General features: G+C 71.0%; 105 protein-coding genes and 3 pseudogenes (1 of these 108 running past the window's edge). 66 read left to right on the plus strand and 42 right to left on the minus strand.

Going from position 1 to position 113,284, the window contains the following annotated elements:
• The first annotated feature begins 85 nt into the window (after positions 1-85).
• Positions 86-361: a hypothetical protein gene (locus tag K1T34_RS42680; protein WP_220240322.1), complete on the plus strand. Its 276-nt coding sequence runs from the start codon at positions 86-88 to the stop codon at positions 359-361.
• 66 nt (positions 362-427) lie between these two features.
• On the plus strand, positions 428-1,228 hold the full coding sequence (locus K1T34_RS42685) for a hypothetical protein (RefSeq protein WP_220240323.1): 801 nt from the start codon (positions 428-430) through the stop codon (positions 1,226-1,228).
• On the opposite strand, the pseudogene K1T34_RS42690 reads toward K1T34_RS42685, so the two are convergent.
• Positions 1,225-1,395 (minus strand): annotated as a pseudogene (locus tag K1T34_RS42690) (TetR/AcrR family transcriptional regulator); the annotation flags it as partial. The gene K1T34_RS42685 and the pseudogene K1T34_RS42690 sit on opposite strands and share 4 nt — an antisense overlap.
• A gap of 107 nt (positions 1,396-1,502) precedes the next feature.
• Between K1T34_RS42690 and K1T34_RS42695 the strand changes: the two are divergent.
• Positions 1,503-2,009 (plus strand): TniB family NTP-binding protein, encoded by a 507-nt coding sequence (locus tag K1T34_RS42695; RefSeq protein WP_255638842.1) that lies wholly within the window; start codon positions 1,503-1,505, stop codon positions 2,007-2,009.
• Here K1T34_RS42695 and K1T34_RS42700 read toward each other — a convergent pair.
• The gene (locus K1T34_RS42700) at positions 2,002-2,466 is read right to left on the minus strand and encodes a ricin-type beta-trefoil lectin domain protein (RefSeq protein ID WP_220240325.1); all 465 of its coding nucleotides are present in this window, start codon (positions 2,464-2,466) and stop codon (positions 2,002-2,004) included. The genes K1T34_RS42695 and K1T34_RS42700 overlap by 8 nt on opposite strands.
• Positions 2,467-2,721: 255 nt before the next feature.
• Here K1T34_RS42700 and K1T34_RS42705 point away from each other — a divergent pair.
• Positions 2,722-2,895 (plus strand): annotated as a pseudogene (locus tag K1T34_RS42705) (lipopolysaccharide assembly protein LapA domain-containing protein); the annotation flags it as partial.
• Positions 2,896-2,947: 52 nt separating this feature from the next.
• Positions 2,948-3,283, plus strand: a complete 336-nt coding sequence (locus tag K1T34_RS42710) for a hypothetical protein (protein ID WP_220240326.1) — start codon at positions 2,948-2,950, stop codon at positions 3,281-3,283.
• 921 nt (positions 3,284-4,204) lie between these two features.
• Here K1T34_RS42710 and K1T34_RS54945 read toward each other — a convergent pair.
• The 3 genes from K1T34_RS54945 to K1T34_RS42720 all read right to left on the minus strand — a co-directional run bounded on the left by K1T34_RS54945 (position 4,205) and on the right by K1T34_RS42720 (position 7,201).
• On the minus strand, positions 4,205-4,567 hold the full coding sequence (locus tag K1T34_RS54945; RefSeq protein WP_370643523.1) for a hypothetical protein: 363 nt from the start codon (positions 4,565-4,567) through the stop codon (positions 4,205-4,207).
• Positions 4,568-4,887: 320 nt separating this feature from the next.
• The gene (locus tag K1T34_RS42715) at positions 4,888-6,054 is read right to left on the minus strand and encodes a Dyp-type peroxidase (protein WP_220240327.1); all 1,167 of its coding nucleotides are present in this window, start codon (positions 6,052-6,054) and stop codon (positions 4,888-4,890) included.
• Complete coding sequence (locus tag K1T34_RS42720; RefSeq protein ID WP_220240328.1) at positions 6,047-7,201, minus strand: EfeM/EfeO family lipoprotein; 1,155 nt, start codon at positions 7,199-7,201, stop codon at positions 6,047-6,049. Before K1T34_RS42720 ends, K1T34_RS42715 begins: the two co-directional genes overlap by 8 nt.
• 203 nt (positions 7,202-7,404) lie before the next feature.
• On the opposite strand from K1T34_RS42720, the gene K1T34_RS42725 reads away from it, so the two are divergent.
• Positions 7,405-9,597 (plus strand): alkaline phosphatase family protein, encoded by a 2,193-nt coding sequence (locus tag K1T34_RS42725; RefSeq protein ID WP_220240329.1) that lies wholly within the window; start codon positions 7,405-7,407, stop codon positions 9,595-9,597.
• A gap of 1,007 nt (positions 9,598-10,604) precedes the next feature.
• Entirely contained in the window at positions 10,605-11,681 is a 1,077-nt protein-coding gene (locus K1T34_RS42730) for an ABC transporter substrate-binding protein (protein WP_220240330.1), read from the plus strand.
• Positions 11,682-11,715: 34 nt separating this feature from the next.
• On the opposite strand, the gene K1T34_RS42735 is transcribed toward K1T34_RS42730, so the two are convergent.
• Both K1T34_RS42735 and K1T34_RS42740 read right to left on the minus strand, forming a co-directional pair.
• Positions 11,716-12,963 (minus strand): hypothetical protein, encoded by a 1,248-nt coding sequence (locus K1T34_RS42735; protein WP_255637988.1) that lies wholly within the window; start codon positions 12,961-12,963, stop codon positions 11,716-11,718.
• Between the two features lie 293 nt (positions 12,964-13,256).
• The gene (locus tag K1T34_RS42740; RefSeq protein WP_220247888.1) at positions 13,257-13,454 is read right to left on the minus strand and encodes a hypothetical protein; all 198 of its coding nucleotides are present in this window, start codon (positions 13,452-13,454) and stop codon (positions 13,257-13,259) included.
• A gap of 51 nt (positions 13,455-13,505) precedes the next feature.
• On the opposite strand from K1T34_RS42740, the gene K1T34_RS42745 reads away from it, so the two are divergent.
• Positions 13,506-13,958: a MarR family winged helix-turn-helix transcriptional regulator gene (locus K1T34_RS42745; protein WP_220240331.1), complete on the plus strand. Its 453-nt coding sequence runs from the start codon at positions 13,506-13,508 to the stop codon at positions 13,956-13,958.
• A gap of 256 nt (positions 13,959-14,214) precedes the next feature.
• Here K1T34_RS42745 and K1T34_RS42750 read toward each other — a convergent pair whose 3' ends face one another.
• The 3 genes from K1T34_RS42750 to K1T34_RS42760 form a co-directional block, all read right to left on the minus strand.
• The gene (locus K1T34_RS42750) at positions 14,215-14,868 is read right to left on the minus strand and encodes an LLM class F420-dependent oxidoreductase (RefSeq protein WP_255638843.1); all 654 of its coding nucleotides are present in this window, start codon (positions 14,866-14,868) and stop codon (positions 14,215-14,217) included.
• Positions 14,869-14,903: 35 nt separating this feature from the next.
• Positions 14,904-15,314: a RidA family protein gene (locus K1T34_RS42755; protein ID WP_220240333.1), complete on the minus strand. Its 411-nt coding sequence runs from the start codon at positions 15,312-15,314 to the stop codon at positions 14,904-14,906.
• A gap of 414 nt (positions 15,315-15,728) precedes the next feature.
• Positions 15,729-15,893, minus strand: coding sequence for a hypothetical protein (locus K1T34_RS42760; protein WP_220240334.1), 165 nt, complete (start codon positions 15,891-15,893; stop codon positions 15,729-15,731).
• A 427-nt stretch (positions 15,894-16,320) separates the two neighbouring features.
• Here K1T34_RS42760 and K1T34_RS42765 point away from each other — a divergent pair, with 427 nt between their 5' ends.
• The 3 genes from K1T34_RS42765 (at position 16,321) to K1T34_RS42775 (ending at position 20,788) form a co-directional block, all read left to right on the plus strand.
• Complete coding sequence (locus tag K1T34_RS42765; protein WP_220240335.1) at positions 16,321-18,339, plus strand: MFS transporter; 2,019 nt, start codon at positions 16,321-16,323, stop codon at positions 18,337-18,339.
• Positions 18,340-18,550: 211 nt separating this feature from the next.
• Positions 18,551-20,506 (plus strand): potassium transporter Kup, encoded by a 1,956-nt coding sequence (locus tag K1T34_RS42770; protein ID WP_255637989.1) that lies wholly within the window; start codon positions 18,551-18,553, stop codon positions 20,504-20,506.
• Between the two features lie 21 nt (positions 20,507-20,527).
• Positions 20,528-20,788, plus strand: coding sequence for a hypothetical protein (locus tag K1T34_RS42775; RefSeq protein WP_220240337.1), 261 nt, complete (start codon positions 20,528-20,530; stop codon positions 20,786-20,788).
• Between the two features lie 10 nt (positions 20,789-20,798).
• Here K1T34_RS42775 and K1T34_RS54080 read toward each other — a convergent pair whose 3' ends face one another.
• The 3 genes from K1T34_RS54080 to K1T34_RS42785 form a co-directional block, all read right to left on the minus strand.
• Positions 20,799-20,933: a hypothetical protein gene (locus K1T34_RS54080; RefSeq protein WP_255637990.1), complete on the minus strand. Its 135-nt coding sequence runs from the start codon at positions 20,931-20,933 to the stop codon at positions 20,799-20,801.
• Between the two features lie 92 nt (positions 20,934-21,025).
• Complete coding sequence (locus K1T34_RS42780; RefSeq protein ID WP_220240338.1) at positions 21,026-23,623, minus strand: AAA family ATPase; 2,598 nt, start codon at positions 23,621-23,623, stop codon at positions 21,026-21,028.
• Between the two features lie 34 nt (positions 23,624-23,657).
• Positions 23,658-24,233: an NADPH-dependent FMN reductase gene (locus K1T34_RS42785; protein ID WP_255637991.1), complete on the minus strand. Its 576-nt coding sequence runs from the start codon at positions 24,231-24,233 to the stop codon at positions 23,658-23,660.
• Between the two features lie 162 nt (positions 24,234-24,395).
• Between K1T34_RS42785 and K1T34_RS42790 the strand changes: the two genes are divergently transcribed.
• Positions 24,396-25,226 carry a fumarylacetoacetate hydrolase family protein gene (locus K1T34_RS42790; RefSeq protein WP_220240339.1) on the plus strand — a complete coding sequence of 277 codons (831 nt, stop codon included), beginning with the start codon at positions 24,396-24,398 and terminating at the stop codon, positions 25,224-25,226.
• Here K1T34_RS42790 and K1T34_RS42795 read toward each other — a convergent pair.
• Positions 25,210-25,995 (minus strand): polysaccharide deacetylase family protein, encoded by a 786-nt coding sequence (locus K1T34_RS42795; RefSeq protein WP_220240340.1) that lies wholly within the window; start codon positions 25,993-25,995, stop codon positions 25,210-25,212. The two genes, K1T34_RS42790 and K1T34_RS42795, sit on opposite strands and share 17 nt — an antisense overlap.
• A gap of 153 nt (positions 25,996-26,148) precedes the next feature.
• On the opposite strand from K1T34_RS42795, the gene K1T34_RS42800 reads away from it, so the two are divergent.
• On the plus strand, positions 26,149-26,688 hold the full coding sequence (locus tag K1T34_RS42800) for a VOC family protein (protein WP_220240341.1): 540 nt from the start codon (positions 26,149-26,151) through the stop codon (positions 26,686-26,688).
• A 49-nt stretch (positions 26,689-26,737) separates the two neighbouring features.
• Here the strand turns inward: K1T34_RS42800 and K1T34_RS42805 are convergent, their stop codons facing one another.
• Together K1T34_RS42805 and K1T34_RS42810 are read right to left on the minus strand one after the other, a co-directional pair.
• Positions 26,738-27,298 carry a carboxymuconolactone decarboxylase family protein gene (locus tag K1T34_RS42805; RefSeq protein WP_220240342.1) on the minus strand — a complete coding sequence of 187 codons (561 nt, stop codon included), beginning with the start codon at positions 27,296-27,298 and terminating at the stop codon, positions 26,738-26,740.
• 49 nt (positions 27,299-27,347) lie between these two features.
• On the minus strand, positions 27,348-27,776 hold the full coding sequence (locus K1T34_RS42810) for a GFA family protein (protein ID WP_220240343.1): 429 nt from the start codon (positions 27,774-27,776) through the stop codon (positions 27,348-27,350).
• Positions 27,777-28,117: 341 nt separating this feature from the next.
• Between K1T34_RS42810 and K1T34_RS42815 the strand changes: the two genes are divergently transcribed.
• Positions 28,118-28,999: a patatin-like phospholipase family protein gene (locus tag K1T34_RS42815; protein ID WP_220240344.1), complete on the plus strand. Its 882-nt coding sequence runs from the start codon at positions 28,118-28,120 to the stop codon at positions 28,997-28,999.
• 60 nt (positions 29,000-29,059) lie between these two features.
• On the plus strand, positions 29,060-29,620 hold the full coding sequence (locus tag K1T34_RS42820; protein ID WP_220240345.1) for a TetR/AcrR family transcriptional regulator: 561 nt from the start codon (positions 29,060-29,062) through the stop codon (positions 29,618-29,620).
• Positions 29,621-29,656: 36 nt separating this feature from the next.
• Here K1T34_RS42820 and K1T34_RS42825 read toward each other — a convergent pair whose 3' ends face one another.
• Complete coding sequence (locus tag K1T34_RS42825; protein ID WP_220240346.1) at positions 29,657-30,034, minus strand: hypothetical protein; 378 nt, start codon at positions 30,032-30,034, stop codon at positions 29,657-29,659.
• A 90-nt stretch (positions 30,035-30,124) separates the two neighbouring features.
• Between K1T34_RS42825 and nadE the strand changes: the two genes are divergently transcribed.
• Positions 30,125-30,967, plus strand: coding sequence for an ammonia-dependent NAD(+) synthetase (gene nadE / locus K1T34_RS42830; protein ID WP_220240347.1), 843 nt, complete (start codon positions 30,125-30,127; stop codon positions 30,965-30,967).
• 45 nt (positions 30,968-31,012) lie between these two features.
• Here nadE and K1T34_RS42835 read toward each other — a convergent pair whose 3' ends face one another.
• Positions 31,013-31,867 carry an ABC transporter substrate-binding protein gene (locus tag K1T34_RS42835; RefSeq protein ID WP_220240348.1) on the minus strand — a complete coding sequence of 285 codons (855 nt, stop codon included), beginning with the start codon at positions 31,865-31,867 and terminating at the stop codon, positions 31,013-31,015.
• 8 nt (positions 31,868-31,875) lie between these two features.
• The gene (locus K1T34_RS42840) at positions 31,876-32,712 is read right to left on the minus strand and encodes an ABC transporter substrate-binding protein (protein ID WP_220240349.1); all 837 of its coding nucleotides are present in this window, start codon (positions 32,710-32,712) and stop codon (positions 31,876-31,878) included.
• 117 nt (positions 32,713-32,829) lie between these two features.
• Here K1T34_RS42840 and K1T34_RS42845 point away from each other — a divergent pair, with 117 nt between their 5' ends.
• On the plus strand, positions 32,830-33,567 hold the full coding sequence (locus tag K1T34_RS42845; RefSeq protein ID WP_255637992.1) for an SDR family oxidoreductase: 738 nt from the start codon (positions 32,830-32,832) through the stop codon (positions 33,565-33,567).
• A 51-nt stretch (positions 33,568-33,618) separates the two neighbouring features.
• Here K1T34_RS42845 and K1T34_RS42850 read toward each other — a convergent pair whose 3' ends face one another.
• Entirely contained in the window at positions 33,619-34,620 is a 1,002-nt protein-coding gene (locus K1T34_RS42850) for a LacI family DNA-binding transcriptional regulator (RefSeq protein ID WP_220247694.1), read from the minus strand.
• 226 nt (positions 34,621-34,846) lie between these two features.
• Between K1T34_RS42850 and K1T34_RS42855 the strand changes: the two genes are divergently transcribed.
• From K1T34_RS42855 to K1T34_RS42915, 13 genes are all read left to right on the plus strand, one after another.
• On the plus strand, positions 34,847-36,364 hold the full coding sequence (locus tag K1T34_RS42855; RefSeq protein ID WP_220240350.1) for a sugar ABC transporter ATP-binding protein: 1,518 nt from the start codon (positions 34,847-34,849) through the stop codon (positions 36,362-36,364).
• Between the two features lie 91 nt (positions 36,365-36,455).
• Positions 36,456-37,499 carry an ABC transporter permease gene (locus K1T34_RS42860; RefSeq protein ID WP_220240351.1) on the plus strand — a complete coding sequence of 348 codons (1,044 nt, stop codon included), beginning with the start codon at positions 36,456-36,458 and terminating at the stop codon, positions 37,497-37,499.
• Positions 37,492-38,547 (plus strand): ABC transporter permease, encoded by a 1,056-nt coding sequence (locus K1T34_RS42865; RefSeq protein ID WP_220240352.1) that lies wholly within the window; start codon positions 37,492-37,494, stop codon positions 38,545-38,547. Before K1T34_RS42860 ends, K1T34_RS42865 begins: the two co-directional genes overlap by 8 nt.
• Positions 38,548-38,552: 5 nt before the next feature.
• Complete coding sequence (rhaS, locus tag K1T34_RS42870; protein WP_220240353.1) at positions 38,553-39,626, plus strand: rhamnose ABC transporter substrate-binding protein; 1,074 nt, start codon at positions 38,553-38,555, stop codon at positions 39,624-39,626.
• Between the two features lie 73 nt (positions 39,627-39,699).
• Entirely contained in the window at positions 39,700-40,038 is a 339-nt protein-coding gene (locus K1T34_RS42875; protein WP_220240354.1) for an L-rhamnose mutarotase, read from the plus strand.
• 11 nt (positions 40,039-40,049) lie between these two features.
• Positions 40,050-41,225 (plus strand): L-rhamnose isomerase, encoded by a 1,176-nt coding sequence (gene rhaI / locus K1T34_RS42880; protein WP_220247695.1) that lies wholly within the window; start codon positions 40,050-40,052, stop codon positions 41,223-41,225.
• 2 nt (positions 41,226-41,227) lie between these two features.
• Entirely contained in the window at positions 41,228-43,258 is a 2,031-nt protein-coding gene (locus K1T34_RS42885; RefSeq protein WP_220240355.1) for a bifunctional aldolase/short-chain dehydrogenase, read from the plus strand.
• Positions 43,259-43,270: 12 nt separating this feature from the next.
• Positions 43,271-44,722, plus strand: a complete 1,452-nt coding sequence (locus K1T34_RS42890; protein WP_220240356.1) for an L-fucose/L-arabinose isomerase family protein — start codon at positions 43,271-43,273, stop codon at positions 44,720-44,722.
• 14 nt (positions 44,723-44,736) lie between these two features.
• On the plus strand, positions 44,737-46,197 hold the full coding sequence (locus tag K1T34_RS42895) for a rhamnulokinase family protein (protein WP_220247696.1): 1,461 nt from the start codon (positions 44,737-44,739) through the stop codon (positions 46,195-46,197).
• Positions 46,194-46,919: a (Fe-S)-binding protein gene (locus tag K1T34_RS42900; protein ID WP_220240357.1), complete on the plus strand. Its 726-nt coding sequence runs from the start codon at positions 46,194-46,196 to the stop codon at positions 46,917-46,919. The genes K1T34_RS42895 and K1T34_RS42900 overlap by 4 nt, the downstream gene beginning before the upstream one ends.
• 17 nt (positions 46,920-46,936) lie before the next feature.
• Positions 46,937-48,388 (plus strand): lactate utilization protein B, encoded by a 1,452-nt coding sequence (locus K1T34_RS42905; RefSeq protein ID WP_220247697.1) that lies wholly within the window; start codon positions 46,937-46,939, stop codon positions 48,386-48,388.
• On the plus strand, positions 48,385-48,966 hold the full coding sequence (locus tag K1T34_RS42910) for an LUD domain-containing protein (protein ID WP_220240358.1): 582 nt from the start codon (positions 48,385-48,387) through the stop codon (positions 48,964-48,966). The genes K1T34_RS42905 and K1T34_RS42910 overlap by 4 nt, the downstream gene beginning before the upstream one ends.
• 98 nt (positions 48,967-49,064) lie before the next feature.
• Complete coding sequence (locus K1T34_RS42915) at positions 49,065-49,718, plus strand: response regulator transcription factor (protein WP_220240359.1); 654 nt, start codon at positions 49,065-49,067, stop codon at positions 49,716-49,718.
• Here K1T34_RS42915 and K1T34_RS42920 read toward each other — a convergent pair.
• The gene (locus K1T34_RS42920) at positions 49,715-50,077 is read right to left on the minus strand and encodes a response regulator (protein ID WP_220240360.1); all 363 of its coding nucleotides are present in this window, start codon (positions 50,075-50,077) and stop codon (positions 49,715-49,717) included. The genes K1T34_RS42915 and K1T34_RS42920 overlap by 4 nt on opposite strands.
• Before the next feature lie 377 nt (positions 50,078-50,454).
• Positions 50,455-51,960 (minus strand): DUF4118 domain-containing protein, encoded by a 1,506-nt coding sequence (locus K1T34_RS42925; RefSeq protein WP_220240361.1) that lies wholly within the window; start codon positions 51,958-51,960, stop codon positions 50,455-50,457.
• A gap of 231 nt (positions 51,961-52,191) precedes the next feature.
• Here K1T34_RS42925 and K1T34_RS42930 point away from each other — a divergent pair, with 231 nt between their 5' ends.
• The 3 genes from K1T34_RS42930 to K1T34_RS42940 are packed head-to-tail and all read left to right on the plus strand — an operon-like array spanning position 52,192 to position 52,743.
• Complete coding sequence (locus K1T34_RS42930) at positions 52,192-52,356, plus strand: hypothetical protein (RefSeq protein WP_220240362.1); 165 nt, start codon at positions 52,192-52,194, stop codon at positions 52,354-52,356.
• Positions 52,349-52,555: a hypothetical protein gene (locus K1T34_RS42935; RefSeq protein WP_220240363.1), complete on the plus strand. Its 207-nt coding sequence runs from the start codon at positions 52,349-52,351 to the stop codon at positions 52,553-52,555. Before K1T34_RS42930 ends, K1T34_RS42935 begins: the two co-directional genes overlap by 8 nt.
• Entirely contained in the window at positions 52,552-52,743 is a 192-nt protein-coding gene (locus K1T34_RS42940; RefSeq protein ID WP_220240364.1) for a hypothetical protein, read from the plus strand. Before K1T34_RS42935 ends, K1T34_RS42940 begins: the two co-directional genes overlap by 4 nt.
• Before the next feature lie 120 nt (positions 52,744-52,863).
• On the opposite strand, the gene K1T34_RS42945 is transcribed toward K1T34_RS42940, so the two are convergent.
• Positions 52,864-53,349, minus strand: coding sequence for a helix-turn-helix domain-containing protein (locus tag K1T34_RS42945; protein WP_220240365.1), 486 nt, complete (start codon positions 53,347-53,349; stop codon positions 52,864-52,866).
• Positions 53,350-53,438: 89 nt separating this feature from the next.
• On the opposite strand from K1T34_RS42945, the gene K1T34_RS42950 reads away from it, so the two are divergent.
• Together K1T34_RS42950 and K1T34_RS42955 are read left to right on the plus strand one after the other, a co-directional pair.
• Positions 53,439-54,902 carry an amidase gene (locus K1T34_RS42950; protein WP_220240366.1) on the plus strand — a complete coding sequence of 488 codons (1,464 nt, stop codon included), beginning with the start codon at positions 53,439-53,441 and terminating at the stop codon, positions 54,900-54,902.
• Between the two features lie 85 nt (positions 54,903-54,987).
• Complete coding sequence (locus tag K1T34_RS42955; RefSeq protein WP_220240367.1) at positions 54,988-55,278, plus strand: hypothetical protein; 291 nt, start codon at positions 54,988-54,990, stop codon at positions 55,276-55,278.
• Here K1T34_RS42955 and K1T34_RS42960 read toward each other — a convergent pair.
• On the minus strand, positions 55,268-56,146 hold the full coding sequence (locus K1T34_RS42960; RefSeq protein WP_220240368.1) for an alcohol dehydrogenase catalytic domain-containing protein: 879 nt from the start codon (positions 56,144-56,146) through the stop codon (positions 55,268-55,270). The genes K1T34_RS42955 and K1T34_RS42960 overlap by 11 nt on opposite strands.
• 127 nt (positions 56,147-56,273) lie before the next feature.
• Between K1T34_RS42960 and K1T34_RS42965 the strand changes: the two genes are divergently transcribed.
• The 3 genes from K1T34_RS42965 to dxs all read left to right on the plus strand — a co-directional run bounded on the left by K1T34_RS42965 (position 56,274) and on the right by dxs (position 60,583).
• The gene (locus tag K1T34_RS42965) at positions 56,274-56,843 is read left to right on the plus strand and encodes a TetR/AcrR family transcriptional regulator (protein WP_220240369.1); all 570 of its coding nucleotides are present in this window, start codon (positions 56,274-56,276) and stop codon (positions 56,841-56,843) included.
• An 816-nt stretch (positions 56,844-57,659) separates the two neighbouring features.
• A complete protein-coding gene (locus K1T34_RS42970) occupies positions 57,660-58,565 on the plus strand; it encodes a hypothetical protein (protein WP_220240370.1) in 906 nt (301 codons plus the stop codon).
• Positions 58,566-58,684: 119 nt separating this feature from the next.
• Positions 58,685-60,583 carry a 1-deoxy-D-xylulose-5-phosphate synthase gene (gene dxs / locus K1T34_RS42975; protein ID WP_220247698.1) on the plus strand — a complete coding sequence of 633 codons (1,899 nt, stop codon included), beginning with the start codon at positions 58,685-58,687 and terminating at the stop codon, positions 60,581-60,583.
• A 16-nt stretch (positions 60,584-60,599) separates the two neighbouring features.
• Here dxs and K1T34_RS42980 read toward each other — a convergent pair whose 3' ends face one another.
• The gene (locus K1T34_RS42980) at positions 60,600-61,208 is read right to left on the minus strand and encodes a TetR/AcrR family transcriptional regulator (protein ID WP_220240371.1); all 609 of its coding nucleotides are present in this window, start codon (positions 61,206-61,208) and stop codon (positions 60,600-60,602) included.
• Between the two features lie 65 nt (positions 61,209-61,273).
• On the opposite strand from K1T34_RS42980, the gene K1T34_RS42985 reads away from it, so the two are divergent.
• The gene (locus K1T34_RS42985) at positions 61,274-62,740 is read left to right on the plus strand and encodes a class I adenylate-forming enzyme family protein (RefSeq protein ID WP_220240372.1); all 1,467 of its coding nucleotides are present in this window, start codon (positions 61,274-61,276) and stop codon (positions 62,738-62,740) included.
• Positions 62,741-62,842: 102 nt separating this feature from the next.
• Complete coding sequence (locus K1T34_RS42990; RefSeq protein ID WP_220240373.1) at positions 62,843-66,337, plus strand: multifunctional oxoglutarate decarboxylase/oxoglutarate dehydrogenase thiamine pyrophosphate-binding subunit/dihydrolipoyllysine-residue succinyltransferase subunit; 3,495 nt, start codon at positions 62,843-62,845, stop codon at positions 66,335-66,337.
• A 3-nt stretch (positions 66,338-66,340) separates the two neighbouring features.
• Here the strand turns inward: K1T34_RS42990 and K1T34_RS42995 are convergent, their stop codons facing one another.
• A complete protein-coding gene (locus tag K1T34_RS42995) occupies positions 66,341-66,706 on the minus strand; it encodes a tautomerase family protein (protein WP_220240374.1) in 366 nt (121 codons plus the stop codon).
• 119 nt (positions 66,707-66,825) lie between these two features.
• On the opposite strand from K1T34_RS42995, the gene K1T34_RS43000 reads away from it, so the two are divergent.
• The gene (locus K1T34_RS43000; RefSeq protein WP_220240375.1) at positions 66,826-67,272 is read left to right on the plus strand and encodes a helix-turn-helix domain-containing protein; all 447 of its coding nucleotides are present in this window, start codon (positions 66,826-66,828) and stop codon (positions 67,270-67,272) included.
• A 125-nt stretch (positions 67,273-67,397) separates the two neighbouring features.
• Here the strand turns inward: K1T34_RS43000 and K1T34_RS54525 are convergent, their stop codons facing one another.
• On the minus strand, positions 67,398-67,946 hold the full coding sequence (locus K1T34_RS54525; protein ID WP_220240376.1) for a carboxymuconolactone decarboxylase family protein: 549 nt from the start codon (positions 67,944-67,946) through the stop codon (positions 67,398-67,400).
• Positions 67,947-68,065: 119 nt separating this feature from the next.
• Here K1T34_RS54525 and K1T34_RS43010 point away from each other — a divergent pair, with 119 nt between their 5' ends.
• Positions 68,066-68,653 carry an ABATE domain-containing protein gene (locus K1T34_RS43010; RefSeq protein ID WP_220240377.1) on the plus strand — a complete coding sequence of 196 codons (588 nt, stop codon included), beginning with the start codon at positions 68,066-68,068 and terminating at the stop codon, positions 68,651-68,653.
• A gap of 4 nt (positions 68,654-68,657) precedes the next feature.
• Here K1T34_RS43010 and K1T34_RS43015 read toward each other — a convergent pair whose 3' ends face one another.
• Positions 68,658-71,450 carry a transcriptional regulator gene (locus K1T34_RS43015; RefSeq protein ID WP_220240378.1) on the minus strand — a complete coding sequence of 931 codons (2,793 nt, stop codon included), beginning with the start codon at positions 71,448-71,450 and terminating at the stop codon, positions 68,658-68,660.
• Positions 71,451-71,604: 154 nt separating this feature from the next.
• On the opposite strand from K1T34_RS43015, the gene K1T34_RS43020 reads away from it, so the two are divergent.
• Positions 71,605-73,092, plus strand: a complete 1,488-nt coding sequence (locus K1T34_RS43020; protein WP_220240379.1) for an exo-alpha-sialidase — start codon at positions 71,605-71,607, stop codon at positions 73,090-73,092.
• A gap of 63 nt (positions 73,093-73,155) precedes the next feature.
• On the opposite strand, the gene K1T34_RS43025 is transcribed toward K1T34_RS43020, so the two are convergent.
• The 5 genes from K1T34_RS43025 to K1T34_RS43045 form a co-directional block, all read right to left on the minus strand.
• Positions 73,156-74,745: an ABC transporter ATP-binding protein gene (locus K1T34_RS43025; RefSeq protein WP_220240380.1), complete on the minus strand. Its 1,590-nt coding sequence runs from the start codon at positions 74,743-74,745 to the stop codon at positions 73,156-73,158.
• Positions 74,746-74,756: 11 nt separating this feature from the next.
• Positions 74,757-75,629 (minus strand): ABC transporter permease, encoded by an 873-nt coding sequence (locus K1T34_RS43030; RefSeq protein WP_220240381.1) that lies wholly within the window; start codon positions 75,627-75,629, stop codon positions 74,757-74,759.
• Positions 75,626-76,582 (minus strand): ABC transporter permease, encoded by a 957-nt coding sequence (locus K1T34_RS43035; RefSeq protein WP_220240382.1) that lies wholly within the window; start codon positions 76,580-76,582, stop codon positions 75,626-75,628. The genes K1T34_RS43030 and K1T34_RS43035 overlap by 4 nt, the downstream gene beginning before the upstream one ends.
• Before the next feature lie 3 nt (positions 76,583-76,585).
• Positions 76,586-78,217 carry an ABC transporter substrate-binding protein gene (locus K1T34_RS43040; protein WP_220240383.1) on the minus strand — a complete coding sequence of 544 codons (1,632 nt, stop codon included), beginning with the start codon at positions 78,215-78,217 and terminating at the stop codon, positions 76,586-76,588.
• A gap of 138 nt (positions 78,218-78,355) precedes the next feature.
• The gene (locus K1T34_RS43045; protein WP_220240384.1) at positions 78,356-80,146 is read right to left on the minus strand and encodes a gamma-glutamyltransferase family protein; all 1,791 of its coding nucleotides are present in this window, start codon (positions 80,144-80,146) and stop codon (positions 78,356-78,358) included.
• Between the two features lie 70 nt (positions 80,147-80,216).
• Here K1T34_RS43045 and K1T34_RS43050 point away from each other — a divergent pair, with 70 nt between their 5' ends.
• Positions 80,217-81,092, plus strand: coding sequence for a LysR family transcriptional regulator (locus K1T34_RS43050; protein ID WP_220240385.1), 876 nt, complete (start codon positions 80,217-80,219; stop codon positions 81,090-81,092).
• A gap of 100 nt (positions 81,093-81,192) precedes the next feature.
• On the opposite strand, the gene K1T34_RS43055 is transcribed toward K1T34_RS43050, so the two are convergent.
• Together K1T34_RS43055 and K1T34_RS43060 are read right to left on the minus strand one after the other, a co-directional pair.
• The gene (locus K1T34_RS43055; protein ID WP_220240386.1) at positions 81,193-81,858 is read right to left on the minus strand and encodes a hypothetical protein; all 666 of its coding nucleotides are present in this window, start codon (positions 81,856-81,858) and stop codon (positions 81,193-81,195) included.
• A gap of 584 nt (positions 81,859-82,442) precedes the next feature.
• Positions 82,443-83,303 (minus strand): SAM-dependent methyltransferase, encoded by an 861-nt coding sequence (locus K1T34_RS43060; RefSeq protein WP_220240387.1) that lies wholly within the window; start codon positions 83,301-83,303, stop codon positions 82,443-82,445.
• Positions 83,304-83,514: 211 nt separating this feature from the next.
• Here K1T34_RS43060 and K1T34_RS43070 point away from each other — a divergent pair.
• A pseudogene (locus K1T34_RS43070) lies at positions 83,515-84,335 on the plus strand (4-hydroxyphenylacetate 3-hydroxylase C-terminal domain-containing protein); the annotation flags it as partial.
• 12 nt (positions 84,336-84,347) lie between these two features.
• Here the strand turns inward: K1T34_RS43070 and K1T34_RS43075 are convergent.
• From K1T34_RS43075 to K1T34_RS43085, 4 genes are all read right to left on the minus strand, one after another.
• On the minus strand, positions 84,348-85,181 hold the full coding sequence (locus tag K1T34_RS43075) for a DMT family transporter (RefSeq protein ID WP_220240389.1): 834 nt from the start codon (positions 85,179-85,181) through the stop codon (positions 84,348-84,350).
• A 190-nt stretch (positions 85,182-85,371) separates the two neighbouring features.
• Positions 85,372-86,208, minus strand: coding sequence for an Fpg/Nei family DNA glycosylase (locus K1T34_RS43080; protein ID WP_255637994.1), 837 nt, complete (start codon positions 86,206-86,208; stop codon positions 85,372-85,374).
• A 75-nt stretch (positions 86,209-86,283) separates the two neighbouring features.
• Positions 86,284-86,412 carry a hypothetical protein gene (locus K1T34_RS54095; protein ID WP_255637995.1) on the minus strand — a complete coding sequence of 43 codons (129 nt, stop codon included), beginning with the start codon at positions 86,410-86,412 and terminating at the stop codon, positions 86,284-86,286.
• An 85-nt stretch (positions 86,413-86,497) separates the two neighbouring features.
• On the minus strand, positions 86,498-87,943 hold the full coding sequence (locus K1T34_RS43085; protein ID WP_220240390.1) for an aldehyde dehydrogenase: 1,446 nt from the start codon (positions 87,941-87,943) through the stop codon (positions 86,498-86,500).
• 175 nt (positions 87,944-88,118) lie between these two features.
• Between K1T34_RS43085 and K1T34_RS43090 the strand changes: the two genes are divergently transcribed.
• From K1T34_RS43090 to K1T34_RS43125, 8 genes are all read left to right on the plus strand, one after another.
• The gene (locus tag K1T34_RS43090) at positions 88,119-88,934 is read left to right on the plus strand and encodes a 2-keto-4-pentenoate hydratase (RefSeq protein ID WP_220240391.1); all 816 of its coding nucleotides are present in this window, start codon (positions 88,119-88,121) and stop codon (positions 88,932-88,934) included.
• Positions 88,931-89,701, plus strand: coding sequence for a 2-keto-4-pentenoate hydratase (locus tag K1T34_RS43095; protein ID WP_220240392.1), 771 nt, complete (start codon positions 88,931-88,933; stop codon positions 89,699-89,701). The genes K1T34_RS43090 and K1T34_RS43095 overlap by 4 nt, the downstream gene beginning before the upstream one ends.
• Positions 89,702-89,715: 14 nt before the next feature.
• Positions 89,716-89,928: a tautomerase family protein gene (locus K1T34_RS43100; RefSeq protein ID WP_220240393.1), complete on the plus strand. Its 213-nt coding sequence runs from the start codon at positions 89,716-89,718 to the stop codon at positions 89,926-89,928.
• Positions 89,925-90,638, plus strand: a complete 714-nt coding sequence (locus tag K1T34_RS43105) for an alpha/beta fold hydrolase (protein ID WP_220240394.1) — start codon at positions 89,925-89,927, stop codon at positions 90,636-90,638. The genes K1T34_RS43100 and K1T34_RS43105 overlap by 4 nt, the downstream gene beginning before the upstream one ends.
• Positions 90,635-91,129, plus strand: a complete 495-nt coding sequence (locus K1T34_RS43110) for an aromatic-ring-hydroxylating dioxygenase subunit beta (protein ID WP_220240395.1) — start codon at positions 90,635-90,637, stop codon at positions 91,127-91,129. Before K1T34_RS43105 ends, K1T34_RS43110 begins: the two co-directional genes overlap by 4 nt.
• Positions 91,130-91,142: 13 nt before the next feature.
• A complete protein-coding gene (locus tag K1T34_RS43115) occupies positions 91,143-92,141 on the plus strand; it encodes an amidohydrolase family protein (RefSeq protein WP_220240396.1) in 999 nt (332 codons plus the stop codon).
• Positions 92,138-93,418 carry an SRPBCC family protein gene (locus tag K1T34_RS43120; protein ID WP_220240397.1) on the plus strand — a complete coding sequence of 427 codons (1,281 nt, stop codon included), beginning with the start codon at positions 92,138-92,140 and terminating at the stop codon, positions 93,416-93,418. The genes K1T34_RS43115 and K1T34_RS43120 overlap by 4 nt, the downstream gene beginning before the upstream one ends.
• 103 nt (positions 93,419-93,521) lie before the next feature.
• The gene (locus K1T34_RS43125; protein WP_255637996.1) at positions 93,522-94,307 is read left to right on the plus strand and encodes an IclR family transcriptional regulator; all 786 of its coding nucleotides are present in this window, start codon (positions 93,522-93,524) and stop codon (positions 94,305-94,307) included.
• 9 nt (positions 94,308-94,316) lie between these two features.
• Here K1T34_RS43125 and K1T34_RS43130 read toward each other — a convergent pair whose 3' ends face one another.
• Complete coding sequence (locus K1T34_RS43130) at positions 94,317-95,108, minus strand: 2-keto-4-pentenoate hydratase (RefSeq protein WP_220240398.1); 792 nt, start codon at positions 95,106-95,108, stop codon at positions 94,317-94,319.
• Between the two features lie 128 nt (positions 95,109-95,236).
• Between K1T34_RS43130 and K1T34_RS54100 the strand changes: the two genes are divergently transcribed.
• The 13 genes from K1T34_RS54100 (at position 95,237) to K1T34_RS43190 (ending at position 108,443) form a co-directional block, all read left to right on the plus strand.
• Positions 95,237-96,310, plus strand: coding sequence for an extradiol ring-cleavage dioxygenase (locus tag K1T34_RS54100; RefSeq protein WP_255637997.1), 1,074 nt, complete (start codon positions 95,237-95,239; stop codon positions 96,308-96,310).
• Positions 96,307-97,311 (plus strand): NAD(P)/FAD-dependent oxidoreductase, encoded by a 1,005-nt coding sequence (locus K1T34_RS54105; protein ID WP_255637998.1) that lies wholly within the window; start codon positions 96,307-96,309, stop codon positions 97,309-97,311. Before K1T34_RS54100 ends, K1T34_RS54105 begins: the two co-directional genes overlap by 4 nt.
• An 18-nt stretch (positions 97,312-97,329) precedes the next feature.
• On the plus strand, positions 97,330-97,671 hold the full coding sequence (gene fdxA, locus K1T34_RS43140) for a ferredoxin (protein WP_220240399.1): 342 nt from the start codon (positions 97,330-97,332) through the stop codon (positions 97,669-97,671).
• A 13-nt stretch (positions 97,672-97,684) separates the two neighbouring features.
• On the plus strand, positions 97,685-99,208 hold the full coding sequence (locus K1T34_RS43145; RefSeq protein ID WP_220240400.1) for an aldehyde dehydrogenase (NADP(+)): 1,524 nt from the start codon (positions 97,685-97,687) through the stop codon (positions 99,206-99,208).
• A 141-nt stretch (positions 99,209-99,349) separates the two neighbouring features.
• Complete coding sequence (locus K1T34_RS43150) at positions 99,350-100,546, plus strand: beta-propeller fold lactonase family protein (protein ID WP_220240401.1); 1,197 nt, start codon at positions 99,350-99,352, stop codon at positions 100,544-100,546.
• 173 nt (positions 100,547-100,719) lie between these two features.
• Positions 100,720-102,120, plus strand: coding sequence for an FAD-dependent oxidoreductase (locus tag K1T34_RS43155; RefSeq protein WP_220240402.1), 1,401 nt, complete (start codon positions 100,720-100,722; stop codon positions 102,118-102,120).
• 163 nt (positions 102,121-102,283) lie between these two features.
• Positions 102,284-103,519 carry a beta-propeller fold lactonase family protein gene (locus K1T34_RS43160; RefSeq protein WP_220240403.1) on the plus strand — a complete coding sequence of 412 codons (1,236 nt, stop codon included), beginning with the start codon at positions 102,284-102,286 and terminating at the stop codon, positions 103,517-103,519.
• A gap of 54 nt (positions 103,520-103,573) precedes the next feature.
• On the plus strand, positions 103,574-103,876 hold the full coding sequence (locus K1T34_RS43165) for an urease subunit gamma (protein WP_220247702.1): 303 nt from the start codon (positions 103,574-103,576) through the stop codon (positions 103,874-103,876).
• Positions 103,877-103,885: 9 nt separating this feature from the next.
• Positions 103,886-104,266, plus strand: a complete 381-nt coding sequence (locus K1T34_RS43170; protein ID WP_220240404.1) for an urease subunit beta — start codon at positions 103,886-103,888, stop codon at positions 104,264-104,266.
• Positions 104,263-105,981 (plus strand): urease subunit alpha, encoded by a 1,719-nt coding sequence (ureC, locus tag K1T34_RS43175; protein WP_220240405.1) that lies wholly within the window; start codon positions 104,263-104,265, stop codon positions 105,979-105,981. Before K1T34_RS43170 ends, ureC begins: the two co-directional genes overlap by 4 nt.
• A gap of 83 nt (positions 105,982-106,064) precedes the next feature.
• Positions 106,065-106,796, plus strand: coding sequence for an urease accessory protein UreF (locus tag K1T34_RS43180; RefSeq protein WP_220240406.1), 732 nt, complete (start codon positions 106,065-106,067; stop codon positions 106,794-106,796).
• Positions 106,797-106,809: 13 nt separating this feature from the next.
• Positions 106,810-107,508, plus strand: a complete 699-nt coding sequence (gene ureG / locus K1T34_RS43185) for an urease accessory protein UreG (protein ID WP_220240407.1) — start codon at positions 106,810-106,812, stop codon at positions 107,506-107,508.
• A complete protein-coding gene (locus tag K1T34_RS43190) occupies positions 107,505-108,443 on the plus strand; it encodes an urease accessory protein UreD (RefSeq protein ID WP_220240408.1) in 939 nt (312 codons plus the stop codon). The genes ureG and K1T34_RS43190 overlap by 4 nt, the downstream gene beginning before the upstream one ends.
• 2 nt (positions 108,444-108,445) lie before the next feature.
• On the opposite strand, the gene K1T34_RS43195 is transcribed toward K1T34_RS43190, so the two are convergent.
• Together K1T34_RS43195 and K1T34_RS43200 are read right to left on the minus strand one after the other, a co-directional pair.
• On the minus strand, positions 108,446-111,091 hold the full coding sequence (locus tag K1T34_RS43195; protein WP_220240409.1) for a LuxR family transcriptional regulator: 2,646 nt from the start codon (positions 111,089-111,091) through the stop codon (positions 108,446-108,448).
• Positions 111,088-113,284, minus strand: partial view of a LuxR family transcriptional regulator gene (locus K1T34_RS43200; protein ID WP_220240410.1) — the 3' portion only. It continues 332 nt past the right edge of the window; only the last 2,197 of its 2,529 coding nucleotides appear in the window; its start codon lies beyond the right edge, outside the window; its stop codon occupies positions 111,088-111,090. The genes K1T34_RS43195 and K1T34_RS43200 overlap by 4 nt, the downstream gene beginning before the upstream one ends.

The following is a 113,284-nucleotide window of genomic DNA, read 5'->3' on the forward strand; positions in this document are numbered from 1 at the left end:
AGCGGGCCGGCGGGCGCGCAACCGCCTGCGGGCGCACGAGCCGGCCCGGGGGGAGCGGGCGCGCCGCGGACCGACGGAGTCCGCGATGGGGGACAGGGCGCTGTCCCTGCGGTTCTGGCGGGCCGCGATCGCCGGGGCGTTGTGGTTCCTGGTCGTGCCGGGGGCGCCGGTCGGGATCTCGCGGCTGTGCGACGCGTCGGACGCGTTGCTGGAGAACGGTTTCACCGCGTCCGGCGAGATCCTCGTCGTGGACATGCCGCGGCGCGGGACGCCCGGCCGTCATCGTGTCCTACCTCGCGGGGGACGTGTACGACGAGCAGAAGATCAACCGCGACTCCGGCGCCGCGTGGGTGGCTGGTGACGGCCGCAGCCCGGCCGCGTACGCAGCCGGGGTGCGCGTCCCGCGCGGTTCGAAGTGGACCACTCGGTGACGCGGCGACCGGTCGGCAAACGCTCGCGGCGCGAGTTCGTGTTCCCGGCGGACCGCAGCGCGCCCGAAGACGGGGAGCCCTGGCTTCCGCCCGGCGACGACGCCCGCCCGGACGGCCGTTTCCGCGTGCTGTCCTGGCTGGCCCGTCGTGCGGGCTGGGCCGTGGCCGGTGTGGTCGCGGCTGCCGGCGTGCTGGCCGCCGGAATCGTTCTGCTCGGGATCGAAGAAGACGCGGCAGCCCGGGCGCACGCGGACGACCTCACGGTGTACGGCGTTGTGGTGGGGCTCGCCGACCGGCACTTCGAGGTGTCCTACCCGGGCTCGGACGGTCCGCACGTAGTCGGCTTTCCCTACCGCAAGACCGAACACCTCGGCATCGGCGACCGGATCGAGGTGACCTACGACCAGACCGAGCCCGCTGCCGCGCGCCGGGCCGACGACTCCGTCCTGGACCCGCTCGGAGGCGCGATCGCCTACGGCCTGATGTTCGGCGGACTCGGCGGCGGGTCGGTCGCCGCCTGGTTCGCCGTGATCTGGTGGCGCCGCCGCCGGGCGGTGCTCAATACGGGCTGGCGCGCGGCCACGCTCGACTTCGGTGAACCCGGCGTCACCCACGCCACGTACACCGACGGCAGTCACCTGCGGCTGAGGCCGGCCCGCGGGCTGTCCGACCGGTACGCGCGGCTCGGCGCCCGCCGGCGCGGCGGGTTCCTGGCGGGCGAGGGAAACCGGATGGTCCTGCTGGTGCCCGGGCTCGACCCGGTCGACGTGCAGGCCGTGAGCACCCGGTGGGTCTAGCCGAGCCCGAGGTTGTCGGTCAGGTAGCGCTGCAGGGTGGGCGCGACGGCCGTCACGAGGGTCTCGACGGCGGTGGACGCCATTGGTTCGAACCGCGCGATGTAGCGGATCACGCCGAGTCCGACCAGCTGTGAGGCACACAGCGTGGTGCGAAGGGCGCCGCGGTCACATGGGCAAGCCCGTCGTCGCAGACCCTGTCGCCGTGGCTGGCGCTCGCACCGGCGAGACCACCGCGATCACTTAGCTCGGCCGCGCCCCCGAGCTCGCCGTCGCACTGCGCCATCCCGAACCGGGGCACCGGTTCCCGGTCGTCTACATCACCGTGCCCCCGGAGGCGACGCCGCGGATGGTGGCGGTGGAGTTCGCGCGGTTCCTCGGCCTGCCGTTCACCGCGCGGCACAACCTGGCCGACATCACCAACGCGGTGTGCGCGGTGCTGTGCGACGTCGGCTGCGAGCTGGTGCTCGTCGACGAGATTTACAACCTCAACCTCGCAACCCGCGCCGGCGCCGAGGTCTCGGACCAGCTCAAGTACTTCTCCGAGCGGATCCCCGCCACGTTCGTCTACGCCGGCATCGACGTCGAGCGCGCGAACCTGTTCGCCGGCACCCGCAGAACGAACACCGCCGTCGTGCAGCAGGGCAGCCGAACACCCACGACGCCTTCCACCGGCACTCAAAGCCCGCCGGGTGCGAGCTGCCGTCAGGGTTCCTTGGAGTCACCCGATTCGAGCCGGGAGACTCCAAGGAACGGTTCGGCGGGAACGGCTTCCGCTAGTTGACGTACGGATCCCAGGACTGCGCGGCGCCCAACCCGCAACCGCTCAGGGTGACGTGATGGATATTCCCGGGCTGTTCGGTGAGGCAAGTCCCGGTGACGTTGTTCTGCAACCGGTAGTAGCCCGATGCCACCGCCACCATCCGCCACAGGGCCGCCGGGTCGGACGCGAGGCAGTCCCGCATCACCGGTTGGCCCGAGCGGGCGACGAGGCAGAGCCTCGTGCTCTCCTGCCGCATCGCGGTGGGTGCCGTTCCCAGGGTGGCGAGCCACGCCTGGTATGTCCCGCGGTTGCACGTTGTGGCGTAAGGCCCGTAATCGGACCGATAGTCCAGGCATTCCCCGGTTCCGTCGTTCTCCCAGCTCACGTAGACCGCGGCGTGGGCCGGGATGGTGCCCAGTCCGAGCGTCAGCACCGCCGCCGAGCCCACCACCGCCAACTTCCTCCAGAACGAGCGCATTTGCCCGGTCCCTCCCCTTCGCCGATCGGAAACACGTCCGGGCACCCAGCCTGCCGTGTCGGCCACCACCGCCTGTCCCGCCAATTAGGCGAAGATCGCCCACGACCGGGGGATCACGCAGCCGCGCCGCGCTCGGCAAGGGCCCCCGCCGAGCGATACTGCAGGTGAACTACGTGCTGCGGCTCAAGGCACCGGACACGTCTTACCAATTGACCAAACTCAGGAGCAGTCGGTGGACGTCGGCTACTCGGTGCCCACGGGCACGTTCCGCTGCGCGTGGCCCTGCTGCTGGCCGCGGTGGCGGGCATCCTCCTCACCGCGCTGGCGGGCAGCGCGCGGATCATGCAGTTGCGCGCGACCGCCCGCAAGCACCGCCGGGCCCACCACAGGGCTGTGAAGGCCAAGGACTCGTCGAAGGCCCGGCGGTAGCCCGGACTACCGGGAGCCCGCCACAGGGTGTGGCTTGTGTTCGTTCCGCGTCATGCACGGCGACGTGATCCTGCTCGGTTCGCGCGACATGCGCTGGCCCAAGACGCCCGGCACCGACCGGGACGAGGCATTCGACAACTTCACCACGATGTACGACGTGCAAGCGGCATTTCTGACGTCGAAGTTCACGGAGGGCGATTTTCGGGTGACCGGTGCCGACATCGGCCTCGGGGGACTTATGGTTGTCGAGGCAACCAGCGGCTCGGACTCGATACGAATCGAGGTCATTCCGGAGAGTTCGGGGCCGAAGGTCGAAAGCTGGCGGCTATTCGCGGTCGGGAACAATGGTGAGCACTACGTGTACCCGGAGGCCGCAGGTCGCGACTGACGGCACGCACGTCGGAGGAACTAGATAAAGCCCTCGGCGCTGAAGCGCACGGGTCCTCGTAGGCAGGCTTGTTCGTCACGGCCAGCGTTGTCACGTGCGCGGGATGGCTCGCAGTCTGGAAGAATTCCGCGTTGCGCGCGGTGCGGATCGGCCAGTCGGACGTCGTTCTGGTGATCGCGGAGCACCACTCAGCCAGGTAGTCGCAGGCGTGTGGTTAACGTGCAAGATCGTCTCGGACACGCGCACTAACCCTACGGGGCGGGCGGATGGTCACATCGACCATCCGCTCTTTTGCGTTAAAAGACCAGCTTCGGGCCGGTTTCCTGTAGAGCTCCTGTAACCGAGCGGGGCTGGCGCTCAGCACTTGCCGGCCTGCGCCGCCAGCGAATTCACCAGTCCTCGACATCCCCGCAAGTCAGGGACGCTCCGGTGGGTGTCCGCGGCGTCGCGTTCTTCCTTCGCTCGGTTGAGCGGCTCGATCAGCGCCGTCGGATCTGCGCCGGCCTCGATCGCTTGTGCCGGTCACGTCAGCCGCGTCTTCGCCTGCGTGAGCCGCCGCTGGGCATCGGCGGTGCGCTCCGGCTTCACGTTGACGTGCCCGCGACTCCCAACATGTCCTATACCGTCACGTCGCGCTGGTCTTCCGAGAACGCACGGTGGATGTAGGCATTCATGGGCTCCATGAGTGCCGCTTCGGGCAAGTAGATGTTCTTCGGGTGCTTAGCGAGTGCAGGCGTACCAGGCACAAGCATTCGGGCAGCGCAGCGGTAGCAGATCCGACTGCCCCGCGGTGTTCCTTCCACCTTGCGCTGGCGGCGGATGCACCGGAGAGGACCGCGAAACGCATACGTCCACTTCGTGGCCTTCGGAACGCCGCGCGCAACGTCGGGTCGAGGCCGGCCGCCAGGGCGCCGAAGTCGGTCAGCTCGGCGGCCGAGGTCGGCGGCGTTTTCCGGGACCGTGCGACGGCGGCGGCGTGCCGAGCCTGCACGAGTCCCGACGGCAGCTCGTCCGGAGAGACTTCTCGTGCCGTCCCCGGCCGCGGTTTGGCGCAACGATCTGCCCGCGAATTTGGTCGCGGCGTTGGGCCTCGAAACCGCGATTACGGAGCATCTTGCGCGGCCGCACCGTCCGGAAGCCGTTCTGGGCGACTCTGCAATCGATGGAGACGGCGTAGCGTCCGTCGACCGGATACTTGTCCTCGATGAACTCCTCCGTGTTGACGTACGGGCAAGTTTCGCTGGTGGCTTTCGCTGTCGTCGTCTTGGGAACCGGCTTTCCCAAGACGGCCTTTCACTTCTTACTCAACGGGGCTCGCCGCGGTAACTCGATGCCGAGCAGAAGCCAGCGCTCATCGCCGGCTACCAGCCTATGGCCACTGTCCTTGTGCTGGGCGAACAGTTCGGCATCGACCGCCGAACCGTCGGCAAGTTCTTCACCCGCAACGGTGTCCGGACCAAACATCCAGGGCTATTCCCGCCCCGATCGACATCGACCAAGCGATGCAGCTCCACCAGGACGGATGGTCCCCAGCTCGGATGGGTCCTAGGATCCCCGTTCAGGTTCATGGCTGACGTGCCCTGGAACGCCCGCCCGGCGACCGTTTAGTCGAGCATGCCGCGACCCAGCCAGTCGTCGGCATCGCGTACGCCGGGCAGGGCGAAGAAGTAGCCGCCGCCGAATGGGGAGATGTAGTCGACCAGCGGTTCGTCGATGAGCAGCGTCTGGACGGCGACGAATTGCCGGTCGAGGTCGGCGTTGAAGCAGATGAAGATCATCCCCATGTCGAGCTGGCCGTTGGGCTCGATGCCGGCGCTGTAGTTGAAGGCGCGGCGCAGCATCCGGCGGTCGTCGGCGGTGCCGTCGTGGGGGTTGGCGAGCCGGATGTGCGCGTTGAGCGGCACGGTGTTGCCGTGCGCATCTCTGAAGTAGCTGGGGAGCTGGAACTCGTCCTCGCCGGGAACTCGTTCGCGCCGGCCCGACAGTGGTGCGCCGGTGGCCCGGTCGCGGCCGAAGATCCGCTGCTGTTCGTTGATCGAGATGCGGTCCCAGAACTCCACGAACATGCGGATCAGGCGGACCACGTGGTAGGAACCGCCGGGCACCCAGTCCGGTTCGTCGCCGCCTGCTTTGGTCCACACCAGCTGATCGACGACATCGGCATCGTCGAGGATCTCCTTGTTGGCTGTGCCGTCCTTGAAGCCGAACAGGTTGCGGGGCGTCCCACTCGGCCGCGGCGGGCTGGTGAAGCCCTCCATACGCCACAGCACCTGCAGGTCGGCCCGGGTCGCGCGCATCAGGATGCGCAGCGCGTGCAGCACGGTGTCAGGGTGATCGGCGCAGATCTGCAACAGGAGGTCGCCGTCGCAGCGCTCGGGGTCGAGCGCGTCGTTCGGGAACTCGTCCATCGCGCGCAGCCGGGCCGGTTTGACGCCGGCGAGATCGAACCGGTCGTCGAACAGGCTCGCACCGACACTGACCGTGACGGTGAGACCGTCAGGCACCGTACCCGGGCCGAGCACGCCGTTCTCGTAAGGGGTCGACACGAGCCCGTCGTCGCTGCCACGCCCGGCCGGTGCGTCGCCCCCGGCGACCAGGTAGCGGATCGTCGCCGTCAGCGTCTGGAACATCCGCCGCAGCGCCGGCCGGTCGGCCGCGGTCACGAGGAACGCGACGACGACCGCCGCGCGCTGCGGAGGCTCGAGAATGCCGGCCTGGTGGGCACCTTCGAACGGCAGGCGCGCCGGTACGGCGATGTCGTGGTCAGTCATGGGTGATCGGGCCTCGGTCGCGGGTGGCGTTGCGCGGGTCAATGACGACCGCGGCGTGGGAGAGCAATTCGACGCTGTGCTGCATTGCCGCATTGACCGAGGCCCGCTGCCGAACGGTCAGTGCGGCCAACCCGACCCAGCCGTCGGCGTGGTGGTGGCTGCGGACCAACTGCTGGGTGACCCGCAGCTGCTGGTCGGTCTGGTCCAGGTACGGGTTCTGCTTGCGCAGCATCGGCCGCAGCGGATCCAGAGCGTGCCAGACCCCGGTGAGGTTCGCGTCCACCGTCGCCAGCTCGGTCTGGCTGCCGGCGTCGCCGATCCCGTTCAGGTCCCATTGCAGGGCATCCTCGAGGATCTCGTGAGCCCGGCGACCCATGTCGATCGGCGTGATCGCGTTCGGCAGCGCCAGCTCGTCGGCGAGCCGGCCGATCGCCTCGAGCAGCGCATCGACATGCGGCACGATCGTCGCCAGCGGCCGGTCGTGCCACAACATCGCCTCGATCTTGCGGAAGCCGGTGAAGTCCGCGTCAGCGAGGCGGGCGGGGGCGACGCCGCGCGGCGGGTCGGCGTTGATGTCGTCACCGGTCTCGTCGTACGCCCGGTAGGCGCCGCCCAGCGTCTCGTAAGTGAGGTGTGCGATCAGCCAGTCGTCTTTGGCGGCCGCTGCATCGCCGGCTTGCAGGTCGCAGCGCAGCCGGTTGACCTGTTCGGTGAGCGCGGGCAGTTGTCCGGTGATCCAGCCGACGTAGGTGTTGATCGGGATCCGCAGGTCGAGCCCCGTCACGGGGATGATCCCGTACACGTCGTAGGGCAATGGGTCACCTGTGACGATGACCGGCCGGCTGTACTTGATCGTGTAGTCGGTGATGCAGACCCAGCGGTAGGTTCCGGGCGGCACCGATGCGATGACCGCGCGGCTGACGCCGCGGCCGAAGTGCTCGACCTCGACGTAGATCCGCTCGGTCGCGGGGTCCTCCAGGTAGATCTCCGCGCCGGCGCCCTCGTTGTTGACGAAGACGAAGTCGTAGCGGCCGGCCGGTCCGCCGAGCCAGTCGTCGATGCCGTAGGGCGAGCCGACGACCAGCACGATGGGCTGCGTGCGGCTCGACGGCAGGGATCGTGTGGCCGAGGCCGTCGTGCTGCTCATCGAGCCAAGCCTGGGTGTCGGTCATGAACGCATTCGATGGTGCCCATTGCGCACCGGTGAACAGCGTGTGACCGGCCGGGCAGGTCGAGATGGCGGACGTCCTGAGACTTTCCGGAACGTTCATTACCTGATTCTCGCGGTGTCAAGACCTGCGGCAGTTGACTTGCGGGACTCCCCACCACGAGAGGTCAGGTACTAAACCCATGTCTGACAACGATTCGGCATCCGCGGACGGCAACAGATCGGCCACGGAGCGCAACCGGATCAGCCGGCGCCGGCTGATCCAGGCCGCGGGCGCCGCGGGTGCCGCGGTCGCCGCCGGCGGGCTGTCGGCCGTCCCGGCCGAGGCCGCACCGGCCGGCGCCGCACTGGCCGACGCCGCACAGGACGACAAGTCCGGCTCGAACTCGGCGCAGAACCGGCATCGCACCGGCACGATCAAGGACCTGAAGCACGTCGTCATCTTGATGCAGGAGAACCGGTCGTTCGATCACTACTTCGGCACCCTCGACCTGGCCGGCGCGCGCGGGTTCGGTGACAAGCAGGTGCTGACCTGGCAGAACGGCCAGACGATCTACTACGACCCCAACAGCCGCGCCGAGGGCTACTTGCTGCCCTACCACGCCGACAGCCTGAAGTACAACGCGCAGAACTCCAGCGCGCGCAACCGGTACTTCATGGAAGCCGATGTGCCGTGGCACCACGCTATCGCCAAGGCGTACACCATCGGTGACCACTACTTCTGCTCGCTGGACACCAGCACCAGCCCGAACCGCATCATGATGTGGGCCGGCACCAACGACGCGGCCGGCACCCAGGGTGGTCCGGTCATCAACAACAACGGCGACTACGGCTACGCCTACAAGTTCAAGACCTACCCGGAAACGCTGCAGGACGCCGGCGTCAGCTGGCAGATCTACGTCAACAACGACACCGACGACAACTTCCTCGGCGACTACACCGACAACACCGTCCGTTCCTTCGCGGCGTTCGACCCGGCGAACGCGACCCCGCAGAACACCCAGCCCCGCAAGGGCCTGCTCGCCCGCGGCAACGTGGTGCACGCCCACACCACGCAGCCCGCCGGCATCAAGAACGACACCTCCAACCTCGACTACGTGTTGGGGGACTTCATCGCCGACTGCGAGTCGGGCGACCTCCCCGAGGTGTCCTGGGTCGTCGCGCCCGCGGCGTGGACCGAACACCCGACGTACGCCCCGAACAACGGCGCGGTCTACACCGACCGGGTGATCCAGGCGGTGCACGACAACCCCGAACTGTGGGAGTCGACGCTGATCATCCTGAACTACGACGAGCCCGACCACGCGAACCGCATCGGTGAAGGCGGCTTCTTCGACCACGTCGTCCCGCCGATCCCGGAGGTCGGCACCGTCGGTGAGCGCGCACCCGGAATCAAGCCCGGCTTCGGCGGTCGCGTGCCGTTCGTGCTGGTCTCGCCGTGGACCCGTGGCGGCTTCGTCAACTCCGAGGTGTTCGACCACACCTCGACGATCCAGCTGATCGAGGAGTGGACCAAGAGCCTCGGCAAGCCGGCCATCTGCAAGAACATCAACGACTGGCGGCGCAGCGTCTCCGGCAACCTGCTCTCGGCGATCGACTTCGGCAACTTCGACACGTCGTTCCCGAAGCTGCCGAAACCGGCCGACCTGCTCAAGTCGGTCGTCGTTGATGCCAGCCTGCCGGCAGTGCCCCAGCCGGCCGTCGGTGCGCAGGTCATGCCGACCCAGCAGATCACCGGCAAGGCGAAGCGGAGCCCGCTGTCGTTCCAGCCCAACGGCGTCCTCGTGGAGAACCACAACACCGGCACCGCGACCGCGACCTTCACCGTCGAAGGCGGCGCAGGCGGCAAGGCGGTCAACCTGGTCGGGCTGGCCGACAAGTACGTGCCCGCCCTCGTCGGCGCCGAGCCGCTCGGCATCGGCCAGGACGCGCTGCCGCTCACGGCCGGCAACCAGCGGTCGAACTCGTATACCTGGGACACCAAGGCGACGAACGGCAAGTACGCGTTCACCTTCTACGGGCCCGACCACTTCATCCGGTCCTTCGCCGGCACCGTCGTCCCGGCCAACGACCGGACCTCGGCCCAGCCGCGGGTCGACGTTCGGCTGGTCAAGGGAAACACGCGGTCGGACGGTCGGGGCAAGTCGGCCGACGCGACTGTCGAGTTCACCCTGTCCGCCGACGGCAGCCGGTCAGTGACCTACACGCTGACCGCGAACGACTTCGCCGGGAGGAAGACGACCATCCAGGTGCCCGCCGGCAAGCACAGCGTCGTCACCTGGCCGACCGAGGACGGCTACTACGACGTGATCATCACGGCGAAGGAGTCTGCCGACTTCATGCAGCGGTTCGCCGGTCGCGCCGCGGAGAAGTGAGCCTTTCGCCCACCGCTTTGAGCTAGTCGCGATGTGCCCGCGTTCCCGCCGGATCGCGGGCACATCCGCGATGGGGCGACGCCCTGGCCGCACTGGCGGGGCTTCGAAGTTGTGGTGTGCGGTGGGGTGCCGCAGTCGAGCGGGTCATCCTCACCCGCGAACGCCGCAGCACCCTGGAGTTGGTACAGCCTCGTTTCGGAGCCTCTGGAGAGTCTGCAGGCATTACGGCCGGCGGCCCGCTGGGCGCAAACGATGGCTGGCCGACGTCTTCACCGATGTCTGATCGAACTGGGGTGCGCCTGGTTCGGCAGCGCAAGAGCGTTCCCACACCGACCGGACGGGTGCACATCCCTGACCGACCCGACGTTGCGGCAGTAGTGATCAGCGTGCAGGGCATCGAGCGCAGGGCCAGCCCGCCTGTGCTCGCGGTTGGTTGCGAGTCGTCATAGTTGAAATACGCGCCTTCCAGCGTTCCCAGGGGATACGACGGATAACCTGCCGGCGGGAAGCTTCCGTTCACGGCGCCGTAGCACTCGCTGGAGTTGTCGAGTCGGTTACTGTAGAGGATGCCGCTGTCCCAGCGGCGCTGACGGCGGGAGACCCGGCGCCATATGCACCGCAACTGTTGTCGGGCAACAGGTTGACCTCTTCCCCGCAGTTCACCTGTGCAGTGGAGAACTGCAGCGCGGGGCCCGTGTCGTGGAACAACGTGACCCGCCGCTGCGCTTGACGCCCATTGAGGTTGGTGCGCAACACCACATGACAGCACCGCTGCCTGGCAGTTGGACAACGCCGCGTTCTTCGGCGAGGTGCTCGACGGTCGTGCCGAGCCGCCGGGCCCCGGGGGTTCGTCGAAGGTCGGGCCCGTCGACGTCGGCACGCGGCCCGCAGCGGTTGACAAATAGTCCTACCAATAGTCCATACTGCTGAGCGTCGATTCCGCACTCACGCCGAGGTGAGTCGCCGCCCCGCGTTGAAGGGTGGCTGCCCTCGCCGAAGGGACGGTTATGAACGTGTGGCGCTCGATCTCCCGGCCGCTCGCGGCCCTGCTTGTGGTCACGGCGGTCGCCGCGTGTGGTGGTGGGGCGGGTGATGACTCGGCGGCCCAGGCCGCGGCCGACAAGCTGAGTCCCGCTCAGCTGGCGGCCGCCGCGGCCAAGGAGGGGGCCGTCGTTTGGTACACGACCTTCGCCGACACCGACGTGCAGCCCATCATCGCCGATTTCAACAAGACGTACCCGAACGTCAAGGTGAACGCGTTGCGGCCCAGCGCATCCGAGCTGCCCCAGCGCATCATCACCGAACAACGCGGCGGGAAGTACAACGCGGACGTCGTCTCCGGGGAGGGGCCGCAGATCGCGCAGCTCGTGCAGGCCGGCGCGTTGCAGCCTTACCAGCCGAAGGACGCGCCGCCGCTGCCTGGCGGCCTGACGCTGCCGGCCGGTTACCAGGGCGTCGTCTACGTGCTCACCACGGTCTTGGCGTGGAACCCGGCCGTGGTGGCGCAGCGCGGACTGACGGCACCCAAGTCGTGGGAGGACCTGACGCGGCCCGAGTGGAAGGGCCAGTTCTCCATCGACCCCTACGCGGTGAACTGGTACGACAGCCTGATCATCGCCATGGGACACGACAAGGCGCTGGCGCTGCTGAAGGCACTCGGCGCGAACTCACCGCGCTTCGTGCAGAGCCACACCGTGTCGCTGACGAACGTCCAGGCGGGCGAGCCGCCCATCGCGGCGACCGCGTACGGCTACAAGGCCTCGGCGCTGAAGCGGAAGACTCCGGGCGAACTGGACTTCGCCAACGGCACCCCGCTGCCGGCGTCGCTCAGCCTGATCGACGTCGTCAAGAACTCGCCGCACCCCAACGCCGCCCGGCTTTTCGACGACTGGATCGTCTCGAAGGCCGGCCAGGAAGCAGTCGTCCGGATCACCAACCACACCTCGATCCGGACGGACGTCACGAACGACGAGGCTGTCTGGGACCCGACCAAATGGGCCCCGGCCTGGAGCCACCCGGTCCTCGCGCAGTCGGACTACAACAACTACCTCGCTGAGATGAAAGCGGCGCTTCGCGCTCCGTGACAAGGAGCGCGAAGCGCCAGGAACCGTCAGCCCGTCAGGCCGGCAGGGAAGACAGCGGCACGGCGAACACCGAGCGGCCACACGTCTGGCCCTGGGCGGAGCAATCCGTCGTCGACCATTCCGACTGGGACCACACCAGGCCGGTGGACCAGTCGTACGTCAGGGCTTCCGGATGCACTGCCCAGCAGGCCGTCGTGGCGGGGGAGCTGCAGGTCGAAGAGTTGCTCGCAGTGGTCGTCTGGGTCCAGAGCTGGCCGTTGAGCGTGGCGGAGCTGTGGGAGACGTACCACTTGCCGTTGTGGGAGAGGACGCCCTGCATGTTGCCGACGGAGCTGCGGAAGGCCTCGGTGGCGGGTGTGGTGCCCGTGCTCGCCAGGAGGTAGTCGGCACCGGTGGGGTAGCGGTAGAGGCGGCCGTGGAGGGATTGGTCGGCGAAGTATTCCGTGGTGACGATGGTGGCGGGCGAGGTGGTGCGGTCCAGTGACATCGAGGAGAAACAGGGGACGCCGGTGTCGGACTGCATGCTGCAGGTGCCGCCGGCGTAGGTGTAGTAGCCGATTTGCATCAGGGCGTACTTGTAGGTGTAGGCGGCGTATCCGGCGGACGTCTTGCCTATCGAGTTGGACGTCGTGTCGCTCATCTGCAGGATGTGTTTGGTACTGAAGACGCGGATGGCGGTGGAGGTGTTGCCGACGGCCGTGACGTAGATCTTGTCGCCGTACCAGGCCATGCCGCCCATGTGGGCTTTGGCGGCGGTGAAACTCGAGCCGGTGCTGTTGGGGACCGCGAGGTACACCATGCGGTTGGTGGGCGCGGCCGGCTTGTCGTAGTTGACGGCCATGATGCGGGCGTCGTCGTAGCGGCCGAGGGCGTCGCCGCTGTGCCAGCCGGACAGGATGATCTTGTCGGCGCCCCACATGCCGTCGTCGTCGGCGTCGCCGGAGGTGGTGATGCCCTGGGGGACCCAGGTGGCGCTGTTCGCGCGGTCGGTGTCCCAGCAGAAGGACGTGGTGGCCACCGGCGCCTTGGGGAGCGCGGCTTTTTCGGCGGCGGTGCAGCCGGTGGTGGGGTAGCTGGGGTCGTTGACGACGGTGTTGAGGCTGACGTTGGGCAGGGCGTTGTCGAGCGCCGTCAACGCGGCGGTCGGGGTGGCGTGCCAGACCAGGCTCTGTTTGGTCGTGGTGGTCAGCGGATCGCTGTAGGCGGCGCTCGCGGTGCCGGGGATCGCGAGCGCGCCGGCGGCGACGGCGAGCACGAGGAGGAGCACTCGGGGAATTCGCATGACGACCATTTCTGCACGCGATTCGGGAAAGTGTCAAACCGTCGCGTGAACCGAGTTTGTACGATTCTTGTACAATTCTTCGGTAGGAATAGGCTGGGGTCGTATTGGTGCTTTCAGGCGAAACCCGTGTCCGGCCGCGTGCCGATGGGACTGGATGACCGCCATGCCCGTCGAAACCGCGCTGATCGCGCTCGGCACCGTCGCCGTGCGGACGGCCACGAAGCTGTGGCTCGGCGACCACGAGATCGCCGCGGAGGTCGGGGGAGCGGTGGTCGACCGGCTGTCCGGGCAGCTCACGAAGGAGCGCGACCGTCGCCGTACCAGCCGGCGCGGTTCTTGCCGCGCTGGGCGAACCAGGGCCAGACGCGCTCGGGCGGGGCGGGCAGGGTGAAGGCGCGGTCCATGACAGCGTCGGCGTGGGGGACGAGGTCGTCGCCGGGCAAGGCGGCGGTGAGCTCCGCCGGGCGGGGTGTGACTCCGAGGCTGAACACGGGCGACCTCCGTATCGGATGAAACCGTATCAGTCGAGGTAGAATGCGGGCATGAGTGGGAAGTCGCGGGCGACTGATCGTCCGGGGGATGACTCGCCGTTCGCGCTGGGGTTGCTGCTGCGCCGCGCGCACGCGCGAGTGGCGAGCACGATGACAGCCGCCATGCGGCCGCACGGGCTGGATCTGCGGCACTTCGCCGTGCTGATCATCCTGGTGGACCAAGGGCCGACCACGCAGCGGGACCTGGTCGAGGCGACGGGCTCGGACAAGGCCGGGATCATGCGGGTCGTCGACGATCTGGAGGAGAAGGGGTTCGCGGTCCGCAAGTCCGTGCCGGGGGACCGGCGCGTGCGTGAGGTCGAGATCACCGAAGCCGGGTTGACGGCGTTTGACGCGGCGCACGATGACGCGGTGGGGCCGGCGCAGGAGTTGGTGTCGCACCTGCGGCCAGGTGAGCCGGCGAAGTTGATGGATTTGCTGACGCGGTTCTCGTATCCGGAGTAAGCGTCCGGTCCACTGTGGATGATTCTGGCGCAGCAACGGCCGTTGGGGTGTCGCAGGTTTAGGCGGGGAGCCAGCGGTCGGCCAGAGCTGAGACCCATTCCGTCGCCGGCCCCGGATCGTCGGGCGGGCTGTCGACGATCACCAGTTCGTCGACGCCCAGTGTGGCCAGCTCCGCGACGTCGCCAGGGGCGGGATTGCGCAGGGCGACGGCGATCCGCAGTTCGGCGAGGTCTCGGCCCTGCGTTGCGAGGAAGTCCTAGCGATCGGCGACCTCGGGAACGCCGTCGAGGTTGAAGCCGTACCAGCCGTCGCCCAGGGTGGCGGCGCGGCGAAGCGCCGAGTCGCTGTTGCCGCCGAAGATGATCGGGATGGTGGCGCGACAAGGTTTCGGATTCACGCGGATGGATGAGAACCGGACGAAGTCGCCCATGAAGGAGGCGACGTCCGAGCGCCACAACGTGCGCATCGCGGCCACGTACTCCTCAGTCCGCGCCGTCCGCCGGGCGAAGGGCACGCCGAGCGCGTCGAACTCCTCGCGCGACCAGCCGACGCCCACGCCGAGGGTGAGGCGGCCGCCGGACAGGACGTCGAGGCTCGCGGCCTGCTTGGCGACGACGATCGGGTTGTGCTCGGGCAAGAGCAAAACACCCGTGGCGACGCGGATGGTCGACGTGGCCGCGGCGGCGAAACTGAGGCCGATCAAAGGGTCGAGCCAGTCCGCGGCCGCCGGGACGGCGATGCGGCCATCGGCGGAGTACGGGTAGCGCGACGACGCGCGGTCGACCATCACGACGTGCTCGCCCGACCACAGCGTCGCGAAGCCGCACGCCTCGGCCGCCACGGCGACCGCGTCGATCACGGCCCGGCGGGCGCCGGTGCCGATGCCCAGTGCGTGCAAGCCGAGTTGCATGGCCACCGTGCCTCCGCTTCTGGGTGAACCGCGGTTCAGGCCGGTGTGGTGGTGACGGCCAGCGCGTCGACCTCGATCAGCCAGTCAGACAGGCCAAGGGACGACACGCCCAGCCACGTGCTCGCGACCTTCGGGAACTCGTCGCCGAACACGCGCTGGGCCGCGGCGAAAATGGGCTCGATGAGCGCCGGCGAGGAGTCGACGACGTGGATCGTGTACTTGACCAGGCCGGCCGGCGTGCAGCCGGCGGCCGCGAGTGCCGCGCGCAGGTTGAGGAACACCTGCGCGGCGTGGTCGCCCGGGCCGACCAGCACCTCGTCGCGGTCCAGGGCCACCTGCCCGGCGATCGCCACGAGCCGCGCGCCGGGCGGGCCGACGGTCACTTGCGAGTAGAGGTCCATCACGGGCGGGGACAGGGTCTCGGGGTTGAGGTGGTCGACGGTCATCGAGGCCTCCCGGTGCCTCGGAGGTGGGTGGCTTCCGAGTGTGCGGCGGCTCGTGAACGGGTGTCAACCGTGGCGCAGACAACCTTGTCGCGGAGACGAGCACCCCGACCCGGTTGGTGATTTCCCGGAGTACTCGGAAACATCGGACAGGAAGTCCCGGGTCAGTCCAAAGTGGACTCTCCGAGTCGACGACGACTTCGGGTGTGGGTGCTCGCCGGTGGCCGCGGTCTGGCCCATGCCGGCGCTCGTCCAGCCCGCTGTCCCCGGCGATGCGGTCCTGCGGGCTCGCGCCGAGTTTCGGCCACGTCACGCCGAGGTCGCTCGGCACGGGGTCGGACAGCGGGATCGCGACAAGGCCGGCGGGCAGCGGCTGTTTGGCCGGGGCTTGGAGGCATTCGCCCGACGAACGAGCTTTCAGCCGCGGGCCCGGTACTTCGTTCGCCAGTCCACGATCCGGCCCTCCGCTGCGAATTCCGCGGCCCGGCGCATCGCCATCACGAATCGGTCGTGCGCGCGCATCGCTTCGATCCTGCGCCCGTAGGCGTGGATCGCGACCAGCGCCGATCCGGCGCGCAGCACCCAGTGCCAGTCGAGATGATCAGCGGTGTGTGATCATCGGCGACAAGGTTTGTCCTCGGCTCACTACGGGTGTGCAGGGGCTTTGTGGTCCGGTGTAGACCATGTGGGTGGTCGCGCGCGGGACATTGCTGGGGAAGGGCCGGGGCATTGTCTCCGAGTTTCGCCGGGGCATTGCTGTCGGCTGATTCGGTTGGCACGAGACGATTCCCGTGGATGACCGGCCGTGGCCGGGTCCGGCTCGCGGGTTCGCCCACGCGGCCCCGCTCGACGGCGGACAAGGTCGGTTGATCAGCTGGTGTACGTTCCGGACACAGCTTGAGCCAGGACCGTCCCTGCTGTTCGCGGAGTGTGTCACGTTGTCATTGCCCGTCGAATGTCCGAATCCTGACCGACCGTTGGTTGCCTTGGCGTCGACCGGGCGGTGGCGATGACAGCGGACGGCTCTTCGCTGCCGCACCGGGTCCGGCGGGTCCTGGCGATTCGTCCGTTCCGGCGGCTGTGGGGTGTGACGTTCCTGTGCAGCACGGCCGACTGGCTTGCGCTGCTGGGGGTGGCCGACCTGGTCGCGAACGCGGCGGGCAGCTACACGGCCAAGAACTTCGCGTTCTCGGGTGTCGTGTTCAGCAACCTGCTTCCGGGCTTACTGTTCGCGCCGGTGGGCGGCCTGCTGGCGGACCGGTTCGACCGGCGCGCGGTGATGGTCGTCGGTGACGTGCTGCGGTGCTGTCTGCTGCTGTCGATCGTGGTGGTGGACGTGCCGTGGTGGCCGTTCGCCGGCAGCTTTCTCGCGAGCAGTGTGGCGATGCTGTGGATCCCGGCGAAGGACGCCGCGGTGCCGAACCTGCTGCGGCGGCCGGATCAGGTCGAGACCGCGAACCAGCTGGGCCTGGTGATGACCTATGGGATCACGGTGGTCGCGGCCGGTGGGCTGTACGCGTTGACCGGCGTCGGCCCGTCGTTGCGGTTGCCCGATGATCTGCTCGGGGCCAACGGCTCGGTGAAGCTGGCTCTGGCTCTCGCTGCGGTGTTCTACCTGGGCAGTGCGTTCACGGTGGCGCGGCGGATTCCGGAGCTGTCGGAGCGCGTGGTTGCGCGTCGCGCGGCGGATGGCGAGCCCGGCGGCGGATTCACGGCGATGGTGCGGGACGTCGGGCGGTTCGTGCGCACGACTCCGCTTGTGCGAGGGCTGATCATCGGTGCTGTCGGGGCTTTCGCGGCAGGGGGAGCGGTGGTCGGGTCGGCGCAGTCGTACGCGAAGAGCGTGCTGGCCGGGCAGGCCGGGTTCGGGCTGTTGTTCGCCGCGGTGTTCGTCGGTCTGAGCGTGGGCATCGTGAGTGCGCCCAAGCTGGCGGCGCGGGTCTCACACGAGCGGTTCTTCGGTCTCGCGATCGTGCTGGCCGGGTTCTCGCTGGTGCTCGTCGCGCTGTCGCCGCACTTGTTCGTGTCCCTGGTCGCGGTCGTGCTGGTGGGCGCCAGTGCGGGCGCGACGTTCCTGACGGGCGTCACGATCATCGGGTCGCAGGTCGCCGACGACGTGCGCGGCCGGGTCAACGCGATCTACCAGGCACTGCTGAAGGTGGTGCTGGGCGGTGCGCTCGCCCTCGTTCCCTTGCTGATCGGCCTCACCCGGCAACGGACGTTCACCGTCTTCGGCCACGACGTGGTGGTCGACGGGACGCGGCCTGTGCTGCTCGGAGCCGCGGTGCTGGCGTGCGGGGCCGGGGTGCTGGCCTATCGGCAGATGAACGGTCGGCGAGCCGGCCGGATGTTCGCCGTGGCGCGTACCGCGGTGCGGCGTCGGCCGGTGCGGGCGACCGGGTTCGTCGTCACCGTCGAAGGCAGCCCGTCGGCGGACACCGCCGCGCACGCGGCTGACCTCGCCGACTGGCTCCAGCGATCGGGCACCGGCACGGTGGTGCTGGCCGCCGACCCGGGCTGGGGCGACCCGCGGCTGCAGACGCTGCTGTCCGGCGCGTCGGTGACCACCGCGCGAGCCCGAGTGCTCGCCGCGGCCGCCGTGCGGGCCGACATCGTCGAGCGCGAGGTCCGGCCGGCGCTCGAGTCCGGCGCCATCGTCGTGATCGAGCGCCTGATCGACTCGCCGCTGGAACAGGACGGAACCGGACTCGACCTTGAGGAGCTGGCGGGCGTCGCGGAGTGGACGGTCGGCCGTCTCCGGCCGGACTTCACCATCCTGCTCGACCACGGCGCGGACGAGCCATCGCCGACAGCGGACGCCTGGGACCGGCGGATCCGCCGGCTGCTGAGGGACCTCTCGACGACCGCCCGCTGCGTGGTCGTCGAGACCGCCGATCACGATGCCGGCCGGGCACAGATCCGTGCGGCGATGGCCACGGCACTCGCCCGGATCGCCACGCCCGAGGCAGCCGAGGAGCCGGGGCCGGTTGACCGCGATCGCCGCACCGGCACGCATCCGGACTTCTGACCGGGACCAAGCCCTCCGGGTAATCATCACCGCCGGTCACGAGTCGGGGGAGATGCTTTCAACGGCCGGCAGCCCGGATCGCCTCCGCGGACGTAGGACCGAGGAGAGCCACGATCCGACGCGGCCGTTGATCTTCCGGTGCCGTCCACCTCGGACCGGTAGGGTTCCCGCGATGCCGGGGCTCTGCCGGCTCGCGCCGAGGAGGAAGACCGTGACCGAGGGCCGAGAGGCGACCACGACCGAGGACGGGCCGGCCGGCCGGGCGCGGCTCGCGCGGGCCTCCGTGAAGCTGGCCGTGGTGGTCGGGGCGCTGGGGGTCGTGTTCGGCGACATCGGGACGAGCCCGATCTATACGCTGCAGACGGTGTTCAGCCCGAGCGACCCGCACCCGGTGCCGGTGAGCGCGCAGAACGTGTTCGGGGTCGTGTCGCTGATCTTCTGGTCCGTGACGATCATCGTGACCGTCACGTACGTGCTGCTGGCGATGCGCGCGGACAACGACGGTGAGGGCGGCATCATGGCCCTGATCACCCTGTTGCGCCGCCGCGGCGGGCAGGGGCGGCGGCGGGTGGCAGTGGTGCTGGCGGGGCTGGGCATCTTCGGCGCGTCGCTGTTCTTCGGCGACAGCATGATCACCCCGGCGATCTCGGTGCTGTCGGCGGTGGAGGGGCTCAAGGTCGTCGACGACTCGTTCGAGAGCTGGGTCGTGCCGATCACCGCGGTGATCATCGTGGTGCTGTTCCTGGTGCAACGCCGGGGCACGGCCGCGGTCGGGCGGGTGTTCGGGCCGGTGATGATCGCGTGGTTCACCGTGATCGGCCTGACCGGCGTGACGGGCATCGTCAAGCACCCCGCGATCCTCGAAGCGCTCTCGCCCACCTACGCGCTCGACTTCATGGTCGGCCACTTCGACATCGCCTTCTTCGCGCTCGCCGCAGTCGTGCTGTCGGTCACCGGCGCCGAAGCGCTGTACGCGGACATGGGCCACTTCGGCCGCCGCGCCATCACACGCGGGTGGCTGTTCCTCGTGTTCCCGGCGTGTGTGCTCAACTACTTCGGCCAGGGCGCGCTGATCCTCGAAGACCAGGCCAACCTGAGCAGCCCGTTCTTCCTGCTCGTCCCGGGCTGGGCCCGGCTGCCGCTGGTCCTGTTGGCCACGGCGGCGACCGTGATCGCGTCGCAGGCCGTGATCACCGGCGCGTACTCGGTCGCCTCGCAGGCCGCGCAGCTCGGGTACCTGCCGCGGCTGCGGATCGCGCACACGTCGGAGACCGAACGCGGCCAGATCTACGTGCCGTGGATCAACTGGCTGCTGATGGTTTCCGTGCTGACGCTCGTGTTCGCCTTCCGCAGCTCGTCGGCGCTGGCCTACGCGTTCGGCATGGCGGTGACCGCGACGATCACCATCACCACCCTCCTGTTCTTCTACATCGCCCGGTCGAAGTGGAGCACGCCGCCGTGGCTGCTCTGGATCGGCGGGGGAGTGCTGCTGGTGGTGGACCTGCTGTTCGTCGCGGCCAACCTCACCAAGCTCGTCCACGGCGCGTGGCTGCCGCTGCTCATCGGCGTCATCGCGTTCACGGTCATGACCACCTGGCAACGCGGCCGCCAGATCGTGACGGCCGAACGCAACCGGCACGAAGGGTCGCTGCGCGAGTTCGTCGACAAGCTGCGCAACGGCGAGTCTCCGACGCAGACGGTGCCCGGCACGGCCGTGTTCCTCAACCGCGGCAACGACAGCGCGCCGCTGGCCATGCGCGCCAACGTGGAGCACAACCACGTGCGCCACGAGCACGTGGTGATCATGTCGCTCGAAACCGAGCCCGTGCCGCGGATCCCGGACGCCGAACGGATCTCCGTCGACGACCTCGGCTACGCCGACGACGGCATCACCCACGTCACGGCCCGCTTCGGCTACATGGAAACCCCCGACGTGCTGCGCACGCTCGCGCTCGTCGACCCGGCCGACACCGAAGGCCGCCTGCAGGTCGACGACGCGTCCTACTTCCTGTCGAAGATCGAGCTTCGCCGCGGCGACGAACCCACCATGGCGGCGTGGCGCAAGCGCCTGTTCATCGCCACCTCCTACATCACCGCCGACGCGGCCGAGTACTTCGCGCTGCCCCGCGAACGGACCGTGATCATGGGTTCGCACATTGACGTGTAGCGCGTCAGGAAGGTGCCTACGATGACCGACCCCGATCTGGAAGCCCTGCGCGCGGCGGCCGCGCGAGGAGACTCCGACGCCGTCGACCAGCTGATCGAGCTGGCCGCCGAGCGTGGCGACGCGGCCGAGCTGCGCCAGTGGGCGGCAGGTGGCAGTGCCGATGCCGCGGACCTGCTCGTCGAGCTGGCGACGGAACGCGAGGACCACGACGAGCTGCGGCGGCTGGCTCTGGGCGGCAACACCACGGCCGCGGAAGTGCTGGCGGAGCTGGAAAGCGACTAGCCCGGCAGGGTCACTGCGGGGGCGGGATGTGGCGCGCGAAGGGGTCGTCGTCGTGGGAGTCGAGCCACGCGCCGGCGAGGCGGAGCAGCAGGGCCACCAGCACGAACCCGCCGATCGCGACCAGGGTGAACGTCAGGTCGGTCATGGCTCCAGCGTGCGGCTTCGGGCCGGTCGTGTCCTCGGCGCGGACGGAACCTTGACGCCCGCGAAGCGCTCGTTGACGGCGTTTTGCCGCCGTCAGTCCGATTCGGGCGACGGCAGATCGAGGCGGGCGAGCTGGGCACGGGTCGTGACGCCGAGCTTCGGGAACGATTTGTACAGGTGATAGCCCACGGTGCGCGGACTGAGGAACAGCTGCGCGCCGATGTCCCGGTTGGACAGTCCCCGCGCGGCGAGGCGCACGACCCGCAGTTCCTGTGACGTCAGCACCGCAGCGGCGTCGGACGGCGCGGTGTGCGGGGTTTCGCCCGTGGCACGCAGTTCGCTGCGGGCACGCTCGGCCCACGGCGTCGCGCCCAGCTCCTCGAAGAGGTCGACCGCCGTGCGCAGGTGGGTGCGCGCGGCGGCCCGGTGCTGGTTGCGCCGCAGCCATTCGCCGTGCAACAGCGCAGTGCGGGCGCGTTCGAACGGCATGGTGCCGTCGGCCGTGTGGATGGCCTCGGCCTCGGCGAACCGGGCCGCGGTCTCGTCCCCGGTGAGGGCCGCGCACCGTCGGGCGACGGCGTGGGCCCAGCTCTGGTCGACGATCTCGGCCCACCGCGCGAACCGGTCGGCCGCCGCGCGCGCTTCGGCATCGCGCCCGCAGCGCGTCGCGGCTTCGACCAGGTCGGGCAGCCAGCGGGGCCCGTCGGGCAGGTCACGTTCGGCCGTGAGGCCGGCCAGCCGGTCGGCCGCCGCGTCGAACCGGCCGAGGCCGAGGTCGAGCAGGCCGCGAGTGGCGGCGATCATCGGACCGCGCTCGTGCACACCGGCGGGGATCGCGGCGATCGCGTCGGCGACCCCGGCTTCGTCGCCCCTGACGGCGGCGAGGATCGCGCGGACGCCGGCGAGATCGCCGACGATCGAGGCTTGACCGGACTCCCCGGCCAGGCGCAGGCCTTCGGCCACCGCGGCGGCCGCTTGCGCCGGGTGTCCCTGCCGCCAGCGAGCCCGGCCGAGGACGACGAGCGCGCCGGCGAGGGTGTCGAGCTGGCCGCCGGCGTGGGCGGTTCGTTCGGCCGTCGCGGCCAGGGACTGCGCGAGCGTCGTGTCGCTGAGCACCAGGCACCAGCGGGCGGCGGTGACCAGGGCGCGGGGCGTCGAGAGGCTGCCGGTCGTCTGCCGGAGCGCGTCGATCGCCCGGCGCGGGGCGATGTCGGCGCCGAAGTAGCCCTGGACCAGGCGGGCGATCGCGAGCACGTGGTCGGGCAGGTCGCTGGCGGCCGCGACGGCCTGCTCGACCGTCCCCGCGTCGCGCGCTTCCCACGCGGTCCGCACGACCGACAGCATCAGCTCGCCCGCCAGCTGCGGGTCAGCGGCGGCGACGGAGTCCGCCGCGGCGAGCAACACCCGCGGGTCGTGAGCGTGGTCGTCCTCGGCCAGCGTGGCTTCGAGCAGCGCCAGCCGCGCCAGTGGAACCGGTTCGGCCAGCAACGGCGCGGCACGGGTGGCCAGTTCGGCGGCGCGTGCGCGGTGGCCGGCGTTCGCCGCGGCACCGGCGGCGGCCGCGAGCCGCTCGCCCTTGCCTTCGCGGTCGCTGCTGAGCTGCGCGGCGCGTTCGTAGGCCGTGGCCGCGTCCGCGGGTGCGCCGCGGCGCAACGCCCGGGTCGCGGTTTCGTCGAGGGCCCTGGCCACGTCGTCGTCGGGGCCGACGGCGACGGCCGCGCGGTGGCGGGCGTGGCGGTCGGGATCGGTCCGCGGGTCGAGCACGTCGACGAGCGCTTGGTGGGCTTCGTGCTTGAGCGCCAGCGGAGCTCGCGTGTAGGCGGCCGGCCGGATGAGGGGGTGGGTGAACTCGAGGCGGTCGCCCGTCGTCCGCAGCAGGCCGGCGTGCTCGGCCGCGGTGAGGTCGGCGGCAGTGGCGCCGCGCCGGGCCGCGGCGGCCAGGACGGTGGCGAGGTCACCGGTGCCGTCGGCGGCGGCGAGCCGGACGATCGTCTGCGCGGGTGCCGGCAGCGCCGCGACCCGGCGGGCGAACTCCCACTCGGCCCGGCTTCCCGACGTCGGGTTCGCGAACTCCAGCAGGGCCAAGGGATTTCCCGCCGCTTCCGCCCGGACACGGTCGTGCTCGTGCCGGGAAAGACCGGCCGCGCGGGCGCGGACAACCTCGGTCGCGGCGGCCGGATCGAGCCGCGGCAGGACGAGCTCCGGGATGCCCGGCGCGTCGTCGTCGCGCGTGGCGAACACCATCACCACGCACTCGTCCGTCAGCCGCCGGGCGGCGAACAGCAGCGCCTCGGCCGACGGGCGGTCGAGCCACTGCAGGTCGTCGACGACGAGCACGACCGGCCCGGCCCGCCCGAGCAGGCCCAGCACGGCGAGGCCGACGAGGAACCGGTCCGGCGGGCCGTCTTCACCCTGGCCCAGGGCAGTGCGCAGCGCGGACGCCTGCGCCGGCGGCAACGCGTCGAGTTCGACGTCGCGGAGCAGGACGTGCAACGCGGCGTAGGGAATGTCCCGCTCCGCTTCGAGCCCCGCGTGGCGCAGCACCCGCACGTCACCGGCCGCGTGGACGGCTTCGTCCAGGAGCGCGGTTTTCCCGATCCCCGCTTCGCCGCGGACCACGAGCGCGCCGACGCCGGCGTGCACCAGGCGCGTCAGCGTGGCGAGCTCGGCGTCGCGTCCGAAGAGGACCATGCCGTCGAGGTTAGAACCTCCGGTGCGCTCGAGGTCAACCCAGCGCACGCGCCGCCCTCGCGTCCCGCAGCGCCCGGGCCCACCAGGTCAGCTCGTCGAGGAGGGTTTTCGCGGCCGCCGCCTTCGCTGCGGCGTCCACCGGCCGGCCGGCCGCGTCGAACGAGGCCGGGATGCCGTGGAAGCTGACGACGTCGCGCAAGGTCGCGGCGTGCAGGCCGGCGAAGACCAGGCGCAAGGCCTCCACCGCGCGCAGGCCGCCGCAGAACCCGCCGTACGAGACAAAAGCGACCGGCTTGCGCTGCCATTCGTCGTGGTGCCAGTCGATGAGCGTCTTGAGCGAAGCCGGGAAGCTGTGGTTGTACTCCGGCGTCACGATCACGAACGCGTCGGCGGCCTCCAGGCGAGGGCCGACGGCCGCCACCTCGGACGGCACTGGGGAGGTGCCGAGCCGATCGGGCAGGCACGCGTCGGCGAGGTCGAGCACGTCGACGTCCAGGTCGGTCCTGGGCGCGACCTGCTCGAGGAACCAGTTCGCCGCGGTCGGGCCGAAGCGGCCTTCCCGGACGCTGCCGATGACGACCGCCAGGCGCAAGGGGTTCTCGCCGTCCACAGAGGTCTCCTTCCTGTGCTTGTTGTTCTTGTCACCGACCGTAGGAAACGGCCGGCGCGGGCGAATCAGTCGAATGACCGGTGCTGTGCCGAGATCGTTGACAGCCGCGGACCGCCCCGCTCAGGGTGACGCTCGAAGCTCCCGGAGAGAGGACGGACGACCATGCGGATCACCCGGTTCGAGGACGCGCGCGGAACGGGTATCGGGGCGCTGACCGACGGCGGGCTGCGCCGCCTGCCGTGGCCACGCCTCGACGACCTGTTCGCGGAGCCGGACCCGGCGGCGGCCGTGCGGGCCGTCGACGTGCGCGGGCTCGAACCCGTCGGCGAGCACCGGCTGCTGGCGCCGACCGCGCAGCGCTGCCAGCTGATCGCGACCGGTGGCAACTACGACGACCACGTGGCCGAGGGCGGCCGGACGGTCACGGAACCCGTGTTCTTCCCCGCGTTGTGGAGCTCCATCCTCGGTCCGGGCGGCGAGATCGTGAAGCCCGCCGAGGACACGTTCCTCGACTACGAGGTGGAGTTCGCCGTGGTGATCGGCAAGCGGGTTTCGAAGCTGACGCCCGAAACCGCGATGGACGCGGTGTTCGGCTACACCGTCACCAACGACGTCAGCGCCCGCGAAGTCATGGCGGGCAACAAACTGCAGATCATGCTCGCCAAGTGCCTCGACACCTTCTGGCCGGTCGGCCCGCACCTCGTGACCGCGGACGAGGTGCCCGACCCGGGCCGGCTGAAGGTGACTTCTTCACTGAACGGACAGCTGCGCCAGTCGGGCAGCACCAGCCAGCTGATCTTCGACGTGCCCACGCTGCTGAGCAAGCTCACCGCGTCGATCACGCTGCACCCCGGCGACATCGTGACCACGGGCACGCCGGGCGGGGTCGGCTACTTCCGGACCCCGCCCGAGTCGATGCGGCCCGGCGACGTGATCACCGTCGAGGTCGAGGGCGTCGGGGCGCTGACCAACCGCGTCATCGCGGGGTGGTAGCCCTGAGGTAGTCGGCGACCTCGCCGCACGGCGCGAGCCAGAGCCGGTCGTCCGCACGCAGCTGCTCCACTAGCCGGGCGAGCGTGTCGAGCCGCTCGGGCGTGTCGAGCCACAGGGGGTGGAAGATGAAACTCACGTAGCCGCGCGCGTCGACCGTTTCCTGGGCGACGGTCCGGTAGGCGGCCAGCATCTCGTCGGGGCCGAGCACCACAGTGGACGGTGGGCGGCGCAGGGCGGGGAAGTGGTAGGTCCCGTCGATGGTGTCCCAGCGGAACGGCAGCAGCGCCACGCCGTCGACGAGACCTGCCGGCCCGCCGGCCGGCGAGACGAACTCGATTCCCGCGTCGCGCAGGATGGCCAGCGAGCCGGCGGTCAGACCGCCGCCCGGGGGCCGGAAACCGCGGACGGGCACGTCGGTCTCCTGGAACAGGGCCATCGACTGGGTGATGAGCGCGCGCTGGTCGTCCTCCGGCAGCTCGCCCCACGCTTCGTGCTGGTAGGCGTGGCAGGCGAGCTCGTGGTCTTTCGCGATGGTGCGCAGGGCGTCGGGGTAGACGGTCGCGTTGAAGGATTCGACGAAGAAGGTCGCGCGCGTCTCGCCCAGGACCGCCAGCACCTTCGGTAGGTTCTCGCGCACACTGGGGTGCTCGCCCAGCGGCGCGCCGGCAGGCCACCGGCCCCGGCCCAGGTCGGCGGCCTCGCCGAGATTGTCGAACGTGATGCTCACGGCCGCGAGTTTTCCTTCGGGGCCCCACGTGGTCACACCCATTGACGGTCCTTTCGGTGGTTTCCGCCCATGTTGTGGCGGGACTTCCCGGGGTGTCAACGCGCGCGGGCCGACTCAGGTCGTTCGACTGATTCGGCCTGGCGACGCGCGTTTCTACTGTCGAGGCGAGGACAACGTGGACAAGGAGGTCTCGCAGTGGGAGCAACGATCAAGTACCAGGGCGTGAGCCATCTGGCTCTGGTGTGCGACGACATGGCCCGGACAGTCGAGTTCTACGAGAACGTGATGGACATGCCGCTCGTGAAATCGATGGAGATGCCGGGCGTGGGCCAGCACTTCTTCTTCGACATCGGCAACGGCGACGCGCTCGCCTTCTTCTGCTACGACGACGCACTGGTCCGGCCCGCCGCGCCGGGCATCGCGGCGCCGGGGACGAATACGGACGTGTCGGCCAACGGCTCGATGCACCACATCGCATTCCGCATCGAGCCGGACGAGGTCGAGGCTTGCTGCGAGCGGTTCGCGAAGCTGGGCGTGGACTACCAGTTCAAGGCGCACAACAAGGGCTCCGACGGCCAGGACCTGTCCGATGTGGACGACGAGGACACGTTCTGCGCCTCGATCTACCTGTGGGACCCGGACGGGATCCGCCTCGAGCTGTGCGCGTGGCTGCCCTCGTGGTACGAGCTCGGCAACGACGTGGCCCCGATGTCGCGGAAGGTTCCCGTGGCGTAAGTGTCTGTGTTTGAAGGAGCGGGCGACCCCGGCCGGGGTCGCCCGCTTTTCACTGTGGCCGCTCGACGCCGAAGACGTGCAGCTGCATCGCGATGAGCTGGTAGTAGCCGACCACAGTGGACAGCTCGAACAGCTTCGCCGCGCCGAGCTTCGAGACGGCGTCGGCGTAGTCCTCGTCGGTGAGCTTGCCATTGTCGACCAGCCGACGGGTGGTCGCGACGATCGCCCGCTCCTCGGGATCGGCGAGTTCCGGCTCCCGGCCCTCGCGCAGCGCGGTGATCTCGTCGTCCGTCAACCCGAGTTGCCGGCCGACATGCTCGTGGGCGAACTGCTCGTATCCGCTCTCCCGCGAAGCGGCGACCATCAGGATGGCCAGTTCCCGGGCCCGGTCGGACAGTTCTCCGCCGTGGCGCAGCGCCGCGCCGAGCCGCTGCAGCGCGTCGCCGACCGGTGGGGTGAGCAACATGGCGTTGAACGGCCCCGCGAGCGTCCCGTCGGGGTCCACGATGCCGAACGGGTTCCGTGCGCGCGGCCCCGCCGTGATCGACTCGTACAGGCTCCGCTGGTCATCGGTCAACGCGGCGGCGGCGATGCGGGGAATCCGGCTCATGTCAGGAATCCTAGTGAAATCCCGCCCGTTGTGGCCTTCTTGGCGCGAACTACCGCGCGTCGCCGTCGAAGCGCGCGCGGGTGGGATGCGGCGTGAGCCAGTCCTGCGCCCGGCGCCACCACACGTCGGCGAACGGCGCGAGGCCGGTGCGGTCGTCGAGGGTGCCGCCCTTGACGATGAGGGTTTCGGGGCGTTCGTGGAGGATCGTGAAGATCGGGGTGCCGCAGTCGCCGCAGAACAAGCGGTCGCGCAGGCGGCCGTTCTCGGTCCCGGTCGTGTGGTGGACCTTGGGCGTGCCCTCGATCTTCACCGCGTCCCGCGCCACCAGGACGTTCTCCGAGAACGCCGAGCCCGTGTGGCGCTGGCAGTCGTCACAGTGACACAGGGCGACACCGTCGGGCCGGGCGTCGAACCGGTAGCTGATGGCGCCGCAGAGGCAGTGGCCTGTTCGTGACGCGCTGACGGCTGGAACGGTCATGGCGAGATCTCCTTCTCCCGATTGGGCAGCCGAGGCAGGAGTCGCACGTGGACAGTCCCGGGTGGCTGTGTTTCAAGTATTGCAAGGGAAGAACCTCGGAACCTGCCCCAGCTGAACGGCGGATGGGTGTGCGTACCACCGCCGGAGACAGGTTCGCGCGGCGACCTGGAGCGAAGCTCGTACTGCCGGGCCGGCAGGGAAGCCGTGAATACCGCAAGTCATCGCTCGTAGACATCGACTGTAGACATCATGTGTAGACTAACGAGTGACGGTACACGGAACCCCACTGCGAGTCTGGTGGTTCGTGCGCCCGTTTCGGCAACCGTGAAGGAGAACGTGCCATGCCCCGAACCCGGGAGATCCTTCCGCTGACCGCGCTCGTCCTCGGGGGCGGTGGTCCCGTCGGTGCCGCGTGGACCTCGGCTCTGGTGCACCGGCTGGAGACCGCCGGGCTGCCGCTGTCCGAGTCCGGGGTGGTGGTGGGCACGTCGGCCGGGTCGGTCGTCGGCGCGTGGCTGACGATGGATCCGGCCGGGCTGACCTTCGTGCCTGCGATGATGCGGGAGCGCGCGGCCTGGCACACCGGGAACGCCGCGGCCGGCCGCGGCGACCGGAGCTTGTTCCAGCGCCTGGCCCAGGACACCTCGGAGGGACCTGAGCGGGCACAGCGGATCGGTCAGGCCGCGATCGCCGCGGTGCCGCCGGTTTCGGAAACCGAGGCGGACGCGATGTGGACCCGCGCGCTACCGAGCGGGGAGTGGCCGCGTCGGCTCCGGATCACCGCGGTGAACGCGGAGACCGGCCTGGCGCGAGGGTGGTCGCCGGCCGACGGCGTTTCCGTCGCGGTCGCGGTGGCGTGCTCGACGGCGGCGCCGGGCGTCGCGCCGCCCGTGAGCGTGGCCGGCGTGGCCTGGGTCGACGGGGGAGTGCGCTCCGGCACCAACGCCGACTTGGCCGTCGACCCGGGGTGGCACGACGGCCGCACTCTCGAGCCGGGCCGTGTGCTCGTGGTGGCGCCGATGGTGTCCGCGGATCTCGCCCGCGAGGAGGCCGCTCTCGCCGAGCGCGGCCACCGCGTGCGGGTGATCACGGCGGACCCGTTCTACGAGAAGCCCCACGATCTGCTCGACCCGCGGTTCGTCGACGTCGGGGCCGAGGCCGGCGCCCGGCAGGCGGACGGTCTGGCCGAGGACCTGCTGAAGTGGTGGAACGAGCCGATCTGACCAGGCCCGGTTCCAGTAAGGTCCACCGGAACGATCACCTCACGGCACAAGGATCCCGGGATGCCCGACTCTTCGCCTCCCCGTCGTCGCGACGCCGCGGCCAGCCGCGACCGGTTGCTGGCCGCGGCCGGCGAGCTGTTCGCCGACCGCGGCTACGACCAGACGACGGCCCGGGACATCGGCGAACGCGCCGGCGTCGACCCGACGATGATCGCGCGCTACTTCGGCGGCAAGGCGCAACTGTTCATCGCCGTGCTGCGCGCCGAGGGCGAACCGGGCGAGCGGCTTCCCGACATCCTGGAGCCGGCCCGGCTGAAGGGCCTGATCGAGCGCACCGGCACGCGCGGGCCGGGCCCGATCCTGCAGGCCGCCATCCGGCCATACGACAATCCGGAAGCCCAGGAAGCCGCGCTCGCCGAACTGGACCACCGCGTCCTGACCCCGCTGCGCGAGCGGTTCGTGCGCGAGGGCGTGGCGAACCCGGAACTGCGCGCCGAAGTGCTTTCGGCCGCGTTGATCGGCGTGATCCTCGGCCGGCACGCGGGAACGTTGGAGCATCTGGCGGACGCCGGCACCGACGAGGTGCTCGCCCTGGTGCAGGAGATCCTCGGCACCGAGTGAGACCTGAGACCTGCTGGTGTCCTGAAAGGACAGCGCTCAGGAACTCGGGCTCGTGACTCGGCGCAGGGCGTCGAGGGTGGATTCCGGGGAGGTGTTGAAGCAGAACGTGATGCCCGGGACCAGTTCGACCACGACGTTGACGAGGCGTTCGAACAGCAGGGTGTGCTCGGCGGCCATGCGGACGCCCGCGCCGATCATCGCCGCGGTGACGGCGTTCGCGGCGAGGCAGTCGCGGACCTGCTGCTCAGCGGCGTCGGGGTCGGCCGGGACGTGGCAGGGCACGAGGTCGAAGCCCGCGTCGCGCACGGCGGTCTCGCCGGCGGTGATGCGGGAGGTGAGGGTGGCCTCGTCGAGGCCGGGGTGACGGCTGTAGTCGAGGGTGCTGGGGTGCAGACCGAGCGAGAGGATGGCCACGAGGCGGGTCCCCTTTCGGGTGGAGGAGGCCACCTCGAGGCTAGCGGCGCGGTGCTCGGGCGGGCAGGTGGCGCCAGTAAGGTACGGCGGATGGAGAACCTACGGCAGCAGATTCTCGCCGAGCTGGGCGTCAAGCCGGTCATCACGCCGAAAGCCGAGATCCGGCAGCGGGTCGACTTCCTCAAGGACTACCTGCGCTCGACGCCGGCCAAGGGCTTCGTGCTCGGCATCAGCGGCGGCCAGGACAGCTCGCTGACCGGCCGGCTGTGCCAGCTCGCCGGCGAGGAGCTGCGCGAGGAGGGGCACGACGCCACGTTCGTCGCAGTGCGGCTGCCCTACGGCGTGCAGGCCGACGAGGAGGACGCGCAGATCGCGCTGGAGTTCATCAAGCCGGACCATTCGGTCACGGTGAACGTGAAGCCCAGCGCGGACGCCGTCGCGACGGAGGCCGCGCTCGGGATGAGCGAGCTGCTGGGCGAGGCGCCCGGCCTGCGCGACTTCGTGCGCGGCAACATCAAGGCCCGCGAGCGCATGGTGATCCAGTACTCGATCGCCGGGCAGCTGAACCTGCTGGTCGTGGGCACCGACCACGCTGCAGAGGCCGTCACCGGCTTCTTCACCAAGTACGGCGACGGCGGTGTCGACATCACGCCCCTGACCGGGCTGACCAAGCGCCAGGGCGCCGCGCTGCTGCAGGAGCTGGGCGCGCCGCCGAGTGTCTGGCAGAAGGTGCCGACCGCCGACCTCGAGGACTACAGGCCCGCCCTGCCCGACGAGGTGGCCCTGGGCCTGAAGTACTCCGAGCTCGACGACTATCTCGAAGGCCTCGACGTGACCCCGGAGGTCGCGGAGAAGGTGGAGTCGATTTTCCTCAAGACGCGCCACAAGCGGACCGTGCCGATCAGCCCGCTCGAGGACTGGTGGCGGAACTGACCCGCGGGTGAAGGGCGGCCGGGTCCGTGAACCCGGCCGCCGTCGTCACTTGGCCGTGGGATCCTTCTGGACCTGCGCCTGCAGCGAGGGCCAGTACTGGAACAGCGAGCTCGGGTACTCCTGCCCCGGGAAGTACTGGTGGTACAGCTTGAGGAACGTGCCGTCGTCGACCACGGCGGCGAGCTGCTTGTTGTAGTCGGCCAGGAACTTGTCGAGTCCTTTTCGGACGGCCATCGCCTCGGGCAGCGGGTTCTGCACCGAGACACCGACCTTCAGCCGCCCGGGGTGCTGGGCGAAGACCGTGATGGCCTGCACGGAGCTGACGACGAAGCCGTCGAGGTTGCCGTTGAGGAGCTGGTCGATACCGGTGGCGTTCGTCTGGACGCTCACGACACTGGCCTGCGGCAACGTCTTCGCGGCGAAATCGGCTTGTGCGCTGCCGATGCCGACGCCTACGCGCTTGCCGTTCAGGTCGGCGACGGTCTTGGCCGGCGAATCGGAGCGGACCAGCACGTCGTTGGCGTCCACGTAGAACGGCGTGGTGAAGGCGACGTTGCGCTTGCGTTCCTCGGACATCGTGAGGTCGGCGATCATCATGTCGTACTGGCCGGCGGTGACCAGCGGCAGACCGGCGCCAACGGTGGAGAGCTTGTAGGTGATCTTGAGACCCATGCGCTTCGCGATGACGTCGTTGAGGTCGATCAGCATCCCGGCCGGCTTGCCGCTCGCGTCGGGTGACACGAACGGCGCGTCGCCTTGCGGCACACCGGCGGTGATGGTGCCGGGTACCGCGAGGCCGTAGGGGTCCGTGCTCGCGGAGTCGCCACCGCCGCAGGCGGAAACGGTCAGCAGCCCGGCTGCCGCGAGCGCGGCGAAGGCGGTCCGGAATCGTCGGCGCATTTCTTACTTCATCTGCCCTTCTGGATCTGGTCCCGGAGCTGGGGCCAATAGGTGAACATCTGCGACGGGTAGGGCTCGCCGGGGAAGTACTTGTCGTACAGGCGAAGGAAAGTGCCGTCGTCCATCGTGGTCTTGAGCTGGTCGCCGTAGGCCTTCTCGAAGGCGGTGAGCTTGCGGTTGACAGGCATCGCCGAGGCCTGCTCGTGCGGCGCGGAGTAGGCGATCTTGACGCGGCCGGGGTTTTCCTGGAGCACGGTCGGGACCTCGGTGGAGGCCAGTACCATCGCGTCGAGGTTGCCGTTGAGGAGCTGGGTCACGCCCGCGCTGTTGGTGGGCTGCGAGATGAGGGTGGCGCCGGGGACCTTCGCGGTGACGAACTCGGCCTGCGCGCTGCCCAGCCCCGCACCGACGCGCTTGCCGGCGAGGTCTCCGGCCACCTTGGTGGCCGAGTCGGTGCGGACCACGACGTCGTCGGAGGCCAGGTAGAACGGCTTGGTGAAGTCGACGCTCTTCTTGCGCTCCGCGGTCGGCAGCATGCCGATCGCGAGCATGTCGAGCTGCCCGGCTGTGACCAGCGGCAACCCGGCGCTGACGGTGGTCATCCGGTAGGTGATCTTGAGGCCCATCCGCTGGGCGATCACGTCGTTGAGATCGACCAGCAGGCCCACCGGCTTGCCGGTCGCGTCGGGGGAGACGAACGGCGCGTCGCCCGCCGTGACGCCCGCGGTGATGGTGCCGGGTTCGGCCAGTCCGAGGCCGTCGGGTTGGTCGCCCGACCCGCACGCGGCGAGTGAGACGAGCGCGGTGGTCGCGATCAGGATCCGCCGGATCCGCAGAGCTGCCATAGCTCCCTCCAGGCACCGGCTCGCGGGGCGCGGGCTCGGTGGTCTGGTATTTCTTAGGCTCATAAGACCAGGTTGTCAACTGTCGGGCTCGCGCTCGCGTCTGGTAGAGGTCGTGGCATGACAGACCTCATCGACCTGGCCGGCAAAACGGTCATCGTCACCGGCGCCTCCTCGGGAATCGGCGCGTCGACCGCCCGCCGCCTCCACGCGGCCGGCGCTTATCCCGTGCTCGCGGCCCGCCGCGCCGACCGCCTGACCACGCTCAGCGACGAACTCGGCGGCGCCCTCGCCGTCCCCACCGACGTGACCGACCCCGCGCAGGTGGCCGCCCTCGTCGCGGCCACCCTGGAACGCCACGGCCGAGTCGACGGCCTGGTCAACAACGCCGGTGCCAGCCTCCACGGGCCCCTCGACCAGGTCGATCCCGCCGCCTTCGGCGCGACGCTGCAGCTCAACCTGGTCGGCCTGCTCGCCGTGACGCAGGCCGTCCTGCCCGCCATGCGGCGGCAGGGTTTCGGCCGCATCGTCAACATCAGCTCCGGCACCACCCGCCGCGTCGCGGTCGGCGTGGGCGCGTACGCGGCGAGCAAGTCGGCCGTGAACATGCTCAGCGCGGTGCTCACGCAGGAACTCGCGGCCGACGGCATCGCTGTGTCGCTCCTGCTGCCGTCGATCACCGCGACGGAGTTCGCGGACGGCCGGTTCACGCTCGGCGCGTCGCCGATCCCGGGGATGGTGGTGCAGAATGCGGATTATGTGGCCGGTGTGATCTTGCGGCTGCTGCGGACGGGGGAGGAGTCGTTCGATATTCCGCACGGGGTGGAACAGCCGGAGATCACTCGCGTGCCGGAATGATTCCGAAGCAGGTCCACTGTGGATGTCTGATGAAGACCATCCACAGTGGATCTACTTCGTTCGCAAAGTGGACGCTCGCACCACCAGCTCCGGAAGATACGTCACCTGCTGGTGCACGTGCCCCGGGTCCGACGTCTCCTGGATGAGCAGCTCCGCGGCCGTGCGGCCGAGGCGGTGGCGGGGCTGGCGGACGGACGTGAGCGGCACGGTGGCGGCCGCGGCGAAGTCGATGTCGTCGTAGCCCACGATGGCGAGGTCGGCCGGGACGGAGATGCCCAGGGCGGCGCAGCTGCGCAGGAGGCCCAGAGCGAGCAGGTCGTTGGCGCAGAACGCGGCGGTCGGGCGGGTGGCCGAGGGCAGGCCGGCCAGGCGCTGGCCCGCGTTGCTGCCGTCCTCGACGGTGAGCTGGGGGGTGGCGAGGTCGACCAGGTGGTCGGGGCCCAGGCCGGCCGCGAGCAGGGCCCGCAGGGCGCCCTCGCGGCGGTCGCGGACCTGGCCGAGGGTGAGCGGGCCACCGACGTAGGCGATGCGGGTGTGGCCCTGGTCGAGCAGGTGGCGGGCGGCGAGCTCGCCGCCGCGGACGTCGTCGACGGCGACGGAGCAGTGTTCGGTGCCGGGGCGAGTGCGGTCGACGATGACGACCGGCGTGCCGCGGCGCGCGAGTTCGGCCAGGGCAGGGGAGTCCGGGTCGACCGGGGTGATGAGGACGCCCTGCACGCGTTGCTGTTCGAGGCGGCGGAGGTAGGCGGCCTCGCGTTCGGCGAGGTTGGCGCTGTTGCACACGAACAGTGACAGGTCGTCCGCGGCCGCCGCGTCCTCCATGCCGGCGGCGACGTCGGTGAAGAACGGGTTGCGCCCGTCGAGCATCACGTAGGCGAGCACGCTGCTGTGGCCGGCGCGCAGCTGGCGCGCCGACTCGTTGCGGACGAAGCCCAGCGCGGCCATCGCGGCTTCAACTCTGGTCCGCGTCTTCGGGCTCACGCGCTCCGGCCGGTTGAGCACGTTGGACACCGTGCCGAGCGAAACGCCGGCCGCCGCGGCCACGTCCTTGATCCCCGCCGCCCGCGGTGCGGGGGCCGCGACCTCGTTCGAATCTTCCACCGCCACCCCACCCTGTGTTCAAGTCGCTGTGTTGAAACGTGACAATCACGGGTTGCTGCCTGAAAAACCGCGACTGCCTCGAGATGTGCCTGGCAGCCTTTTTCGTTGACTTCCCGTTCGGACACATAGTAGCGTCACCGCGCCAGGTTTGTGAAACCTTTCAATCCCGGAGGTCGCGATGACGCGGCAGGAGCGCGACCGAGTGCCACTGCTCGAGGTCCGCGGGGTCACGAAGTCGTTCGGCGCGGTCGCGGCGGTCGCGGGCGTGTCGTTCCCGCTGTACGCCGGCGAGGCCCACGCGCTGGTCGGCGAGAACGGCGCGGGCAAGTCCACGATCGTCAAAATGCTGGCCGGAGTGCACCGCCCCGACCAGGGCGAGCTGCTGCTGGACGGGCGGGAAGCCGAGTTCTCCTCACCCGCCGACGCGAAGGCCGCGGGCATCGCGGTGATCTACCAGGAACCGACGTTGTTCCCCGACCTCACGGTCGCCGAGAACATCGTGATGGGCCGCCACCCGCGTGGCCGGCTGGGGATGATCGACCGCGCGGCGATCCGCGCCGAGGCCGAACGGCTTTTCGCCCGCTTGGGCGTGCGGATCGACCCGAACCGCCCGGCGCGCGGGCTTTCCATCGCCGACCAGCAGATCGTGGAGATCGCCAAGGCGCTCAGCGCCGACGCGCGCGTGCTCATCATGGACGAGCCCACCGCCGCGCTGAGCCTGGTCGAGGTCGAGCGCCTGTTCTCCGTGGCGCGGGCGCTGCGCGACGAGGGCGCGGCGATCATGTTCATCTCGCACCGCTTCGAGGAGATCGTCGACCTGTGCCAGCGCGTGACGATCATGCGCGACGGCCGTCACGTCTCCACCGACGCGGTGGAAGACGTGACCGTGGACGAGATGGTGCGCCGCATGGTCGGGCGTGACCTTGACGCGCTGTTCCCCAAGCAGGACGTGGAACCCGGCGCAGTGGTGCTCGAAGTGGACGGTCTGACACGCGAGGGTGTGTTCCGCGACGTCTCCTTCGAGGTTCGGGCCGGGGAGATCGTCGCGTTTGCCGGGCTGGTGGGGGCCGGTCGGTCCGAAGTGGTCCAGGCGGTGTTCGGAGTGGACGAACGCGACGCCGGAGTGGTGCGGCTCAACGGGAAGAAGCTCAAGCCCCACTCGCCGCGCGCGTCGATGGCGGCGGGCATGGCGCTGGTGCCGGAGGATCGGCGGCAGCAGGGGCTGGTGATGGACCTCTCGATCGAGCGCAACGTCACGCTGCCGCGGGCGAGAGCGCTGTCGAAACTCGGCTTGCTCCTCGGCCCGGGCGAACGCCGGGAAGCGTTGCGCTGGACCGAACGCCTGCGCACCAAGTACGGCCGCCTCGGCGACGCGGTCGGCACGCTCTCGGGCGGCAACCAGCAGAAAGTGGTGCTGGCCAAGTGGCTTTCGATGGCGCCGCGCGTGCTGATCGTGGACGAGCCGACGCGTGGCATCGACGTCGGCACCAAGGCCGAGGTGCACCGGCTGATGTCCTCGCTGGCGGCCGAAGGCGTCGCGGTGGTGATGGTGTCCTCGGAGCTGCCCGAGGTGCTGGGCATGGCCGACCGCGTGCTGGTGATGCGCGAAGGCCGGATCGTGGCGGAGATCCCGCGCGCCGAGGCCGACGAGAACTCGGTGATGTTCGCGGCGATGGGACAAGGGGCGGTGGCATGAGGACTGCTCGAAGGTCCGCATCGTCAAGCACGGGGATCGTCCGCACGCCCGCCGCGGCGAACACGACACGAACGTCGGAAAAGGAGGCCGCGTGAACGCGACCAAGGTGGCGGCCCCGCCACCCCGCCAGGCGAGCCCGGGGGAGCGGCGATCGGTGTTCGGGACCGTGTTCAAGGCTCGCGAGTCGGGCATCGTGCTGGCATTGATCGTGCTCGTGGTGTTCACCGCGACGCAGAACTCCCGGTTCCTTTCGGGGCAGAGCATCCGCGACATCCTGCTCGGCACGGCGATCCTCGCGGTGCTGGCCGTCGGGCAGGCCGTCGTGATGATCACCCGCAACATCGACTTGTCCGTGGGTTCGGTGCTCGGTCTGTCGGCCTTCGCCGTCGGCACGATGCTGCGCGACAACCCCGGCCTGCCGGTGATCGTGGCACTGCTCGCAGGCCTGGTCGTCGGCGCCGCGTGTGGCCTGATCAACGGCGCGGTCGTCCGGTTCGGCCGCGTGCCGGCGCTGGTCGTCACCCTCGGCACGCTGTACGCGTTCCGTGGCGCGGTCTACTTCTGGGCCGGCGGGCAGCAGATCAACGCCGACAAGCTCCCGCGCTCGTTCCTCGACTTCGGCGACGCGTCGGTGCTCGGGGTGCCGTGGCTGGTGCTGATCGCGGTGCTCGTGATGGTCATCGCCGGCGTGGTGCTGCGCAACTACCGCGGCGGCCGTGAGCTGTACGCCATGGGCTCGAGCCCGCAGGCCGCGCAGCTGGTGGGCATCAAGGTCGGGCGCAACACCACCATCGCGTTCCTCGTCAGCGGAGCGCTGGCCGGCCTTGCGGGCGTGCTGTTCGCGGCCCGGTTCGGCACGGTCGACGCCGCGGCCGGCACCGGGTACGAGCTCAACGTCGTGGCCGCCGCGGTTGTCGGCGGGGTCGCCGTGTTCGGCGGCAGCGGTTCGGTGTGGGGCGCGAGCCTCGGCGCGCTGCTGCTGACGGTGATCGGCAGCGCGCTGGCCGTGCTGGACATCGACCAGTTCTGGCAGCAGGCGATCGTCGGCGCCCTGATCCTGCTGGCCATCGGCGCCGACCGGCTTGTCGCCGTACGCGTCGCCAAGGCACTGAAGAAGAGGGATTCCCATGTCTGATCCCACCACCGCGGCCCGGCGGCCCGCCTGGCTGGCGCGGCTCGCGAGCTGGGACGTCGCCGTCATCGCGATCGCGATCGTGGTCCTGCTCGTCGCGTCGGGCACCATCGACAACTTCGGCACCGGCCGCAACTACACGTTCCTGCTGCTGGACCTCCTGCCGATCGCGCTGATGGCGCTGCCGATGACGTTCATCATCGTTACCGGCGAGATCGACCTGTCGGTGGCGAGCACGCTCGGGCTCACGTCCGCGGTGATGGGTTCGCTGTGGAACTCCGGGTTGACGATCGAAATGATCATCCCGCTGTGCATCGTGCTGGGCGCGGTCCTCGGCGCGGTGAACGGCTTCTTCGTCACGGTCCTGAAGCTGCCTTCGCTGGCCGTCACCATCGGCACCATGGCGCTATACCGCGGCCTCGCGTTCGTGGTGCTCGGCGACAGCGCGGTGGCCGACTTCCCAGGCTCCTACACCTCGTGGGTGACGGGGACGCTCGGCGGCAGCTCGATCCCCAACGTCCTCATCCCGCTCATCGTGCTGGCCATCGTGTTCGGCGTGGTCCTGCACGCCACCCCGATCGGGCGCGGTGTGTTCGCGGCCGGAGCCAGCGACACGGCGGCGCGGTTCGCCGGCATCCGCACCGGGCGCACGAAGTTCTGGCTCTACGTCGTGAGCGGCGCGGTCGCCGGGCTGGCCGGGGTGCTGTGGACGCTGCGCTACTCCAGCGCCCGCGCCGACAACGGGTTCGGTCTCGAGCTCGCCGTGGTGGCGGCCGTGCTGCTGGGTGGCGTCTCGATCTTCGGCGGCAAGGGCACGCTGCCGGGCGTGCTCGGTGGTGTGGTGCTGCTGTCGGCATTGCAGAACGCGTTGCGGCTGCAGGACGTGTCGAACGAGGCGCTCAACATCGTGACCGGCGTGCTGCTGATCATCTCGGTGCTGCTGCCCAACATCCTCTCCTCCTCCCGCGCCGCGCTGCAGCGGCGCAGGCGACGATCCCCGTCCCGAAAGCCGGAGCTCTCGCCGGCGCCGAGCAGTAACCCAGAAAGGTGACGAAGATGTCCCGACGAATCCTGACCGGCGTCGTGTCGGTGGTGAGTGCGGCAGGCCTGGTCCTGAGCCTCACCGCGTGCGGTGGCACCACGAAGAACGACAGCACGGCGTCCGGCCCTGCCGCGTCCACGGCGTCCGCGGACCCGAACGCGGCGAGCAAGCAGGGCGTGAAGATGGCGTTCCTGCCCAAGCAGCTCAACAACCCATACAGCGACATCGAGGTCGGCGGCGGCAAGACGGCGCTGGATGAGCTCAAGGGCACCTACAAGCTTGTTGGGCCGAACGACGCCAGCGCGTCCTCGCAGGTCAGCTACATCAACACGCTGATCCAGCAGCAGCAGGACGTGATCGGCATCGCTGCCAACGACCCGAACGCGGTGTGCCCGTCGCTCAACCAGGCCCGCAGTGCCGGCATCAAGGTCGTGGCGTTCGACTCCGACGCGGCGAAGAACTGCCGCGACGTGTTCATCAACCAGGCCAGCACCCAGGGCATCGGCGAGCAGCTCGCGAAGATGGCGAACGAGCTGGCCGGTGGTGAGGGCGAGATCGCGATCCTGTCGGCGACGCCCAACGCGACCAACCAGAACGCGTGGATCGACGTGATGAAGCAAGAACTGGCCAAGCCGGAGTACTCGAAGCTGAAGCTCGACAAGATCGCCTACGGCAACGACGACGACCAGAAGTCGTTCCAGGAGGCCCAGGGCCTGCTGCAGTCGTTCCCGAACCTGAAGGTGATCGTGTCGCCGACCACCGTCGGCATCGCGGCCGCGGCCCGTTACGTGAGCTCGTCGAGCTACAAGGGCAAGGTCGCCATCACCGGGCTGGGCACGCCGAACCAGATGCGCGCGTTCGTCAAGGACGGCACGGTCAAGGAGTTCGCGCTGTGGAACCCGGCCGACATCGGCTACCTCGCCGCCTACGCGGGTGTGGCGCTGAGCTCCGGGCAGATCACCGGCGCGCAGGGCCAGAAGTTCAAGGCCGGCAAGCTCGGTGAGTACACGATCGGTGCGGACGGCGAGATCGTGCTCGGCCCGCCGACCGTCTTCAACGCCGACAACATCGACAAGTTCAACTTCTGAGCGGAGTTCCGGCCGGGCCTGCGCGGCCCGGCCGGATCCGCCGGACCCATCGAGTCCACCGAGGACGGAGACCGTGGCGCGATACTGCTTCCAGCTGCAGGTGCGGCCCGAGCGGATGGCCGAGTACGCCGAGCGCCACCGCGCCGTGTGGCCGGACATGCAGGCGGCCCTGCGCGACACCGGCTGGCGCAACTACTCGCTCTTCCTGCGTGAGGACGGCCTGCTGATCGGTTACGTCGAGGCCGACGACCTCGCCGCGGCGCAGGCCGCGATGGCCGAGACCGAGGTGAACACCCGGTGGCAGGCCGAGATGGCGCAGTTCTTCACCGGCCTCGACGGCCGCGGGCCCGACGAGGGGTTCGCCCTGCTCACCGAGGTTTTTCATCTGGACGACGAGCGCGCGAGCGCGTGACGGGAAAAGACGTGATCGACTTGCCCGACCTGACAGCCGTGAAATCCGCTCTGCGGGCGCAGCGGATCGAGACCCCCTCGTGGGCGTTCGCCAACTCCGGCACCCGGTTCAAGGTCTTCACCCAGGCGGGGGTTCCCCGCACGCCCGAGGAGAAGATCACCGACGCGGCCACCGTGCACCGCTTCACCGGAGTCGCGCCGACCGTCGCGTTGCACATTCCGTGGGACCGGGTCGACGACTTCGCCGCGCTGCGTTCTTATGCCGAGGACCTCGGTGTGGGGATCGGCGCCATCAACACCAACGTGTTCCAGGACAACGACTACAAGCTCGGCTCGGTCACGAACCCCGACCCGGGCATCCGGCGCAAGGCGACCGACCACCTGCTCGAGGCGATCTCCATCATGGACGCCACGGGCTCGCGCGATCTGAAGCTGTGGTTCTCCGACGGCCTCAACTACCCGGGCCAGGACGACCTGCGCGACCGCCAGGACCGCCTCGCTGCCGCGTTGCGCGAGGCGTATGACCGCCTGGGCGACGACCAGCGGATGCTCTTGGAGTACAAGCTGTTCGAGCCCGCCTTCTACGCCACCGACGTCCCCGACTGGGGGACCTCCTACGCCCACTGCATCGAGCTGGGTGAGAAGGCGACGGTGTGCATCGACACCGGCCACCACGCGCCGGGCACGAACATCGAGTTCATCGTCGCGTTCCTGCTGCGGGCCGGGAAGCTCGGCGCGTTCGACTTCAACTCGCGTTTCTACGCCGACGACGACCTGATGGCCGGCGCCGCGGACCCGTTCCAGCTTTTCCGGATCCTGTACGAGATCGTGCGCGGCGACGCGCTGGACCCGGCCTACGGCATCAACTTCATGCTCGACCAGTGCCACAACATCGAGGCGAAGATCCCCGCGATCATCCGCTCGGTGATGAACGTGCAGGAAGCCACGGCCAAGGCCCTGCTCGTGGACCGGCCCGCTCTGCGCGTGGCCCAGCAGTCCGGCGACGTGCTCGGCGCCAACGCCGTGCTGATGGACGCCTACAACACCGACGTGCGGCCACTGCTGGCCGAGATCCGCGAGGACGCCGGGCTGGACCCGGACCCGGTCGCCGCCTACCACCGCAGCGGCTACCAGCAGAAGATCGAGGCCGAGCGTGCCGACGGGCAGCAGGCCGGATGGGGAGCATGAGCATGACCGTGCCCGAGGAGCTCATCGCCCGCAGCAACGCGCTGGGCGCCGATCCGCGGAACACGAACTACGCCGGCGGCAACACCTCCGCGAAGGGCGAGGTGCTCGACCCGGTCACCGCCAAGCCCGTCGAACTGTTGTGGGTCAAGGGTTCCGGCGGTGACCTGGGCACGTTGACGGAGGCTGGGCTCGCCGTGCTGCGGCTCGACCGGCTGCGCGCACTCGTCGACGTCTACCCGGGTGTCGAGCGCGAGGACGAGATGGTCGCCGCGTTCGACTACTGCCTGCACGGGCGCGGCGGGGCGGCGCCGTCGATCGACACCGCGATGCACGGCCTGGTCGAGGCGGCGCACGTGGACCACCTGCACCCGGACTCGGGCATCGCCCTGGCCACGGCGGCCGACGGTGCCGCGTTGACCAAGGAGTGCTTCGGCGACCGCGTCGCGTGGGTGGACTGGCGCCGGCCCGGGTTCCAGCTCGGCCTGGACATCGCGGCGGTGAAGGAGGCCAATCCGCAGGCGATCGGCGTGATCCTCGGGGGCCACGGGATCACCGCGTGGGGCGCGACTTCCGAGGAGAGCCGGCGCAACTCGCTGGAGATCATCCGCACCGCGGAGAAGTTTCTCGCCGAACGCGGCAAAGCCGAGCCGTTCGGCATGGTCGTCCCCGGTTTCGAGGGGTTGCCGGAGGATGAGCGCCGCGCACGGGCCGCGGCGCTGGCGCCGCTGATCCGTGGACTCGCGTCCACGGATCAGCGGCAGGTCGGCCACTACACCGATGCCGACGTGGTGCTGGAGTTCCTCTCGCGGGAGAAGCTCGGGCGGCTTGCCGCGCTGGGTACGTCGTGCCCGGACCACTTCCTGCGCACCAAGGTCCGGCCGCTGGTGGTCGATCTGCCCGCGACCGCGCCGCTGGAGGACGTCGTCGCGCGGCTGAAGGAGCTGCACGCCGAGTACCGCGAGTCCTACCGCGCCTACTACGAGCGGTACGCCACTGAGGATTCGCCGGCCATGCGCGGTGCCGACCCGGCCATCGTGCTGGTGCCCGGCGTCGGCATGTTCTCCTTCGGCAAGGACAAGCAGACCGCGCGCGTGGCGGGGGAGTTCTACGTCAACGCGATCAACGTGATGCGCGGCGCGGAAGCCGTGTCGACGTATGCGCCGATCGCGGAGAGCGAGAAGTTCCGGATCGAGTACTGGGCGCTCGAGGAGGCCAAGCTCAAGCGCCTGCCCAAGCCCAAGCCGCTGGCCGGGCGGATCGCGCTGGTCACCGGCGCGGGCTCGGGCATCGGGCGCGCGATTGCCGAACGGCTCGCGGCCGAAGGCGCCTGCGTCGCGATCGCGGACTTGAACGCGGAAGCCGCGGCGGAGGTCGCCACCGGGATCGGCGGGGCGGACAAGGCGGTCGCGGTAACTGCGAACGTCACCGAGCCAGCGGCGGTGGCTGCAGCGATCGACGCCACGGTGCTGGCGTTCGGCGGCATCGACCTGGTCGTGAACAACGCGGGCCTTTCGATCTCGAAGCCCCTGCTGGAGACCACGGAACGCGACTGGGACCTGCAGCACGACGTGATGGCCAAGGGTTCGTTCCTGGTCTCGCAGGCCGCGGCGAGGGCGATGATCGCCCAGGGCCTTGGTGGGGACGTCGTGTACATCTCGTCGAAGAACGCGGTGTTCGCGGGCCCCAACAACGTGGCCTACGGCGCGGCGAAAGCCGACCAGGCACACCAGGTCCGGTTGCTCGCGGCCGAGCTCGGCGAGCACGGCATCCGCGTCAACGGCATCAACCCCGACGGCGTCGTGCGCGGCTCCGGCATCTTCGCTGGCGGCTGGGGCGCGCAGCGCGCGGCGGTCTACGGGGTGCCGGAGGAGAAGCTCGGCGAGTTCTACGCCCAGCGCACGATCCTCAAGCGGGAGGTGCTGCCCGCACACGTCGCCGCCGCGGTGTTCGCGCTGACCGGCGGCGACCTCACCCACACCACCGGCCTGCACATCCCGGTCGACGCCGGGGTGGCCGCGGCCTTCCTCCGCTAGGGAGAGGACCTCATGACCGACACGCTCGCGCGGTCCGTCCCGTCCGGACTGGACCGCATCACCCCGCGCCGCACCCGCGTCGGCCTCGTCGCCGGCGGGCTCGGCGCGTACTGGCCGCAGTTCCCCGACCTGCTGCCGCAGTTGCAGGCCTCGGCGCGCCGGGTCGCCGAGCGTCTGTCGGGACTGGACTGCGAAGTGGTCGACGCCGGGTTCATCTCCGACGCGGCCGAAGGCGCGGCCGCCGCGGAGAAGCTGCGGGTGGCCGACTGCGACCTGATCATCGGCTTCCTGACCACGTACTTGACGTCGAGCATGCTGGTGCCGATCGCGCAGCGTTCGGGCTCGCCGGTGCTGCTGCTGAACTTGCAGCCCACCGAGGCGATGGACCACGCGTCCTTCGACACGGGCGCGTGGCTGGCCTACTGCGGGGCTTGCCCGCTGCCGGAGATGGCCAACGCGTTCCGCCGCGTCGGCGTCGAGTTCCGCTCGGTGTCCGGGTACCTGGAAGACGAGCGGGCCTGGGTGAAGATCGCACGGTGGATCAAGGCGGCCGGCGTGCGCGCGGCGTTCCGGCACGGCCGCCACGGCCTGCTCGGGCACCTTTACCCGGGGATGATGGACGTGGCCACCGATCCGACGCTGGTGTCGGCTCAGCTCGGCGGGCACGTCGAGATCCTGGAGGTCGACGACCTGCGCGTGCGCGTGGAGCAGGTCACCGACGCCGAGACGGCGGCCCGGATGGCGCTCGCACGCGAAGTGTTCACTGTGGACGATTCGGTCGTCGACGAGGATTTCGCCTGGGGCGCCAAGCTTTCGGTGGCGCTGGACCGCCTGGTCGGGGACTTCGGGCTGGACTCGCTCGCGTACTACCACCGCGGGCTCGACGGCGAGACCCACGAGCGCGTCGGGGCGGGGTTCATCCTCGGCGCGTCGCTGCTCACGGCCCGCGGAGTGCCCACGGTCGGCGAGTACGAGCTGCGGGCGTCACTGGCGATGCTGCTGCTGGACCGGCTCGGTGCCGGTGGTTCGTTCACCGAGCTGCAGGCGCTGAACTTTCGTGACAACGTGGTGGAGATGGGCCACGACGGCCCGGCGCACCTGGCGATCAGCGCGCGCAAGCCGCTGCTGCGCGGGCTCGGCGTCTACCACGGTAAGCGGGGCTGGGGTGTGTCCGTCGAGTTCGACGTGCAGCACGGCCCGGTGACGCTGTGCGGCCTCGGCCAGCTGCGCGACGGCACGTTCGTGCTCGTCGCGTCGGAAGGCGAGGTCGTGCCCGGGCCGCTGTTGCAGATCGGGAACACGACCTCGCGGGTGGACTTCGGTTGCGACCCCGGCGAGTGGACCGACGCGTGGTCGGCCACCGGGGTGAACCACCACTGGGCGCTGGGGACCGGTCACCGCGTCGCCGAGCTGAAGGCGGTGGCGGACCTGCTGGGACTCGAGCTGACCGTGGTGTCCGGCTGATGGGTGTGCGGGTGATGCGCGTGGCCGCCGTCGACCTCGGTGCCACCAGCGGCCGGGTGATGGCCGGGACGGTCGGGCCCGGGCGGCTCGAACTGGAAGAAGTGCGGCGGTTTCCGAACGGCGGCGTCCGGGTCGCGAACGCCACCGGCTCCACGCTGCACTGGGACGTGCTCGGGCTGTACCGCGAGGTGCTGGCCGGGCTCGGCGACGCCGGCGAGGTGACGGGTGTCGGCATCGACTCGTGGGCTGTCGACTACGGGCTGCTCGGCGCCGACGGCCGGCTGCTCGGCAACCCCGTGCACTACCGCGACTCCCGCACCGACGGCGTGGCGGAGTTCGTGCACCGGACGATCCCCGCGCCGGAGCTGTTCGCCGTCACCGGGCTGCAGGAGCTGCCGTTCAACACGCTCTACCAGCTGGTGTCCGAAGGCGACCGGCTCGCGGCGGCAGAGAAGATGCTGCTGATCCCGGACCTGCTGGGCTACTGGCTCACCGGGAGCGTCGGCGCGGAGTGCACCAACGCGTCGACCACGCAGCTCTACGACGTGCGCGAGCGGACCTGGGCGGCCGGCCTCGCCGAGCGGGCCGGCATTCCGGCGCGGCTGCTGCCTCCGCTGCGCGAGCCGGGGGAGCGAATCGGGACGCTGCTGCCGGCGCTGGCCGAAGAGCTCGGGAAACCGGAGCTGCCGGTGGTCGCCGTCGGTTCGCACGACACGGCGTCGGCGGTGGTGGCGGTGCCGGCCGAGCCCGGCACGAACTTCGCCTACATCTCCTCCGGCACGTGGTCGCTGGTCGGGCTGGAGCTCGACGAACCGCAGCTCGGCGCCTCGGCGCTGGCGGCCAACTTCACCAACGAGACCGGCGTCGACGGCAAGATCCGCTTCCTGCGCAACGTGATGGGCCTGTGGGTGCTCACCGAAACCCTGCGGACCTGGGCCGCGCACGGCGAGCCCGCGGACCTGGCGACAGTGCTCGCGGAGGCGGCCGCCGCACCCGCGCTGGCGGCCGTCGTGGACATCGACGCACCCGAGTTCCTCCCGCCCGGCGACATGCCCGCGCGCATCGCCGCCGCCTGCCGCGAAACCGGGCAGCGGCCGCCGGAAAGCCGGGGCGAGCTCGTGCGGTGCATTGTGGACAGTCTCGCGCTCGCGTACCGGCGCGCGGTCCGGCAGGCCGCGCAGGTCACGGGCCGGCCGGTCGACGTGGTGCACCTCGTCGGCGGCGGGGCCCGCAACGAGCTTTTGTGCCGGCTGACGGCCGACGCGTGCGGCGTGCCGGTGCTGGCCGGGCCGGTCGAGGCGGCGGCGCTGGGCAACGTCCTCGTACAGGCGCGGGCCCTCGGTGCCGGCCTGCCGGACCTCGCGGCCATGCGTAGGCTGATCCGCGAAACCCAGCCGCTGCGGCGTTACCAGCCGGGCGGCGGGAACTGGACCGCCGCCGAGGCGCGGCTGAGCGGGGCGGGAGTGGTGGCGTGAAGGTCGCCGTGCTCGTGACGTGCATCAACGACACGATGTTCCCCGACACCGGCAAGGCGGTGTTCCGGCTGCTGCGGCGCCTCGGCGTCGAGGCGGACTTCCCGGAGGCGCAGACCTGTTGTGGGCAGCCGATGGTCAACACCGGCTACCTCGACGAGGCGGTGCCCGTGGTGCGCGCCTTCACCGACGCGTTCGCCGGGTACGACTACATCGTCACCCCGTCGGGCTCTTGTGCTGGTTCGGCGCGCCATCAGCACCGGATGGTCGCGCGACGCGCCGGTGAGCCGCGGCTGGCGGAGACCGGGCCGAAAACGTATGAGCTGAGCGAGTTTCTGGTCGACGTGCTGGGTGTGACGGATGTGGGTGCGTATTTCCCGCACCGCGTGACGTATCACCCGACGTGCCACTCGCTGCGCATGCTCGGCGTCGGCGACAAACCCTTGCAGCTGCTGCGCAACGTGCGCGGGCTCGACCTGGTGGAGCTCCCTGCCGCTGAAGAGTGCTGCGGGTTCGGCGGGACGTTCGCCGTGAAGAACGCCGAGACGTCCACCGCCATGGGCGCGGACAAGGCCCGCCACGTCCGCGACACGGACGCGGAGGTGCTCGTCGCGGGTGACAACTCGTGCCTGCTGCACATCGGCGGCCTGCTCTCGCGCGAACGCTCCGGCGTCCGCGTGCTGCACCTGGCCGACGTACTGGCCTCGACCGAGGAGGACGCGTGAGTGCCACGTTCGTCGGTATGCCCGCGTTTCCGGCGGCCGCGCGCGAGGCGCTGGCCGACAGCCAGCTGCGCCGCAACCTCGCCCACGCCACCAGCACGATCCGAGCCAAACGCGCGGCCGTGGTCGGGGAGGTGGACGAATGGGAGGAGCTGCGCCTCGCGGGCGCCGCGATCAAGGACAACACCCTGCGGCACCTCGACGAGCACCTGCTGACGCTGGAAGCGGCGTTGCAGTCCCGCGGCGCGACCGTGCACTGGGCCCGTGACGCGACCGAAGCGTGCGACATCGTCGCGCGGATCGCCCACGGCCACGGCGTCGGTGAGGTCGTGAAGGTCAAGTCGATGGCCACGCAGGAGATCGGCCTCAACGAGGCGCTCGCCGCCCAGGGCATCACGGCGTGGGAGACCGACCTGGCCGAGCTGATCGTGCAGCTCGGCGACGATCTGCCCAGCCACATCCTGGTGCCCGCGATCCATCGCAACCGCGCGGAGATCCGCGAGATCTTCCGCCGTGAGATGGCCGCGGTCGGCCGTCCCGCACCGGCCGACTTGACCGACGATCCGGCCGAGCTCGCGGGCGCCGCGCGGCTGCATCTGCGCGAGAAGTTCCTGCGCGCCAGGATGGCCGTGTCCGGCGCGAACTTCGCGGTCGCCGACACCGGCACGCTGGTCGTCGTCGAGTCCGAGGGCAACGGCCGCATGTGCCTGACGCTGCCCGAGGTGCTGGTTTCCGTGGTCGGCATCGAAAAGATCGTGCCAACCTGGTCCGACCTGGACGTGTTCCTCCAGCTGCTGCCACGCTCCGGCACCGGGGAACGCATGAACCCCTACACCTCCACCTGGTCGGGGATCACGCCCGGAGACGGGCCGCAGGAGATGCATGTGGTGCTGCTGGACAACGGCCGCACGCGAGCCCTGGCCGACGAGGTGGGGCGGCAGGCGCTGCGGTGCATCCGGTGCTCGGCGTGCCTCAACGTGTGCCCGGTCTACGAGCGCACCGGCGGCCACGCCTACGGCTCGGTGTACCCGGGCCCGATCGGTGCGATCCTCAACCCGCTGCTCAAGGGCGTCGGCGTCGACGAGCAAACCGACTCGCTGCCGTACGCCTCCAGCCTGTGCGGCGCCTGCTTCGAAGCGTGCCCGGTCCGCATCGACATCCCCGAAGTGCTCGTCCACCTGCGCTCCCAGGTCGTGGACGCGCATCGCGGCGGGGCGCCGAAACCCGAAGCGGTGGCGATGAAATCCGCGGCCTGGGTCCTGTCCGACGAGCGGCGGCTCACCCTCGCCGAACGCGGGATGGGTGCGGCGGGCAAGGCGTTGAACCGCTTCGGCCGCGCCGTGTTGCCCGGCGGCCGACGCGCCGTGCGCCGGCTGCCCTGGCCCGCCTCGCTGTGGACCGGCGCCCGCGACCTGCCCGCACCACCGCCGGAGTCCTTCCGCGCGTGGTGGCGCCGGACGGGCCGCCGATGAGCGCGCGCGACGAGATCCTCGCGGCCGTCCGCGGCGCTCTGCGGGACGCCGACCGCGCCGAGGCACCCGTGCCGAGGGGCTACCGCAGCGCACCATCGCCCGCGGACGTGGTTGCCCTCTTCGCCGAACGCGTGGTCGACTACCGCGCCACTCTCAGCCGGTGCACGCCGGCCGACCTGGCCGACACCGTCCGCGCCGCGCTGGGTCCGGCTGAAAACATCCTGGTCCCCGACGGCTTCCCGGTCGGCCTCGGCGGGGCAGCCGACGCCGACGACCTCGACTCCTGCGACGCCGTGGTCACCACCGCGGCCGTCGGGATCGCGCGCACCGGCACGCTCGTGCTCGACCACGGCCCGGGCCAGGGCCGTCGCGCGCTCAGCCTGGTTCCCGACGTGCACGTGTGCGTCGTCCGCGAGGACCAGATCGTGCCGGGAGTACCCGAGGCGGTCGCGCTGCTGGACCCGGACCGGCCGCAGACGTGGATCAGCGGGCCCAGCGCCACGAGCGACATCGAGCTGAACCGTGTCGAAGGCGTGCACGGGCCGCGGACCCTGCACGTGGTGCTCGTCGGTTCGTGACACGCCGCACGAGTTGGTGACGGCTGAAGCGCTATGGGACGATTTGTCCAAGACTTCCGCGGCATCCGGGCAACACCGCGGCGAAAGCGGTGGTGGCGATGACGGTGCCACGAGTGGTCCTGGCCGAGGACGACGTGCTGCTGCGCGAGGGCCTGGCCAGCCTCCTCGACCGCTCGGGGTTCGCCGTGGCCGGTCAGGCGGGCGACGCGGCCGCGCTGCTCGACCTCGTGCGGGAGCACCGGCCCGACCTGGTCCTGGTCGACGTCCGGATGCCCCCGACCCACACCGTCGAGGGGCTCGAGGCCGCGCGGACCATCCGTGAGGAGCTGCCCGAGATCGGCATCCTGGTGCTCTCGGCCCACGCCGACGTCGACCACGCGATGGAGCTGCTGGCCGGCGGCCGCGGCATCGGGTACCTGCTCAAGAGCCGGGTCGCCGACGTGGGGGAGTTCCTCGACACGCTCCGGCGGATCGCCAAGGGCGGCTCGGTCGTCGAGCCTGCGCTGGTGCGGGAGCTCGTCGAGGCCCGCCACCGCAACGACCCGCTGGCCGCGCTGAGCGCCCGTGAACGTGAGGTGCTGGGCCTGATGGCCGAGGGCCGCTCCAACGGCGGGATCGCGCGCCGGCTCTGGGTCACGGAAGGGACCGTGGAGAAGCACGTACGCAGCGTGCTGGCCAAGCTGGACCTGCCGGAGACCACCGACGACCATCGCCGCGTGCTGGCGGTGCTGGCTTACCTCGACAACCGCTAGCCGGTCGTGCCGAGCAGGCCCTGGATCGCCCGCGCCGACAGGATGGCCTTGGGCAGGAACCCGACCGCGGGACCCTCGGCGATCACGTCGCGGTAGTCCTCTTCCGCGTGGGTCGAGATCACGATGATGCGCGACGAGCCGCCGGCGTCCGTGCGCGCCAGGCGCCCGACCAGGTCGAGACCGCTCTCGCCGCCCAGGTCGATGTCGACCAGCACGACGTCGGGGCGTAGCTCATCGACGGACCGCAACGCTTCCGCTCCGCCCCGGGCCACCCCTGCGACCGTGACTCCCTCACGCTCCAGCAACCGACGAGCCGCGGCCAGGAAACCCGGACTGTCGTCGACGATCAGGCACCGCACGTGTCCACCCTCCCAGAACCACGCACTACGCGCATTCCCGCTAACCGGTACGGCCACGGCCGGTCACCCCGTCCGCGTACACCTCGTCGAGCTGGTGCAACCGGATGCGCCGCAGCGCCTCCGAGAAAGTGCAGGCGCCGTACCAGAACCAGCCGCAGGCGTCGCAGTGGCTGTGCCAGCGCCCGCACCGGGTGCAGTACCTGTTGCTTGCGTGGTGGTGAACTGTCATGACCGGACTTCTTCCCGAGGAACTCTTCGTTGCCCCCGTCTGGTCACCCAGTGTGGTGCCTCGAGGGGGTCGCCGTCGTCACGGCGAGCGGGAATCCCCGGGCCCGGCCAGCGGGGTGGCTCACCTACCGGCTGGCCGGTACGGGCGCTCAGCCTGCGTGCCCGACCAGCGGGAACTCGGCGCGCAGCATCGTGCCGTCGCCGGGTGGGCTGTGGAGGAAGATCCGCCCGCCCAGCGCTTCCACGCGGTCCTTCAGCCCGGCCAGCCCGGTGCCGCGGGCGAAGTCGGCGCCGCCCGCGCCGTCGTCGTGCACGGCGATGCGCAGCACGTCGGCGCGGGTCTCCACGACGACGGTGATGGCGCCGGCCTGCGCGTGCTTGGCCGCGTTCGTGAGCGCCTCGGCGACGACGTAGTACGCGCCGACCTCGATCGGCTCGGGGAGCCGCCCGTCGGCGCGGACGTCGAGGTCGATGACCTGCGGCGAGCGGCGCGCGAGGGCCTTGAGCGCGGGCACGAGGCCGAGCTCGGCCAGCAGCGCGGGGTGGATGCCGCGAGCCATCTCGCGCAGCTCGTCCAGCGCGTCGGACAGCCCGTCGGCGATGCGGTCGAGCTCCCCGCGTGCCTCGAGGGACTCGTCGGGGATCAGCGCCTGGACCGCGCGAACCTGCAGAGAGAGCGAGACGAGCTGCTGCTGGGCGCCGTCGTGCAGGTCGCGCTCGATGCGCCGGCGGGTCCTGTCGGCGGTGGCGACGATGCGCGCGCGGGAGGCCTGGAGCTCGGCGCGCGCCTCGGCGTTTTCGATCGCGGTGGTGACGAGCTCGGTGAAGCTGGCGATCTGCGCCTCGGTGTTGTCCGGGAAGCGTTCGGCGCTTTTCGTGGACGCGGCGATCACGCCCCACAGCCGGCCGGACGCCACGATCGGGCAGCCGACGGACGAGCGGATGCCCAGGTTGCGGGCCTCGCGCGCGATCGCGCCTGTCTCGCCGGCGAAGCTCGCGAGCCGTACCGGTGTGCCCGTGACGCGCACTTCGCGCGCGACGCTGAGCCCGTCGAGCTCGATCTTCGTCCCGACGACCAGGTGCACGGGTACCCGCGTCCAGGCGGCGACGCCGGTGACGGTGCCGTCCACTTCGTACCGTTCCATGCGGGCCAGGTCGGCGTCGCAGAGCAGGCCGACCTCACGTGTCACGGCTTCGAAGACCTCCGGCGGCGAGACAGATTGTGCGACGAGCGTCGCGACGCGGCGCAGGGCCGACTGCTCGTCGGTCAGGCGTTCGGAGATCAAGGCCGTGCGCTGAAGCCGTGATGCGAGGGTCCCCACCACGACCGCCGTGATGAGGAAAACGCCCAGCGCGACGGCGTTCTGGGCGTCGATGATTTGCAGGGCAAAAGGCGGCGGTGCGAACAAGGTCGCGTACACGGCGACGCTCAGCAACGAGGTGCCCACCGCCAGGGCGGTTCCCCAGATCACGGCGACCGGCAGCACCACGACCAGGTACAGCATCAGCAGGGACACCGAGTCCACGAGCGGTTCGAGCAGCAGCGCGATACCCGTGACGGTGGCGACGGCGACCACCGCGGCGAGCGCGCCACTGGAGCGCCGCCGCATGCGCTCTCCGGTTCGGCGGCGCTGCACCATCGGTTCGTTGGACACGCCGCAACACCCAGCCTGAGGATAGGCGCCGCCTGCGCGCACAGCCAGCCCCCGGCCCACGCGCGAAAGTCCCGGTAGCGGGGGCGGGGGACTCCAGGTGGCAGGAATGCGGACCGGAGCCGGTCCCGGCGATCCTGTGAGGACTCGAAAGCCATGGCGGTAGCCGGCACCGGGACGTGAAGATGTCGCCCGCCCCCCGAGATCTACTCCGGATCGGAAGGTGGAAGCGTGATGCGTCAGCACGGCTTGCCCGACCGGGGACGCGCGGTCGCCGCCCGCCGCGTCCCGGCCGGACCTCGGCAGCGGACGCGCTCGGGCTGGCTGCCGCGCAGCGGCCCCACCGCCGTGCTCGTCGCTCGGCGCCTCACGAACGCCGAGAGGACGAGCCATGCCTGAGCAGATCTCCCGCTGGGGTTTGCAGCTCTTCGGCTGCCCGTGCTCCGTGTGCGGCCGCCCGGCCGAGCGCCTGTGGTTCCTCGCCGACAGCCGCGTCGTCTCACACCCCGGCGGCGGGCCGCTGTGCCGGCTGCCGAACCCGCAGACCGACGAAGACGTCTCGGCGCCGGTTGTCTCGCGAGGAATGAGTGCGGCGTGACCGAGTACGTGGGACCGCCGAACTGGTGGTCGAGCGAGCGGCTGCTGGGCTGGGACGACTTCGACCTGCGCGGCCAGGCGGCGCGGCTCGGACTGCCGACCGGCTGGCTGCTCGACCGGGCCGAGCGCGGCTCGGGTGAAGGCGTGCCACGGCGCGCCGATTGCCAGGGAATCCCTGGCGGACAATGAAAACCGGGACGGACCGCCGTCCCCGCAGCTGCCCGGCCGAGGTCGTGTGTCCCCCGCCCCGCGACGTCGGCCGGGTTCCCAATTCGCGAGTGGCGATGCGGGTTCCCGCACTGGCGGACATCACGGCCGCACCCAGGTCTCGTTGGGCACGACGGCGAGGTCTTCGAGGTCAAGCGGCTCGCCGGAGTCGGTGTGGGGCGCGACGCTGACGGGTTTTCCCGAACCGCGCTCGACGATCCGGACCGGGCCGCCGTCGGGCTGCAGGTGCTTGTCGGCCCACTGCATCAGCGCGAGCACGACCGGGAAGAGATCGCGGCCCATCGTGGTGAGGACGTATTCGGCGCGCAGACGTGAGCCGGGCTCGCGGTAAGGCTGCTTCTCGAGTGCGCCGAGCTCCACGAGCTGCTTGAGCCGGGCGGCCGCGACGCTGGGGGAGAGGTCCGTGCGGTCGACGAACTCGTCGAAGCGCGTCGTGCCGTAGAAGGCCTCGCGCAGCACGAGCACGGTCGCGCGGGCGCCCACGACCTCGATCGCCTTGGTGATCGAGCAGCTCTCGGCCAGCCAGCCGCGCCGGTCGGTGACCGCGCCCTCCAGAGTCATCGCCATGCGGTGAGTCTACCCCTGAGTTGCGATTGCCGAAGTCAGCTGCGTAGAGTCTGACTTCGACCATTCGAACCCAGCAGGGGGGATCACCGATGCAGGCGGACTGGACTTACGCGACGGCCGGCGAACTGTCCGCCGCTCTGCGCGCGCGCAAGGTGAGCGCGGTCGAGCTGACGGAGTCGGCGATCGCGCGAATCGAGAAGTACGACCCGGAGCTCAACGCGGTGTGCGTGCGCGACTTCGACCGGGCGCGGGCGGCGGCGCGGGAAGCCGACGCGGCGCTGGCACGCGGGGACGACCGGCCGCTGCTGGGGATTCCGGTCACGGTCAAGGAGTCGTTCAACGTCGCCGGCCTGCCGACAACGTGGGGCATCCCGCCGTTCAAGAACTTCGTCGCGGCCGAGGACGCGCTGCCGGTCGCGCGGCTGAAAGCGGCGGGCGCCATTGTGCTCGGCAAGACCAACGTCCCCTTGGGACTGGGGGATCTGCAGACCTACAACGCGATCTACGGCACCACGAACAACCCGTGGGATCTCACGCGGACGCCGGGCGGCTCGTCCGGGGGCTCCGCCGCCGCGCTCGCCGCCGGGTTCGGCGCACTGTCGATCGGGTCGGACATCGCGGGCTCGCTGCGTGCTCCGGCGCATTTCACCGGGGTGTACGCGCACAAGGCGTCGCAGGGAGTGCTGCCCTCGCGGGGGCACACGGCGCCGCCGAACCCGCCGTTGCCGTCCGAAAAGGACCTCACCGTGATCGGGCCGATGGCCCGCACCGCGCGCGACCTCGCGCTGCTGCTCGATCTGCTCGCCGAGCCGGATCCGCTCACGACACCCCGCGGTGCCTCGAGGAAACTCCCGCCTTCGAGGCGCACCGCGCTCGCCGACTACCGCGTGCTCGTGGTCGAGGATCATCCGCTGATGCCGACGTCTTCGAGCGTGCGGGCCGGAATTCGGCGGGTCGCCGACGTATTGACTCTGGCCGGCGCCGTCGTGGCGCACGACAGCCCGCTGCTGCCCGATCCGGTGGAGGCTGCGCGGACGTTCGTGCTGCTCTTCGACTCCGTCGTCGGGGCGAGCTACCCGCCGCCGGTCTACGAGCAGTTCCGCCGGCGTGCTGCCGAGGTGAGGCCCGAGGATCACAGTCTCGCGGCGGAACACCTGCGGGGCACGGTGATTAGCCACCGCGACTGGCTCGCGGCCGACGCGGTCCGCCAACGCCACCGTCAGGCTTGGCGGGAGCTGTTCGAGGACTTCGACGTCGTGCTGTGCCCGGCCATGCCGACGCCGGCGTTTCCGCACGACCACAGCGAAGACCAGTGGGGCCGCCGGATCCCGGTCGACGGCGTGGGTCAGCCTTACCCTGGCCAGCTCGTGTGGGCCGGAATCGCGTCGATGCCCGGGCTGCCGGCCACCGTCGCGCCGGTGGGGCTGTCCGACGAGGGGCTGCCTGTCGGTGTCCAGCTGGTGGGGCCGATGTTCGAGGACCACACCACGATCCACCTCGCGGAGCTGCTGGAAGGCGAGCTCGGCGGGTTCGCCGCGCCACCTCGGGGTTAACCGTCCCGGATTGACTTCCGCAGTCGCCGGTTCCTAGACTCCTTCAGGTGAGAACGGCCGTTCTCGCCTGAAGGAGGAGGGAGTCGTGGACGTGACGACACAGCAGGTCCGGTTCGAGCGGCTCGCCGAGCACGATTACCTGGTCAGCGTCCCCAGCGGAGACGACGAGGTCCTGATCCGGCTCCGGTCGGACAACGCGACCGTGTCCGAACTGGAGTTCGGCGGGATCGAGGAGGAACGGCTGGTGCGCGCGATCATGGCGTACCTGCTCGCGCGTCAGGACGCGGACGACCTGCCGGGCGAGCTCGACCTGGAGGACGTCGCCGCGGCGTACGACGATTTCGGTCCGGTGGTCCGCGGCTCGCTCACGGAGTGAGGACCAGGCGGCCGCGCAGGCCGCCGGCCCGGAACTTCGGGTAGACGGCGGGCGCCTCGGCCAGCGGGGTGGTGCCGGCGCGGCGGGCTTCGAGCACTCCCTTCTCGGTGAGGGCGAGCATCCGCGTCAGGGCGGCGGCGTCGGGGAAGACGACTGCGGAAGTGACGTCGATGCCGCGTTCGGGCGCGGGTTCCCGGCCCGGGAAGATGCCGACGTACGAACCGTTGGCACGGACCGGCGCCAGTGCGGCCTCGTTGAGCAGGGCGGTGTCGAACACCGCGTCGACCTCGGACGCTTGCGCCAGGTCCGTGACGATTTCGCGCGCTCCGGCGCGGGTCAGGAACTCGGTGTCCGATGCGCGGGCCAGGGCGACGACCGACCAGCCGTCCTGCGCGGCGAGTGCCACGACGTAGCCGCCGACCCCGCCGGCCGCGCCGGTGACCAGCAACCGCCGCCCTGCCGCCGGGCCGAGGTGGGCGAGGAGTTGTGCTGCCGTCAGGGAATTGCAGGGCACGGTGGCGGCGTCGAGGAGGTCGACGCCGTCCGGCACCGCGGCGGTGTCCTTTGCCGGCACGAGCGCGTACTCGGCGGCGGCACCCGCGACGGCGTGGGGCGCGTGCGGGAACTGCAGAGCCGCGACGCGGTCGCCCACGGCGAACTCGGTGACCCCGGGACCGACCTCGTCCACCACGCCCGCCACGTCGAGCCCCAGCCCGACTCCCGTGTGGCCGCTGTCGATCACGTGGAGGTCGGCCGGGTTCACGGCCGCGCCGGCCATCCGGATCCGGAGCTGCCCGTCCGCGGGATGGGGGTCGGGCAGCTCCACGACCTCCGGCTCGCCCGGACTGGTGAGGATGACCGCACGCATGACGTGGTCCTTTCTGGCGGATCTGCCGGTGCCGGCGCGCGTATAATCGACGTCGGCCGGAGCACCGCTCCGGTGCACTTCAAAGCTACGGAGCAGTGCTCCGTGACGTCAAGGTGGGAGAGCTCGCGTGACCAAAGCCACGCAGTCCGAGGTGCCGCGCAACCGCGAGCTGCTGCTGGCCGCCGCGCGCGAGGCCTTCGCGGACCAGGGCACCGACGCGTCGCTACGGGACGTCGCCCGGCGGGCCGGCGTGGGCATCGGCACGCTGTACCGGCACTTCCCGACCCGGGCGGCGCTGCTGGAGTCCCTTTTGGACAGCAACTTCGCGGCGTTGCGCGCGCGGGCCGAATCGCTGGCGAGCACTCCGGACCTCGCGGCGCACGACGCGTTGCTCACCTGGCTGAACGAAATGGCGACGGGCGTGCGCACCTACCTGGGCCTGCCGGAGTCGATCATGGCGGCGCTGGCGGACGAAGACTCCGCGCTGCACGCGTCGTGCGCCGCGATGCGCTCGTCCGCCGGGCAGCTGCTGGCCCGCGCCCAGGAAACCGGCCGCGTGCGCGCCGACGTCACGGTCTACGAGGTGATCTCGCTGGCACTCGGCCTGGCCTGGGCGGCACAGCAACCCGGCGGCACCTCGGACCTGGTGGAACGCCTGCTCTCCACGGCAATGCACGGCCTGGCGGTGCCGGGCTGACCAGTCGGCGGGTGGGTGCCTCGGCCGACGTGTGCCGGGTCGGGTCGGGTCGGCCAAGCTGAGCCCGCGGAGCCGAACCTGCCAACTCGGCCGAGTCGAGCCCGCCGAGAGAGGCTCGTCGGGCCGGCTGAGCAGAGTTGGCCGGGCTGACCCCTCGCCGGGCGGGTGCCTCGGCCGACATGCGCCGGGCCGAGCCATGCCTGCCGAGCCGTGCCCGCCGGGTCGGGTGCGCCGAGTCTGCCGACCAGTGCCGAGCCCGCCGAGCGGCACCGGACCGACGCGGCTGGCCGTGAAGTTCTGCCTTCCGGAGAAGGGAAACCCGTCACGATGGGCTGGGTCGCCGGCCCTCACTCTCGACGTCGCGAAGGCGCCGCAGGTGCCCCCGCCGGTCGTGGACCTGCCGGAACCCCGCGGCGCCTCCCCTGAAGAACCGACTGGGATCAGCGCGAGCTGACCGCCGGGGTGTAGCCGACGTCGATCACGTCCGGCAGGCCGGCCGGGCGGCGCTTGCCGGTGAGTACGGGGTCGAAGTCGTTGCGGCCGTTGAGGAAGCGCTGGAAGAACGCGGTGACGTAGGCCGAAGTGATGGCGCGCTGCTGGGTCTCCGTGAGCTGCCGCTGGTCCTGCTGCGGGCCGTCGGGGAACTGGGACGCGCACGTGCCCGGGCGGGTGCCGGGGAGGGCGTCGTCGTGGCTGCCGACCTGGTGGCTGCTCGGGGACCATTCGGTGTTGTAGCTGTCGTGGTTGCCGCCGGTGAGCGTGTAGCGGTAGATCGGGACCTGGTTGTCGCCGGAGTTGCCCGCGAAGTAGTTGCCGGTGTTGACCTGGTCGCACGTGCCCCGACATCTGGGCGAACGGGACCTGCGTGACGGGCTCGTCGTTCCAGTTGTCGGTGGGTGCGAGGGCGAACACGGCCTTCACGGTTACCCCGGCGGGCCAGTCGCCGTGGCGCTGGTCGGCGGCCTGCTGCATAACCCCGCCGCCGCCCATCGAGTGGCCGATGGTGCCGACGTCACCCATGTTCAGGTGGCTCTGGAAGCCGACGTTGCGCGGCTTTCCGGTGGCCGGGTCGGTGAAGTGGCCGCGCAGGGGTCCCTGCCCGCTCGAAGCCAGCTGCTGCCACAGAGCGAGCTGGGCGTTGAGCAGCGCTGCCCGCGCGTAGTAGACGGTCGGCGCCTGGCCGGCCGCCGTCGCGTTGATCCCGTTGGTGCCGATGGACACGACCACGAACCCGAGCTGCGCGAGCTGCCGCTCGAGGTACTCGTAGCCGGCGTTGCTGGGCATCGGTGGCACGCCGGGGGCACAGGGCCACGCCCACATCCGCGCGGACGTCTGCTGGACGATCTTCTGCTGCCGCGCTGCTTCCACGTCGTCGCCGGCCTTCTCGGCCGCCGCCAGGGCGGCCTGGGCCGCGGTGTTGGCGTCGGTCGCCGCGCGGTCGGCGCAGGTCTGCCAGGAGCCGTGTTCGATCATGATCGGGGGATGGGTGCCGGCGGAGACGTCGGAGGGGTAGTACACGACGCCGTCGAGCTCGTTCTTGCCTTCGTAGCCGAGGTCCGCCGGAGGCGTGAAGGCCTGGTTGCCCAGGTGGTAGGCCACCGTCTCGACCCGGCGGGCGTCCGCCGGGTTCCCGGTCGCCACCGCTGTGCCGGATCCCGCCACGATCGCCGCGACGGCGAGCACCGTCGTCTTCATGATCAGCCGCATGGGCGGGGACGGTAACCGAAGATTGTCAGGAACCCGTTTGTTCGGCTTACCGCGACCTCTGAGAACGATCATTCTCACCATGTTGTACGTTCGGGTGGCTCCGGCCAGGTGGGCCGGTGGGCGAGGGGAGTGGCATGACCGGCCTGCTCTCGGGCGTTTCGAGCCCGGAAGACGTGCGGCGGCTGAGCTTCGAGGACCGCGTGGCGCTGTGCGCTGAGATTCGGGAGTTCCTGATCCGGACGGTGTCGGCGACCGGTGGGCACATCGGGCCGAACCTGGGTGTCGTCGAGCTGACAGTGGCGCTGCACGTGGTGTTCGACTCGCCGGCGGAGCCGATCCTGTTCGACACGGGGCACCAGACGTATGTCCACAAAGTCCTCACCGGCCGGCGTGAGGGCTTCGAGCGGCTGCGCCAGACCGATGGGCTGTCAGGCTACGCCGCGCGCGAGGAGAGCGAGCACGACTGGATCGAGAACTCCCACGCGTCCACGGCACTGTCCTACGCCGACGGTCTCGCGAAAGGCCTGGAACTGCGCGGCGAGCGACGCTGTGTGGTCGCGGTGACCGGCGACGGCGCCCTCACCGGCGGCATGACCTGGGAGGCGCTCAACAACATCGCCGCGGCCCGGCGACCGGTGGTCATCGTGGTCAACGACAACGGCCGCTCGTACTCGCCCACCGCCGGCGCGCTGGCCGACCGGCTCGCCAAGCTGCGCCTGCAGCCGGGCTACGAGCGGGTGCTGGACTCCGTGAAGGGGGCACTGGAGCGGGCGCCACTGGTGTACGACGTGCTGCACGGCGTGAAACGCGGGGTGAAGGATCTCCTGGCGCCGCAAGGGATGTTCGAGGATCTCGGGCTCAAGTACGTCGGGCCGGTCGACGGCCACGACCTCGCCGCGCTCGAACGGGCTTTCACGCTGGCGAAGAACTTCGGCGAGCCGGTGCTCGTGCACGCGGTCACGCGCAAGGGCCACGGCTACGCGCCGGCCGAGGACGACGACGTCGAGCAGATGCACGCTCCGGCCGCGTTCGACATCGCCACGGGACGACCGCTGGCCGCGAAAAAGCGCACCTGGACGTCGGTGTTCGCCGACGAGATCACCGCGCTGGGCGCCGAGCGCGAGGACCTCGTCGCGATCACCGCGGCGATGCGCGAGCCGACGGGCCTGGGCAAGTTCGCGCGCGCGTTCCCCGAGCGCTTCCACGACGTCGGGATCGCCGAGCAGCACGCCATGACGTCCGCGGCCGGCCTCGCCTCCGCCGGTGCGCACCCGGTGGTGGCGCTGTACTCGACGTTCCTCAACCGGGCGTTCGACCAGCTCCTCTTCGACGTCGCGCTGCACCGGCTGCCGGTCACGCTCGTGCTCGACCGCGCCGGCGTGACGGGCGCGGACGGGCCTTCGCACAACGGGGTGTGGGACTACGCATTGCTGGGGATGGTGCCGGGGCTCGTGCAGGCGGCGCCTCGGGACGAAGCGACGTTGCAGGCCGCGCTGCGGGAGGCGGTGGCCCATGACAAGGGTCCGAGTGTCGTGCGGTTTCCCAAATCACCGCTGGTCACCAGCGTGCCGGCGATCCGTCGAGAGGGGGACGTCGACGTTCTGTGGGAATCCGGCGAAGGTGACGTCGACGTCCTCGTCGTCGCGATCGGCACCATGGCCACGGACGTTCTCACCGCGGCGCCGGGAATCGCCGACGCCGGGTTCACGGTCCGCGTGGTGGATCCCCGGTGGGTGAAGCCGCTGCCCGCCGGGCTCGTTTCCCTCGCCCGTGGCGCGGGTTTGGTGGTCACGGCGGAGGACGGCGTGGTCGCCGGGGGAGTCGGCTCGCGGATCGTGCAACAGCTCCACACCGCCGGCGTCGACACCCCGGTCCGCGAAATCGGCCTGCCGGACGAGTTCCCGGCCCACGGCAAACTCGACGACGTGCGGGCTCGCCTCGGCCTGTCCGCGCAGGCCATCCGCACCCGGATCACCGAGTGGGGCGCCGCTCTCACGGTGTCCACAGAGGAATCCACCGCACCGTCGGCCTGACGGCTGCCGCCCGCGCTCAGGACTGGGCGCGGGCAGCGCCGCGGCGAAAGCGGCCGGGCGTTTCGGCGCCGAGGATGATCTCGGCCGTCCGGCGGGCCTCAGCCGCAGGGGTGGCGGTGCGCTGGACGGCGGCCGCGGAGACCGCGCCCTCGGCCAGCAGGTACACGGCGGTGCCGGCCTCGCGGGAGAAGCCGGCGTCGGTGACGATGCCGGACAGCAGCTTGCGGAACTCGCGCTGATGGTGGTGCACCTCGGCGGCGACCGGCGGGGTCGTGGCGCCGAGCTCGCCGAACGCGTTCATCCACGGGCAGCCGCGGAAGTCGGCCTCGCAGAACCAGCGGTGCAGCCAGGTGAAGATCGCGGCCACGCGGGCGTGCGGCTCGTCGGTCTTGGCCACGAAGTCGGCGATGCTGCCCATCATGCGCTCGTGGCGCCGCCGCAGGAAGGCGACCACGAGGTCGTCCTTGCTGGGGTAGAGCTGGTAGATCCGGCGCAGCGGCAGGTTCGCCGCGGTCCGCAGCCGATCCATGCCCACGGCCTGGATGCCCCGCGAGTAGAACACTTGCTCGGCGGCGTCGAGCAGCTGCTCGCGGACGGGGTCTCGGAGTTCCTCGGCGCTGGTCACGGCACCTCACGTAAGCGGACGTTGACGGTCGAAAAAGTGAACCCTAGACTACCAGCACCGTGAGAATGAACGTTCTCACCGACGATGAGGACACCATGAACTGTCCCTCCGGGGTCGAAGCGGGCCGGGAGATCCGGGATGCGCTGACCCGAGCAGCCGCCACCGTGCTCACCTCGAGCCCCGACGGCACCGTGACCCGCACCGGCGAAGACCTGCTGCGACGGGCGCGTTCACTGGCGGGCCGGCTCGTCGAGCGCGGGCTGACGGGCGCGACGGTCGGCCTGTCGTTCCGCAACAGCGCCGCCGCGCTCGAGGCGTTCATCGCCACGGAGCTCGCCGGGGCCACTCGTCTGCCGGTCGAACCGTCGGCGGCGACGGCCGAAACTCGGGCCATCTTCGACGCGGGCGGCGCGCGGGCGGTGCTGACCGACGGCCACCACGAAGAGGTCCGTGACGACTCGGCCGGCTGGACGAGCACCGCGCTCGGTGCGGCGACTCTCGTGCACCACGACGCTTCGCCGTCACCCGGTCCCGAGTGGTTCGACCGGGTCTTCGTCAGCCCGGACCAAGCACTGGTCGTCTATCCGCGCGCGGTCCGTGGTGGCGAGCTCTTCGGCATCCCCACCAGCTACGCGAACTGGCGCGCCGTCATCGAGATCAACGTCGGCCTCTACCGCACCGGCGGGTATGGGCCGTCGCTCGCCGCCGACGAGCGCTACCTGACCGTGGTCCAGCTGATGCACGCGACCGGCCTGGTCGGCAGTTTTCCCTTCCTGCACCTCGGTCTTCCCCAGGTTCTGCTGCCGCGCTTCTCCGCCGCTGCGATGGCCGAGGCGATCGAACGGCACCGGATCACGACGCTGTTCGCCGTTCCCGGCATGCTGAGCCGGGTCGCCGCCGCGGTGGACGATCCCGGCCGGCTGGCTTCGCTGCGCCGCGTCCTCTACGGAGGCGCGCCGGTGGAAGAAGCCGAGCTCGCCCGCTTGCACCACGTCTTCGGCGGCACGCTCTGCCAGCTCTACGGCCGCTACGAGGCCGGCTGGCCGCTCACCGTCCTCACTCCCGGCGACCACCGGCGGCTGCTCGACCACGACGCGCAGGTGGCCGGGACGTGCGGCCGTCCGATCGACGCCGTCGACCTGCGGATCGTCGGTGGCGAAGTCCGGACCCGCGGCCCGATGGTGTCGTCCGCCTTTGCCGACGCGGACGGTTGGTGCAGGCTCGGCGACACCGCGGAGCTCACCGACGCCGGCTACCTGCGCCTGACCGGCCGGCTCGACGGGATGATCAACACCGGCTCCTTCCACGTCTACCCGGACGAGGTGGAAGAGGTCGTTCTCGCGCACCCGGCTGTCACTGCCGTCAAAGTGACCGGGGTGGGCGATCCGCGGTGGGGCGAGGCCGTCGCGGCCTACGTCGTCGCAACGGATCCGACTGTGGCCACGACGTTGCGCGAGTGGCTGCGCGATCGCCTCGCGCCGTACAAGGTCCCGTCGGTGGTGCACGTCGTGGATCACTTGCCGCACCACTGATTTCCCTCGGATTCGGGGCCGGGTGAACGGTCCGATTCCGAGGCGTAGACTCATGCCGAGCACTGAGAACGATCGTTCTCAACGAACAGGAGCTGGATCGAAATGGCGGGCACGGACGTCGACGAGGAGTCCCCGGTGGGGTTCGGGGTCAACGAGTGGCTGGTGGAGGAGCTGTACGACCGGTATCGGCAGGACAAGACCTCGGTGGACCGGTCCTGGTGGCCGGTCTTCGAGAACTACCGGCCGGAGGCGGCGACCCCGAGCGCCTCGCCGAAGCCGTCCGCTCCGCTTGCGCCCGGTGAGCAACCGGATGGAGACGTCACCGTCCTGCGCGGCACCGCGAAAACCCTGGCGTCGACGATGGACGCCAGCCTCACCGTGCCGACCGCTACCAGCGTCCGCACGGTGCCGGCGAAGCTCCTGGTCGAGAACCGGATCGTCGTCAACGATCACCTGCGCCGCACCGGCGGCAGCAAGGTCAGCTTCACGCATCTGCTCGGCTGGGCGCTGGTGCAGGCCGTGAAGCGGTTCCCCGGCCAGAACGTCCACTACGCCGTGGTCGACGGCAAACCCGCCGTCGTCACGCCCGAGCACGTGGGCCTCGGCATCGCGATCGACCTGGCGCGCCCCGACGGCCGCCGGACGCTCGTCGTGCCGGTGATCAAGGCCGCCGAGACGCTGACGTTCGGCGAGTTCCTGGCGTCGTACGAGGACCTCGTTGCCCGCGCCCGCGGCAACGCGCTGAAGGTCGACGACTTCGCCGGCGTCACACTGTCGCTGACCAACCCCGGCGGGATCGGCACCGAGCACTCCGTGCCGCGCTTGACCCAGGGCCAGGGCTCCATCATCGGCGCGGGCGCGCTGGAATACCCGGCCGCGTTCAAAGGCGCGAGCGCGCAGTGGCTCGCCGACAACGGCATCGGCAAGACCCTGACCCTCACCAGCACCTACGACCACCGGGTGATCCAGGGCGCGGGCAGCGGCGAGTTCCTGCGCCTGGTCGAGGAACTCCTCCTGGGCGAGCACGGCTTCTACGACGACGTCTTCGCCGCGCTCCGGATCCCATACGAGCCGCTCCGCTGGGCCTCCGAGGTCACCGAATCGGTCGACAAAACGACCCGGGTGCACGAGCTCATCGACGCCTACCGCGCCCACGGCCACCTCGTCGCCGACACGGACCCGCTGGAGTACCGGCAGCGCGCACACCCGGACCTCGACCCGGCCACCCACGGCCTCACCCTCTGGGACCTCGACCGCGAGTTCGCGACCGGCGGCGTCGGCGGCCGCGAGCGGATGGCCCTGCGCGACATCCTCGGCCTGCTGCGGGACGCCTACTGCCGCACGCTCAGCGTCGAGTACACATACATCCAGGAGCCCGAGCAGCGCCGGTGGCTGCGCGAGCGCGTCGAGCAGCCGTTCGCGAAGCCCGCCCATGACGAACAACTGCACCTGCTCGGCAAGCTCACCGAGGCCGAGGCGTTCGAGACGTTCCTGCAGACCAAGTACGTCGGCCAGACGCGCTTCAGCCTCGAGGGCGGCGAGTCGGCGATCGCGCTGCTCGACGCGATCCTGGGCCGCGCGGCCGGCGAGGGCCTGGCCGGCGCGACCATCGCGATGGCGCACCGCGGCCGGCTCAACGTGCTGGCCACCATCGCCGGCAAGACGCACCGCCAGATCTTCGACGAGTTCGAGGACAGCGGCGAGGCGGGCGACGGGTCCGGCGACGTGAAGTACCACCTGGGGACCGAAGGAGTCTTCACCGCCGCGGACGGCGCGGAGCTGCCCGTGTACCTGGCGGCCAACCCGTCGCACCTCGACGCGGTCGACGGCGTGCTGCTCGGGGTGGCCCGCGCGCGGCAGGACCGCAGCGGCGACGCCAAGTTCTCCACGTTGCCGATCATCGTCCACGGCGACGCGGCGCTCGCCGGCGAAGGTGTGGTCGCCGAGACGCTGCAGATGTCGCAGCTGCGCGGCTACCGCGTCGGCGGCACGATCCGCGTCAACATCAACAACCAGGTCGGCTTCACCACGTTGCCGCAGGACGGGCGTTCGTCGGTGTACTCGACCGACGTCGCGAAGACGATCCAGGCGCCCGTGGTGCACGTGAACGGCGACGACCCCGAGGCCGTCGTGCGCGCCGGGCGGCTCGCGTTCGCCTACCGGCAGGAGTTCGGGCGCGACGTGCTGATCGACCTGATCTGCTACCGCCGCCGCGGGCACAACGAGGCCGACGACCCGTCGATGACCCAGCCGCGGATGTACGCCGTGATCGAGGCCAAGCCCTCGGTGCGCAAGCTCTACACCGAGGTCCTCGCGCGGCGAGGCGAGCTCACCGCGGACGAGCTCGCGGCGGCCGAGCGGGATTTCCGGGACCGGCTGGAGCGGGCGTTCGCCCAGACCACTGTGGACGGTGCGGCCGCTGCTGCTTCGGAGGCCCGGCCCGCTGCGTCGGCGCGACCGACCGCGATCTCCGACGTCACGGTGAAGCAGATCGCCACGGCGTTCACCGATCAGCCCGCGGGCTTCACCGTGCACCCGAAACTCGCGCCGCTGCTGGCAAAGCGGGCGGAGATGGGGGAGAAGGGCGGCATCGACTGGGCGTTCGCCGAGCTGCTCGCGTTCGGCTCGCTGGTGCTCGACGGCGTGCCGGTGCGGCTGGCGGGCCAGGACAGCCGGCGCGGCACGTTCGTGCAGCGGCACGCCGTGCTCCACGACCACGTCACCGGCCGGGAGTGGACACCGCTGGCGGACCTCGGTGAGACGCAGGCGCCGTTTCGGATCTACGACTCGCTGCTGAGCGAGTACGCGGCGCTCGGGTTCGAGTACGGCTACTCCGTCGAACGGCCCGACGCGCTCGTGTTGTGGGAGGCGCAGTTCGGCGACTTCGTGAACGGTGCGCAGGTGATCGTCGACGAGTTCGTGAGCTCGGCCGAGCAGAAGTGGGGCCAGTCGTCGTCGGTGGTGATGCTGCTGCCGCACGGGTACGAGGGCCGCGGGCCGGACCACTCGTCGGCGCGGATCGAGCGGTTCCTGCAGCTGTGCGCCGAGGAGAACCTGATCGTGGCGCAGCCCTCGACGCCCGCGTCGTACTTCCACCTGTTGCGGCGCCAGGCTTTCGCGCCGGTGCGCAAGCCGCTGGTGGTGTTCACGCCGAAGAGCATGCTGCGGCTGCGGGCCGCGGCCAGTGCCGTCGCGGACTTCACCGACGGTGCCTTTGCTCCGGTCCTCGACGACTACCGCGATCTTGACCCCGGCGCGGTCGAGAAGGTGGTGCTGGTGTCGGGCAAGCTGTACTACGACCTGCTCGCGCGGGCGGGCGCGAACGTCGCGCTGGTGCGGCTGGAACAGTTCCACCCGTTGCCGCAGGAGGAGCTGACGCGGGTGCTGTCCCGTTACCCGAACGCGGAAATCGTGTGGGCGCAGGAGGAACCGAAGAATCAGGGGGCGTGGTCGTTCCTGCGGGGCGAGCTCGAACTGCCGGCCGGCAAGCGGCTGACGGTGGTGTCGCGGCCCGCCGCCGCGTCGCCCGCGGCGGGGTCGCACCACCGGCACCAGAAGGAGCAGGCCGAGCTGGTGCGACGGGTGCTGGAAGGTTGAGCGTCAGACCTCGGGGAGGATCCGGCCGTCTTCGAGGACGTTCGCGCCGGGGATCTCGGTGAGGAAGATCGCGACGCTTTCCTTGGCGTCGCCGGTGATCGCGCACCAGTCGTCGGCCAGCCGGTGCAGCAGCCGGGCCCGCAGCTCCGGCGGCCGGCCGGCGCGGATGAAGCCGACCAGGCGCGGGCTCGTCACCGGCTCCCCGGCGACGAAGATGCTCCCGGGCGCGACCTCGGTGAACGAGCAGTGCACGTAGACCTCGGGCGCCCCCGTGACCTCGGCGTGGACTTTCGTGACCGCCGCCGCGACTTCGGCCCGGTGCTTCAACGTCGCGCCACCGCTCGGGACCGTGAACTGGTAGAAGGGCATCGTTGTCCTCTCAGCGGCCGGGACTCGAATCGAGTCTGACCCTAGGGGGCGGCCGCGGTGCCTGCAACCAGGTAAGACTCAGAAGTTGTCTTACTCGGGCTTGTCCTACGATGGTCGCCATGAAGCACGACGAGCTCCAGGGCGTCTACTGCTCCGTCGCCCGCACATGGTCGGTGATCGGCGAGCGCTGGACGATGATGATCCTGCGCGAGTGCTTCCGCGGCGAGCGGCGCTACGACCACTTCCGCACGAAGCTGGGCCTCGGCAGCAACGTGCTGAACGACCGCCTGCGCCTGCTCACGGCGGAGGGCGTCCTGGACCGCGTGCAGTACCAGGACACCCCGCCGCGGCACGAATACCGCCTGACGGAGAAGGGCGCGGACCTCTACCCGATCCTGCTCGCCGTCATGTCCTGGGGCGACAAGTACCAGAACGAGGTCCCCCCGGTCCGCCTCCACCACCGCGACTGCGGCCACCCCGCAGACCCCCGCCCGACGTGCGCGCATTGCGGCGAGCCGGTGGGATGGCGGGATCTGACGGCGGAGTTCGAACCGGGAGCTTGGTAGTCCTCGGCTTGCGGCGAGTGCGCCGTGGTGAAGAGTGCAGCAAGCGCACGACAACCGTTGCGTAGGCGAATGCCTGCGCTGAGCGGGGTTCGAGCCTGGTCCCGGCTCGAACCCCGCTTGCAAACTCAGTCGTGCCGGTGGGGCTGCACGACGGGGAACTCGTTGTCGGTGTCGGCGACGATGTTGAAGTAGTTCGTCAGGATGTTGAGCGCCAGGTTGCCGATGACCTCGCCGATCTCGGCGTTGGTGACACCGGCTTCGCGGGCGGCCTTGAGGACGGTCTCGTCGATCGTGCCGCGGCCGCGGGCGATGGTGTCGGACAGGGTGAGCAGGGCGGCGACGTGCTCGTCGGCCGAGTCGGCGTGGCGGGCGCGCTCGAGCTCGTCCGCGTCGAGCTTGGCGACCTTCCTGCCCAGCATCGTGTGCGCCGACAGGCAGTAGGTGCACTGGTTGTACTCGGCGGTGGCGAGCGCGAGGCGCTCGCGGACCGCGGCGGGCAGCACGCCGCCGGCGAGCGCGCCGGACAGGCCGAGATAGCCCTTCAGGAGCGCGGGGCTGCTCGCCATGGTCTTCGCCATGTTCGGGATCGCGCCCATGTTCTTCTTCGTCTCGGTGAGCAGGACCGCGGCCTGGCCGGTGGCGTGCTCGAGCTCGATCTGGGGCAGCGTCGACATCTCGGACCTTCCTAATGTTTGGATCTTGGATAACCGTTAGGTCAAGGTGGCACGAGTCGACCGGCGGTGTCAAATGGTTGTGACGCAGACTTCCATTAGGCAGTGCTAGAGTGGGTGCCATGACGACCGCTGCCCTGCTCGGCGAACCACTCCCGGTGGAGCTGATGAACACCGTGAACGCCGGCCGCGACGGCGTGACCGACGCGCTGACGGACGATGCCGACGTCGCCGGTTGGCTGGCGGTGGTCGCCCCTCGTCTCGAGACCGAGGCCGGCGTGGCGCTCGACGGCGACTCAGCGCCCGTCGCCGACCGGCTGCGACGCCTGCGCGACGCCCTGCGCGCGCTCGCCGCCGAGGCCACGGAAGACCCTCGCCCGGTCGCGGTCGAGGTGGCCCGGGCCGACGCGCTGGCCACGCTCAACGATCTGGCCCAGACCCGCGCCGAGCTCGTCTGGCCTGAGGACGGCGAGCCCGCGCGCGTGCTGCGTTCGGGCGGCACTCCGGCCGAACGCGCGGTGGCTTTTCTGGCGCACCAAGGTATCGACCTGCTCGGCGGCGACCAGCGGCAGAAGCTACGCGCTTGTCTTGCGCCGAACTGCCTGCTGTTTTTCGTGAAAGACCACTCCCGGCGTGAGTGGTGCTCGGCCGGGTGCGGGAACAGGGCGCGCGTTCAGCGGCATTACCAGCGGCACCACGCCAAGAGCTGACGGGCTACGCGCCGTTGTCACTCCTGGCGGCGTGCGGGTCCGGCGGGTTGACGACCGGCAGGTCCCACGCCCGGCGGAACGCGCTGATGGTCAGCCAAGCGAGCCGTGCGTTGACGGGGAAGAGCTGCCGGACCGACGTGAGGGTGTCGAACGACGCGTCTCCCTCGCCGCGCCCGCGTTCGAGATCCGCCGGGCCGAACACCGGGCCGAACACTTCGAGGACGGTGCCGAGGTAGTACAGGTGCCCGAGCGTTTCGAGCTGAAGCCGGTGCAGTGCAACGGTTTCGGTCGTCACCACAGCAGTGACCGGTGGCTGAGCCGCGGCCGTCAGCAGTGAAGCGCCGTCAGCCACGGCATGGGCGTCGACGTGCCGGACCAGCTCGCTCACGGCGACGTCGTCGAAGGTGTCGCGGCCCACGACCGTGCGCAGGGCCGCCCGCTTGTCCCGCAGTTCCTCCCCGACGAGCCGGTGCGCCACGTCGGCCAGCTGCCCGGCCGAGCCGAGCACCTGCCGAGTCACGCGGATCAGCTCGCGGGGCAGCCCGCCGGCCAGGCAGTGCGCCAGGCACACGAACGGTTCCGGCAGCCCCAGCACGCGCCGGTTCAGCAGCTGCCGCGCGTCGCCGAGCCGCAGGTACTCCAGCCGGAAGATGCTGTCGAACGTGCTGTCGAACGCGTCGCGCACCGGCAGCCCACGGCGTTCGAACGACGCCAGCGCGTCCTCCGACACCGAGACCAGCAGCAGGAAACCGGGCACGTCGAAAGTCAGCACCGCCTTGATCTCGTTGACGAAATCCTGGGCCGCCTCCGCCGAGACGATCTTGTCCAACTCGTCGAGGATGACGACCACGGACGGCGTCGCCATCTGCGGCAATCCGCGGACGCAGTCGACCGTCACCTCGAGGAAGGCGCTGAACTCGTGCACGATCTGCGGATACGTCAGCGGCTGCCGGGTGGTCTCCCGAGAGCCGCTCACGCCGGCTTCGGCACCGACCGGCAGGCCGACTTTCCCCGACCAGCCCGACGTGTGCTTCTGCTGGTACCGGATCCGGCCGAGGTTGCCCTCCGCGACAGCCTTCAGCGCCCGCACGTCGCCGGGTTCGAGGCCGGGCTGCTCGCGAACGTCGGCCGGCTCCGGTGACGACACGCGGCGGCGGCGCCGCGCCAGAGTCGCGACACCGGCCACGCCCAGCAGCGTCACGAGCGTCCACCAGTTCGCCGTGAGCCAGGTCCGCAGGTCGGCCTGCGGGCTGCGCAACGTCAGCGACCCCAGGACACCGACGATGACCCACGCGACCACCACAGCGGCGAACGGCCACGCCCGGCGCAGCACCGGCCACACCGCCGACCACCGGCTGGGCCGGTCCACGACCTCGGCGCCCTCGGACTCGCAGAACCTGATCACCGCCTCGCACATCCGCGAGTGGAGGTGCAGCACGAACTCGCGCGCGTCGTAGCGCACCGGGACGCTCTCCAGCAACGCGATGTGCACGCGGTTCGGGTCCAGGAACCGGCCCGCCTGGTACGCCTCCAGCAGCGTCGACTTGCCCACGCCGCGCGGGCCCGCCATCCCGACCGCGCCGCCGCGGATGCCCGAGAGCAAGGACCGCAGCCGCCGGGCCGCGTCGGTGTCCAGGAAGACCTGCTCACCGGGGCGCATCTGGCCGAGCGCACCGCGATCGAGCTCGGGCAGCTCCGTGCTGAACGGCGGGTCGAGTACCGCGGTGAGGTGCAGCCGCACGCTCTGCTCGACCTGCGCTACAGCGGCTTTCGTCCACTCTTTGCTCGCTGTCTCGCGGGCCAGCTCCAGCTGGTCGCGGCGGCGGGTCCACGCGGGACTGCCGAACCGGGCGGGATCCCGCGAGAGCCGCGCGGGCACGGAGCTGAGCAGGAGCGGACCGCCGAAGACCGCGATCAGCGAGCACAGCACGTCGGCCACCACCCATGCGGTCCATTCCCCGCCCGCTGCGGTGAAAACCGGGCTGAGGATCGCGGCCGCCGCCACCGTGACGAGCAGTTCCCGCCGGACGACCGGACCCGGGACGCGCCGACCCGGCGGCTCGTCCTTGAGCTTCATGAACCCGATCGCCGTCACCATGAACAGCGCGAACGCGGCGACGAGGCCGAGGGCGACCCAGACGATCACCGCCCAGAACGGGCCCATGCTCTCGCGCGAGGAGGGCCACAGCCGCAGGATCAGCAACAGGTACGTCGTGGCGAAGCCGGTCAGGAACGGCCAGCCCGCACCGCCGAGGGCCGGTTCGCCGTTCAGCCGCCGACCCGCCCGCGCGACGGCGAGGTATGCCGGCCGGAGCAAGGTGAATCCCGTGACCACCACTGCCGCCGACACCCAGAAGTGCGCGGTCGGGCTCAGCGGGGTCTGCAGCAGCTGCCAGACGACGACCGGCACCAGGACACCGAGCCACAGGGCGGAACCCAGCAGTGCGTGGGCGACCTTGTCACGCGGGTCGGGTTGCCCGGCCGCCTGCTGGGGCGGGGTTTCGTGCGCGTCGAGGGCCTGGCGGGCCTGGCGCAGCACGGAGATCTGCTCGTTGGTCTCGCTGAGCAGCGTGTCCGAGTCGCCGGTGACCCGCTGCACGACCTCCGTCCGAACGCCCTCGTCCCGCACCCGGTGAGCCACGGTCACGTCCGGGGATTCGGCGAAGAAGCCGAGCATGGCCTCGGCGGTGGGCTTGATCAACTCGCGCAGCTCTTCGACGAGCTCGTCGCGGACCGGTTCGCTGTTCTTCGCGGGTTCCGGCAGGGCATCGGCGAGGGACTGTGGCGGCGCGGTCACAGCGCGGAATCCTATCGGGGCGAACGCCCCCACACCGGCGATTCCGGAAACTTCGGCCTCGCGGCGCGCCGAGAACAATCGCCGTTGTACGGCGCTTGTACGGTCCGCCGCGATCCTGGCCGCACTTCACAGGCGTCAGGACGGAGCCGGGATCATGGGATTGAGACGTTTCGCGACCGGGGTGCTGGCGGCCGCCGCCGCGGCCGCGGGGCTGGGGGCGCTGCCCGCCGCGCCCGCATCGGCCGACGTGGCGAGCACGGTGGTGTTCCAGGCGAACACCGGAGGGTACGACTGCTTCCGCATTCCCGCGGTGGTGAAGGCGCACAACGGGGACCTGCTCGCCTTCGCCGAGGGACGGCACACGGGGGCCGACTGCGCGGACATCGGTGATGTGGACGTGGTGCTCAAGCGGTCGAAGGACAACGGCAAGACATGGAGCGCGTCGACCATCGCGGTGCAGGGATTCGGCGACACCAAGGACAACGCGGTGCCGATCGTGCTGCCGACGGGCCGGGTCGTGCTGCTGACCGAGATGCAGTGCGTGAAGTCGGCGGCGTGCGGGCGGGTGCCGCGCGTGAGCTACAGCGACGACAACGGCGCGACCTGGACGGCCCCCAAAGCGCTCACCGCGCAGCTCGGTTTCTCCGCCGCGCCGAACTGGCTCGCGACCGGCCCCGGCCACGGCATCGTGCTGCAGCACGGCGCGCACGCCGGCCGGCTCGTGGTCGGCATGGGCTACCAGGTGACCCCGTCGAGCCCGAACTTCGGCACGCTGATCTACAGCGACGACCAGGGCGTGACGTGGCATCTGGGCGCGTCGGACCAGGCCGTCGACCCGAACACGCTGAACCCGCAGGAGATCAGCGTCACCGAGCTCGCCGACGGGCGCATCTACGCGGCCGCGCGCAACGACCACTACTCGAAGCCCGCCGACGCCTGCGCCATCCACAACCGGGCCTTCGCGATCAGCTCCGACGGCGGGGCGACGTTCGACAAGAAGTTCGCCGTGGAGACCGGTCTGACGACCCCGCAGGTGCAGGGCTCGGTGCTGGAGATGAGCGCCACGACCGCCGGCGGCGCCTACGACCGGCTGCTGTTCGCCGGACCGTCCACTTGCGACCGGCGCAAGGAGCTGCGCGTGCGCTCGTCCTTCGACGAGGGCGGCACGTGGACGAGCGATGCGAACAGCCTGCTCGTGTGGGGCCAGGACGCGTCCTACACAGACATGATCTCGCTGGGCCCGACGTCGGTCGGCCTGCTGTACGAGGCCGGCCCCGAGTTCCAGGCCGACGCCGGTATCCGCTGGTCCACGGTGTCGGAGACCCAGCTCGGCGCCCCGGCCTGCGGCACCGGCTACGGCGTGATCGACTCGGCCCCGCTGGGCACGGCGGGCACCGCGTACCTGTCCTACAACGCGGCGAACGGCCAGAACTGCGTCAGCACCATGAAGAAGACCGGCGCGGGCACGCCGTCGCAGACCTCGGCCTACCTGCAGGTGGAGGGCGCGACGCGCAAGACGGACTCGGGCGCGTTCTCCTACTACGCCGGCCCGGTGTCGGCGGCCGCGGCGGGCAAGTGCGTGCAGTGGGGTGGCGCGATCGGCGCGGACAAGTACGACAGCCCCTTCGAACACTGCGGTTGATCGGACTCTGCGGTTGAAACCAGGGGGCCTCCGGCTCGACAAGGCCGGAGGCCCCCTGGCTCGTCACGAGGTGAACGTGCCGGCCCCGGGCACTGCATCGAGCAGTTGCAGGGTGTACGGATCGGCCGGCGAGGACAGGACCTCGCCGACCGGCCCGTGCTCGACGACACGGCCGGCCTGCATCACGAGCACGTCGTGGGCCAGCGACCGGACCACGGCGAGGTCGTGGGAGATGAACAGGTAGCTCAGCCCGAGTTCCTCCTGCAGGTTCCGCAGCAGGCCGAGGATCTGGTCCTGCACCAGCACGTCCAGCGCCGACACCGGTTCGTCGCACACGACCAGCCGGGGACGTACGGCCAGCGCGCGGGCGATGGCGACGCGCTGGCGCTGGCCGCCGGACAGCTCGTGGGGATAACGCTGGGCCAGCGCGGCGGGCAGCGCCACCTGGTCGAGCAGCTCCGCCACCTGCCGGCGCCGCGACGCGCGATCGCCGACGCCGAACGTCCGCAGCGGCTCCGTGATCAGCCGCTCGACCGTCCACATCGGATCGAGTGACGCGTACGGGTCCTGGAACACCGGCTGCATCGCCCGCCGGGCGGCTCGCAGCCGGGCGCCGCGCAGGCCGACGACCTCGGCGCCGTCGAGGCGGATCGTGCCGGACGTCGCGGGCACGAGGCCGAGCACCATGTGCGCGGTGGTCGTCTTGCCCGAACCGGACTCGCCGACGATCGCCGTGGTCCGCCCGTGCCCGACGGTGAACGACACGTCGTCCACGGCCCGCAGCGCACCGCCGCCGCCGCGCACGCGGTATTCCTTCGCCACGTGCGACACCTCGAGCACCACGTCAGCGGCCGCCGAGGCCTCGCGCATCGGGCCGGTCAACGACGGAGCCGCCGCCACCAGCCGCTGCGTGTAGCCTTCCCGCGGCTCGGTCAGCACCCGGCGCGCCGGGCCGGTCTCGACGATCTTGCCCTCGGACATCACCACGACCCGGTCGGCCCGGTCCGCCGCCAGCCCCAGGTCGTGCGTGACCAGCAGCAACGCCGTGCCCAGTTCCTGCGTGAGCTTCTCCAGGTGGTCGAGGATCTGCCGCTGCACGGTCACGTCGAGCGCGGAGGTCGGCTCGTCCGCGATGAGCAGGTCGGGCCGGCAGGCCAGGCCGATCGCGATCAGCACGCGCTGGCGCATCCCGCCCGAAAACTCGTGCGGGTACTGGCGTGCCCGCCGCGCCGGTTCGGGGATCCCGGCCTCGCCGAGCAGTTCCACCGCGCGAGCCCACGCCTCCCGGCGCGAGCACATCCGGTGCGCCACCAGGGTTTCGGCGACCTGCCGGCCCACCCGCGCCACGGGGTTGAGGTTGGACATCGGGTCCTGCGGCACCAGCCCGACCTCGCGTCCGCGCAGGCGGCGCAGCCGTTTCTCCCCGGCGTTTGTGAGGTCCTCGCCGCGCCACCGGATCGCGCCGCCGGTGATGCGCCCGGCGCCGGGCAGCAGGCCGATGACCGCGTGGGCGGTGGTGGACTTGCCGGAGCCGGACTGCCCGACGACGGCCACGCGTTCGCCCGGTGCCACCTCGAGGCTCACGCCCCGCACGGCCGGGGTGCGGCCGAAGGACACCTCGAGGTCGCTGACTTCCAGGAGCGGTTCGGTCATCGTGGTCCCCTTCACCGCGTGCTCTTCGGGTCCAGCGCGTCGCGCAGGGCGTCGCCGAACAGGTTGAACCCCAGGCAGATCAAGGCGAGCGCGATCCCGGGGAAGATGCCCGGCCAGGGGGTGCGGAACAGGTACTGCTGCGCGTCCGACAGCATGATCCCGAGGCTCGGCGCGGGCGGCTGGATGCCGAGGCCGAGGAACGACAGCACTGCCTCGCCGATGACCGCGACCGGCATGATCACCGTGGCCTGCACGATGATCGCCGAAGCGGCGTTGGGCAGCACGTGCTGCCCGAGGATCCGCCACGGCCCGGCGTGCATCGTGTTCGCGGCGAGGACGAAGTCGGTTTCCTTGAGCCGCAACGTGTCGGCGCGCACCACGCGGGTCATCGTCGGGATCTGCGCGATGCCGAGTGCGATCGCGGCGTTGGTGAGGCCGCCGCCGTTGATCGCGGCGAGCCCGACGGCGACGATCAGGAACGGGAACGCCAGCATGAGGTCCGCGAGCCGGGAGATCAGCGCGTCGAGCCACCGCCAGTACCCGGACAGCAGCCCGAGCGGCACGCCCACGACCACGGCGAACAGCACCGACAGGGCCCCGACCTCCAGCGACGCGCGCGTGCCGTAGAAGACGCGGGAGAGGATGTCGCGGCCGAGGTCGTCGGTGCCGAGGGCGAACCCGACCGTGCCCGGCTGCTGGAACGGCGTCTCGAAGTGCACCGCCGTCGGCGCGTACGGCGCCAGCAGCGGCGCGAACACCCCGGCGATCACGACGATCAGCAGCAGCACACCGCCGATCACGCCCAGCGGGTTGTGCAGGAGCCGGCGCGTCACGCGGCCGTGGACACGGGCCAGTGGCGCGGGGGTTTCGGCGGCGATCGTCATCGGGTCCTCCCGGAGACTCGCAGGCGTGGGTCGATGACCGTGTAGAGGAAGTCGACCAGCAGGTTGATCACGATGTAGGCCGCCGTGATCACGAGGACCACGGCCTGGATCACCGGGTAGTCGCGGGTGAAGACCGAGTCCAGCGTCAGCTTGCCGATGCCCGGCAGGCTGAAGATGCGCTCGGTGACCACGGCGCCCGCGATGAGCCCGCCGAGCTGGAGCCCGACGATGGTGGTGACCACGATGAGGCTGTTGCGCAGGCCGTAGCGGAAGATCACCGCGGCGCGCCCGAGTCCCTTCGCCCGCGCGGTGCGCACGAAGTCGGCGGTGAGAGTCTCGACCATCGACGAGCGGGTCTGGCGCTGCACCACCGCCGCGTGCGTGAGGCCGAGGATCACCGCGGGCAGCGTGAGGTAGTAGATCCCGCGCAACGGCTGGTCGAACGGCGAGACGTAGCCGGACGCGGGGAACCACCGCAGCTGCACGGACAGGTAGAGCACGGCGAGGATGCCGAGCCAGAACGTCGGCACCGACAGTGCGAACAGCGAGAAGCCGTTGGCGCCCCACTCGGGCCAGCGACCGCGGAACACCGCGGCGACGACGCCGGCGAGCACGCCGATCAGGACCGCGACCAGCATCGCGAACACCGCGAGCTGCACCGTCACCGGCAGGGTCGCGCCGATCATCTCCCGCACCGGCGTGCCGGTGCGCACGGACTTGCCGAAGTCACCGGTGAGCGCGTGGCCGACGAACTTGAAGTACTGCACGGGCAACGGGTCGTCGAGCCCGAGCTGCGCCCGCACGGCCGCGATGGCGGCGGGGTCGGCTTCCTCGCCGGCCATCGCCGTGGCGGGGTCACCGGGCAGCGCGCGCACGCCGATGAAGACCACGATCGAGGCGAGCACCAGCGTCAGGGCGGACTGCCACAGGCGGTGGAGCAGGTAACGTCCCACGGCTCAGCCCTCCTGGCTGCCGGTGAACGCGGCCTTGCCGAGCCGGACCACCCCGTCGGCGTACACCTGGATGCCGGTGACGCGGGTGGAATGCACGGTGAGGTTGCGGACCCGGTAGGTGTAGACGATCGGGTTCTGCTGCTGGATCAGCTGCACGGCCTGCCCGTAGAGCGCGGCGCGCTGCTTCGTGTCGATGCTGCGTGCGGCGTCCGACAGCAGGTTGTCCAATGTGGATGAGTTGAAGCCGCCGTAGTTTCCGCCCGAGCCGGTGGAGAGGAAGCGCGCGGTGTTGGCGTCCGGGTCGATGCGGCCGGACCAGCCGAGCATCAGTGCCTCGAAGGTGCCGCGTTTCTGGACGTCCAGCAGGGTGGAGTACTCGACCGGCACGATCTGCACGGCGAACCCGCCCTCGGCGACGCTGGCCTGCAGGGCCTGGGCGTATCGCAGCTGGTCCTGGGTGTTGGTCACCTGCAACGAGATCGGGAACGGCACGGGCACGCCGGCCTCTTTGAGCAGTTGCCGTGATTTTGCCGGATCGAACGGCGGGCAGGCGTTGCTGGCGGCCGACGAGTAAGGCGTCTTCGGGGCGACGGGGGAGCAGGCGGGGTCGAACCAGTTGTTGAAGACGGTGTCGACGAGCGTCTGCCGGTCCAGGGCCAGGGAGAACGCGAGGCGGATGCGGGGATCGTTCGCGATGGGTTTGTCGATGTGCTTCGTGGGTTTGCCGACGCCGTCGACGTTCCCGGTGTTGAAGGTGACGCTCTGGTAGCCCAGGGAAGGGGATTGCAGCACCTTGAGATCCGGGTCCTGGGCGAGTGCGTCGACGTCCTGGGGCGAGATCGTGTCGGCGACCTGGATGTCCCCCGAGCGCAGGTTCGCGGCGCGAATGTTGGCGTCGGTCATGATCCGGTAGGTGATCGTGTCGAGGTGGACGTCTTTGGCGTCGTAGTACAGCGGGTCGCGCTCGACGTCGATCTCGGTCTGCGGCACGCGTTTCACGAACTTGAACGGGCCGACGCACACGGGGTTTTCGCCGAAGTCGTCGCCCTCTTTGGCGAGTGCGGCGGGCGACATGATCATGCCGGCGCGGTCGGCGAGCGCCGCGGTGATCGGGGCGAAGGGCTTCTTGTAGTGCAGCACGACGTGGCTCTTGTCGGGCGCGTCGATGCGGCTGATCGGGCCCATTTCGCTTTTGCGCTGGGAGGTTTTGAGCTCGAAGTGCCGGCGCAGGCTCGTCGCGACGGCCGGGGCGTCGAACGGGGTGCCGTCGGCGAAGACGATTCCGGTGCGCACGGGGATCGTGACGGTGAGCCCGTCGGGGGAGACCACCGGCAACGCGGTGGCCAGCTGCGGCACGATGGTGCTGGTGTCGTCGATGTCGTAGAGCTTTTCGCAGATCGTGGTCATCACGTAGCGCGTGTAGAGCGAACTGGACGTGGTGGGGTCGAGTTTGTCGGGCTCGTTGGACAGGCCCATGACGAGGTCGCCGCCGCGCTGGACCGTTCGGTTGCCGACGGGGGTGCCGAAGTCGTCGCGGTGCTCGCTGCGAGCGCTCGCGTGTTGCACGGGTACGCACGCCGTGAGTGTCAGCACCGCCAGCCCGGCCAGGAGGGGGAGCAGGGACCGAGGAGACATGGCGAACAACGTACGTCGGTTTTTCCCCCACTCCATTTCCGGCTGGTTAATGCGTGTTAAATCGTTATTCGCCGAAAATGGGCATGCCGAAAAGCGGGCCCGGGAATCGGGTCCGCTTTTCGGCGGGATGTGCGGTGATTATCGCCCGGCGGCATACCCCTGCATTCCGCGGGGGTTCGCCGCCGCCGAGAGAACGCCGGTCTCCGGGTCGCGGGCGACGGCGCACAACCTCCCTTCGGACCAAGGTTCTCCGACGGTCACGAGGTGGCCCCGGCGCTCCAGTTCGGCGATGACGTCGTCGCCGATCCGCGATTCCACGGTGACGCTGCCGGCCACCATCGCGCGCGGGTAGAACGAGCCGGGGAAACTGTCGGTGTGCCAGTTGGGCGCGTCGATCGCGCCCTGCAGGTCGAGGCCGCTGCGCACTTTTTCGCGCAATGCGACGGCGAGGAAGAAATGCGCGTTCCACTGGTCCTGCTGGTCGCCGCCGGGGGTGCCGAAAGCCATCACGGGCACGCCGTCGCGCGATGCCAGCGACGGTGTGAGCGTGGTGCGCGGGCGCTTGCCCGGGGCCAGCGAGTTGGGCAGGCCGGGGTCGAGCCACGCCATCTGCAGCCGGGTGCCGAGCGGGAACCCGAGCCGCGGGATGACCGGGTTGGACTGCAGCCAGCCGCCACTCGGCGTCGCGGCGATCATGTTGCCCCACCGGTCGACCACGTCGAGGTGGCAGGTGTCGCCGCGCGTCGCCCCGTCCTTGGCGACGGTGGGCTCACCCGCGCCGGCGGCCGTGGCCACGGCGCCGCCGCTCGCCACGTACTGGGCGTGCTTGCTCAGGCGTGGTTCCCGGCCGTCGGGGCGGCCCGGGCGCAGCTCGTGCGACGCGTGTTCGCCGATCAGCTTGCGGCGGGTTTCGTTGTAGGCGGGGGAAAGCAGCGTGGTGATGTCGACGTCGGCGCTGTCGCCGTACCAGGCTTCGCGGTCGGCCATCGCGAGCTTCGTGCCCTCGATGAGGGTGTGGTAGTAGTCCGGCGTGGCGTAGTCCAGGCCGTCCGCGTCCGGCAGGAGTGCGAGCTGCTGCAGCAGCGTCGGGCCCTGGCTCCACAGGCCGGCTTTCGCGATGGTCCAGCCGTTCCAGGTGAACGTGACCGGGTCCTCGTAGGTCGCGCGGAAGGCGGCGAGGTCGTCGCCGGTCAGGGTGCCGGCGTGGCGTTCGCCGGACGTGTCCATGGTGGGCTTCGCCGCGAACTCGGCGATGGCTTCGGCGATGAAGCCCTCGCGCCAGACCTTGCGGGCGGCTTCGATCTGCGTCTCGCGGCTCGCGCCGGCGGCCTCGGCCTCGGTGATGAGGCGGCGCCAGGTGTTCGCGAGAGCGGGGTTCTTGAAGAGCTCGCCGGGCTTCGGTGAGCGGCCGCCGGGGAGGTAGAGCTCGGCGGAGGTGGTCCACTCGGTCTCGAACAGCTCGCGGACGGTCTCCACGGTGGCGCCCACGCGGTCCACGGCCGGGTGGCCGTTTTCGGCGTAGGAGATCGCGTACTTGAGGACCTCGCGCAGCGGCTTGGTGCCGTGGTCGTGCAGGAGCAGCAGCCACGCGTCGACCGCGCCGGGCACCGCGGCGGCGAGCGGGCCGGTGCCGGGTACGAGGTCGAGGCCGAGCGAGGTGTAGTGCTCGATCGTGGCGCCGGCCGGCGCGCCCCCCTGTCCACAGAGGACCTTCGGCGTGCCGTCCGCCGGGGCGACGATCATCGGCACCTCGCCGCCGGGGCCGTTGAGGTGCGGTTCGACGACGTGGAGCACGAACGCGGCCGCGACGGCGGCGTCGTAGGCGTTGCCGTCGTCTTCGAGCACGGCCATCGCGGCGGCCGAGGCGAGCCAGTGGGTGGACGACACCATTCCGAAGGTGCCCTGCAACGTGGGACGGGTCTGGAACATCACTGCATCGTCGCGCGTACGTCGGCGTACGTCAAAGACATGTATGACACCGTTGCGATAGCCTGGTGCTATGGAACGTCGGCAGCTCGAGTACTTCGTCGCGATCGTCGAGCACGGCGGCTTCACCCACGCGGCGCGGGCGCTGCGGGTGGCCCAGCCGTCGCTGTCGCGCGCGATCGCCAAGCTGGAGCACGAGCTCGGTGTGGCGCTGTTCCACCGCGTCGGCCGCAACGCCGTGCTCTCCAGCGCGGGCGAGTTCATGGCCGACCGCGCGCGGTTGGTTCTCCGCGACCTCGACGCCCTGCGCGCCGCGGCCCGGGCCGTCGGTGACGGTCTCGCCGGGCGCGTCGACGTGGCGGCCACGTCGTCCTCCGCGCTGGAACCGGTGATCAGCATCATCGCCGACCTGCGCGAACGTCACCCGGGCGTGCTGGTGAGCACCTCCTCGGCGCTGTCGGCGGCGGAGGTCGTGGCGATGGTCCTGCAGGGCCGCTGCGAGGCCGGCGTCTGCGGCAGCGCGGAGCGTCCGACCGGCCCCGGCTTGGTGGCCCACCACCTGCGCGACGAGGAGTTCCTGCTGGTCGCGCCCCCGGGCTCCGGCGTCAGCGACCCGGTCGAGTGGTCCGACCTGCGGGGGATGCGCTTCGTCGTCACCAAACCCGCCACGGCCGTGCGCGCACTGTTCGACCGCATCGCCGCGACCGTCCCGGACGTCTCCATCGCCGCCGAAGTGGGCGACCGCAGCGTCGTCCTCCCGATGGTCCTGCGCGGCATCGGCGCCGGCCTCATGCCCGACGGCTGGACCGACCTGGCCCGCCGCGCCGGCGCAGAGGTGGTGCGCTTCTCGCCGGCCGAACGGTTACCGCAGTGGCTGGTACACCGGTCCGGGCCGATCACGGCGGCTACGCAGGCGTTTCTCGACACGACGTTGGCGGGCGTTTCCTGAGACGTGGTCGGAGCCGCGCCCTTCGGATTCCGGGCTTGCGGGGATGTTCCATTGCCGTCGCCACCTCGCATGCCTTGTTGCTCAGGCCGCGGCGTACGCGTCAGCTGAACTTGGCCGAAGCCACCATCCCGTCGAAAGCCGCGTCCTGGGCGGGGGTGCTGGCGTGTTCGACGATGAGGAGTTTGCTGGTGGGCAGCCACCACATGCGGACCTGGTTGTTCTGCGCCGGGTCCTTGCAGGTTTCCTGGAAGCGCGCGTATTCGGCCTTCTTCGGGCCGACCGGGGCGAAGCCGTGTTCCAGGACCGCGCCGCCGGTGGCTTCGGAGGCGACGCCGGGGTCGGCGGACGGGCCGATGCACGTGGGGACGTCCGTGCCGGGGTACCAGCCGAACGCGCGCGTCGAGCTGGGGAGGTTGATCATGCCTCCGTCGGCGGCCTGGCGCAGGTCCAGGATCTTGCCCGCGCACGCGAAGGTGGCCGACTGCAGGCAGCCCTCGTAGCCGGGGTCGCGCGACTCGACGGCGTACTGCGTGCCGGCGGGGAGGGTGACGGTCATGGTGGCGATGGTCGCGGTGGCGCCGTCGGTGGAGGGGTAGGACGGTCCCGTGGAGGGGCCGGGGGAGCCGGTGCCCGGCGAGCCGCCGAGCTGCCCGACGTCACCCGCCGGGCTGGGCTGGGCTTGGCCGGTGGTGGTCTGCGTGCAGGCCGTCAACGCCACCGTCGCCGCGAGTGTGACGGTTGCCAGAAACCAGGATCTTCTTCGCACCGCTGCCCCTTTCCTCAGGTCCCCGGTGACTTCGACGTCGACGAGCGGCGCCGGTTCCGGTGCAGGGCAAAGGTTAGGCCACGGGCCCGGGCCGCCCGCGGAGTGCGTTCGCGGGCGGCCCGGGGCGCGGTCGGCGAGGGTTGCCCGGGGTTGTCGGCGTCTTCTGGGAGCCGCCGAAGCGGGTCGGTGTGACCGCCGAGGCCGGCGCGGCTGCCGGCACCGCGATCGTCGCCGCCGGCGCGAGGCTCGCTATCGCGCGCAGAAGGGTGTTTTGCATGCGTCTCCTGTCGGGACACATCCGAAGCGGGCCGGGGATTCCCGGGTGTCCTCAAGCGTCAGGTGGGAACGCACTGGCCGACAAGGCTTTTCGACCCAGTTCGAAATCGTTGCAACCCCTGGACACCACTGCCACGGTCAGCAGGCAGATACGGACCGAAGGGACGGACGCTCAGCCGAACACCGTGCGGTGCCGGCCCACAAAGCGCGCGACGGTTCGCGCGGCGGCGAGCATCGCGAGCTCGTGCCCGGTCTGGGCCGGGCTCATCGCGCCGAGCCGACGTTGCCGCTTGCGCCGGTCGCGAGGATCACGGCTTGCGCGCGATGCCGCCGACGATGAGGCGCTGGGCCACGTTCATTCCGGACAGCAGGGGACCGGCCGGCCACCAGGCCGCCAGCGGCACGATCTCCGGCTCGGCGCCCGCGCCCTGCGGCACGAGCTCAAGATCGTGGAACAGCTCGCGGATCTCCGCGCGGGTGCGCATGGTGGCGCCGCCGAGCGCGCCGCTGCGCACGGTCTCGATGAGCTGCTCCATGGCCTGCGCGTCGTCGGAGCCGTCGTGCGGGTCGAGGATGTGGGAGATCACCACGAACGAACCCGGCGGCAGCCGGTCGATGAACTCCTGCGTGACCTCGGCCGGGCGGCCGCGGTCGCCTTTCCAATGGTGCAGCGTCGCGACGAACAGCAGCGCGATCGGCCTGGTCCAGTCCAGGTGCCCGCGCACCACTTCGTCGTCGAGGATGCTGGCCGGCCGGTAGATGTCGCCCTCGACGTAACGGGTGCGCTCGTTCTCTTCGAGCAGCGCGCGTCCGTGCGCGGTGACGACCGGGTCGAAGTCGGTGTACACGACCTTCGCCTCGGGGTTGACGCGCTGCACGACCTGGTGCACGTTCTCGGCCGTCGGCAGGCCCGAGCCGCAGTCGAGGTACTGGTCGATCCCGGCGTTGCGCGCGAGGAAGGTGCACGCGCGGATGAGGAACGCCCGGTTCTCGACGGCGAGGTCGCGCACCTCCGGCATCTTCTCCGCCAGCTCGCGGGCGACCTTGCGGTCCACCTCGTAGTGCGTGTTGCCGCCCAGCAGGTAGTCGTACACGCGCGCGACGCTCGCCCGGTTCGGGTCGACGCCCGGTGGGCTGTCGAGCGCCGATCGGTCCGCGGGCTGCGACATCCGGGTGCCTCCTCGGTTTGCGTGGCCGGTACTACACCGAGGGTAGGGGTTCGCAGGTCACCGCGTAAAACCGGGCGGCGCGGTTCACGCGGCGCGCGGGACCGCCTGCGCGGCCGCCGCGACGCGTTCACGCAGCCAGCAGCGGCCGGCGTCGTCGGTGTGGCGCGGGTTCCAGAACATCGCCTCGGGGGCCGACAAGTTCCGGGACGTCGACCGAGGCCGCGCCGACGCGCTGGCGGAGACGCCGATGCTGAGCGTGGTGTCCCAGGGCGACGACGGCATCGTCGTGCGCGGCTGGAAGGCGATGGGCACCTCGCTCGCCTTCGTGAACGAGCTGCTGATCGGCAACCTGTGGCGCCCGGGCCAGACGCCCGAGCAGACCGTGTACGCGCTCGTGCCGGTGAACTCCGAAGGACTCTCGCTCGTCTGCCGGGACTCCAACGCGACCCCGGACGCCGATCCGCGAGACCTGCAAGGCCTTCGTGATCGCCGCCGAGGAAACGGGGTTCCTCACCGCCGGTGGGCTGTTCAAGCCGAACAACGTCTACGTCGACCTCGGCCGCGCCCACTACCTCGAGCACATCCACGACGTGGTCAACCAGCTGATCGAGTTCTGCGGCCGCGGGGTCGTGATGGCGCCGACGAAGGCCGATTTCGACCACCCGTACCTCGGTCCGAAGGTGGAGGAGGCGCTGCGCGGGCCGGCCATCAGCGCGCGCGACCGCGTGAGCATCTTCCGCCAGATCAGCGAGCGCTACCTGACGCAGTGGGGTGCGCGCCACGAGATGTTCGAGAAGTTCAACGGCGCCCCGCTCTACCTCGTGCGGCTGCTGACGATACAGCGCACCGAGTACCAGGTGGACGGTCCGCTGACCGAGCTCGCACGGCAGGTCCTCGGCTTCGGCGACACCGCGCAGCTCGCCGCCCGCGCGGCCGAGGCCGAGGCGACGTCGGCTTACGCGTCGGTGAAGTACCAGCCGGAGTACGCGCGCGAGTCAGGACGTGCGCGAAGGGTATTTCAAGCCGGCCTGATGCCGGGCGGGGTCACGGCTGGCCGAGCGTGATGGCCGTGACCCCGGCCGCCGCGATGACGAGGCCGGTGATCTGGGGACGGCTCCAGCGTTCGTGCAGCAGGCCGCGCGCGAGGACGATCGTGATGGCGGGGTAGAGCGACGTGATGACCGCGACCACGGCCAGCTGGCTCGCCCCGGTGGCGGCGACGAACAGCAGGTTGGCCGCGCCACCGAGGATCCCGGCGGCGGTCGCCGGCCACCACGCGCGCGACCACGACGTCGGCCGCAGCCAGATCGCGGCGATCACCAGCAGGAGCACGCCGACGGACTGGCCGGCGGCCAGCGGCCAGCTGCCCGCTCCCGTGCCCGCGCGGTCGAGGCCGATGAACAGGACCCCGAACCCGGCGCCGGCGATCACGCCCTCGACGACGCCGGACCGCTGGCGTTCCGCGTCGTCGCCCTGATGCTGCGACACGAGCGCGATGGCCGGCAGCACCAGCGCGATCCCCACCCACGACAGCCACGCCAGCCGGTCGCCCGTCGCGAACCCGACCAGCGCGGGCAACGCCGCCGCGAGCACTGCGGAAACAGGCGCGACCACGCTCATCCGGGCTGTGGACAGCCCCCGGTAGAGCGCGAACGTGCCGACAGCCGTGCCGAGCCCGCTCACCGCGCCCCACGCGAGCTCCTCGGCGTGCGGGGCGCGCGGGCCCATCACCAGCACGGCGACCAGGGCCGCGAGCAGGCTCCACGGCTGCGCGAGGACCGTGACGGCGTTCGGGTCGCTGCGCCGCCCGCCCACGCCGGCGACGAAATCGGAAGCGCCGTAGCTGAGCGCGGACAACAACCCCAGAAGGACACCCACGGGTCCATTCTGCCGAGTTCCTGGCAAGCCGGGTTCGCGGCGTCGGTGAGGGAGCCGGGGGGCCTCGGCGGAACGGCTTCCAGCCGGGCTGTCCTCGCACACCGGCGACCCGGCGCACGACCTCGCCGTCCGCGAGCCAGGAGCGCCGCGAGCTGCTGCGCCCCAGGGCGCCTCGCCGGTGGTTCCGGCGTCAGTGAGGGAGCTGCTGCTCCGCGCTGCACCACCAGCTCGTGCGCCCGCCGACTTTGCCGCGGGCCATGGGCGCGTGGTCGCGCGGGCATTGGGCGCCGGGTTTGCGGTAGGGGATCACGGTGAGGGTGTGGACGCCGCCGTGGTCGAGGGCGGCGGTGACGGAGCCGCGGGTGGCGCGCAGGAGGCGGTCGACGGCCGGGCGGTCGAGCTCGTCGACGCGGTGGGCCGGGTGCACGCGGGCGCGCCAGAGGATCTCGTCGGCGAGGAGGTTGCCGATGCCGGCCAGGGCGTGCTGGTCGAGCAGGCGCGCCTTGACGGGCGCGGTGCCCTTGGTGATCGCGGTGCGGAACTCGGCGGGCGTGACCGCGGCGGCGTCGGGGCCGAGCAGCTCGATGTGCGGGTCGAGGGTGATGCGGCCGAGGCGGCGCGGGTCGACGAGCATCATGAGGCCGCCGTCGTCGAAGGTGAGGGCGAAGCGCGACCAGCGGTAGTCGCCCTGCACGCGGCGGCCTTCCCAGTAGTCGCCGCCGTCGATCTCGGTGCCGTCGGCGTCGGCGATCACGATCTTGCCGGACATCCCGAGGTGCACGCCGAGCGCGGGACCGTCGTCGGCCGTGTCGCACCACAGCGATTTGCCCCGCCGGTGCGCGGCCACGAGCCGGCGTCCGAGGAGCGCCTCGCGGATCTCCCCGGGCGCGTGGGGCCGGCACACGTAGGAATCGGTGTCGTCGACGTCGACGATCAACCGGCCGAGCGCGGCCCGGTCGATCACCGATCGGGCCGACTCGACCTCGGGCAGTTCGGGCACGGCGACTCCGCGGCTCGGGGTGGACACGACGGCGACCATTGTCACCGACGCGATGCGATCCGGGCCGGTGACCCGCGAGCCCCGCGGATCACCGGCCGTGCGTCACTGGCAGGCTTCGCAGTCCGGGTCGTCGATGCGGCACGAGGCGCCGTCGGTGAGCTCGAAGTCGAAGTCGTCGAGCACGGGCACGGGCAGGGCCTCGGCCGTCTCGGGCGCGGTGGAAGCAGTCATGTCTCTCCCTCGGGTCGGAACTGGTGTCTCCCTTCTGTAGCGCCGAAGATCGTCCGGCATTCCGTGACCCGGACCACAACGCGCGTCAGAACTGGTAGATCGACTTCGCCTGCTGGTAGCTCGCGAGCCCGTCCGGCCCGAGCTCGCGCCCGATGCCGCTTTGCTTCACGCCGCCGAAGGGGGCGGCGAGGTCCGGGACGTACCCGTTGATCCCGATGGATCCGGTGCGCACGCGGGCGGCGAGCGCGAGGCCGCGGTCCACGTCGGCGGTCCAGACGGTGCCGGCGAGGCCGTAGTCGGAGTCGTTGGCCAGCGCCACGGCTTCGTCGTCCGTGTCGTACGGCGTCACCGTGAGGACGGGGCCGAAGATGTCCTCGCGGGCGACGGGCCAGCGGTTGTCCACGTCGGCGAGGACGGTCGGCTGCAGGAACCAGCCGTCGTCCAGCCCGCGCGGCCGCGCGCCACCCGTGACCAGGCGGGCGCCGTCTTCGAGGCCGCGGGCGATCGCGTCCTCGACCGTCTGCCGGTGGCGCTGCGACACCAGCGGGCCGATCTGCGTGGCGGGGTCGAGCGCGTCGCCCACGGTCAGCGAGCCGGCGAACGCGGCCAGGGTGTCCACGACTTCGGTGTAGCGGCTGCGCGGCGCGAGAACGCGGGTGGAGAGGAAACACGTCTGCCCGTTGTTGACGAGCATCGCGCCGAACAGTGCCTCGCCCACCCGCGCCAGGTCGAGGTCGGCGTCGTCGAGCACCACGGCCGCCGATCGCCCGCCCAGCTCGAGGATCACCGGGCGGATCAGCGTGCCGCAGATCTCGGAGATCCGCCGCCCGATCGCGGTGGACCCGGTGAACGCCACCAGGTCCACGCCGGGGTGGCCCACGAGGTAGGAACTGGCGTCTGCTTCGGCGGGCACGACGTTGAGCACACCCGGCGGCAACCCGGCCTCGATCGCCGCTTCCGCGACGGCCCGGGTGTCGAGCACGGTCTGCGGCGACGGCTTGAGGATCACCGTGCACCCGGCGGCGAGCGCGGGCGCGTACTTCTGCGCGGCCAGCGCCTGCGGGAAGTTCCACGGCGCGACCGCGGCGACCACACCGGCGGGTTCGCGCCGGACGTGCGTGGTGCCGCCGAACATCCCCGGGTTGCTGGTCTGCTCCGGCTGCGTGCGCACGAGTCCCGCGAAGTAGCGCAGCATTGCGGAGGGGAATTGCGCTTCGATCTGCCCGGAGACGGCGATGGGCATGCCGTTCTGCTCGCTCACCGTCCGAGCTGTCTCGGCACCGCGCCGGTCGAGGGCCGCGGCGAACCGGTCGAGCGCGTCGGCGCGCTCCGAGACCGGCCACGTGGCCCAGCCGGCCGGATCGTCGAACGCGCCGCGCGCGGCGGCCACCGCCCGGTCCACGTCGGTGCGGTTCGCGGACACCGTGGTGCCGAGCGGTTTTCCGGTGCCGGCCGACCAGACGGAGATCGTCTCCGTACCGGCCGAAGCAGCCCATTCGCCGCCGATGAAAAGGGATTCACTGGTCGTCATTGCCCACTCTCCCTGGAGAAACGGTTCTCGCCCGCCGAGCCAACCGCGGTGATCGACACCGCTCCACGGATCGGTCCACTGGGCGGGCCCCGAACCTGAGCCGGCTGCTGGAGAACCGGTCCATTGGCCGAACCGTCCGGGTGTTTTCGCGCTCGGCGGCCCGCACGCTGCCTGCATGGCACTCAGTGAAGAGGACGTCCGGCACCTCGCCGGCGAGCTGTGGGAGGCGGAGCGCAAGGCCGCTCCGGTCGCCCCCATCACCGGCAGGTTCCCCGGCGCGAACGTCGAAGACGCGTATGGCATCCAGCTGGAGGGCGTGCGGCTTCGTTGCGAGGCCGGCGATTCCGTGCGCGGGCACAAGGTCGGGCTCACGGCCCGGGTGATGCAAACGCAGTTCGGTGTGGACCGGCCCGACTTCGGCCACCTGCTCGCGTCGATGTTCCACCCGGAAGGAGAACCGCTGCCCGTCGGCTCGCTCATCGCCCCGCGAGTGGAGCCCGAGCTGGCGTTCGTGCTCGACTCCCCGTTGCGGGGCCCCGGCGTGACCGTGGCCGACGTGCTCGCCGCGACCGCGTTCGTGATGCCGGCGCTGGAGATCATCGACTCGCGCATCCAGGACTGGCGGATCGGCATCGTCGACACCGTGGCGGACAACGCGTCGTCGGCGCGCGTGGTGCTCGGCGGCAAGCGCACCCCGATCGCGGGGCTCGACCCGCGGCTGATCGGCGTGGTGCTGCGGCGCAACGGCGAGATCGTCGAGACGGGTGCGAGCGGCGCGGTCCTGGGGAACCCGGCGCAGGCCGTCGCGTGGCTGGCCAACACCGTGGCCGGCGACGGCGTGGTGCTCAAGGCGGGCGACGTGATCATGCCCGGCACCTGCACGCGCGCGGTCGAGCTCAAGCCCGGTGACACCGTGCGCGCGGACTTCGAGCACCTGGGCCACGTCGGCGTCTCCTTCAGCGCCGCCCGCGCCGCGGAGGTGGCCGCGTGACCGGCGTACGGATCTGGGCGGGCCGGCTCGACGACGCCGCCACCACGCAGGCGACGGTCGCGCCGCTGACCACCGACGGCCTGGCCGACCTCCGCACCGCCTACGAGGTGCAGGACACGCTCGTCCGCCTGCGGCTCGACCGCGGCGAACGCCTGGTCGGCGGCAAGCTCGGCCTGACCAGCCGTGCCAAACAGCTCGCGATGGGCGTGGACAAACCGCTCTACGGCCTGGTCACCAGCGGCATGAGCCGCGCCTCGGGCTCGCGCCTGTCGCTGAAGGACCTGATCCACCCGCGCGTCGAGCCGGAGATCGCGTTCGTGCTCGGCGAGGCGCTGGAAGGCCCCGACGTCACGGTCTCCGACGTCCTGGGCGCGACGCGGTACCTCTGCGCCGCGCTCGACGTGATCGACAGCCGCTACGAGGGGTTCTCCTTCCGCCACCTCGACGCGATCGCGGACAACGCGTCCTCCGCGGCCTTCGCGTTGGGCGACGACCTGGTCGCGCCGCACGGAGATCTCGCGTTGACGGGCTGTGTGCTCGAGGTCGACGGGCAGGTCGTCGAGTCGGCGGCCGGCGCCGCGGTGATGGGCCACCCGGCCGCCGCCGTCGCGTTCATGGCCAACCAGCTCGCCCTGGCCGGGAAACGTCTCGAGGCCGGCTGGGTCGTGCTCTCGGGCGGGCTCACCGCACCTGTTCCGTTGAGGGCCGGTTCGACCGTGACCGCGACGCTCAGCGGGCTCGGCAGCGTCACCCTCGGCGCGGAATAAGGGAAAGGGACACCATGCCGTTCATCCAGATCAACCTCGGGGCCGGTCGCACGCCCGAGCAGAAGGACCAGCTCATCCGCGCCGTGTCCGCGGCGGCGGCCGAGGCGATCTCCGTGCCTGAGGCGTCGGTACGCGTGTGGGTCGTGGAAGTCCCGGCGACGGAGGTCCTCGTCGGCGGGGTCACGCTCGCCGAGCGGCAGGCCGCGAAACCGGCGGGCCCGGCATGACGCACTTCGTGCTGGTGCACGGCGGCTGGCACGGCGCGTGGTGCTGGGAGGCCGAAGTCTCCGCGTTGGAGGAGCGCGGCCACTCGGCGACGGCCGTGGAACTGCCGTCGGACGACGTGCGCGCGGGCGCCCGCCAGTACGCCGCCACGATCGCCGCCGCTGTGCGCGGTCCTGGCGACGTCGTGGTGGGTCATTCGCTGGCCGGCCTGGCGATTCCGCTGGTCCCGCAGCGGACGGCGGTTGCCGCGCTCGTCTTCCTGGCGTCGTTGCTGCCCGAGCCGGGCCGGTCCTGGCGGGACCAGCTGACGCTCGGACGCCCGATGGCCGAGTGGTTCTACGACAATGGATTGCCGAAGCAGGAACGCGACGAGCAAGGGCGAACAGTGTGGCCGGCGTCGGTCGCGGCCAAGCTGTTCTTCCACGACTGTCCACCTGAGCTGGCCGCCGCGGCCGCGGCCAGGCTCCGGCCCCAGTCGCCGGCCCCGATCACGGAAGTCACGCCCCTGCAGGCGTTTCCCGAGCTGCCGATGCACTACGTCGGCTGCCGCGCCGATCGGGCCGTCTCCGGGGACTGGGCCGAACGCACCGCGAAGGATCGGCTCGGCACCGAAGTCACCTGGCTCGACACCTCCCACAGCCCGTTCCTGTCCGCCCCCGGCGAGCTGGCCGACCTGCTCGTCACCCTCGCCTCGAGATCGGAGGTCCGATGACCGCCGCCGTCACCACGCCCGACCTGCACCACCGCGTCGAACAGTTCCTCTACCGGGAAGCCGCGCTGCTCGACGAGTGGCGGCTCGACGAGTGGTTCGCGCTGATGCACCCGCGGATCGAGTACCGCATTCCGTCGCCGGGTTCCGACCACCTCGACCCGCGCCGCACGCTCCAGGTGATCCACGACGACCACACCCGCCTCGGCGGGCGCGTGACCCGGTTGAAGAGCAAGCACGCGCACGCCGAAAGCCCGCATTCGCGCACGCGCCGGCTGGTCACCAACGTCCGGGCCGAACCCGTCGGCGACACAGTGGTGGCGCACGCCAACTTCCACGTGATGCGCACGCGGCTCGGTCAGCTCGACCACTTCCTCGGCACCTACCGCCACGTGCTGGTCGAAGACGGCGCCGGGTTCCTCGTCCGCGAACGGGTCGCGACCCTCGACCACGGCATCGTCGAGGCGGGCGGAACCGTGTCGATCATCCTGTGACGGGAGCGTGACCGTGCTCGACCTACACACCCACGTGGTGCCCCGGGAGACGCCCTTCCGCACCTCGGCCGACCCGCGCTGGGCCCGGCTCGACACCGGAACCGGGGTCGTCTCCGTGTCCGGCAAGCCGTTCCGGACGGTGCACCGCGTCGCCTGGGATCTGGACACCCGCCGCGCGGACGCCGAAGCCGCGGGCGGGACCGGCCAGCTGCTGTCCGCCATGCCCGAGCTGCTCGCGCCGTGGGCCCCACCCGGCGAAGGACTCGCCTACGCGCAGGCCTTCAACGCTTGGCTCGCGGACGAAGTGGGACAGCACAACGGGTTCTTCACCGGACTGGGTGTCGTTCCGTTGCAGGATCCCGACGCCGCCGCAGCTCTGCTCACCGAGATCGCCGACGCCGGCCTGCTCGGCGTCGAGGTGCCCTCGAACCCGCCGACGGCGCCCCTGCACGCGCCGGCGTGGGCCGGGTTCCTCGACGAGGCCGACCGGCTCGGGCTGCTCGTGTTCGTGCACGCGGCCGGGGGAGCGGCGGTCGCGGACTACCCGCACCCGATGGCCGCCAACGGGGTTCTGTTCCCCGCGGGCATCGGCACGGCGCTCGGCGGCCTGATCGTCACGGGCGCGCTGGCCGCGCGGCCCGGGCTGCGGCTGCTGGCCAGCCACGGCGGCGGCGCCTTGATCACCGAACTGCCGAGGATCGACTACCTGCGCGGGATCACCCCGGCGCTGCGGGAGCTGATGCCCGAGTCCGCTGTGGACTCCGCGCGCCGCCTGTGGTTCGACCCGCTGCTGTTCGACGCAGGCCTGGTGCGCCACCTCGCAGAGACCGTCGGCGCGGATCGGATCGTGCTGGGCACGGATCACCCGTTCATGCCCACGGACCCGCTCGCGTTCCTCGACGACCCGGCGCTGCCCCCGGGGTTCGCGAAGGCCGTGCGCGAGACCAACCCCGCGGCGCTGCTCACCGCGCTCACCCGACCGAACTCCCGGCAAAGGAGCTGGAATCGATGACCTCCGAACTGATCGCACCCCCGTCCACCACGCTGGTCGACGACCGCCCCGCCGACGGGCTCTTCCGCGTCGACCGGGCCGCGCTCGTCGACGAGGGCGTGCTCGCGCGGGAACGCCGCGCCATCTTCGACAAGTGCTGGCTCTACGTCGGCCACGTCTCGGAGGTGCCGAACCCGGGTGATTTCCGCGCCCGCACGGTGGCCGGGCGTCCGCTCGTGCTGTGGCGCGGCGGCGACGGCGAGGTGCGGGTGTTCCTCAACGCGTGCCGGCACCGCGGCGCGCAGCTGTGCCGCGTGCCCGAAGGCAACGCGCGTGGAATGTCGTGCTTCTACCACGCGTGGACCTACGCCAACGACGGCCGGCTGACCGCACTGCCCGACGTCGACGGCTACGGCCCCGACTTCGACCGTTCCCGCTTCAGCCTGAACTCCCCGCCGCGTGTGGAGGAGTACCGCGGGTTCGTCTTCTGCTGCTTCGATCCCGACGCTGTTTCGTTGCCGGAGTACCTCGGCGAAGCCCGCGACTACCTGGACCTGGTGGCCGACCAGTCGCCGGACATGGAGGTGGTCGACGGTGTGCACGAGTACTCGATGGAGGCGAACTGGAAGCTGTTCGTGGAGAACAGTCTCGACGGTTACCACCTGATCCCCTTGCACCGCACGTACTTCGACTACCTGAAGTCCACTGAGGACTCCTACCTCGACCCGCGCAAGGCGACCGAGGCGAAGGATCTCGGAAACGGGCACGCGGTGATCACCGTGGAGGGTCCGTGGGCCCGCCCGGTCGCGCGGTGGACGCCGGCGATGGGGGAGGAGAACCGCGAGTACGTCGAGGGGCAGCGGGCTCGGCTCGAAGAAGAGTTCGGTGCCGACCGCGCGCGCCGGATCGCGACGACCGACCGGAACCTGCTGATCTTCCCCAACCTCGTGATCAACGACATCATGGGGATCGTCGTCCGCACGATCACGCCGACCGCGGCCGGGCGCACGCTGGTGGCGCAGTGGACGATGGCGACGAAGGGCGAGCCGGAGTCGGTGCGGGCGCGGCGGCTGGACTCGTACGTGACGTTCCAGGGGCCGGGTGGGCTGGCGACGCCGGACGACATGGAGGCGTGCGAGTCCTGCCAGGAGGGGTTCGCCGTCGCGGCCGAGTCGCCGTGGTCGGACATTTCGCGGGGGATCCACAAGGAAGCCACGGGTGGGCCGTTCGTCGCGTCCGACGAAGTGCAGCAGCGGGCGTTCTGGCGTCGGTGGCGGGATCTGCTGGGCACTGTTTGATTCGGCAGCGTTTGATCCGGCACTGCGTAGTCGGAGCGCCACCACGCGTTGACCCCACCCGAACAAATCCGGCCTGACGGCCGAGAACGGATATCGTGGCCGGATGCGCATCAGTGCCGAGGAGACGGAGCAGCACCGGTCGGTGGGGGACCGGATGCTGCTCATTCTCGACACCGTCGCGACCTCACCCGGCGAGGTGGGGCTCAGTGAGCTCGCGCGGCGGACCGGGCTGAAGAAGGCGACTGTGCACCGGCTGGCCCTGGACCTCGTGGCGCACCGGATGCTCGAGCGCGGCGCGTACGGCTATCGGCTCGGGCTGCACCTGTTCGAGCTGGGCCAGCACGTGCCGGCTTCGCGGCGGCTGCGGGCGACCGCGTTGCCGTTCATGGCCGACCTGCTGACCGCGACGGGTGAGGTCGTGCAGCTGGGCGTGCTCGACGACACGGACATCGTGTACGTCGAGAAGCTCACCGGCCAGCACAGCGCCTCGGTGCCTTCGGCGGTCGGTACGCGGCTGCCCGCGTACTGCACCGGCCTGGGCAAGGCGATTCTCGCGTTCAGCGACGAATCCGCCGTCGAACGCGTGACGTCCGCGCCCATGCCGGCGCGGACCGGGACCACGATCACCGATCCGCGGCACTTCCTGCGCGAGCTGGCGAAAATCCACGACTCCGGCATCGCCTACGACCGGGAAGAGGGCACGCGGGGCATCGCGTGCGTCGCGGCGCCGATCGTGGTGGAGAGCTACGTCGGGCGCGACGGCCACCGAGCCGTCGCCGGGCTTTCCGTGACGGGGCCCGCGCACCGCCTGCAGCCGGCGCGGCTGGGGGCGGCGGTGCGGACCGCCGCCCTGAGCATCAGCCGTCTCCTGGGCTACCCGCTGCACTGACCCGCGGGTTCACGCGTCTGTTTCGCCGGCCGGCCTGCGGACGCTCACGGTGGTGGTGCCGCCGAAGCGGGCCGTGATCGTGCCCCCGGCTCGCAGCGCCACGGCGGAGGTGAGGCCGCCGGTGATGATCAGTTCGTCCTTCTTCAGGCCGCTTCCGCGCGCGGCCAGCTGCGCGGCCAGCCACGCGACGCCGTGCAGCGGATGTCCGGCGGCCGCCGCGGAGGTCGCGGTCGCGACGAGGGCGTTGTCCTCGTGCAGCTCGACGGTGACCCGGTGGGCGTGCAGCGGATCGACGTCGAGCACCGATCCCAGCACGACTCCGGCGGCCGAGGAGCCGTCGGCGGTGTTCTGTTCGGCGGTGAACCGGTAGTCGCGCCAGATCGAGTCGACGACCTCGAGGCACACGCGCACCTCGGCGATCGCGTCGGCGACCTCATGCAGCGCGAGGCCGGGCCCGGCCAGGTCGCGGCCCAGGACGACGCCGATCTCCGGCTCGACGCGGGGGTGCAGGAAACCGGTGGCTCGCGCGCCGTCGCGCAGCACCATGTCGTCGAGCAGCGGCCCGTGGTTGGGCGCGGTGACGCCCATCTGCCGGCGCATCGCGGCGGAGGTGTAGCCGAGCTTGTAGCCGATGGCGCAGCGTCCTTCGGCGAGGCGCAGGCGCGTGAGGTCGTCCTGGATTTCGTACGCGCTGTCCAGTGACAGCGTGGTCACTTCCGTTGCCGCGTCGAGGAGTGTGCGTTCGGTGCGGGCCCGGTGCAGCACTTGCGCGAGGGCGAGGGTTTCGATCGTGTCGGTCACTTCCTCATCGTCGCGGCCGGCGGCCGTTGATGAGTCCCACCGGTCCACTCGCCGGTCCGAGGCGTGGCCGGGGGTCCCGCCGGTTCCGAGACTGGACCTCACCACCCACTCGACGACGAGGAGGAACCATGGCCGAAGTACTGGGTCTCGGGGTCACCCACTACCCACCGCTGAGCGGCACCGACGACAACCTGACGCGGGTGTTCCGCGGCGCGCTCGCGGACCCGAAGCTGCCCGCCGAACTGCGCGACCCGGCGTCGTGGCCCGAGCGGGCCCGCCGTGAATGGGCCGAAGACGAAGGTGTCGCGGCCGGGAAGGCACACCGCGCGGCCTTGCTGGAGGGCTTCCGCCGCACGCGCGCCGCGCTGGACGAGTTCCAGCCGGACGTCGTGCTGATCTGGGGCGACGACCAGTACGAGAACTTCCGCGAGGACCTCGTGCCGCCGTACGCCGTGCAGATCTACGACGACCTCACGGTGCACCCGTGGCGCCACGCCGACGAGTCGTCGAACATGAAGGGCAAGCCCAACGTCTGGGGCGAGGGCGAGAACACCGAGCGCCTCATCCGCGGCCACCGGCCGTTCGCCCGCCACCTGGTGGAAGGGCTGCTGGCGCGCCACATCGACGTGCCGTACTCGTACGAGCCGCTGCACCACCCGGGTCTCGCGCACGCGTTCCTGAACACGGTGCTGTACCTGGACTACGACCGCGAGGGGTTCGACTACCCGGTGGTCACGTTCCCGTTGAACTGCTACGGCCGCAAGGTGATCAGCTTCCAGGGCAACATCAGCCCACTCGGTGTGGAGCGCGAGCTCGACCCGCCCTCGCCCTCGCCGGCGCGGATCATGGACGTCGGCGCGGCGGTCGCGCGGATCTGTGCGGACAGCCCGTACCGGGTCGCGCTCGTCGCCAGCTCCAGCTGGTCGCACAGCTTCCTCGTGGACTCGACGATGCGTTTGTTCCCCGATTCGGCGGCCGACGAGAAGATGTACGACGCGCTCGTCGCCGCGGACTACCCGGTGTGGGAGAACACGACGCTCGCGGACGCGGAGAAGGCCGGCCAGCAGGAGCTGCTGAACTGGTGGGCGCTGCTCGGCGCGATGCGGGAGCTGGGCCGCGGGCCGAGCTGGACGAGCTTCGTGGCGTCGAACATCTTCGTGTCCAACAAGGTCTTCGCAGTCTACGACGCGGAGCAGCGGTGACGCGCTGCGACGTCGCGGTCGTCGGCGCCGGGCCCGCGGGGCTGTTCGCGGCGGTGTACGCGGGGATGCGCGGGCTGTCGGTGACGGTCGTCGACGCGCTGCCGGAGCCCGGCGGCCAGATCACCGCGCTGTACCCGGAAAAGCTGATCCGCGACGTCGCCGGGTTCCCCGCGGTGAAAGGCCGCGACCTCGTCCGCGGACTGGTGGAGCAGCTCGACCAGTTCTCGCCTCGGATGCTGCTCGGGCATCGGGCGACGGCGCTGGACGACCTGGCGGACGGGCGGCTGCGGCTGGGTTTCGACGACGGTGCTGTGCTGGAGGCCGGCGCGGTCGTGGTCACGGGTGGGATCGGCACGTTCTCACCGCGCAAGCTGCCGTGCGGCGAGGAGTTCCTGGGCCGCGGGCTCACCTACTTCGTCCGCGATCCGGCCGAGCTCGCCGGCAGCCGCGTGCTCGTGGTCGGCGGCGGCGACTCGGCGCTCGACTGGGCCGAGACGTTGCAGCACACGGCGGACGTCACGTTGGTGCACCGCCGCGACACCTTCCGCGCGCACCTGCACACCGTGGGCCAGGTACTGGCCGGCCCGGCGACCGTGCGCACGAACGCGACCGTCGAACGCCTCGACGGCGATGCCCGGATCACGCGCGCGACCCTGCGCGACACGGTGAGCGGCGAGACGACCCAGGTGCCGTGCGACCACGTCGTGGCGGCGCTGGGGTTCGTCGCGAACCCGGGCCCGCTGCTGCAGTGGGACCTGGCGACGCGCGACCGCAAGATCGTGGTCGACGCCGCCATGCGTACGTCGCGGCCCGGCGTCTTCGCCGCCGGCGACATCTGCACCTACGACGGCCGGGTCCCGCTCATCGCGGTCGGCTTCGGCGAGGCGGCCACCGCCGTGAACCACGCGGCCGTCCACCTCGACCCGGCCGCCTCCCCCTTCCCGGGGCACTCCACCGACGGCCCGGCGCTCGCCGCCCGGCCCCTGCGAGTCCCCGCCTGACCCGAGAGGACCCCGGCCATGGCCTACGTCATCACCGACGCCTGCGTCGACATCCTCGACCGCGCGTGCACCGAGGAATGCCCGGTCGACTGTATCTACGAGGGCGACCGCAAGATGTACATCAACCCCGTGGAATGCATCGACTGCGGCGCTTGCGAACAGGCCTGCCCGACGGGCGCGGCGCTCGCCGACCGGATGCTCGCCGGCACCGACGCGCAGTGGAACACGGCTGACAACGCCGGGTTCTTCACCGAAGCGCTGCCGGGACGGGAAACCCCGCTCGGCACCCCTGGTGGCGCTACCCACCTGGGCGCGGTGGGTGTCGACACCGAGACCGTTGCCGCGCTGCCTCGTACCTGATTCGGAGAGAACTGTGACAACCCTGGAAAACCGGCCGGTCGCCGGAGTCGATCCGTGGACCGGTGAGGCCCTGGAGGCCGGCGCGGTGGAGAACAGCGCGGAGGAAGTGCGCGCGATCGTGGCGGAGGCGGCCGCGGCGGCGCCGAGGCTGGAGGCGCTGGGCCGGCGAGGGCGGGCAAAGCTGCTGCGTGCGCTCGCGCAGGCGCTCGAGGCCGAGCGCCAGCAGATCGTCTCGCTCGCCGACGCCGAGACGGCGCTGGGTGCGCCGCGGCTCGGCGGGGAGCTGACCCGAACGTGCTACCAGTTGGAGTTCTTCGCCGGCGTCGTGGAGGACGGCGGCTACGTGGAGGCGACCCTCGACCCGGCCGGGCCGACGCCGATGGGGCCGCGGCCGGACCTGCGGCGGATGCTGGTGCCGATCGGGCCTGTCGCGGTGTTCGGGGCGAGCAACTTCCCGCTGGCGTTCTCGGTGCCCGGCGGGGACACGGCGTCGGCGCTGGCCGCGGGGAACCCCGTGGTGGTCAAGGCGCACGGGTCGCACCCCGGGACTTCGCGGCTCGTCCACGAGGTCCTGCGTGAGGCGCTCGTCGCGGCGGGGGCGCCGGCCGGGGCGCTCGGGCTGGTCTTCGGGCGGGCGGCGGGGGAGAGCCTCGTGACCGATCCGACGGTCAAAGCGGTCGGGTTCACGGGCTCGCTGTCCGGCGGCCGGGCGCTGCTGGACCTCATCCGCGGCCGCGCGGAACCGATCCCGTTCTACGGTGAGCTCTCCAGCCTCAACCCGCTGGTCGTCACCGCTGCCGCGGCGCGTGAGACGGGCGCCGAAATCGGGGTGGGCCTCGTCGCGTCGGTGACCGGGTCGGCGGGGCAGCTGTGCACGAAACCCGGGCTGGTGCTGGTGCCGGCCGGTACCGACGGCGACGCTGTGGTGGCCGCTGCGGCCGAAGCGCTCGGCAAGGCGGAAGTGGTGCCGTTGCTCAACCGGCGAATCCACCAGGCGTACCTCAGCGACACCGCCGGGCTCGTCCGCGCGAAGGAAGTGTCCGAAGTAGCCAGCGGACCGAAGCCAGGCGGCGGGTATGGCGTGGCTCCGCTTCTGACCACAGTGGACGCCGACGGGATCCCCGCCGAGGCGTTCGCGGAGTACTTCGGCCCCGCAGCCGTGATCGTGCGGTACCGGAGCCAAGCCGAACTGCTCGCCGTCGTCGACCAGGCGCCCGCGTCGCTCACCGCCACGCTGCACCTCGGCGCGGACGAGGCCCCGAAGGACCTGGTCACCGAGCTTAGTCGGCGCGTCGGCCGCCTGGTGTTCAACGGCTACCCGACCGGCGTGGCGGTGAGCTGGGCCCAGCACCACGGCGGCCCGTGGCCGGCGACCAACAGCCTCCACACCTCCGTCGGCGCCACGGCGATCCGCCGGTTCCTCCGGCCACTGGCCTGGCAGAACGCCCCCGCGCACCTGCTGCCCGACGAGCTCACCGACGAGCCCCGAGCACCCCTGCCGCGCCGGATCGACGGGCGGCTGCAGGCTCGGCACTGAGGGAAACAATTCTTACCCGTCGATGACAACACGACCACGGCACTGGCGGCCGCCGCGCTGGTCCCGTTCGCCGCGGTGTTCGCGGGGGGCACCGCCTCGGCGTCGCCGGTGCCGGACCGGAGCCGGCCGGGGTCGGTCTTCGTGGGCACCAACCACAACAACAGCACTGATCCGAGCCAGCCGGGCAACCAGGTCGCCTACTACCACCGGGCGGCCGACGGCAAGCTGACGCTCGTCGGCACGTTCGCCACCGGCGGTCAGGGTTCGGGGCCGGGCCAGCGCTTCGCGGGCGACGGTCTCGGTTCGGGCAATTCGGTGCGCCTCACCGCGGACCACCGTTTTCTGCTGGTGACCAACGCCGGCAGCGCCACGCTTTCCGTGCTGCGGATTCTGCCGGACCGTCTGCAGGTCGTGGACGTCGTCCCGACCGGTGACGGATCCGCGTCCCAGCGGTTCCCGAACAGCGTCACGCAGCACGGAAACGTCGTTTACGTGTTGAATGCCTCGGGTCAGGGCAGCATCACCGGGTTCCGCCTCGGGTTCGACGGCCGGCTCACCCCCGTACCGGGCTCCACCCGGCAGCTGCAAGCCGGCCAGGACCGCTTCGCTCCCGACGCGCTGAAGGACCCGACCCAGGTCTCCTTCAGCCCGGACGGGCACCACCTGCTGGTGTCCATCAAGGACGGCCCCACCAACGACGTGATCCCGGGCGCCAACCCGACCGGGCCGGGCCGCGTGCTCACCTTCGGTGTCGACGGCGCGGGACGGCCCAGCAAGGACTTCGTCCGCACCGACTTCGCCAACCGCGGTCCGTTCGGATTCTCCTTCGACCGCAAGGGCAACGTCGACCTGGCCGAGTTCGTCGGCGGCGGCGTGGAGGACGGCCACCCGACCGGCGCGGCCGGCAGCTACCGCCTCGGCCGCGACGGGCACCTGACCCCGATCAGCACGGCCGTGGCCGACCGCCAGATCGACACGTGCTGGGTCGTGAACAACGGCAAGTACGCCTTCGGCTCCGACTACACCTCCGGCACGATCTCGAGCTGGAAGGTGAACTCCGACGGCAGTCTCACCCTCTTGCACGAGGTGGCCGGCACCACGGACAAGCCGGCCGACAGCCAGGGCAGCACGCCGCTGGACCTGGGCGTGAGCCCGGACGGCAAGAACCTCTACAACGTGCTCCCAGGCTCCGGCAAGCTCGCCGCCTGGTCGATCGGCGCCGATGGCGAGCTCGCCAAGATCGGTGAGTTCGGCGGCCTGCCCCAGACCGTGAACGGCGACCACGCGCCGAGCGACTTCAGCGCGCTCGGCAGCCCCGCGGGCATCGACGTGAGCTGACCCCACGCCCGGGATGGCCGCCGAAAACCGGCCATTCCGGGCCTGGCCCGTGAAAACCCCGCGGCCCACTGGGGTCGCCGGCTCGGGTGTTCCTCGATGCGACGACGCCGCCCACCGGGGCAGGGTCGGCCCGTACCGCGTTGTCCACACTCGTGCGCAAAGGGCCTTCAATCATGGAAACCGTCGAGAATTCGCTTCAAGCCGACCTCCTCGTGGTCGGCTTCGGCAAGGGCGGCAAGATCGCCGCCGGTACCATGGCCCGGCTCGGGAAGCGGGTCGTCGTCGTCGAGCAGTCGCCGGAGATGTACGGCGGCACCTGCCCGAACGTCGGCTGCGTGCCCACCAAGGCGCTGGTGCACCGCTCCCGCAACCGCCGTCCGTCCGACCCGCCGCAGGAGTGGTACGAGCGGGCTGTGGGCGAGGTGCACGCGATCACCTCGCTGTTCCGCAAGGGCAACTTCGACGGGATGGACGGCCTCGAGACGGCGTCGGTCCTCACCGGGCACGCGGAGTTCACCAGCCCCGACACCGTCCTCGTGGACACCGCCGACGGCCCCGTGACCGTCCGGGCCGAGCACATCCTCATCAACACCGGCTCCACGCCCGTGATCCCCGACCTCCCGGGCCTGCGGATGAGCAAGTACCTGGTCACCAGCACCGACCTCATCCACCGCACCGAGCTGCCGAAGCGGCTGGCGATCGTCGGCGGCGGCTACCTCGGCATCGAGTTCGCCGCCATCTACCGCCAGTTCGGCTCCGAGGTCACGCTCTTCGAATCGACGGCGCGCATCCTCGACCACCTCGACGACGACGTGCAGGCAGTTGCCGAGAAGATCCTCGTCGACGAGGGCATCGAGATCGTCACCGGCGCCAACGTCACCGGCGTCGAGGACGGTGCCGGTGAGGCGATCGTGCAGTACATGCACGACGGCCGCGAGCGCACCCTGGCCGTGGACGCGGTGCTGTCCGCCGCCGGCCGCAAACCGGCCACCGAGGGCCTCGGCCTCGCGGCGGCGGGTGTCCGCGTGACGGCCCGGGGCGCGGTGGAGGTCGACGAGCACCTGCGCACCAGCCAGCCGCACATCTTCGCGCTCGGCGACGTCAACGGCGGGCCGCAGTTCACCTATGTCTCGCTCGACGACGCCCGCATCGTGCTGGACCAGCTGCGCGGCGAGGGCAAGCGCACCACGACCGACCGCGTCGCCGTGCCGCGGACGCTGTTCATGACCCCGCCGCTGGCGATGGTCGGCCTCACCGAGCGCGAGGCGCGCGACGCGGGCCACCGGATCAAGGTCTCGAGCCAGCCGGTCGCGGAGATCATCGCGATGCCGCGCGCCTACGTCGTGGACGAGACGCGCGGCGTGATGAAGTTCGTGATCGACCTCGACACCGACGAGATCCTCGGCGCCTCGCTGCTGAGCGTCGACGCGCAGGAGCTGATCAACACCGTGGCGCAGGCGATGCGTTACGGCATCAAGGCCGCGCAGCTGGGCGAGGCGATCTACACGCACCCGTCGTCGACGGAGGCGTTCAACGACGTGATCTCCACCGTGGTCCGGAGCGACGAGAAGTAGCCACCCCGGGCAGAACCGCCCCATACCATCCACAAAGGATGGTGTGGGGCTTTTCTTTTCCCGCCACCACAACGCACTGGGGGGTCGGGCCCGGGGGCACCCGGACGCGACGCGGGCGCCGCGCGGGCAGGCTCTGACGCGACGACCGAAACGGAGAACCCACATGCCACCTACGCTGGCCGACGGCCACCTCTACCTCCAGACCAACGAGGTCAGGAACGCGATCATCCACTACTCCCGAGGGGCCGACGGCGCCCTCACCGAGGTGGAGCGCGTACCCACCGGGGGTGGCGGGTCCGGGGTGTACAAGCCGATCAGCGGCCAGGAGAGCGCGCCGAACGCCTTCGAGGCGGCGGGCAGCGTGATCCTCACGGCGGACCAGCAGTTCCTGTTCGCCACCAACGGCGGCGACAACTCCGTCTCCAGCTTCTCCGTCGGCGGCGACGGCAAGCTGACGCTGCTCGACGTGAAGCGCACCGGCAACATCGTGGCCGGGCGCAGCGGCACCGCGAAGTCGCTGGCGTTCTCGCCGGCCACCAGCACGCTGTACGTGCTGCACTCGTTCGGCCCGGACCACGTGCGGTTGATGACCGTGGACCCCGAGGGCAGGCTCACCTCGCGGCCCGAGGGCTACACCGTGAACACGCCGGACAAGCCGCTGCGCGTGTCCACGATGGTCGTGCTCTCGCCGGACGAGCGCTTCCTCGTCGTCGGCACCACGTTCGACCAGCCGGCCGCGGCCAACCCGGACGGTTCGCCGATCCTGTGGGCCGACCAGCCGGACGGCTCGAAAAAGTCGGTCGCGTCCAACGCCCCCGACCCCGACGGCATCATCGTCTTCCCGCTGCAGCACGACGGTTCGCTGGGCGAGGGCATGTTCCAGGACGGCGGCGGCGGTTCGCCGTTCTACCCCGCGTTCCTGCACCACCGCCCGGACCACTTCGTGATCGGCTATGCCGTGGCCGACGGCATCGCGCTGGCCAAGCTCGACGACCGCGGCCAGATCGGCACCGGCCCGGTCGTGAAGATCGACACCAGCGCCGGTCTGCCCTCGGAGCTGTGCTGGTGCGCGGTTTCGCCCGACGACAAGTGGGTGTTCGCCACGAACTTCGGCTACAGCAACATCTCCTGCTTCCGCATCGACGGCGACGTCGTCTCGCTGGTGCACGACAACGCCTGCCCGAAGATTCCCGGCGACGGTACCTTCCGCGCGCTCAACGGCACCGTCAGCAGCGGCCCGAGCGACAACTGGCTGACCCCGGACGGCACCCACCTGTACCAGATCTACGCCAACGCCTCGAAGCTCGTGGGCTACGCGGTGCAGTCCGACGGTTCGCTCGTCGAGGTCACCGCCGCGGAGATCCCGTACAACAGCCCGCAGGGCCTGGCCGGGTTCTGAGCCGTGACGGCGGGTGAGGCCGGCCAGGCGCGCATCGAGGCGACGCTGTCGTCCATGATGCTCAGCCCCCGGGAAATCGAGAAGCTGGTGATCTACCAGGTGGCCGAGCTGGCTCGGCGGCGCAAGGACCGCGGTCTGAAGCTGAACTTTCCGGAGTCGATCGCGCTGATCACCGAGGCGCTGCTGGAGGCGGCCCGGGACGGCCGGTCGGTGGCGGAGGTGACCGAGCTGGGCAAACAGGTGCTCACGCGCGAGGACGTGCTGCCCGGCGTGCCGGAGATGGTGAACGTGGTGCAAGTCGAGGCCACGTTCCGCACGGGCACGCAGCTCGTGGCCGTGGCCGACCCGATTCCATAGGAGCGCACGATGATTCCAGGCGAATGGCTGCTCGCCGACGAGCCGATCGAGCTCAACGCCGGCCGGCGCACCGCGCGCCTGCCGGTGCGCAACACCGGTGACCGGCCGATCCAGGTCGGTTCGCACTTCCACTTCTTCGAGGTGAACCGGGTGCTGGACTTCGACCGCCCGGCGACGCTGGGTATGCGGCTCAACGTGCCCTCGGGGCAGTCGATCCGCTTCGAACCGGGCGACGAGCGGGACGTCGAGCTCGTGGAGTTCGGCGGCGCCGGGCGGGTGGTCGGCTTCAGCGGCCTGCTCGACGGCGGTTTCGCGGTTCGCGGAGCGGCGGCCCGGGCCCAGGCGCGGGCCGCCGAGCGCGGCTTCACGGGAACGGGGGACCAGGCGTGACCACGGTTTCGCGGCGGCACTACGCGTCGCTCTACGGCCCGACTGCGGGCGACCGCTTCCGCCTGGCCGACACCGAACTGCTCGCCCGGGTGGAACGCAGTCTCATCCTCCCGGGCGAGGAAGCGATCTACGGCGGCGGGAAGTCCATTCGGGACGGGATGGCGCAGGCACCCGGCGTGCGCAACGCCGACGGCGCCCTGGATCTCGTGATCACCTCGGTGATCGTGATGGACGCCGTGCTCGGCATCCTCAAGGCGGACATCGGCGTCAAGGACGGGCTGATCGCCGGCATCGGCCAGGCCGGCAACCCGTCGGTGCAGGACGGGGTGTCGCCCGGGCTGGTCATCGGGCCGGGCACGGAGGTGATCTCCGGCGAGGGCCTCGTCGCCACCGCCGGGGCGATCGACACCCATGTGCACTTCCTGACGCCGGCCCAGATCCCGCACGCGCTCGCCGGCGGGATCACCACGCTGCTGGGCGGCGGGACCGGACCGGCCGACGGGTCCAAGGGCACGACCTGCACGCCCGGTCCGTGGAACCTGGCCCGGATGTTCGAGGCGACGGCCGCGCTGCCGGTCAACATCGGCCTCATGGGCAAGGGCAACAGCAGCCGCCCCGAAGGCCTGCGCGAGCAGGTGGAGGCCGGCGCCTGCGGGCTGAAGGTCCACGAGGACTGGGGCGCGACCCCGGCGGCACTGGACTGCGCGCTGTCGGTCGCCGACGAGCACGACGTGCAGGTGGCGCTGCACGCCGACACCCTCAACGAAAGTGGCTACCTGGCCGACACCCTCGACGCGATCGACGGCCGGACGATCCACAGCTACCACACCGAGGGTGCCGGTGGCGGCCACGCGCCGGACATGATGGCGATCGCGTCGCTGCCCAACGTGCTGCCGTCCTCGACCAACCCGACGCGTCCGTACACCACGGACACGACGGACAACCTGTTCTACATGACGATCGTGACGCACCACCTCAACCCCGACAACCCCGAGGACGTCGCGTTCGCGCAGTCGCGGATCCGCGCCGAGACCGAGGCGGCCGAGGACGTACTGCACGACCGGGGTGTGCTGAGCATGTACTCCTCCGACGCGCAGGCCATGGGACGCATCGGGGACACCGTCACCACCTGCTGGCGCACCGCGGACAAGATGAAGAAGCTCACCGGCAGCCTGCCCGGGGAGGCCGCGGGCGACGACAACCAGCGGATCCTGCGGTACCTGGCGAAGCTCACGATCAACCCGGCGCTGACGCACGGCATCGGCCACGTCGTGGGCTCGCTGGAGCCGGGCAAGCTCGCCGACATCGTGCTGTGGCCGACGAACACCTTCGGCGTCAAACCCAAGTACGTGCTCAAGGGCGGGTTCGTCGCGTGGTCGGTGATGGGTGATGCCAACGCGTCCATCCCGACGCCGGAACCGGTGCTGCTGCAGCCGATGTTCGCCGGGCTCGGCCAGGCGGTGGGGCGGACGTCGATCACCTTCCTCTCGCAGGCGGCGCAGGAGAGCAAGCTGTTCGAGCGGCTCGGGATCGACCGGTGGACCGAGGCCGTGCGCGGGTGCCGGACCGTGGGCAAGGCGCAGATGGTGCGCAACGAGCTGACGCCCGACATCACGGTGGACCCCGAGACGTACCAGGTCACTGTGGACGGTGAGCCGGCCGTGGTGCCCGCGGTGGACGAGGTGGCCATGTCGCAGCTGTACTACATCGTCTGAAATGCGGGATCGTCTGACGTGCGGGATCGCCTGATGTGCGGGCTGTCCGATGACCGGGCCTGTCCGATGACCGGGGTCCGCTGATGCCGCCGTACCTCGGGGGCGCCGACTGGCTCACGGGCTTCCTGTCCGTGCTGCAGCTGAGCGATTCGGCGTTCCCGAGCGGCCGCTACACGCTGTCCTACGGCCTGGAAACCCTGGTGCAGTCGGGTTTCCTGGCGACGCCGAGCGACCCGCGGGTGCTCTCGGCGCTGCTGCGGGACCAGCTGCTGCTCGGGGTGGCGCCGTCGGACGGGGTGGCACTGGCATGCGCCCACCGCGCCACGGCGTCGGGGGACTCCCTCGACCTCGAGTGCGTGACCCGAGCCGACGAACGGCTGACCGCGGTGAAGCTGGCGCGGGAGGCGCGGGAGACCTCCACCCGCACGGGGCGGGCGTTGCTGCGGATCGCCGGGTCGGTGTTCCCAACCGAGGCGTTGCGGCACTACGCCGACTGTGTCGCGAAAGGACGGTCGCCCGGCAACCACGCGGTGGTGCTGGGAATCCTGAGCGCGTCGGTGGGCGTGCCGCGGCTGGAGGCGGTGGCGGGGGAGCTGTTCGCGTTCTCCGCGGCCTGGGTCGCGGCGGGCGTGCGGCTGGCCGTCACCGACCACAGCACCGCGCAAGCCGTGCTCCACGACGTGCGGGCTGCCACGGCCGAAGCGGCGATGTGCACCGTGGACAAGGACCCCGACGCCATCACGAGCTGCACGCCGCTGCCGGACGTGGCGGCGATGCGGCACGAGGAAACGCAACTGCGGCTGTTCGCCAGCTGAGGGAAGGAAAACCATGGAGCCCCACCCGCATTCGCATGACCACCCGCACTCCCACGCGGCGTTCTCCGCCGTGCGCACCCCCGGCGTCGCCCGGATCGGCATCGGCGGCCCGGTCGGGTCGGGCAAGACGGCGCTGATCGAGGCGCTCGTGCCGATGCTCATCGCGGCCGGCCACCGCCCGCTGGTCGTCACCAACGACATCTTCACCAGCGAAGACGCCCTGCACGTGCGGCGCACCCTGGCCGGCGTGCTCGCGCCGGAGCGGGTCGTCGGCGTGGAGACCGGTTCGTGCCCGCACACCGCGGTGCGCGACGACCCGACCATGAACCTCGACGCCGTCGCCGAGCTCACCGGCCGCTACCCCGACGCGGACGTGGTCCTCGTCGAGTCGGGCGGCGACAACCTGACGCTGACGTTCAGCGCGGCGCTGGCCGACTACTTCGTTTTCGTGATCGACGTGGCGCAGGGCGACAAGATCCCGCGCAAGCGTGGCCCGGGCGTGACCCACTCCGACCTGCTGGTGATCAACAAGGTCGACCTGGCGGACCTCGTCCGGTCCGACCTGGCGGTGATGGACCGCGACGCCGGCGCCGTGCGCGAAGGCCGCCCGTTCGTGTTCACCAACTGCTTCACCGGTGAAGGGCTCGACGAGGTCACCCGCCGCGTCCGCGACGTGATCGGCCGGTTCGCGCCCGCCGCCGAAGTGGGATGACCCGTCGCGACGACCCGGCGTGGTGCACGCCGACGCGCCTACCCGAGGAGCTGCTCGGCTTCGACGGGTCCATCCGCGACGGCCTCGGCGTCGGGGCGCCCGGCAAGCTCGGCGTGCTCGACCTCGCGCTCGCCCCGCGCGGCGGCACCACCCGGGTCGTCCGGCAGTACCAGCGCGCGCCGCTGCACATCTACCGCCCGATCCACCTCGACCCGCGGCGGCCGGACATGGCCTTCGTGTTCCTGCAGCAGCAGGGCGACGGTTTCGTGCAGGGCGACCGCTACCGCATCGACGTCGACTGCGCCCCCGGCTCGGCCGTCCACCTCACGACGCAGGCGTCCACCAAGGTCTTCGGCGCGCGCGACAACTACGCGACGCAGCTGGTGAACCTGACCGTCGGTGCCGGCGCGGTGCTGGAGTACCTGCCCGACCCGGTCGTCCCGTTCCGCGGCTCGCGTCTCTTCCAGCGCACGGCCGTGACGATCGCGCCCGACGCGACGGTGATCCTCGGCGAGGTCCTGCTCCCGGGCCGGGTGGCCCGGGGCGAGGCCCACGTCTACGACCTCTACTGGGCGGAGCTGGAAGCCCGCACCCCCGACGGCGCGCTGCTGTTCGCCGACACCTTGCGCCTGCGCCCGGGCGGTGCCGGCGACCCCGTCTCACCGGCGACGCTGGGCGGGTACCAGGTGGTGGCGAGCCTGTACGTGGTGTCGGACCGGATGCCGCCGGCCGAGCTCGTGACCGCGCTGCGCGAGGCCCTCGCCGGGGTGCCGGACGTCCTCGCCGGCGTCTCCGAGCTGCCGGCCGCGTGCGGCGCGGGCGTGCGGCTGCTTGGCCACACCTCCCAGTCGGTCCAGGCGGCGATGCACGCCGCGTGGGACCGCGCGCGCCTCGGCCTGCTGGGCGCGCCGGCACCCGACCTGCGCAAGGGCTGAGCTCAGTCGTCCGCGCAGGCGGCCAGGACCAGGTGCAGTTCGGTGCGCGTGGTGATGGACAGCTTGGTGAAGACCTTGTGCAGGTGGTACTCGACCGTGCGCGGGCTGATGGACAGGGCGGTGGCGATCTCGGGGTTGGAGCGGCCGTTGCGGGCGAGCGAGGCGATGCGGCGCTCCTGCGGCGTCAGCTGGGAACTGGTTTCCGGCACCCGGCGGCGCGCGCGTTCGCCGGTGGCGAGGAGTTCGCGCATCGCGCGGGCGGCGAAGGCCTCGGCGCGCATGGCGAGGAACGCCTCGTGGGCGGCGCGCAGGGGGCCTCGTGCGTCGACGCGCCGGCCGCGGCGGCGGAGCCACTCGCCGTAGAGCAGGCGGGCGCGCGCGAGGTGCGGGGTGATGCGGGAGCGGCCCAGGCGGTCGATGGCTTCCGTGTACAGGTCTTCCGCTGCTTGGCCGTGGTGAAGCAGCGCGCGGGAACGCGCGTCGACGCCGAGGGCCCATTCGGTGCCGCTGAGGCAGGCGCGTTCGGAGAGGCGGTCGGCCGCCGCCGCGGCGGTGGTCAGGTCGCCGGAGCGGACGGCGCCTTCGACGAGCTCGACGAGGGACCAGCCTTGGAGCTCGATGCCGTCGCGGTCGAGGGCGTCGCGGGTCGCGTCGGCGGCTTCGGCGTACGCGGTGAGGCCGTTGCGGAGCACGGCGGTGGCGTAGCGGGCGGTGGTGCGGGCCATGCCGCCGTTTTCGAAGCAGGACTCGGCGAACGTCGGCAGCTCGTGCCCGCGCCACGCGGCCAGCACGCAGGCGGCGTGCGGGAACGACGGGGTGCCGGTGGCCCGGGTGAGGGATTCCGCTTCGGCCACCAAGGACTCCGCGACGGCGAATTGTCCGAAGTGGACTTCGGCAAGGGCGCGGTGGGTGAGGACGTACGGCAGGATCGTGCGGGCGCCGGTCTCGCGAGCGCCGGCGAGTTCGTCCCGGGTGAGGTCGTGCCAGGTGTCGTCGTCCCACAGGTCCGGTGCGACGAGGCAGGCCAGCAGCCGGGAGCGGGCGTCGTTTTCGTGGTCGTTGTCGAGGGTTTTCAACGCGAGCTTGAGCGGTTCGACGGCGGCCGCGTAGCCGGCGGTGCAGCGTTGCGCGACGCCTTCGAGCAGCCGGTCGGAGCCCGTCGGCCGGTGGGTGGCCAGGCGTGCGAGCACAGCGTGGACGACGTCGACGTGGCCGGTGAAGATCGCGGCGCCCAGGGCTTCGAGGTACGCGGGCCTCGCCAGGCGAGGTTCGCACACCTCCAGGTCCTGGGCCGAGGTGAGCAGCCGTCCGACCGCGGCCCCGCCGCGGCCGGAGTCGAACGCCATGCGGGCGCGCACCCGGTTCGACCGTGCCCGGGCGGCGACGCCGGGGGAGCCCAGCTCCGCGACAGCCAGCAGGCGGACCGCCGCGTCCACGGCGCCGGCCGCGTGATGCGCGTCGGCCGCCGCGATGGCCCGCTCGGCGCGCAGCCGCGGGTCGGCGGTGCGCAGCGCGGCGTGTTCCAGGAAGGCGGCCGCGGCCGGCAGCCCGCCCCGGCGTCCGGCCTCATCGGCGAGGCGGGCCAGCGAATCGGCGACGGCCTCTGCCGGCTCGACCGTCGCGTGGGCGAGGTGCCACGCGCGCCGGTCGGGTTCGAGCTGAGGATCGGTCGCGAGGGCGAGGGCGCCGTGGACCAGGCGGCGTTCCGCACCGGACGCGAGGCCGTAGACGCACTGGCGCAGGCGGGGTTCGCGGAAGGTGACCCACGCGCCGAACGAGACGAGGCCCGCCGCTTCGAGCGGCTCGGCCGCGTCCGGTCCGATCGCGAGCCGGGTGGCCGCCTGCCACAGCCGGACGGGCTCGCCGAGCGGTTCGGCGGAGGCGAGGATGAGCAGGAGCCGGCTCTCAGGCGTCAACGTTGTCGACGGGCCGGCGATTTCGGGGCAGGACAAGGGAACCACGCCGTAACCGCCGGCGATGCCGGCCGCCGGGCGGACGGCGTCGAGCAGCAGCCGTGGATTTCCCCGGGCCTCCGCCACAACGCGGTCGAGCACAGCGTCGTCCAGTGGCGCGGCCGCCGCGGACCTGAGGAGCTCGCGCGACTCGGCGTGGTCCAGGGGTTCGAGGCTGAGACTCGGCAGGTCGGCGAACCGCTCTCCGCGTTCGGCGAACACCAGCGTGACGGGCACCGGCCCGAGCCGGCGGGCGACGGCCGCGAGCACGGAGGCCGAAGCCTCGTCCAGCCACTGCGCGTCGTCGATCAGGCACAGCACCGGCTGCGGTTCTGCCGCCAGCGCCAGCAGTTCCACCACGGCGACACAGACGGGCAGCCGTTCGGGCGCGGCACCCGCGCGGAGTCCGACGGCCCGTTCCAGCACCTCGCGCCGGTGCGCGTGCAGCCGGGCGAGCTCGGCGGGCAGGGCCGAGCACAGCAGGTGCAGCGCGGCGTACGGCAGCTCCGCTTCGGCGGCGATCCCGCGGACGTTCAGCACCCGGTGCTCGCCGGCCGCGTTCGCGATCTGCGTGAGCAGGGCCGTTTTCCCGAGTCCCGCCGCGCCGCGGACCACGACCGCGCCGCCGCCGGTCAGCAGGTCCCGGAGCCGGGCGCGTTCGGGGTCGCGTCCGACGAGGGGGAGCGTTGCGTTCATCGGGCGGCGGCCTCGATTCCGTGTTGGTGCTCGGTGACGGCCAGGTGCAGCTCGGTTCGCGACGTGATGCGCAGCTTCGCGAAGACCTTGCGCAGGTGGTACTCGACCGTGCGGGGGCTGATCGACAGCGCGGTGCCGATCTCCGAGTTGGTGAGGCCGCCGCGGGCGAGCGCGGCGATCCGGTGTTCGTGCCGGGTCAGCGCCGAGGTGGTGACCGCGGGGGTTTCGCGTTCGCCGATCGCGAGCAACGCGCGGTCCGCGAAGGCCGTGGCCCCCATGCGGAGGAACTCATCGTGCGCGGCGCGCAACGGCTCACCGGCTTCCTCGTCGCGTCCCTGCCGGCGCAGCCATTCCCCGTAGCCGAGCCGAGTGCGGGCCAGGAGCGGCCGGATCCTCGTCCGGGCCAGCCGTTCGATCGCTTCGAGGTACAGGCATTCGGCCTCGGGGCCTTCGGCCGGCAGTGCACGGGACCGGGCCTGGGCACCGAGCGCCCAGTCCGTCCCGCACCGGTCGGTGCGGTTCACGAGCACCTCGAGTGCCGTCGTCGCGATGTCGAGCCGGCCCGCGCCCACGGCGGCTTCGACCAGCTCGACCAGCGCCCAGCCCGCCGTCGCCAGTTCGTCGCGCTCGACGACACGTTGTGCCGCGGCGAGTGCCCGCGAGTAGTCGCCGACGGCGTTGCCTGCCACCGCGGTGGCCAGCTCGCCGCACGTGCGGGCGAGTCCCTGGCCGGCCGAGCCGCCGAACTCGTGACCACGCCAGGCCGCGACGAGCACGGTCGCGTGCTCCAGCGGTGCCTGGCCCAGCTTCGTGCTCATCGTGCGAGCCTCGTCGTCCAGCGCGGCCGCCCCGGTGAGATTGCCGGTATGGACTGAAAACAGTGCCCTTCCGGCCAAGACATCCGGCAGGGCACCGGGATCGGCCGCTCCGCTCACCAACCGGTGCCACGCCTGGTCGTCCCACAGTTCAGCGGCGACGAGCCCGGCCGGCCACGATGGCCGAGCGGTTTCGAGAGCTGCGGTCAGGGGCCCGACGGCAGCGTCGAAACCTTCGGTGCCGCGCAGAATCAGCCCGGCCCCGAGTCCGTCGTCGTGACTCAGGGGCATGGGGGCGAAATCGACGCCGGTGAGGACGGCGGCTCCGAGCGCGTCGAGACCAGCTTGGTTTGCCGGGCCGAAGGGGAGGGCGTCGCGGGTCGCGCGCAGCAGTGCGTCCGTTGCGGAGGGGGTGCGGGTCGAGATGAACGTGAGCCAGGCTCGCAGCCGAGTGGCTTCGGCCCGTTGAGCCGGTTCGAGGGCGCCGACCATCGAGTCCAGCAGCTGAAGCGCGATTCCGGGCTGCCCGGCGTCGAGCTCCGCCGCGACCGCGGCCAGAGTGCGTTCGGTCCGCAGGGCGGGGTCGGAGGTGAGCGTGGCGGCGATACGCAGGAACGCGGCGGCCGCGCTGGGCCCGCCACGCTTGCGGGCCGAGGGCACCTGCGCGAGCAGGCCGTCGGCTGCCGCCGGCTCCGGGCCCGGCACTGAGTGGGCGCGGTGCCAAGCCCGCCGGTCTTCTGACGTCGCCGTGTCAGCCAACGCTCGATGGACCGTGCGCCGCTCCGCAGGCGTGGCCCGGTGATAAACCCAGCCGCGCACTGCCGGGTCGGAGAACGTGACCCACTCGCCGAACGCGAGCAACCCGTCCGGCGCGACCGTCGGGATCCCCAGCTGCGAGGCGGCCCGCCACAGCAGAGCCACCTCGCCCGTCGGATCCGCGGCGGCGGCCAGCAGCAGCGTGCGGCCGTCCGGGTCGAGGCGCAGCACCCGTTCCTGGGTATCGGCGTCCGGGTTCCCGTAGGACAGGCCGAATCCACCAGCCGGCGCGAAGGCCGTCACGGTCGAACGGATCGCCCGCGGGTTCCCCCGGGTCTCCGCGACGAACCGCTCGACCACGTCCTCGTCCACCGGACCCGGCACCAGCGAATCGACCAGCGCGCGAGCAGCGGCCCGGCACAACCCGGGCACCACCAGCTCCGGCAAGGCCTCCAGCCCACCGGCCCCGGTGCGCTCCGCGAAGAGCAGCATCACCCGCCGCCCTGGCAATCGCCGTGCCACGAAAGCCAGAGCACGCGCCGAAGACTCGTCCAGCCATTGTGCGTCGTCGACGACGCACAGCAACGGGGCCGCGGCCGAGACGAGGAACGTCGCCGCCACC

The organism is Amycolatopsis sp. DSM 110486 (genome assembly GCF_019468465.1).
In the GTDB taxonomy this organism is placed as follows: domain Bacteria; phylum Actinomycetota; class Actinomycetes; order Mycobacteriales; family Pseudonocardiaceae; genus Amycolatopsis.

Coding starts and splice junctions, on each gene's coding strand:
- K1T34_RS43180 (WP_220240406.1), top strand. CDS start 106,065: ATGCCGCCGTACCTCGGGGGCGCCGACTGGCTCACGGGCTTCCTGTCC.
- K1T34_RS54080 (WP_255637990.1), bottom strand. CDS start 20,933: ATGACCGACCTGACGTTCACCCTGGTCGCGATCGGCGGGTTCGTGCTG.
- K1T34_RS43190 (WP_220240408.1), top strand. CDS start 107,505: ATGACCCGTCGCGACGACCCGGCGTGGTGCACGCCGACGCGCCTACCC.
- K1T34_RS43020 (WP_220240379.1), top strand. CDS start 71,605: ATGGGATTGAGACGTTTCGCGACCGGGGTGCTGGCGGCCGCCGCCGCG.
- K1T34_RS42790 (WP_220240339.1), top strand. CDS start 24,396: ATGCGGATCACCCGGTTCGAGGACGCGCGCGGAACGGGTATCGGGGCG.
- K1T34_RS42730 (WP_220240330.1), top strand. CDS start 10,605: ATGAACGTGTGGCGCTCGATCTCCCGGCCGCTCGCGGCCCTGCTTGTG.
- K1T34_RS42915 (WP_220240359.1), top strand. CDS start 49,065: ATGACGGTGCCACGAGTGGTCCTGGCCGAGGACGACGTGCTGCTGCGC.
- K1T34_RS43155 (WP_220240402.1), top strand. CDS start 100,720: ATGGAAACCGTCGAGAATTCGCTTCAAGCCGACCTCCTCGTGGTCGGC.
- K1T34_RS42935 (WP_220240363.1), top strand. CDS start 52,349: ATGCCTGAGCAGATCTCCCGCTGGGGTTTGCAGCTCTTCGGCTGCCCG.
- K1T34_RS42700 (WP_220240325.1), bottom strand. CDS start 2,466: ATGCGCTCGTTCTGGAGGAAGTTGGCGGTGGTGGGCTCGGCGGCGGTG.
- K1T34_RS42780 (WP_220240338.1), bottom strand. CDS start 23,623: ATGGTCCTCTTCGGACGCGACGCCGAGCTCGCCACGCTGACGCGCCTG.
- K1T34_RS42945 (WP_220240365.1), bottom strand. CDS start 53,349: ATGGCGATGACTCTGGAGGGCGCGGTCACCGACCGGCGCGGCTGGCTG.
- K1T34_RS43105 (WP_220240394.1), top strand. CDS start 89,925: ATGACGCACTTCGTGCTGGTGCACGGCGGCTGGCACGGCGCGTGGTGC.
- K1T34_RS43100 (WP_220240393.1), top strand. CDS start 89,716: ATGCCGTTCATCCAGATCAACCTCGGGGCCGGTCGCACGCCCGAGCAG.
- K1T34_RS42905 (WP_220247697.1), top strand. CDS start 46,937: ATGCCCGCGTTTCCGGCGGCCGCGCGCGAGGCGCTGGCCGACAGCCAG.
- K1T34_RS42895 (WP_220247696.1), top strand. CDS start 44,737: ATGCGCGTGGCCGCCGTCGACCTCGGTGCCACCAGCGGCCGGGTGATG.
- K1T34_RS42805 (WP_220240342.1), bottom strand. CDS start 27,298: ATGAGCCGGATTCCCCGCATCGCCGCCGCCGCGTTGACCGATGACCAG.
- K1T34_RS42950 (WP_220240366.1), top strand. CDS start 53,439: ATGCAGGCGGACTGGACTTACGCGACGGCCGGCGAACTGTCCGCCGCT.
- K1T34_RS42865 (WP_220240352.1), top strand. CDS start 37,492: ATGTCTGATCCCACCACCGCGGCCCGGCGGCCCGCCTGGCTGGCGCGG.
- K1T34_RS42680 (WP_220240322.1), top strand. CDS start 86: ATGGGGGACAGGGCGCTGTCCCTGCGGTTCTGGCGGGCCGCGATCGCC.
- K1T34_RS43120 (WP_220240397.1), top strand. CDS start 92,138: ATGACCTCCGAACTGATCGCACCCCCGTCCACCACGCTGGTCGACGAC.
- K1T34_RS42960 (WP_220240368.1), bottom strand. CDS start 56,146: ATGCGTGCGGTCATCCTCACCAGTCCGGGCGAGCCGGAGGTCGTGGAG.
- K1T34_RS43045 (WP_220240384.1), bottom strand. CDS start 80,146: ATGTTCCAGACCCGTCCCACGTTGCAGGGCACCTTCGGAATGGTGTCG.
- K1T34_RS42795 (WP_220240340.1), bottom strand. CDS start 25,995: ATGGGTGTGACCACGTGGGGCCCCGAAGGAAAACTCGCGGCCGTGAGC.
- dxs (WP_220247698.1), top strand. CDS start 58,685: ATGACCGGCCTGCTCTCGGGCGTTTCGAGCCCGGAAGACGTGCGGCGG.
- K1T34_RS42910 (WP_220240358.1), top strand. CDS start 48,385: ATGAGCGCGCGCGACGAGATCCTCGCGGCCGTCCGCGGCGCTCTGCGG.
- rhaS (WP_220240353.1), top strand. CDS start 38,553: ATGTCCCGACGAATCCTGACCGGCGTCGTGTCGGTGGTGAGTGCGGCA.
- K1T34_RS42810 (WP_220240343.1), bottom strand. CDS start 27,776: ATGACCGTTCCAGCCGTCAGCGCGTCACGAACAGGCCACTGCCTCTGC.
- K1T34_RS42835 (WP_220240348.1), bottom strand. CDS start 31,867: ATGCGCCGACGATTCCGGACCGCCTTCGCCGCGCTCGCGGCAGCCGGG.
- K1T34_RS42765 (WP_220240335.1), top strand. CDS start 16,321: ATGACAGCGGACGGCTCTTCGCTGCCGCACCGGGTCCGGCGGGTCCTG.
- K1T34_RS42930 (WP_220240362.1), top strand. CDS start 52,192: ATGCGTCAGCACGGCTTGCCCGACCGGGGACGCGCGGTCGCCGCCCGC.
- K1T34_RS42890 (WP_220240356.1), top strand. CDS start 43,271: ATGACCGACACGCTCGCGCGGTCCGTCCCGTCCGGACTGGACCGCATC.
- K1T34_RS42735 (WP_255637988.1), bottom strand. CDS start 12,963: ATGCGAATTCCCCGAGTGCTCCTCCTCGTGCTCGCCGTCGCCGCCGGC.
- K1T34_RS42755 (WP_220240333.1), bottom strand. CDS start 15,314: ATGACCGTCGACCACCTCAACCCCGAGACCCTGTCCCCGCCCGTGATG.
- K1T34_RS54525 (WP_220240376.1), bottom strand. CDS start 67,946: ATGTCGACGCTGCCCCAGATCGAGCTCGAGCACGCCACCGGCCAGGCC.
- K1T34_RS43040 (WP_220240383.1), bottom strand. CDS start 78,217: ATGTCTCCTCGGTCCCTGCTCCCCCTCCTGGCCGGGCTGGCGGTGCTG.
- nadE (WP_220240347.1), top strand. CDS start 30,125: ATGGAGAACCTACGGCAGCAGATTCTCGCCGAGCTGGGCGTCAAGCCG.
- K1T34_RS42815 (WP_220240344.1), top strand. CDS start 28,118: ATGCCCCGAACCCGGGAGATCCTTCCGCTGACCGCGCTCGTCCTCGGG.
- K1T34_RS43165 (WP_220247702.1), top strand. CDS start 103,574: ATGATGCTCAGCCCCCGGGAAATCGAGAAGCTGGTGATCTACCAGGTG.
- K1T34_RS42885 (WP_220240355.1), top strand. CDS start 41,228: ATGACCGTGCCCGAGGAGCTCATCGCCCGCAGCAACGCGCTGGGCGCC.
- K1T34_RS43050 (WP_220240385.1), top strand. CDS start 80,217: ATGGAACGTCGGCAGCTCGAGTACTTCGTCGCGATCGTCGAGCACGGC.
- K1T34_RS42745 (WP_220240331.1), top strand. CDS start 13,506: ATGAGTGGGAAGTCGCGGGCGACTGATCGTCCGGGGGATGACTCGCCG.
- K1T34_RS43000 (WP_220240375.1), top strand. CDS start 66,826: ATGAAGCACGACGAGCTCCAGGGCGTCTACTGCTCCGTCGCCCGCACA.
- fdxA (WP_220240399.1), top strand. CDS start 97,330: ATGGCCTACGTCATCACCGACGCCTGCGTCGACATCCTCGACCGCGCG.
- K1T34_RS43090 (WP_220240391.1), top strand. CDS start 88,119: ATGGCACTCAGTGAAGAGGACGTCCGGCACCTCGCCGGCGAGCTGTGG.
- K1T34_RS42710 (WP_220240326.1), top strand. CDS start 2,948: ATGCACGGCGACGTGATCCTGCTCGGTTCGCGCGACATGCGCTGGCCC.
- K1T34_RS43010 (WP_220240377.1), top strand. CDS start 68,066: ATGACGACCGCTGCCCTGCTCGGCGAACCACTCCCGGTGGAGCTGATG.
- K1T34_RS42995 (WP_220240374.1), bottom strand. CDS start 66,706: ATGCCCTTCTACCAGTTCACGGTCCCGAGCGGTGGCGCGACGTTGAAG.
- K1T34_RS42845 (WP_255637992.1), top strand. CDS start 32,830: ATGACAGACCTCATCGACCTGGCCGGCAAAACGGTCATCGTCACCGGC.
- K1T34_RS43125 (WP_255637996.1), top strand. CDS start 93,522: ATGCGCATCAGTGCCGAGGAGACGGAGCAGCACCGGTCGGTGGGGGAC.
- K1T34_RS43085 (WP_220240390.1), bottom strand. CDS start 87,943: ATGACGACCAGTGAATCCCTTTTCATCGGCGGCGAATGGGCTGCTTCG.
- K1T34_RS42725 (WP_220240329.1), top strand. CDS start 7,405: ATGTCTGACAACGATTCGGCATCCGCGGACGGCAACAGATCGGCCACG.
- K1T34_RS42720 (WP_220240328.1), bottom strand. CDS start 7,201: ATGAGCAGCACGACGGCCTCGGCCACACGATCCCTGCCGTCGAGCCGC.
- K1T34_RS43160 (WP_220240403.1), top strand. CDS start 102,284: ATGCCACCTACGCTGGCCGACGGCCACCTCTACCTCCAGACCAACGAG.
- K1T34_RS42840 (WP_220240349.1), bottom strand. CDS start 32,712: ATGGCAGCTCTGCGGATCCGGCGGATCCTGATCGCGACCACCGCGCTC.
- K1T34_RS42990 (WP_220240373.1), top strand. CDS start 62,843: ATGGCGGGCACGGACGTCGACGAGGAGTCCCCGGTGGGGTTCGGGGTC.
- K1T34_RS43025 (WP_220240380.1), bottom strand. CDS start 74,745: ATGACCGAACCGCTCCTGGAAGTCAGCGACCTCGAGGTGTCCTTCGGC.
- K1T34_RS42715 (WP_220240327.1), bottom strand. CDS start 6,054: ATGACTGACCACGACATCGCCGTACCGGCGCGCCTGCCGTTCGAAGGT.
- K1T34_RS43110 (WP_220240395.1), top strand. CDS start 90,635: ATGACCGCCGCCGTCACCACGCCCGACCTGCACCACCGCGTCGAACAG.
- K1T34_RS42750 (WP_255638843.1), bottom strand. CDS start 14,868: ATGCAACTCGGCTTGCACGCACTGGGCATCGGCACCGGCGCCCGCCGG.
- K1T34_RS42985 (WP_220240372.1), top strand. CDS start 61,274: ATGAACGTTCTCACCGACGATGAGGACACCATGAACTGTCCCTCCGGG.
- K1T34_RS43195 (WP_220240409.1), bottom strand. CDS start 111,091: ATGAACGCAACGCTCCCCCTCGTCGGACGCGACCCCGAACGCGCCCGG.
- K1T34_RS43170 (WP_220240404.1), top strand. CDS start 103,886: ATGATTCCAGGCGAATGGCTGCTCGCCGACGAGCCGATCGAGCTCAAC.
- K1T34_RS42855 (WP_220240350.1), top strand. CDS start 34,847: ATGACGCGGCAGGAGCGCGACCGAGTGCCACTGCTCGAGGTCCGCGGG.
- K1T34_RS42775 (WP_220240337.1), top strand. CDS start 20,528: ATGACCGACCCCGATCTGGAAGCCCTGCGCGCGGCGGCCGCGCGAGGA.
- K1T34_RS54095 (WP_255637995.1), bottom strand. CDS start 86,412: ATGACTGCTTCCACCGCGCCCGAGACGGCCGAGGCCCTGCCCGTGCCC.
- ureG (WP_220240407.1), top strand. CDS start 106,810: ATGGAGCCCCACCCGCATTCGCATGACCACCCGCACTCCCACGCGGCG.
- K1T34_RS54100 (WP_255637997.1), top strand. CDS start 95,237: ATGGCCGAAGTACTGGGTCTCGGGGTCACCCACTACCCACCGCTGAGC.
- K1T34_RS43060 (WP_220240387.1), bottom strand. CDS start 83,303: ATGTCGCAGCCCGCGGACCGATCGGCGCTCGACAGCCCACCGGGCGTC.
- K1T34_RS43030 (WP_220240381.1), bottom strand. CDS start 75,629: ATGACGATCGCCGCCGAAACCCCCGCGCCACTGGCCCGTGTCCACGGC.
- K1T34_RS42820 (WP_220240345.1), top strand. CDS start 29,060: ATGCCCGACTCTTCGCCTCCCCGTCGTCGCGACGCCGCGGCCAGCCGC.